The organism is Dorea sp. ICN-14282 (assembly GCF_037890115.1).
Classification (GTDB): Bacteria; Bacillota; Clostridia; order Lachnospirales; family Lachnospiraceae; genus Dorea_B; species Dorea_B phocaeensis.
Genome location: NZ_JBBKBH010000004.1, coordinates 1 through 115,343, shown reverse-complemented (window position 1 = coordinate 115,343; position 115,343 = coordinate 1). Strand labels below are relative to the sequence as shown.

104 protein-coding genes, 3 tRNA genes, 3 pseudogenes and 1 CRISPR repeat array (1 of these 111 running past the window's edge) are annotated in these 115,343 nt (G+C 44.2%); of the genes and pseudogenes, 90 read left to right on the top strand and 20 right to left on the bottom strand.

Features of this window, described 5'->3' with window-relative positions; translation table 11 throughout:
• A protein-coding gene (locus WKT00_RS10730) for an RNA-binding domain-containing protein (RefSeq protein ID WP_340263603.1) crosses the window boundary here: on the bottom strand, positions 1 to 1,275 show its 5' portion. The gene continues 36 nt to the left of window position 1, outside the view; only the first 1,275 of its 1,311 coding nucleotides appear in the window; it begins with the start codon at positions 1,273 to 1,275; the stop codon falls past the left edge of the window.
• Positions 1,276 to 1,595: 320 nt separating this feature from the next.
• Between WKT00_RS10730 and WKT00_RS10725 the strand changes: the two genes are divergently transcribed.
• The 8 genes from WKT00_RS10725 to WKT00_RS10690 all read left to right on the top strand — a co-directional run bounded on the left by WKT00_RS10725 (position 1,596) and on the right by WKT00_RS10690 (position 8,503).
• Positions 1,596 to 2,216 carry a CHC2 zinc finger domain-containing protein gene (locus WKT00_RS10725; protein ID WP_340263602.1) on the top strand — a complete coding sequence of 207 codons (621 nt, stop codon included), beginning with the start codon at positions 1,596 to 1,598 and terminating at the stop codon, positions 2,214 to 2,216.
• Positions 2,191 to 3,582, top strand: coding sequence for a DNA primase family protein (locus WKT00_RS10720; RefSeq protein ID WP_340263600.1), 1,392 nt, complete (start codon positions 2,191 to 2,193; stop codon positions 3,580 to 3,582). The genes WKT00_RS10725 and WKT00_RS10720 overlap by 26 nt, the downstream gene beginning before the upstream one ends.
• A gap of 407 nt (positions 3,583 to 3,989) precedes the next feature.
• Positions 3,990 to 5,237, top strand: a complete 1,248-nt coding sequence (locus tag WKT00_RS10715) for a plasmid recombination protein (protein WP_340263598.1) — start codon at positions 3,990 to 3,992, stop codon at positions 5,235 to 5,237.
• A gap of 16 nt (positions 5,238 to 5,253) precedes the next feature.
• On the top strand, positions 5,254 to 5,439 hold the full coding sequence (locus tag WKT00_RS10710; protein ID WP_340263596.1) for a hypothetical protein: 186 nt from the start codon (positions 5,254 to 5,256) through the stop codon (positions 5,437 to 5,439).
• Positions 5,440 to 5,527: 88 nt separating this feature from the next.
• Positions 5,528 to 5,758, top strand: a complete 231-nt coding sequence (locus WKT00_RS10705) for a helix-turn-helix domain-containing protein (protein ID WP_340263595.1) — start codon at positions 5,528 to 5,530, stop codon at positions 5,756 to 5,758.
• Complete coding sequence (locus WKT00_RS10700) at positions 5,739 to 7,484, top strand: recombinase family protein (protein WP_445292934.1); 1,746 nt, start codon at positions 5,739 to 5,741, stop codon at positions 7,482 to 7,484. Before WKT00_RS10705 ends, WKT00_RS10700 begins: the two co-directional genes overlap by 20 nt.
• A gap of 340 nt (positions 7,485 to 7,824) precedes the next feature.
• Complete coding sequence (locus WKT00_RS10695) at positions 7,825 to 8,124, top strand: DUF2971 domain-containing protein (RefSeq protein WP_340263592.1); 300 nt, start codon at positions 7,825 to 7,827, stop codon at positions 8,122 to 8,124.
• Positions 8,069 to 8,503 (top strand): hypothetical protein, encoded by a 435-nt coding sequence (locus WKT00_RS10690; protein WP_145995117.1) that lies wholly within the window; start codon positions 8,069 to 8,071, stop codon positions 8,501 to 8,503. Before WKT00_RS10695 ends, WKT00_RS10690 begins: the two co-directional genes overlap by 56 nt.
• 570 nt (positions 8,504 to 9,073) lie before the next feature.
• On the opposite strand, the gene WKT00_RS10685 is transcribed toward WKT00_RS10690, so the two are convergent.
• The 3 genes from WKT00_RS10685 to WKT00_RS10675 all read right to left on the bottom strand — a co-directional run bounded on the left by WKT00_RS10685 (position 9,074) and on the right by WKT00_RS10675 (position 12,335).
• On the bottom strand, positions 9,074 to 9,631 hold the full coding sequence (locus WKT00_RS10685) for a TetR/AcrR family transcriptional regulator (protein WP_340263590.1): 558 nt from the start codon (positions 9,629 to 9,631) through the stop codon (positions 9,074 to 9,076).
• Entirely contained in the window at positions 9,624 to 10,295 is a 672-nt protein-coding gene (locus WKT00_RS10680) for a hypothetical protein (RefSeq protein WP_340263588.1), read from the bottom strand. The genes WKT00_RS10685 and WKT00_RS10680 overlap by 8 nt, the downstream gene beginning before the upstream one ends.
• Before the next feature lie 177 nt (positions 10,296 to 10,472).
• On the bottom strand, positions 10,473 to 12,335 hold the full coding sequence (locus WKT00_RS10675) for a hypothetical protein (RefSeq protein WP_340263587.1): 1,863 nt from the start codon (positions 12,333 to 12,335) through the stop codon (positions 10,473 to 10,475).
• Between the two features lie 224 nt (positions 12,336 to 12,559).
• Between WKT00_RS10675 and WKT00_RS10670 the strand changes: the two genes are divergently transcribed.
• Entirely contained in the window at positions 12,560 to 17,878 is a 5,319-nt protein-coding gene (locus WKT00_RS10670; RefSeq protein ID WP_340263586.1) for a beta-L-arabinofuranosidase domain-containing protein, read from the top strand.
• Between the two features lie 152 nt (positions 17,879 to 18,030).
• Positions 18,031 to 19,404 (top strand): MATE family efflux transporter, encoded by a 1,374-nt coding sequence (locus WKT00_RS10665; protein ID WP_340263674.1) that lies wholly within the window; start codon positions 18,031 to 18,033, stop codon positions 19,402 to 19,404.
• A 56-nt stretch (positions 19,405 to 19,460) separates the two neighbouring features.
• Here WKT00_RS10665 and WKT00_RS10660 read toward each other — a convergent pair whose 3' ends face one another.
• The 7 genes from WKT00_RS10660 to WKT00_RS10630 all read right to left on the bottom strand — a co-directional run bounded on the left by WKT00_RS10660 (position 19,461) and on the right by WKT00_RS10630 (position 27,053).
• Positions 19,461 to 20,387, bottom strand: a complete 927-nt coding sequence (locus WKT00_RS10660) for an alpha/beta fold hydrolase (protein WP_340263585.1) — start codon at positions 20,385 to 20,387, stop codon at positions 19,461 to 19,463.
• Positions 20,388 to 20,415: 28 nt separating this feature from the next.
• Positions 20,416 to 21,408 carry a CPBP family intramembrane glutamic endopeptidase gene (locus WKT00_RS10655; RefSeq protein ID WP_340263583.1) on the bottom strand — a complete coding sequence of 331 codons (993 nt, stop codon included), beginning with the start codon at positions 21,406 to 21,408 and terminating at the stop codon, positions 20,416 to 20,418.
• A 6-nt stretch (positions 21,409 to 21,414) separates the two neighbouring features.
• Positions 21,415 to 22,230 (bottom strand): Cof-type HAD-IIB family hydrolase, encoded by an 816-nt coding sequence (locus tag WKT00_RS10650; RefSeq protein ID WP_101695918.1) that lies wholly within the window; start codon positions 22,228 to 22,230, stop codon positions 21,415 to 21,417.
• A 22-nt stretch (positions 22,231 to 22,252) separates the two neighbouring features.
• Positions 22,253 to 23,623, bottom strand: a complete 1,371-nt coding sequence (locus WKT00_RS10645; RefSeq protein ID WP_340263581.1) for a UDP-N-acetylmuramoyl-tripeptide--D-alanyl-D-alanine ligase — start codon at positions 23,621 to 23,623, stop codon at positions 22,253 to 22,255.
• Complete coding sequence (locus WKT00_RS10640) at positions 23,620 to 24,723, bottom strand: D-alanine--D-alanine ligase family protein (RefSeq protein WP_340263579.1); 1,104 nt, start codon at positions 24,721 to 24,723, stop codon at positions 23,620 to 23,622. Before WKT00_RS10640 ends, WKT00_RS10645 begins: the two co-directional genes overlap by 4 nt.
• 15 nt (positions 24,724 to 24,738) lie before the next feature.
• Positions 24,739 to 26,193, bottom strand: coding sequence for a nicotinate phosphoribosyltransferase (locus WKT00_RS10635; protein ID WP_340263577.1), 1,455 nt, complete (start codon positions 26,191 to 26,193; stop codon positions 24,739 to 24,741).
• Positions 26,194 to 26,318: 125 nt separating this feature from the next.
• Entirely contained in the window at positions 26,319 to 27,053 is a 735-nt protein-coding gene (locus WKT00_RS10630) for a lysophospholipid acyltransferase family protein (protein WP_340263575.1), read from the bottom strand.
• A 195-nt stretch (positions 27,054 to 27,248) separates the two neighbouring features.
• Here WKT00_RS10630 and WKT00_RS10625 point away from each other — a divergent pair, with 195 nt between their 5' ends.
• The 30 genes and pseudogenes from WKT00_RS10625 to WKT00_RS10480 all read left to right on the top strand — a co-directional run bounded on the left by WKT00_RS10625 (position 27,249) and on the right by WKT00_RS10480 (position 57,768).
• On the top strand, positions 27,249 to 27,653 hold the full coding sequence (locus WKT00_RS10625; protein ID WP_340263573.1) for a protease complex subunit PrcB family protein: 405 nt from the start codon (positions 27,249 to 27,251) through the stop codon (positions 27,651 to 27,653).
• Between the two features lie 15 nt (positions 27,654 to 27,668).
• Positions 27,669 to 29,228, top strand: a complete 1,560-nt coding sequence (locus WKT00_RS10620) for a DUF3794 and LysM peptidoglycan-binding domain-containing protein (protein ID WP_340263572.1) — start codon at positions 27,669 to 27,671, stop codon at positions 29,226 to 29,228.
• A 33-nt stretch (positions 29,229 to 29,261) separates the two neighbouring features.
• Positions 29,262 to 30,137 (top strand): 4-(cytidine 5'-diphospho)-2-C-methyl-D-erythritol kinase, encoded by an 876-nt coding sequence (gene ispE / locus WKT00_RS10615; protein WP_101695925.1) that lies wholly within the window; start codon positions 29,262 to 29,264, stop codon positions 30,135 to 30,137.
• Positions 30,138 to 30,140: 3 nt separating this feature from the next.
• A complete protein-coding gene (locus tag WKT00_RS10610) occupies positions 30,141 to 30,818 on the top strand; it encodes a GntR family transcriptional regulator (RefSeq protein ID WP_101695926.1) in 678 nt (225 codons plus the stop codon).
• Positions 30,819 to 30,895: 77 nt separating this feature from the next.
• On the top strand, positions 30,896 to 31,609 hold the full coding sequence (gene spoIIR / locus WKT00_RS10605; protein WP_340263569.1) for a stage II sporulation protein R: 714 nt from the start codon (positions 30,896 to 30,898) through the stop codon (positions 31,607 to 31,609).
• A complete protein-coding gene (locus tag WKT00_RS10600) occupies positions 31,606 to 32,790 on the top strand; it encodes a cation diffusion facilitator family transporter (RefSeq protein ID WP_340263567.1) in 1,185 nt (394 codons plus the stop codon). Before spoIIR ends, WKT00_RS10600 begins: the two co-directional genes overlap by 4 nt.
• Positions 32,777 to 33,499 (top strand): acyl-[acyl-carrier-protein] thioesterase, encoded by a 723-nt coding sequence (locus WKT00_RS10595; RefSeq protein WP_101695929.1) that lies wholly within the window; start codon positions 32,777 to 32,779, stop codon positions 33,497 to 33,499. The genes WKT00_RS10600 and WKT00_RS10595 overlap by 14 nt, the downstream gene beginning before the upstream one ends.
• Positions 33,500 to 33,595: 96 nt before the next feature.
• Complete coding sequence (locus WKT00_RS10590) at positions 33,596 to 34,435, top strand: CvfB family protein (RefSeq protein WP_101695930.1); 840 nt, start codon at positions 33,596 to 33,598, stop codon at positions 34,433 to 34,435.
• 39 nt (positions 34,436 to 34,474) lie between these two features.
• A complete protein-coding gene (locus WKT00_RS10585) occupies positions 34,475 to 34,708 on the top strand; it encodes a polya polymerase (RefSeq protein WP_101695931.1) in 234 nt (77 codons plus the stop codon).
• A 146-nt stretch (positions 34,709 to 34,854) separates the two neighbouring features.
• Positions 34,855 to 38,331: a DNA polymerase III subunit alpha gene (locus WKT00_RS10580; protein ID WP_101695932.1), complete on the top strand. Its 3,477-nt coding sequence runs from the start codon at positions 34,855 to 34,857 to the stop codon at positions 38,329 to 38,331.
• A gap of 63 nt (positions 38,332 to 38,394) precedes the next feature.
• Positions 38,395 to 39,372, top strand: coding sequence for a 6-phosphofructokinase (gene pfkA, locus WKT00_RS10575; RefSeq protein ID WP_101695933.1), 978 nt, complete (start codon positions 38,395 to 38,397; stop codon positions 39,370 to 39,372).
• Between the two features lie 183 nt (positions 39,373 to 39,555).
• A complete protein-coding gene (murI, locus tag WKT00_RS10570; RefSeq protein WP_101695934.1) occupies positions 39,556 to 40,377 on the top strand; it encodes a glutamate racemase in 822 nt (273 codons plus the stop codon).
• Between the two features lie 4 nt (positions 40,378 to 40,381).
• Entirely contained in the window at positions 40,382 to 40,828 is a 447-nt protein-coding gene (locus WKT00_RS10565) for a DUF1934 domain-containing protein (RefSeq protein WP_101695935.1), read from the top strand.
• A 43-nt stretch (positions 40,829 to 40,871) separates the two neighbouring features.
• Entirely contained in the window at positions 40,872 to 41,048 is a 177-nt protein-coding gene (locus WKT00_RS10560; RefSeq protein ID WP_159459876.1) for a DUF6472 family protein, read from the top strand.
• A 44-nt stretch (positions 41,049 to 41,092) separates the two neighbouring features.
• Entirely contained in the window at positions 41,093 to 41,602 is a 510-nt protein-coding gene (locus WKT00_RS10555; RefSeq protein WP_200816263.1) for a GNAT family N-acetyltransferase, read from the top strand.
• 246 nt (positions 41,603 to 41,848) lie between these two features.
• Positions 41,849 to 42,418: a glycerol-3-phosphate responsive antiterminator gene (locus tag WKT00_RS10550; protein WP_101695936.1), complete on the top strand. Its 570-nt coding sequence runs from the start codon at positions 41,849 to 41,851 to the stop codon at positions 42,416 to 42,418.
• Between the two features lie 72 nt (positions 42,419 to 42,490).
• Positions 42,491 to 43,987: a glycerol kinase GlpK gene (glpK, locus tag WKT00_RS10545; RefSeq protein ID WP_101695937.1), complete on the top strand. Its 1,497-nt coding sequence runs from the start codon at positions 42,491 to 42,493 to the stop codon at positions 43,985 to 43,987.
• A 16-nt stretch (positions 43,988 to 44,003) separates the two neighbouring features.
• The gene (locus WKT00_RS10540; protein ID WP_101695938.1) at positions 44,004 to 44,714 is read left to right on the top strand and encodes an MIP/aquaporin family protein; all 711 of its coding nucleotides are present in this window, start codon (positions 44,004 to 44,006) and stop codon (positions 44,712 to 44,714) included.
• 167 nt (positions 44,715 to 44,881) lie between these two features.
• Positions 44,882 to 46,318, top strand: a complete 1,437-nt coding sequence (locus WKT00_RS10535; RefSeq protein ID WP_340263561.1) for an NAD(P)/FAD-dependent oxidoreductase — start codon at positions 44,882 to 44,884, stop codon at positions 46,316 to 46,318.
• A 36-nt stretch (positions 46,319 to 46,354) separates the two neighbouring features.
• The gene (locus WKT00_RS10530; protein ID WP_340263559.1) at positions 46,355 to 47,620 is read left to right on the top strand and encodes an NAD(P)/FAD-dependent oxidoreductase; all 1,266 of its coding nucleotides are present in this window, start codon (positions 46,355 to 46,357) and stop codon (positions 47,618 to 47,620) included.
• A gap of 3 nt (positions 47,621 to 47,623) precedes the next feature.
• Positions 47,624 to 47,986: a DUF1667 domain-containing protein gene (locus WKT00_RS10525; protein ID WP_101695941.1), complete on the top strand. Its 363-nt coding sequence runs from the start codon at positions 47,624 to 47,626 to the stop codon at positions 47,984 to 47,986.
• Positions 47,987 to 48,127: 141 nt separating this feature from the next.
• Positions 48,128 to 48,811 (top strand): annotated as a pseudogene (locus WKT00_RS10520) (solute carrier family 23 protein); the annotation flags it as partial.
• Positions 48,812 to 49,010: 199 nt separating this feature from the next.
• Positions 49,011 to 50,012, top strand: coding sequence for an ABC transporter substrate-binding protein (locus WKT00_RS10515; RefSeq protein WP_340263557.1), 1,002 nt, complete (start codon positions 49,011 to 49,013; stop codon positions 50,010 to 50,012).
• Positions 50,013 to 50,103: 91 nt separating this feature from the next.
• Positions 50,104 to 51,042: an ABC transporter permease gene (locus WKT00_RS10510; protein ID WP_340263672.1), complete on the top strand. Its 939-nt coding sequence runs from the start codon at positions 50,104 to 50,106 to the stop codon at positions 51,040 to 51,042.
• A gap of 8 nt (positions 51,043 to 51,050) precedes the next feature.
• A complete protein-coding gene (locus WKT00_RS10505; RefSeq protein ID WP_340263555.1) occupies positions 51,051 to 51,848 on the top strand; it encodes an ABC transporter ATP-binding protein in 798 nt (265 codons plus the stop codon).
• Positions 51,849 to 52,020: 172 nt separating this feature from the next.
• Positions 52,021 to 52,645 (top strand): annotated as a pseudogene (locus tag WKT00_RS10500) (DUF4143 domain-containing protein); the annotation flags it as partial.
• Positions 52,646 to 52,964: 319 nt separating this feature from the next.
• Positions 52,965 to 53,720 (top strand): peroxide stress protein YaaA, encoded by a 756-nt coding sequence (gene yaaA, locus WKT00_RS10495; protein WP_173814898.1) that lies wholly within the window; start codon positions 52,965 to 52,967, stop codon positions 53,718 to 53,720.
• Position 53,721: 1 nt separating this feature from the next.
• A complete protein-coding gene (locus tag WKT00_RS10490) occupies positions 53,722 to 54,306 on the top strand; it encodes a prolyl-tRNA synthetase associated domain-containing protein (RefSeq protein WP_101695957.1) in 585 nt (194 codons plus the stop codon).
• On the top strand, positions 54,303 to 54,959 hold the full coding sequence (locus WKT00_RS10485) for a YkgJ family cysteine cluster protein (protein ID WP_340263550.1): 657 nt from the start codon (positions 54,303 to 54,305) through the stop codon (positions 54,957 to 54,959). The genes WKT00_RS10490 and WKT00_RS10485 overlap by 4 nt, the downstream gene beginning before the upstream one ends.
• Positions 54,960 to 54,996: 37 nt before the next feature.
• Positions 54,997 to 57,768, top strand: a complete 2,772-nt coding sequence (locus WKT00_RS10480) for an NYN domain-containing protein (protein ID WP_340263548.1) — start codon at positions 54,997 to 54,999, stop codon at positions 57,766 to 57,768.
• A gap of 119 nt (positions 57,769 to 57,887) precedes the next feature.
• On the opposite strand, the gene WKT00_RS10475 is transcribed toward WKT00_RS10480, so the two are convergent.
• A complete protein-coding gene (locus tag WKT00_RS10475; protein WP_101695960.1) occupies positions 57,888 to 58,349 on the bottom strand; it encodes a sporulation initiation factor Spo0A C-terminal domain-containing protein in 462 nt (153 codons plus the stop codon).
• Positions 58,350 to 58,527: 178 nt separating this feature from the next.
• Between WKT00_RS10475 and WKT00_RS10470 the strand changes: the two genes are divergently transcribed.
• From WKT00_RS10470 to WKT00_RS10430, 9 genes and pseudogenes are all read left to right on the top strand, one after another.
• The gene (locus WKT00_RS10470) at positions 58,528 to 58,887 is read left to right on the top strand and encodes a helix-turn-helix transcriptional regulator (RefSeq protein ID WP_340263545.1); all 360 of its coding nucleotides are present in this window, start codon (positions 58,528 to 58,530) and stop codon (positions 58,885 to 58,887) included.
• Between the two features lie 286 nt (positions 58,888 to 59,173).
• Positions 59,174 to 59,917, top strand: coding sequence for a helix-turn-helix domain-containing protein (locus tag WKT00_RS10465; protein WP_340263543.1), 744 nt, complete (start codon positions 59,174 to 59,176; stop codon positions 59,915 to 59,917).
• A gap of 85 nt (positions 59,918 to 60,002) precedes the next feature.
• Complete coding sequence (gene fliB, locus WKT00_RS10460) at positions 60,003 to 61,181, top strand: flagellin lysine-N-methylase (protein WP_340263541.1); 1,179 nt, start codon at positions 60,003 to 60,005, stop codon at positions 61,179 to 61,181.
• Positions 61,174 to 61,320 (top strand): 4Fe-4S dicluster domain-containing protein, encoded by a 147-nt coding sequence (locus WKT00_RS10455; RefSeq protein WP_340263539.1) that lies wholly within the window; start codon positions 61,174 to 61,176, stop codon positions 61,318 to 61,320. The genes fliB and WKT00_RS10455 overlap by 8 nt, the downstream gene beginning before the upstream one ends.
• Entirely contained in the window at positions 61,317 to 61,964 is a 648-nt protein-coding gene (locus WKT00_RS10450; protein WP_340263537.1) for a nitroreductase family protein, read from the top strand. Before WKT00_RS10455 ends, WKT00_RS10450 begins: the two co-directional genes overlap by 4 nt.
• A 170-nt stretch (positions 61,965 to 62,134) precedes the next feature.
• Positions 62,135 to 62,668 (top strand): helix-turn-helix domain-containing protein, encoded by a 534-nt coding sequence (locus WKT00_RS10445; RefSeq protein ID WP_101695965.1) that lies wholly within the window; start codon positions 62,135 to 62,137, stop codon positions 62,666 to 62,668.
• Between the two features lie 66 nt (positions 62,669 to 62,734).
• A pseudogene (locus WKT00_RS10440) lies at positions 62,735 to 63,814 on the top strand (ABC transporter ATP-binding protein); the annotation flags it as partial.
• A gap of 497 nt (positions 63,815 to 64,311) precedes the next feature.
• Positions 64,312 to 65,148 carry an ABC transporter permease gene (locus tag WKT00_RS10435; protein WP_340263532.1) on the top strand — a complete coding sequence of 279 codons (837 nt, stop codon included), beginning with the start codon at positions 64,312 to 64,314 and terminating at the stop codon, positions 65,146 to 65,148.
• A gap of 2 nt (positions 65,149 to 65,150) precedes the next feature.
• Positions 65,151 to 67,043, top strand: a complete 1,893-nt coding sequence (locus WKT00_RS10430; protein ID WP_340263530.1) for an extracellular solute-binding protein — start codon at positions 65,151 to 65,153, stop codon at positions 67,041 to 67,043.
• A 135-nt stretch (positions 67,044 to 67,178) separates the two neighbouring features.
• Here WKT00_RS10430 and WKT00_RS10425 read toward each other — a convergent pair whose 3' ends face one another.
• Positions 67,179 to 68,069, bottom strand: a complete 891-nt coding sequence (locus tag WKT00_RS10425; protein ID WP_340263528.1) for a Fic family protein — start codon at positions 68,067 to 68,069, stop codon at positions 67,179 to 67,181.
• Positions 68,070 to 68,383: 314 nt separating this feature from the next.
• Here WKT00_RS10425 and WKT00_RS10420 point away from each other — a divergent pair, with 314 nt between their 5' ends.
• Entirely contained in the window at positions 68,384 to 68,758 is a 375-nt protein-coding gene (locus tag WKT00_RS10420; RefSeq protein ID WP_340263526.1) for a hypothetical protein, read from the top strand.
• A gap of 105 nt (positions 68,759 to 68,863) precedes the next feature.
• On the opposite strand, the gene WKT00_RS10415 is transcribed toward WKT00_RS10420, so the two are convergent.
• Together WKT00_RS10415 and WKT00_RS10410 are read right to left on the bottom strand one after the other, a co-directional pair.
• Positions 68,864 to 68,946 (bottom strand) — tRNA-Leu (locus tag WKT00_RS10415).
• Positions 68,947 to 69,005: 59 nt separating this feature from the next.
• A complete protein-coding gene (locus WKT00_RS10410) occupies positions 69,006 to 70,124 on the bottom strand; it encodes a DUF4317 domain-containing protein (protein WP_340263524.1) in 1,119 nt (372 codons plus the stop codon).
• 178 nt (positions 70,125 to 70,302) lie between these two features.
• Between WKT00_RS10410 and sdaAB the strand changes: the two genes are divergently transcribed.
• Positions 70,303 to 70,974 (top strand): L-serine ammonia-lyase, iron-sulfur-dependent subunit beta, encoded by a 672-nt coding sequence (sdaAB, locus tag WKT00_RS10405; protein ID WP_340263523.1) that lies wholly within the window; start codon positions 70,303 to 70,305, stop codon positions 70,972 to 70,974.
• A gap of 14 nt (positions 70,975 to 70,988) precedes the next feature.
• Positions 70,989 to 71,858 (top strand): L-serine ammonia-lyase, iron-sulfur-dependent, subunit alpha, encoded by an 870-nt coding sequence (sdaAA, locus tag WKT00_RS10400; RefSeq protein WP_340263521.1) that lies wholly within the window; start codon positions 70,989 to 70,991, stop codon positions 71,856 to 71,858.
• 16 nt (positions 71,859 to 71,874) lie between these two features.
• Here the strand turns inward: sdaAA and WKT00_RS10395 are convergent, their stop codons facing one another.
• Positions 71,875 to 72,468, bottom strand: coding sequence for an HAD family hydrolase (locus tag WKT00_RS10395; RefSeq protein ID WP_340263519.1), 594 nt, complete (start codon positions 72,466 to 72,468; stop codon positions 71,875 to 71,877).
• Positions 72,469 to 72,618: 150 nt separating this feature from the next.
• Here WKT00_RS10395 and WKT00_RS10390 point away from each other — a divergent pair, with 150 nt between their 5' ends.
• Positions 72,619 to 73,341 carry an NAD-dependent protein deacylase gene (locus WKT00_RS10390; RefSeq protein WP_340263518.1) on the top strand — a complete coding sequence of 241 codons (723 nt, stop codon included), beginning with the start codon at positions 72,619 to 72,621 and terminating at the stop codon, positions 73,339 to 73,341.
• The gene (locus WKT00_RS10385; protein WP_101695976.1) at positions 73,342 to 73,632 is read left to right on the top strand and encodes a hypothetical protein; all 291 of its coding nucleotides are present in this window, start codon (positions 73,342 to 73,344) and stop codon (positions 73,630 to 73,632) included.
• A gap of 100 nt (positions 73,633 to 73,732) precedes the next feature.
• Here the strand turns inward: WKT00_RS10385 and carB are convergent, their stop codons facing one another.
• Complete coding sequence (gene carB, locus WKT00_RS10380) at positions 73,733 to 76,960, bottom strand: carbamoyl-phosphate synthase large subunit (RefSeq protein WP_340263515.1); 3,228 nt, start codon at positions 76,958 to 76,960, stop codon at positions 73,733 to 73,735.
• A 209-nt stretch (positions 76,961 to 77,169) separates the two neighbouring features.
• On the opposite strand from carB, the gene WKT00_RS10375 reads away from it, so the two are divergent.
• From WKT00_RS10375 to WKT00_RS10280, 20 genes are all read left to right on the top strand, one after another.
• The gene (locus tag WKT00_RS10375; RefSeq protein ID WP_101695978.1) at positions 77,170 to 77,700 is read left to right on the top strand and encodes a ferredoxin domain-containing protein; all 531 of its coding nucleotides are present in this window, start codon (positions 77,170 to 77,172) and stop codon (positions 77,698 to 77,700) included.
• Positions 77,701 to 77,826: 126 nt separating this feature from the next.
• Positions 77,827 to 79,017: a coenzyme F420-0:L-glutamate ligase gene (locus WKT00_RS10370; protein ID WP_340263512.1), complete on the top strand. Its 1,191-nt coding sequence runs from the start codon at positions 77,827 to 77,829 to the stop codon at positions 79,015 to 79,017.
• Between the two features lie 76 nt (positions 79,018 to 79,093).
• A complete protein-coding gene (gene guaA, locus WKT00_RS10365) occupies positions 79,094 to 80,401 on the top strand; it encodes a glutamine-hydrolyzing GMP synthase (protein ID WP_101696021.1) in 1,308 nt (435 codons plus the stop codon).
• A gap of 259 nt (positions 80,402 to 80,660) precedes the next feature.
• Positions 80,661 to 82,415 carry a hypothetical protein gene (locus WKT00_RS10360; protein WP_340263509.1) on the top strand — a complete coding sequence of 585 codons (1,755 nt, stop codon included), beginning with the start codon at positions 80,661 to 80,663 and terminating at the stop codon, positions 82,413 to 82,415.
• A 124-nt stretch (positions 82,416 to 82,539) separates the two neighbouring features.
• Entirely contained in the window at positions 82,540 to 83,277 is a 738-nt protein-coding gene (locus tag WKT00_RS10355; protein WP_145995118.1) for a hypothetical protein, read from the top strand.
• A gap of 2 nt (positions 83,278 to 83,279) precedes the next feature.
• Entirely contained in the window at positions 83,280 to 84,296 is a 1,017-nt protein-coding gene (locus tag WKT00_RS10350; RefSeq protein WP_101695982.1) for a YeeE/YedE family protein, read from the top strand.
• Between the two features lie 187 nt (positions 84,297 to 84,483).
• The gene (locus tag WKT00_RS10345) at positions 84,484 to 86,628 is read left to right on the top strand and encodes a CRISPR-associated helicase/endonuclease Cas3 (RefSeq protein ID WP_101695983.1); all 2,145 of its coding nucleotides are present in this window, start codon (positions 84,484 to 84,486) and stop codon (positions 86,626 to 86,628) included.
• Positions 86,629 to 86,935: 307 nt separating this feature from the next.
• Positions 86,936 to 87,403 (top strand): DUF3990 domain-containing protein, encoded by a 468-nt coding sequence (locus WKT00_RS10340; RefSeq protein ID WP_101695984.1) that lies wholly within the window; start codon positions 86,936 to 86,938, stop codon positions 87,401 to 87,403.
• On the top strand, positions 87,387 to 87,827 hold the full coding sequence (locus WKT00_RS10335; RefSeq protein ID WP_101695985.1) for a hypothetical protein: 441 nt from the start codon (positions 87,387 to 87,389) through the stop codon (positions 87,825 to 87,827). The genes WKT00_RS10340 and WKT00_RS10335 overlap by 17 nt, the downstream gene beginning before the upstream one ends.
• A gap of 25 nt (positions 87,828 to 87,852) precedes the next feature.
• Positions 87,853 to 88,515: a type I-C CRISPR-associated protein Cas5c gene (cas5c, locus tag WKT00_RS10330; RefSeq protein WP_101695986.1), complete on the top strand. Its 663-nt coding sequence runs from the start codon at positions 87,853 to 87,855 to the stop codon at positions 88,513 to 88,515.
• Positions 88,512 to 90,266 (top strand): type I-C CRISPR-associated protein Cas8c/Csd1, encoded by a 1,755-nt coding sequence (gene cas8c / locus WKT00_RS10325; RefSeq protein ID WP_101695987.1) that lies wholly within the window; start codon positions 88,512 to 88,514, stop codon positions 90,264 to 90,266. The genes cas5c and cas8c overlap by 4 nt, the downstream gene beginning before the upstream one ends.
• Positions 90,267 to 91,178, top strand: coding sequence for a type I-C CRISPR-associated protein Cas7/Csd2 (gene cas7c / locus WKT00_RS10320; RefSeq protein WP_101695988.1), 912 nt, complete (start codon positions 90,267 to 90,269; stop codon positions 91,176 to 91,178).
• On the top strand, positions 91,178 to 91,843 hold the full coding sequence (gene cas4, locus WKT00_RS10315; RefSeq protein ID WP_101695989.1) for a CRISPR-associated protein Cas4: 666 nt from the start codon (positions 91,178 to 91,180) through the stop codon (positions 91,841 to 91,843). The genes cas7c and cas4 overlap by 1 nt, the downstream gene beginning before the upstream one ends.
• Positions 91,840 to 92,871 (top strand): type I-C CRISPR-associated endonuclease Cas1c, encoded by a 1,032-nt coding sequence (gene cas1c / locus WKT00_RS10310; protein ID WP_101695990.1) that lies wholly within the window; start codon positions 91,840 to 91,842, stop codon positions 92,869 to 92,871. Before cas4 ends, cas1c begins: the two co-directional genes overlap by 4 nt.
• 11 nt (positions 92,872 to 92,882) lie before the next feature.
• The gene (cas2, locus tag WKT00_RS10305; RefSeq protein WP_101695991.1) at positions 92,883 to 93,173 is read left to right on the top strand and encodes a CRISPR-associated endonuclease Cas2; all 291 of its coding nucleotides are present in this window, start codon (positions 92,883 to 92,885) and stop codon (positions 93,171 to 93,173) included.
• Between the two features lie 168 nt (positions 93,174 to 93,341).
• Positions 93,342 to 94,627: direct repeats of the CRISPR family, unit length 32 nt; unit sequence GTCGCTCCCCTCGTGGGAGCGTGGATTGAAAT.
• Between the two features lie 247 nt (positions 94,628 to 94,874).
• Positions 94,875 to 95,249 carry a PH domain-containing protein gene (locus WKT00_RS10300; protein ID WP_101695992.1) on the top strand — a complete coding sequence of 125 codons (375 nt, stop codon included), beginning with the start codon at positions 94,875 to 94,877 and terminating at the stop codon, positions 95,247 to 95,249.
• A gap of 192 nt (positions 95,250 to 95,441) precedes the next feature.
• Positions 95,442 to 96,794, top strand: a complete 1,353-nt coding sequence (locus tag WKT00_RS10295) for an MATE family efflux transporter (protein WP_101695993.1) — start codon at positions 95,442 to 95,444, stop codon at positions 96,792 to 96,794.
• Positions 96,795 to 96,866: 72 nt separating this feature from the next.
• Positions 96,867 to 97,622, top strand: a complete 756-nt coding sequence (locus WKT00_RS10290; RefSeq protein ID WP_101695994.1) for a MerR family transcriptional regulator — start codon at positions 96,867 to 96,869, stop codon at positions 97,620 to 97,622.
• 120 nt (positions 97,623 to 97,742) lie between these two features.
• Positions 97,743 to 98,615, top strand: a complete 873-nt coding sequence (locus WKT00_RS10285) for a phosphoribosylaminoimidazolesuccinocarboxamide synthase (protein WP_101695995.1) — start codon at positions 97,743 to 97,745, stop codon at positions 98,613 to 98,615.
• Between the two features lie 249 nt (positions 98,616 to 98,864).
• Positions 98,865 to 99,665, top strand: coding sequence for an SDR family NAD(P)-dependent oxidoreductase (locus tag WKT00_RS10280; protein WP_101695996.1), 801 nt, complete (start codon positions 98,865 to 98,867; stop codon positions 99,663 to 99,665).
• 93 nt (positions 99,666 to 99,758) lie between these two features.
• On the opposite strand, the gene WKT00_RS10275 is transcribed toward WKT00_RS10280, so the two are convergent.
• On the bottom strand, positions 99,759 to 100,457 hold the full coding sequence (locus tag WKT00_RS10275) for a DUF4234 domain-containing protein (RefSeq protein ID WP_101695997.1): 699 nt from the start codon (positions 100,455 to 100,457) through the stop codon (positions 99,759 to 99,761).
• Between the two features lie 70 nt (positions 100,458 to 100,527).
• Positions 100,528 to 101,445 carry a LysR family transcriptional regulator gene (locus tag WKT00_RS10270; RefSeq protein ID WP_101695998.1) on the bottom strand — a complete coding sequence of 306 codons (918 nt, stop codon included), beginning with the start codon at positions 101,443 to 101,445 and terminating at the stop codon, positions 100,528 to 100,530.
• Between the two features lie 196 nt (positions 101,446 to 101,641).
• Here WKT00_RS10270 and WKT00_RS10265 point away from each other — a divergent pair, with 196 nt between their 5' ends.
• The 4 genes from WKT00_RS10265 to WKT00_RS10250 all read left to right on the top strand — a co-directional run bounded on the left by WKT00_RS10265 (position 101,642) and on the right by WKT00_RS10250 (position 106,570).
• The gene (locus tag WKT00_RS10265; protein WP_101695999.1) at positions 101,642 to 103,099 is read left to right on the top strand and encodes an SLC13 family permease; all 1,458 of its coding nucleotides are present in this window, start codon (positions 101,642 to 101,644) and stop codon (positions 103,097 to 103,099) included.
• Positions 103,100 to 103,159: 60 nt separating this feature from the next.
• Positions 103,160 to 104,422 (top strand): FAD-dependent oxidoreductase, encoded by a 1,263-nt coding sequence (locus tag WKT00_RS10260; RefSeq protein WP_101696000.1) that lies wholly within the window; start codon positions 103,160 to 103,162, stop codon positions 104,420 to 104,422.
• 19 nt (positions 104,423 to 104,441) lie between these two features.
• On the top strand, positions 104,442 to 104,999 hold the full coding sequence (locus WKT00_RS10255) for a chorismate mutase (protein ID WP_101696001.1): 558 nt from the start codon (positions 104,442 to 104,444) through the stop codon (positions 104,997 to 104,999).
• Positions 105,000 to 105,160: 161 nt separating this feature from the next.
• The gene (locus WKT00_RS10250; RefSeq protein WP_101696002.1) at positions 105,161 to 106,570 is read left to right on the top strand and encodes an alanine/glycine:cation symporter family protein; all 1,410 of its coding nucleotides are present in this window, start codon (positions 105,161 to 105,163) and stop codon (positions 106,568 to 106,570) included.
• Positions 106,571 to 106,702: 132 nt separating this feature from the next.
• On the opposite strand, the gene WKT00_RS10245 is transcribed toward WKT00_RS10250, so the two are convergent.
• Positions 106,703 to 107,071: a VOC family protein gene (locus WKT00_RS10245; RefSeq protein WP_101696003.1), complete on the bottom strand. Its 369-nt coding sequence runs from the start codon at positions 107,069 to 107,071 to the stop codon at positions 106,703 to 106,705.
• A gap of 157 nt (positions 107,072 to 107,228) precedes the next feature.
• Here WKT00_RS10245 and WKT00_RS10240 point away from each other — a divergent pair, with 157 nt between their 5' ends.
• The 12 genes from WKT00_RS10240 to WKT00_RS10185 all read left to right on the top strand — a co-directional run bounded on the left by WKT00_RS10240 (position 107,229) and on the right by WKT00_RS10185 (position 115,217).
• Positions 107,229 to 107,747 (top strand): YcxB family protein, encoded by a 519-nt coding sequence (locus tag WKT00_RS10240; RefSeq protein WP_101696004.1) that lies wholly within the window; start codon positions 107,229 to 107,231, stop codon positions 107,745 to 107,747.
• Positions 107,748 to 107,764: 17 nt separating this feature from the next.
• Positions 107,765 to 108,190 carry a tRNA (adenosine(37)-N6)-threonylcarbamoyltransferase complex ATPase subunit type 1 TsaE gene (gene tsaE / locus WKT00_RS10235; protein ID WP_101696022.1) on the top strand — a complete coding sequence of 142 codons (426 nt, stop codon included), beginning with the start codon at positions 107,765 to 107,767 and terminating at the stop codon, positions 108,188 to 108,190.
• Positions 108,178 to 108,915, top strand: coding sequence for a tRNA (adenosine(37)-N6)-threonylcarbamoyltransferase complex dimerization subunit type 1 TsaB (tsaB, locus tag WKT00_RS10230; protein ID WP_101696005.1), 738 nt, complete (start codon positions 108,178 to 108,180; stop codon positions 108,913 to 108,915). Before tsaE ends, tsaB begins: the two co-directional genes overlap by 13 nt.
• Entirely contained in the window at positions 108,896 to 109,930 is a 1,035-nt protein-coding gene (locus WKT00_RS10225) for a threonine aldolase family protein (RefSeq protein ID WP_340263488.1), read from the top strand. Before tsaB ends, WKT00_RS10225 begins: the two co-directional genes overlap by 20 nt.
• Positions 109,931 to 110,377: a ribosomal protein S18-alanine N-acetyltransferase gene (gene rimI, locus WKT00_RS10220; protein WP_340263486.1), complete on the top strand. Its 447-nt coding sequence runs from the start codon at positions 109,931 to 109,933 to the stop codon at positions 110,375 to 110,377.
• A 104-nt stretch (positions 110,378 to 110,481) separates the two neighbouring features.
• Positions 110,482 to 110,721, top strand: a complete 240-nt coding sequence (locus WKT00_RS10215; RefSeq protein ID WP_340263484.1) for a hypothetical protein — start codon at positions 110,482 to 110,484, stop codon at positions 110,719 to 110,721.
• 28 nt (positions 110,722 to 110,749) lie between these two features.
• Entirely contained in the window at positions 110,750 to 111,658 is a 909-nt protein-coding gene (locus WKT00_RS10210; protein ID WP_101696009.1) for a ribonuclease Z, read from the top strand.
• Between the two features lie 16 nt (positions 111,659 to 111,674).
• Complete coding sequence (gene tsaD, locus WKT00_RS10205; RefSeq protein WP_340263481.1) at positions 111,675 to 112,703, top strand: tRNA (adenosine(37)-N6)-threonylcarbamoyltransferase complex transferase subunit TsaD; 1,029 nt, start codon at positions 111,675 to 111,677, stop codon at positions 112,701 to 112,703.
• Between the two features lie 51 nt (positions 112,704 to 112,754).
• Positions 112,755 to 113,474 (top strand): 2-C-methyl-D-erythritol 4-phosphate cytidylyltransferase, encoded by a 720-nt coding sequence (gene ispD / locus WKT00_RS10200; RefSeq protein ID WP_340263479.1) that lies wholly within the window; start codon positions 112,755 to 112,757, stop codon positions 113,472 to 113,474.
• Positions 113,475 to 113,604: 130 nt separating this feature from the next.
• Positions 113,605 to 113,690, top strand: a tRNA-Ser gene (locus tag WKT00_RS10195).
• A gap of 164 nt (positions 113,691 to 113,854) precedes the next feature.
• Complete coding sequence (locus WKT00_RS10190) at positions 113,855 to 114,955, top strand: CD225/dispanin family protein (protein WP_340263477.1); 1,101 nt, start codon at positions 113,855 to 113,857, stop codon at positions 114,953 to 114,955.
• Positions 114,956 to 115,128: 173 nt separating this feature from the next.
• Positions 115,129 to 115,217, top strand: a tRNA-Ser gene (locus tag WKT00_RS10185).
• The last annotated feature ends 126 nt before the right edge of the window (positions 115,218 to 115,343 follow it).

Sequence of the window (115,343 nt, the reverse complement as noted above, 5' to 3'; positions counted from 1 at the left end):
AATGATGTCAATCAGTTCATTTTCGTGCATCTGTCTGGCAAGCAGATAAGCTCTCGTCTTCTTGATGTTCAGCAGTTCCTGCAGATCTTCGTCGGTCATTTCGCCATACTCTGCCAGATAATCCATCACGGTTTTCATCTGGGGGGTGATGGTTGCGGTGGATTTGCCAGTTGTTGCCGGTGCGTCATCGCTTGCAGCACTGGCAACATTCATATTCGGCAGTACGATTTTGAAAGCATTGGTCGTTGCCTCGATAGTGGGCTGTACAGGGCAGTTTTCATACAGCTTGAAAATACGGCGAATACCAGTGCCATAGCTTTCGATCAGACGCAGGCGGTGGAACACTTCCGCCAGATTTTTATTTCTCGGCTGGGAAACGCCAATACGGATATCTTCGGTAGAAAGGCCGGGAAGAAGGCCGCCGAGAGAAATGAACTCCATCTTGCTGTCGTTGACATTGATAATGATGCTACCGCTGAAGCCGTAGTCACGGTGCACAAGAGCATTGAGCAGGGCTTCACGGATGGCTTCTTCGGGATAATCTTTCTTATCTGTGCGGATAACTCCTTTGATCGTGGAAACGGTCTTGTTACACAAAGCAAGATAGTTTACAGAATCCTCGAACTGTTTGAATACCGAACCGCCGAATTCCTTGCTGTCCCGGAACTCCGTGCAAAATTCATCATTGAACACGGCAATTTTAGTCGTGTGGTGGCACTGGTCAGAGAGCAGCAAGGCAAGGTTGGTGTAAATATCGTTCTGTGTGATCCCCAGCGCACGATATTTTTCAACAGAGAACTCAACTCCGTATCGTTGGAATGCAGTTTTAGCAGCATCAAAGGTTAATTCTTGTTCCATACAGCGTGAAGCCTCGAAATTGTCACCATCTGATTCTTTAATCATTTTTCTAATTTGGTCAGGAGATGCCTGCACACTGGATGCACCCTGTCTAACATAAACACCAGTGGGCTTCATACCCTTGGATTTTAGATAATAGGGTTTATAGCTGCCTTCTCCTACTTCAATCTGAATGACCTTGTTGTCCTGGAGGATATACCGCACAAACATGGTAACATCCGGTGCAATCGCATCACGGATGCCGTTTGTGATACGGGTATAGGTTTCATCCACATTGTCAATTCCAGTTAAATTACCCTGATCGTCGATACCAATGTAAATCACGCCACCGTCACTGTTCGCAAAGGCAATGACTTCCCGATAGAGGTCTTCAATCATCTGAGATTTATATTCGATGCGCTCACTTTCATATTGCATATTCGGCACCTCCAACATTTCTTGATTATATTATACTCATATTTTCATTTTTTTCAATACCGTAAAGTGAAAATTCACTTTATTCACTTATTCTGTGAAAATTATACCTTGTCATTCACCTCGTTCTTTTTTTCGATTGAGAAGAATGATTGAAATCATATAGATCACTCAGTCCTCTTAGATCTTGCATTTTTGCAAGATTGCAAGAGGGCTTTTTTGTTTTGTTGCAATAGTGCTTGATTTTTTCAATCCAAGTCATTTTCCACGTATATTCAGGTGACAAAGAAATTTGTCAAAACAATTGGAAGGAGAAAAAATCTATGACTATCTACGAAACCATCAAGGCGGCGATCAGCGTAAAGCAAGCCGCCGAACGCTATGGGCTGAAGGTCAACCGCAACAGTATGGCTTGTTGTCCATTCCACAATGACAGGCATCCGAGTTTGAAGCTGAATGAAGATTATTTCTTCTGCTTCGGCTGCGGAGCCAAGGGAGATGTAATTGACCTTGTGGCAAGGCTGTTTAATCTGACGAGCTATGAAGCAGCGCAAAAGCTGGCTGCGGATTTCGGACTTGACCCGAAAACGCCCACTGCCGCAGCTATGGTCAAGCCGAAACGATCCTACATCCGTCAGTTCCGGGAGGACGAAATGTTGTGTTTCCGGGTGCTGACGGATTATCTGCATCTTCTGGAAGACTGGAAAGTGCGGTATGCACCAAAGACAACAGAGGATACTCTGGATGACCATTTTGTGGAAGCCTGCCAGATGCACTGCCATATCGAATATATGGCAGATGTGTTGACCGTGGGTGATCTGGAAGAACGAGTGGCATTGGTGGACAAGCTGATGCAGGACGGCAAAATTGCTTTTCTGCAAGAGTATACCGCACGAAAGAAAAAGGAGGTGGCGCACCATGGCGAAGAACCGGAAAACGCCTGATATGAATTTGCCTGTCTGGTTTGACGGGCAGAACATCAACGAAGCTCTGTTTTGTGAAGAATTCCTGCAAGAGCGCAGAATCATCTTCACAAACAGGGCTTTCTTTACGCCCAATGGACGGGTAACAGATGATATTGTCCTGCGGGGCGAGGTTTACGAAAAGCTGAAAAACTACACCATCAGCAGCGTACCGCAGAAGATCAAAAATATCATGGAATTGCTGAAACTGGAAGCAATGGTTGATGATTTTCCTCCGCAGCCTGACCGCATCCATGTTGCCAACGGAACGCTCATGCTGGATGGGAGATTTACTGAGGGGAAAAAGGAAATCGTACAGAGTCGCTTGCCTGTTTCCTACAATCCAAACGCTGCTGCACCTGCTCTGTGGCTGAACTTTCTGGATGGTTTGCTCTATGAAGAAGATATTCCTACCTTGCAGGAGTTTATCGGCTATTGCCTGATTCCTTCCAACAAAGGACAGCGGATGATGGTCATTAAGGGCAACGGCGGCGAGGGCAAATCTCAAATCGGAGCGGTGCTTTCGACTATCTTTGGAACAAACATGAAAGACGGCAGCATCGGCAAGATTTCTGAAAACCGCTTCGCTCGTGCCGATCTGGAACACATCCTGCTGTGTGTAGATGATGATATGCGAATGGAAGCCCTGCGCCAGACCAACTATGTAAAATCTATTGTGACTGCACAGGGTAAAATGGATTTGGAGCGCAAGGGTAAGCAGAGTTATCAGGGCTGGATGTTTGCCCGATTACTGGCATTCAGCAACGGCGATCTGCAAGCCCTGTATGACCGCAGCGATGGTTTTTATCGTAGACAGCTTGTGCTGACAACCAAAGAAAAGCCCATGGACAGAGCCGACGATCCCGACCTTGCGGAGAAAATGAAAGCCGAAGCCGAGGGGATTTTCCTCTGGGCTTTTGAAGGCTTACAGCGGCTCGTTGCCAACAACTTTAAGTTTACGGAGAGTGACCGCATCCGTGAAAACCGGGAAGCGGTCAAGCGTGACAATAACAATATTTTTGACTTCATGGATTCCGAGGGATATATCCGGCGCAAAGCGGATGCGTCCATCAGTTCCAAGGATTTCTACGCAATCTATCGCCTGTGGTGTGAGGAAAACTCCCTTGCCCCGCTAAAATCCCGCAGCTTCAGTGATGCCATGGTTGCCAATGCGAAAAAATTTAATTTGGAGCATTGCAACAACATCATCAACTCTGCTGGACGGCGGGTGTGGGGATTTATGGGCGTGGAAGCGGTGGCACGACCTAATATAAACGGGTTTTACGATGTTTCACCATGTACGTACGTACCGGATGACATTCAAGAAGAATGGCGAAGGGTCGAGTAAAACCGCCGGCTGGTACGTATGTACACAGCAAATTAGCGTAAAACGCTCTTTATAGAAACAGCACATTTCTTTCGTTTGGGCTGTTTCTGTGTCTACAGGATTTTGAAAAAGTACCGTGGACGGGCAGTGAAAGATATGGCTTTCGCTGCCAACGTCTGCAAGAGGAAGTTCACCGGAACAGATTCATGCAGACGGGCTGACCATGGGAAAAGTTGCAGACATTTTGCCTTGGTCAGCAAAGGTTGCCGCAGCGACCGCACTTCCCCTCCGGAGGAGCCCTCGGAGAGCCCACGGGCACTTTGCAGCCAGTATGGATGAAAGTGTTATAGTGGGTTATTACACTTTGAAAAAGTGCCTTTCCCCAGCCCTCACGTTGTCTGCAAATCTCAAAGGAAGGACAAAAATCTATGGCAAGAAATGATGGAATAGACCGCACCGTAGCCCGGAATCAGGACTTACCGACACCGGACGATGTGGCAAAAATACAGGAACACAATGAACGTGAAAAGGACAGTTACAGTAATCAGGACATCGTACCGGAGCGCACTTCCATGAACGTCCATTTCAAAGCACCCATGGACGATTATGTGAAAATGTTTGAGCAGATGGAACAGGATGGCGTGATTTCCACCAGAGGGTTGAAACCGGATGCCATCAAATACGGTGAGTTGGTATTCGATGTGAACTCCGCTTACTTCTACAACCACGGCGGCTATGAATTTGCAAAACAGTTTTATGCCGATGCCTATAAAGCCGCCGTGGAGATCGTAGGCGGTGAGCAGTATATCCTCTCCGCTGTGATGCACGCCGATGAGCGCAACCGGGCCATGTCCGAAGCATTGGGCGAGGATGTGTACCACTATCATCTCCATGTGGTCTATATCCCGGTGGTGGAAAAGCAGATCCTTTGGTCGAAACGATGTAAAGATGAATCCCTCCGGGGAACGGTAAAGGAAACGATCATGCAGGTCAGCCGCAGTAAGAAATGGGACTCCAAGCCGGTGCTTGACGAGGGCGGAAATCCCAAGCTCAACGAAAAAGGAAAAAAGATTTTGAAGTCATCCTACAGTGTCTTGCAGGATGACTTTTTTAATTTCATGCGAAACGCCGGTTATACCGATGTGGAGCGTGGTGAGCGTGGCAGCACCGAAGAACATCTGACTGTGACACAGTTCAAGGTACAGGCTGAACAGCAGCGGTTGGAGGATGCCAAGGCTGCCACGGAGAAGCAGAAAAAGAAACTGGAAGCTCTGCAAAAGGAGACAAAGACAGCAAAGACCATTGCGCTGACGGTGCAGGACATTGAAGCAATGGGAAAGAAAGCCACATTCGGAAACAATATCACGCTGACACCGGATGAATGCGACACACTCAAACGCTATGCGGTCAACGGTATTATCGCCAATGCTGACAACAAGCGACTGAAAGAAAAATTGGCTTCCGCAGAAAAGACGGTTTCCATCTGGAAACAGCGGTACGAAGCGGTAAACGAAAAATATATGGAACTCAAACAGAAAGCCCAGCCTTTCTTGGATGCACTGGAAATCGCATCTGAAAAGGTTCGGGCTTTTATCAATTCCATCCTCGCCAGAGGAAAGGAAACACAGGAACACAAAGCACCTGCCCGTAAGCGTGGACAGGACATGGAAATTTGATGGAGGTAACTGCCTATTGAAGAAATATTATGAGGATGCAAAATATAATGCGGCATTTGTCCGCTGTGTGGATGTTATGAGCCAGATGCTCCAGAAATATGGACATCAGGTTTTGGATAAATTGGAACAGGATGCTCCGCAGGAAGTGGAGCATTCTGAGGAAAGTAATCAAGCGCAGTCTTTGACAAATAAGGCTGCGTAAAAGTTTTGATTTACACGTTGCGTATCCGGTGTGGCTATGCTATAATGATTACGCAACGTGTATTTTGCTTTTTATGGAGAAAAGACTGATGGATTGTAAGAACAGAATTATCAAGTTGCGGGAAAGCACAGGACTGAACCGGAAAGATTTTTGTAAGCTCGTTCATATCCCTTACCGGACTATGACCGAGTGGGAATTGGATAACCGCCATGCACCGGATTATGTGCTGTGGCTTTTGGAGTATTATATCCGCAATGAAGGACTTATGGTAAAAGAAATGAATGAGGGAGGTGACGATTCTGAAAAAGAAACAAACTAAATGCTATCTTTATACAAGAGTGTCCACCTCTATGCAGGTTGACGGGTACAGCTTGGATGCTCAGCGTGACAAGCTGCGAAAGTATGCGGCATACGAAGATATGATTATTGCTGGGGAGTATTCTGACGAGGGCTTTTCCGGAAAGAACATCCAAGGACGGCAGGACTTCCAGCGGATGTTGAATGACATTCAGGACTGCAAAGACGGCGTTTCCTATGTGCTGGTCTTTAAGTTGTCCCGATTTGGCAGAAATGCAGCGGACGTTCTGAACTCCTTGCAGCTCATGCAGGATTTCGGTGTCAATCTGATTTGCGTGGAGGATGGCATTGACAGTTCCAAGGATGCCGGAAAGCTGATGATCTCCGTGCTGTCTGCGGTGGCAGAAATTGAGAGAGAGAATATCCGAACTCAGACCATGGCGGGTCGGGAGCAAAAGGCTCGTGAGGGCAAGTGGAATGGTGGTTTTGCCCCTTATGGCTATAGTCTGGAAAACGGTGATCTTGTCATTGCAGAAGATGAAGTGGAAGTAATCCGTGTCATTTATGACCGCTATATCCATACCAACGAGGGCGTTGCCGGAGTTGCAAAATATTTGAATCGTAATGGCTTTGTCAAGAAGCTACGGCAGAATAATACTATTCCAGGATTTTCAAGGAGTTTCGTACAGGATGTACTGGACAATCCTGTTTACATGGGCAAGATAGCCTATGGCAGACGCAGGACGGAAAAGAAGCAAGGTACAAGAAATGAGATGCACGTGGTTGAGCAGGCAGAGTTCCCTATTTATGATGGGCAGCACGAAGCAATCGTTTCGGAAGAAGATTGGTATCTGGCACAGGAAAAGCGCAAGATCAATTCCTTTAAGCGGGAAAAGGTCAACAATCCAGACCATGCACACATCTTGTCCGGCATTCTGAAATGTCCATGCTGCGGAAAGAGTATGTACGGCAATATCGCCAAGGCGCACAGCAAGGACAAGAAAACGAGGTATTATTACTACTGCAAAAATACGGTAACACCAACCGGACATGAGTGCAGCTTCCGACTGAATATCGAGCAGACGGAGATCAACAAGTTTGTGGCAAAGATTATATCCGCTATGGTCAACAATCCCCGGTTTGTAGAAGCGATTCAAGAAAAAATCGGTTCGGCTGTTGATACGGAGGATATGGAAAAGCAGATTGCCGTTCTGCAAGGTCAGTTAAAGCAAGCCTTTGGGACGAAAAGCCGCTTGGAGCGTCAGATGGATACCTTGGACATTAACGACGCCCACTATGACAGAAAGATTTTGGACTTGCAGCGCCGATATGATGAGCAGTATGATACGATAGAGGAAATCGAAGTTCAGATTGGTGAATTACAAGGTCAGATACGCAGTATCCAGCAGGAGAAAATCTCCGGTGATAATATCTATCGGCTCTTACTGGCATTTGATGAAGTCTACCATTCTGCAACGGAAGCGGAACAGAAAGAGTTTATGAAAGCCTTTATCGAGCGAATTGAGATATTCCCGGAAAAGAGAAAAGACGGTAGCTGGATAAGGAAGATCGTATTCAATTTCCCTGTGCCTGTTGATGGCGAGGAAGTGAAAGAACTTCCCTTGGAAACTGAAACAACAGTCGAGACGGTTGTTTTGCTTTCCAAACTTAAAACGGATAAACATATCGATGTGGAATTAGAGATGGATGAACTTGATTTGACGGTGGCGGAGAGAAGCAACTTATGAGGAAATCAAGGAGTATGTTCTGAAGCAAAGGAGATTGAAAGTCAGTAACTTGTATATCGCACAGGTGAAGCAGAAATGTGAGATTATTGAGCGGGCAAATTATAACCTGTCGAAATCGGGAAATTCCAGATAGCGAGGTATTCGCCAGAGAAAGAAGCCGCTATATGAGCTGTGTTGAAATTTTTGAGCATGGTATAAATAATTAAGGTATTATGTATTAGAAAGGGGATTGTATGTTAAGTAATATTATTGCGGAATGTATGGGGATAGCGATGAGTCATTTTTAAATACTCTGTATAAAGAACAGACTATCATAGAAATGTACGCGCCAGATGGTTTTGTGAACAAAGCGACTGGAATATGTCACTATTGTACGGTAGATACGCTTAAAGCAATTTTAAATAAGGAGTGTTTAAGGTTTAGTGATGTTCGATTTTTGAATGATTCAACAGATATTGATGCGCTTAGTATGTGGAATTATTATGCCCAATCTAGAGAAGGAGTCAACATAGTATTCAATCATTCATGGAATATATTTGATGGTAGCAATAGTTCAGAAGTAAACAGCAGTGATGAATTAGAAAATGGCATTGCAATTCATAGAGGACTTGTTATCTATAAAAACGAAGATAAGAAATAAAGCAAAGGATGATATTAAAAAATGCCAAGGTTATATATTATTTGCCTTTAAAGAGGCGGTAAATAATATGAGATGCTTTTTTAAAAATGAATATTTTGAATGTGAAAATGAATACAGAATTGTATTAAGGATTCCAGAAGTACGAAAGGAATGTCTCAGTGATATTGTAGAAAAAGGGCAATTTAAACGTGGTAATATATTGATACCCTATGTAGATTACAAATTTAGGAAAAGTAGTGTAAAACGAATTGTCATTAATCCTTACATTAAAGAAGAGAGTGATATATTTGAATTAGGAATCAAAGAATTATTGTGGATGAATCAAATGGAAGATATACATATTGTTCATTCTAATATTCCTGTTAGAAAATACAGTTAGAGGGAAAATGTAGCAGTTAAAGATATCATGACAGTATATGAAGTCGTAATTCTTAATAAAAAGGAACTAGAGATACTTCATAGGTATTTTTATCGTGTTTTTATCTTAGTGAGACATGAAATAGGAACTGTTTTCTGAAACCTTAAAAGAGAAAGTAAATGTTATTAAATCGTAATATGAAATGAAATTTTGAGAAAATATCAATAAATGGTTTGGAATGATAGGATGGTGAAAAAATGAAGAGATTCGGAGACAGCTTACATATGGTAGAGAACGAAATCCTCATCTATCAAAATGAAGATGGGCAGACGAAAATTGATGTTAAATTTCAAGATGAGACTGTTTGGCTTACACAGGCACAATTATGTGAGCTTTATCAAACCAGTAAATCTAATATCAGTGAGCATATTAAACATATCTTTGAAGAAGGCGAGTTAGAGGAAGCCGCAGTTGTTCGGAAATTCCGAACAACTGCAGCTGATGGAAAAAACTATAATACAAAGATGATGTTTTTTTACCTTCATGTAGTTTCCTCTTTCTATTTCAAAAAATGTTTTTTGAGATATATTTCTAATACAAATAATTTTTTACAAACTCCAGAAAAGCTCCTCTGTCTGCTCTCTCGTCAAACAAGATTGATAAAAACAGTGTGAAAATGTAATCTACATATACTTTTTCAGACAACTGTTCTGTAAATATATGGGCGCGTGTTTTCTTGTCGTTTTCCAAAAAAATCAGCATCTGATGCTTTATTTTCTGGAAGTATTCTTCCATGACCTTGCGTCCTTCCCGTTTATCTCCCGCCGCGAAGCTTAGTGCATGCATAGAAAAAAACTGTGGATAATGTTGTTTGCTTTCTTCTGCGCTTTCCAAAAGAACTTTCAAATATTCTATTATATTTTCACAGTCTTTGGATATTTTATCGATTGGGAAAATATCTGCCCACACGGCTTCTACCGTTGCGGACAAAAGCTCTGCCTTGGAAGTGAAATAATTATATAAAGAACCGAGAGCAATCCCGCACTCTGATGCAACAGTCCGCATATTTACAGCGGTAATGCCTTTGCTTGCTGCAATGCTTCGGCTTACTTCCAATATTTCCTCTTTGGATGTCACTGCTTTATTCATTACTTTCCTGCTTTCTCATATCCTGATAGCCGATCACGACCGTCCATACATACGCGCATGTTTTTGGAATCATCAGCATTCCGATCATTGGAATGCTGTCTGCCCAAAGGACGACCGGAATATAAAAACCAAAGCTTAGCACAATGGTCAGCCACATAAATCGGAAAGAACGATCGTGGTTTTCTTTTGCGCTTTTATAAAATAACAGAATGACCAAAAGGCCCAGCAGCGCAAATGGGATATTTCTGTAAATCCCCCATGAAAGCGGCGCGTTTGCACTTGTCCATTTATTTTGCGGGAACATACAGAGGATCACTCGGATGAGTGAAAGCACGTAGACTGTAACCGTTAAATTTCTTTTCCCTTCTACGTGGTAGCGAAGCCGCCATACATAATAAAGCAGAATGTAAAATACGGTCATAGTCACCGAGGTAATCAGCTTCCCGATCCCCAGGGGGGCAGTATAATTTGCCAGGCCTGTCGTGCAAAGTGCGATTGCTCTCGGGACCAAATGAAATGCATCTCCAAGACCAAGTGTTACCGCCATAATTCCAAATAGTTTATACTGGACATTTCCTTTACATCCTTTGATCATCAATATTCCAATGGTAACGACACTGATGAGATAAACAATGTCAAATAAAGTTTCTGCAATTGCCTGCATTTTTTCTCCTCTCTTCTTTTTATTTTTATTCATATTGAACAATGTTCATTTTACTGTTCAATTTTATATATGTCAAGAAAAGATTCCTTGCGGCAATTCTTTATTTAACAGTATCCGAAGGGGAGTAAAAGAAAACGGCAGCACCTTCTGACTTATTCAGAAAGCGCTGCCCTCTTTTTATTTATCGGCTTTTTTATTGTTATATCTTTTCATAACCAAGAGCGTAAGAAGTGAGCCAAGTGACAGTGTGAGTAACCAGCCAATATGATTGGTATCTCCGGTTTCAGGTACGCGGGAATTGGCAGGTTTCTGATTGGAAGTTCCACTGTTTTGGCCATTTGTCTGAGGCGTGTTAGGCTTAGTGTTTGGATCGGCCTTTCCACATACGGTACAGATGCCGTCTTTGTATTTGTGTCCCAAAGCTTTTAGTACCGTTTTTTCTTTTGAAATTTCTTGAGTCAGATCTGGATCTGAATAATGTTTGTTGCAGTAATCACAGTACCAGTATTCGATGTTTCCAGCAGTGTCACAGGTAGGTGCGACTGCTTCGATATGTTTGGCGTTGTGAAGCTTTTCCACGCTGCCAGAACCTTCCAGCGTACCGGTTCCGGTTGTATGGTCTGGAATTGTTACTTCTCCATGATTGGTTATGGTACCGTTATTTTCTAACTGGGTATCAAGGGAAACCTCAAATAAAGCCTCAGGATCGACAGATACGGTTCCCTGATTTTGAATGATAAGCTTTCCGCCTCCGGTTACCATTACGTTGCCCTGAATTGCCAAATCACCTGTGATTTCCAGGGTGGAACCTTCAGCAATTTCAAACGTAATCTTCTTGTCTGCTTCTATCACAAGATCCTTCAGTTTAAGATCCTTTTCGATCAGAACGGTATCGTTCGTATTTACCTGAATATTTCCGCTGTCTTTCTGAAGGAAGAACTGCTCCAAAGCGACATCGGACTGTGGCATAAATGTGATAGTTCCATCTTCATTATACCGATACTTATAATCGCGGTAGTCGGCTGGGCGAACATCATCAGGAGTGTCTGCCCATACCCAGTAGTTTACAGCGGGTTGTCCGGCAGGAAGCAGGATTGGAGTTGCAGCCACATCGATAATAATCAGGTCATTAGCGCCTGCTTGAAAAGTATTTTCCCTGAAATCGACAGGAGTTCCGATGCTTCCTTTTACTTGAATGTAATGTTCAAATTTATCATATTTAATGGTATTGCCGGTGAAGTCCGCCTGAGTTTGTAAATAAATAGATCCGGCGTTATCAAACGTATTATTCTTTACAACGATCTGGTTGTTGGCCGCAGTGGATGTTGTAATGGTAGTAGCTTCTAATCCGGCTCCGCTGGTAGGTCCATTGGAAACACTGTAAACACTGTTTGTGAAGTTGCAATTTTCGATTAGGAAGTTACCGCTTACATTCGGAAGCATAGTTCGGAATGCTCCATTGAACTCACTATTGGTAAAGGAGATTCTTCCGGTATCATCCTGGCCGTTAATATATAGCCCATAGGACCATTCAGGAGCCTCTATGGTGACGCCGTTATTATTTGGCGTATTGATGAAATGGCAGCGATTGATTGTTATATCTGCTTTATTGCCACTTGCCGTTACAGCACTTCCACCATCTCTTTTCGTTACGGAATAGTGAACCGTAACATTTTCAAGTTGGATAGATGTGCTTGCACCGCTATTTCCCAGTGATAAAAGGCTTCCCTTAGAATTGGTTTCATTTGGCTTAAGTGTAAGATTCTGGAGTGTTCCTGCCTTTACAGTAGAAAGACCAGAAATAGTATACTTGCTGCCTCCGTCTACGGTGATATTTTTGTCAAACGTGATGTCTTCCGTAACGTCAGACAGCAGCGTGACGGTGCTTCCATCTGGAGCATTCTCTACTGCTTTTTTCAGGGTTTCGTATTTTGTTCCGTTTACTTCGGCGACATCTGAATTGGCAGCGAGAGATACAGCAGGGAAAAGACAGATTGCGGTTAAAAAACTTAAAACCATTGCGAATGCTTTCTTTTTCATAATTTATCCTCCCAAGAATGTTTTATGATACTGTCTATATAGTATCACAGAAAAATGGCACAGGCTATTTCTTTGGAAAGAAATTTTATGAAAATAAGAAAGAAAATAAATTTTTGAATATTTATTTGCATAAAAAAACCAACATTTATCGAAAAAAAGTCCATTTTAGGAGAGATGTATATAGATGTATAATAAAATAAACTAACTATGAGGAGGAAGGAGAAATGAAAAGAAGATTTCTAGCAGGACTCTTGAGCGCTGCGATGATACTGACGATGACGACAGTCACCCCGGTTGGCGCGGCGCCAGAGGACAGCGAAGAAGCAGGGGTAAAATCAGCCGCAGTACTTTCTGACGAAGAACTTGGCACGAACATTGCTCCAAAAGCGACGGCGGATGCATCCTACACGAATGTGTGGAGCATCACTCCGGCGTCCATGAATGACGGGGAACTTGCTACGTCAGACCCTTATACCAGCTGGAACAGCTGGGGCGGAAATGACGACACGTACCCATTAACTACATCTCTTACCTGGAATGCAGAGCAGGTAATCACAGGAATGCGTGTGATCTGGTGGGCAGACAATGCTGAACTTCAGTCAAGTGCAAACGTAACATTCCCGAAGAGATGTGAAGTACACTATGTAGACGCGGAGGGAAATCCGCAGAGAATCACCGGAATGGTGAATGAAAAAGGCGACCCTTCTGATGAAGTGGGCGTTGTGTATGATTCCAGCTCCAACAACGGAATCAACGGAAACAACAAGTATTGGAACTATGTAAAATTTGCAGAGCCGATTACGACAAAAGAACTTCAGATGAAGATTGAACGTAACGGAAGCGGCAGCAACGGTGTTGGTATCAGTGAGTGGGAAGTATTTGGATATGAAACAATTGCATCAGGTACCAATGTAGCTCCAGAGTCTAAGGTGACTGCTTCTTACACGAACAAGGATCTGGCAGAGACAGCAGCATCCGTAACGGTAGATGGCAAATTAGCAGGAAACGATCAGAACACAACATGGAACAGTGCAGGGGCTTCTAAAGAGGAGTATCCGGTGAAGGTCAACCTGGACTGGGGAGAAGCTGAATATAATGTCTCCAGTATGAGAGTGATGTGGTGGTCTGACAATGATGCTGTTAAGTTCCCATCCGACTGTAAATTACAGTATTACAATACCCGTTCTAAAGACTGGGCTGATGTGACAGATATGGTGGATGAGACGGGAGCAAATGTAAAGTCCATCGGCGTGAAGTTCGGAAACGAAGGCAAGCCGGGCGAGAATGAAGCTGACTATACAGGTGAGAACAATCGTTACTGGAACGGCGTTTCTTTAAACGAGAATGTAAAGACGAATAAGCTTCGTCTGCTGGTTGGAAGTAAGAGCGCTTCTGAAGGCGTTGGAATCGGTGAGATCGAAGTGTATGGAACAAAGGCAGCCGTTACATTGGGAGAAAATGTGGCTCCAGAGGCAGCTGCTTCTGCAAATGCACAGAACACACCTGTAACCAATGTAAACAATGGTTCTTTAGCTGACGGTGCAGGATCTTCCTGGAATACCTGGAACAGTAGCACCTACCCAACGACCGTAGCGCTTACCTGGGACGCTCCTTATGAATTAAACGGCATGAGAGTTATGTACTGGGCGGATACAGCTCCGGTTAATTCCAACGGTGGAGTCAGCTTCCCGAAGAGCTGTGAAGTCGAATATTACGACCATGAGACCAGTTCTTGGCAGAAGATTACGGCTATGACAGATGAGACTGGCGCAAATGTTTCTTCCGTTGGTGTGAAATACGGAAGTGCAGATCAGGCTTCCAACCAGCCGGGAAGTTACTTAAATGGAAACAACCGTTACTGGAATCAGGTGACGTTCGATACACCGGTGAAGACGACGCAGATTCGTCTGAATATTGACCGTAACGGACGTGGAGCAAATGGTATCGGTATCGGTGAATGGGAAGTCTTTGGTGAAGAGATGACCGCAGAGTGGAATGAAATGGTTTCCGCACAGATTACCGGTAAAGACCGCATTATGAAGGGCGAGAAGGGCGTATTTACAGCAGAGAGCCTTCCGACCGGATTAGAAGGAATGAGCTATAAGTGGGAACTGGCAGAGGGCAGCGAGTTTATGTCCCTCGAAGGTGCAGATGATCAGAAAGAAGTTACGATCAAAGCAAACGAAAGTGGATATGGAAAGCTGAATCTGACACTCTCTCGTAAAGAAAATGACAAGACAGTGAAAAGAACTGCAAGCATGGATATCAAGGTTGACGGAATTGAGAGCATCGACGAATATGTGACAGCTACAGAAGCAGGCACAGCTCCGATTCTTCCGAAGATGGTAGTCGCTAACGGAATTGCATTCGACGATCCGACACCAAAGTATGTCGGACCAACAGGCCATGACTTCGCAGAAGAATTTAATTCTAAATTAGTCCCGGTTAAATGGGAAGAAGTAGATAAGAAATTATATGCAAAAGATCAGGTTGGCAAGACATTTGAGGTAAAAGGTAAAGTGACTGCTGGCGGAGATGAATTTGACGCGGTTGCAAAGGTTACCGTTAACAAGCCGGTTGTTGCACCGGTTGCGAACAATACCGTTACCTTTGAGAATGTACAGCTTGAGGATAATTTCTGGAATCCAAAACAGAAAGTAAATGCAGTAAATTCTCTGAACAAGGCAATCGCTCAGATCGAGCAGCCATCCGGCGGAGAGCCAAACTTCAAGAATGCGATCAAGAAGTTAAATGGTGAGCCTTATGACGAGTTCCAGGGATTCGTATTCCAGGATTCTGATATTTACAAGAGTATTGAAGCGATTTCCTATACATTGTCTGTAATTCAGAATGACGATGATCCGGAAATGGTAGCACAGAAAGAAGTGCTGGAAAAGAAACTGGCAGAGTGGATTCCTCTGATTGAGCAGGTGCAGTACGCAGATGGATATATTGATACCCACTTTACGTTAAGAAGTACCGCACACGCTGGCGGAAGTTCTGCCGGAACACACAGATGGAGAGATTTCTCCAACCATGAGATGTATAATGCAGGTCACTTCTTTGAATCGGTTGTTGCATATACCCGTTACAGAGAAGGTATCGGCGATCCTGACTACAGTCTTTATGTAGTTGGAAAACGTTTTGCAGATGAAATCGTATCTCTCTTTGGACCAGAAGGAACTCGTCACGAGGTTCCGGGACATGAAGAGGTGGAACTCGCCCTTGTGAAGTTTGCAAAACTGGTAGAAGAATATGAGGGTGAAGGAACTGGTCAGAAGTATATTGATACAGTAAAGACGCTGATCGACCGAAGAGGTGAGGGCAGCGGCTTACGTGAAAGTGGTTACTGGGGAGGAGAATATTCTCAGGATGCAACACCAATTAAGGAAGAGGTAAATGGTGTGGGACATGCTGTACGTGCATGCTATTTCTACGCTGGTGTTACTGACATTGCAACACTTCTTCCGGAAGGCGATGCTGACAGAGATGCTTACCTGAATACCATGGATAATATCTGGGATTCTGTAAAGAACAGAAAGACCTATATCACAGGTGGTATCGGAGTTAGAAGCCATGGAGAAGACTTTGGTGGCGACTATGAACTTCCAAACAACGATTCTTATTGTGAGATCTGTGCATCTATCGCACTTGCAAACTGGAACCAGAGAATGAATCTGATCCATGAGGATGCGAAGTATGCAGACGTAGTAGAGAGAACACTTTACAATGCGATCCTGGTTGGAACCAACTTAAGCGGAGATAAGTTCTACTATGACACAAGATTGGAAGTCGGCAACAGACAGGGACGCTCTGACTGGTTTGCATGTGCATGCTGTCCTCCGAACTTAATGCGTACCATTGCAAAATTAAGTGAGTACATGTATACCGTACACGGAGATGATCTGTTTGTGAACCTGTATATTGGAAGTGACGGAAACATTAACGTAGACGGAACGAACGTAGAACTGACTCAGAAGACAGAGTACCCATGGGACGGCGCTGTGAAGATGACCGTTGATCCGGCAAAAGATAAGAAATTCACGATGAATATTCGTATCCCAGGCTGGACACAGGAACAGAAAAACAAAGATGTTAAGATCGAAGTGAACGGCGAAGCAGTAAAAGAAGAAGCAGAAAATGGATATGTTGCAATTACCCGTACATGGAAAGCCGGCGACGTTGTTAAGATTGACATGCCAATGGAAATCAGAATGACAGAGGCAGATCCGAATGTCACAACAAACGCAGGAAGAATCGCATTAGAGAGAGGTCCTGTCGTATACTGTATGGAGACAGCAGGAAATAAACAGCTGAATGAAGGAATTGCAAACTTCAAACCATTAAATCTTGTAATTCCAAGAGATGCGAAACTGACCGCTACATACAATAAAGATCTTCTGAACGGTGTTGTAGAGATCAATGGTGACGTACAGTACAATGACGGCGGAACCATGAAAGATGCGAAACTGCAGGCAATTCCATACTATGCATGGAATAACCGCGGTGACGACGGCGTACAGGGACAGAACTCCTGTACACAGATGCTGATTTGGACGAACGCAGTTGGCGAAGCAGCCGGCGCGGAAGTAACCATCAGCGGAGAACAGGAAGTGAAAGTTGGCGAGAGCCTTTCTCTGACAGCAGAAGCTTCAGGAATGGAAAATCCAGCCTACGCATGGAGCATCAAAGAAGGCGATGCAGTTGAGATCGCAGAAGGTGCAGACGCAGCGACTGTAAAACTGAACGGTCTGAAAGAAGGTACGGCAGTTATCACAGTGACCGCAACAAGCGGAGACGTATCTGTCAGCGCAGATTATACCGTAACCGTAACAGTGGCAGAACAGCCGGCACCGACGCTGGAAAGTCTTGAGCTTGCAGGACCGACAAAGGTTGAATATGTTCAGGGCGAACAGCTTGACTTAACAGGCCTTGTTGTAACAGCAGTATACAGCGATGGAACCAGAACAGAGATCCCATATGGAGAAGGTGGATACACGGTAAGCGGATACGATGCAAATGCAGTTGGAGAGCAGACCGTGACCGTAACCTATGAAGGAGTATCTGCTGAATTTACAGTAACCGTGAAAGAGGCAGAACAGCAGCTTCCAACACTGGATAAGATCGTTCTCGGAGGAGATGCGAAGACGAAGTATCAGCAGGGTGAAAAGCTTGACTTAACAGGCTTTGTTGTAACAGCGGTATACAGTGATGGAACAACCAAAGAAATTCCATATGGAGAAGGCGGATATACGGTAAGCGGATACGATGCTAACAAAGTTGGCAAGCAGACGATCACCATCACTTACGGCGGAAAGACAGCTGAATTTGAAGTGACGGTAGAGAAGAAGCAGACAACGGATCCACAGAATCCGCAGAAGCCGAACAAGCCACAGAAACCATCCGGCAGTCAGACTGGAAACAAGACAGATGCAGCTGCTAAGACAGGAGACCAGGCAAATATGGTTCTTCCGGCAGTTGGACTTCTGATGGCAGCAGCCCTGCTTCTCATGGCATGGAAGAGAAGAAGAGTGGGAAGATAATACCGAAAGCTTAGAAGCGAAGGTATATCATAAGAAAGACACCCCAGACAGGAAATGATCCCTGTCTGGGGTGTTTTCCCGTTCGGGAAGAAAATGATTTGCGAAACTGCGGTGCAGAGTATACAATGATAACAGGAAAGAATGGAAGAGGGATGATAAAAGTGAATGCAGCAGTAAAGAAAAATAAATACGAAATTGATATGTGCAACGGTTCCATTATGGATAAGCTGATCTCTTTTTCCCTACCTCTGATGTTGTCGGGAATTCTTCAGCTTCTGTTTAATGCAGTGGATATCGTTGTGGTGGGGCGCTTCACAGGAAGACAGGCGCTGGCAGCTGTGGGGTCTACCACGGCGCTGCTCAATATGTTCGTGAATCTCTTTATAGGGATCTCCATGGGAGCTAATGTGCTGGCAGCCCGGTTCTATGCGGCGAAAAAAGAGAAGGAAATGTCGGAAGTTGTACATACAGCGGTTACATTTGCCCTGGTCAGTGGAATTTTGATGGTGTTTGTGGGTTTTTTTTGTTCCAGGGGAGCGTTAGTTTTGATGGGGACACCAGGAGACGTCATTGAGTTATCGGCGCTTTATATGAAGATTTATTTTATGGGAATGCCATTTTTCATGCTTTATAATTATGGAGCAGCCATTTTACGGGCGATTGGAGATACCAAGCGGCCGCTTTTGTTCCTGATTATCGCAGGAGGGATCAATGTATGTTTGAATCTTCTTCTTGTGATTGTATTCCATCTCGGTGTGGCTGGAGTCGCGATTGGAACCGTGATTTCCCAGCTGGTGTCCAGTGCGCTGGTGCTTCGGTGCCTGTGGCGGGCAGAGGGCAGTTATCAGCTGAGAGTATCCAAATTGAAGATTCAGAAGAACCATTTGAAGCAGATTTTCCAGATAGGAATTCCGGCGGGGATCCAGAGTATGGTCATTAATTTCTCCAATGTTCTTCTTCAATCCTCCGTTAATTCCTTCGGCTCGGTGGCAATGGCAGGTTATACGGCGGCAAATAATATTCTGGGGTTCTTATATGCATCCGTCAATTCTGTTTCTCAGGCATGTATGAGTTTTACCAGCCAGAACTACGGAGTGGGTAAATGGAAAAGGATGGACCGGGTGCTTGTGGATTGTGTGATCCTTACGACGGGGGTGATGCTGGTATTAGGAGGGGGCGCATATTTATTTGGACATCAGCTCCTCGGAATCTACACCTCAGATGCAGAGGTGATTCAGTGCGGAATGGAGATCCTCCTGTATACGACAGTAACCTATTTCCTGTGTGGACTGATGGATCTGTTCCCAGGATCCATGCGAGGAATGGGATATTCTCTGGTGCCAATGATTATCTCTGTGATCGGTACGGTCGGACTTCGGATTGTATGGATTGGATGGATATTCCCGGCGCATCGTTCTCTGGATGTACTGTTTATCTCTTATCCGGCATCCTGGATTCTGACGATTATCATGCAGGTGATCTGTTTTTACTTTGTACGTAGGAGAGTGCACCAAAAGGCGGCATAAAGAGCGAAGGAAAGAGCGAAAAAGAGAATGGTATAAAGCGCGAAGAAAGGGGAAGCTTAGGAAAGCTTCCCCTTTATCCATGTCCAAATATCTTCGTAGACTGTCATATAATCCGTTTCATTTAAAATTTCATGGCGGTCATTTTCGTAGAGTTTCATCTGCACATCTTTGATTCCGCTTTGGCAGAATGCATCGTAAGCTTTTTGGATCCCCTTGCCAAAATCACCAACCGGATCATCGGCTCCGGACACCAGCAAAATCGGAAGTGCCGAAGGAATTTTCTGGATGTTTTTTGGTTTATGTACATAAGAGATACCGCGAGACATCTGATAGTACCCGTTTAGTGTAAAGATAAAGGTACAGAACGGATGTGCACGGTAGGAATCGACAATTGCCTCGTCCTTCGTAAGCCAGTCCTGTGGAGTACGGGCTGGTTCAAATCGTTTGTTATAAGAAGCAAACGCCATATTGTCAACGAATTTGCTTCGATAATTCCATCCTTTGAACAGCGCCAGAATGCGGCAGGTCAGTTTGGCAAAAAAGAGTTTTACAGCGGGCTGTGTTCCGGTTCCCATGACGATGACGCCCTGGAGTCCTTCGCCGTGCAGCATCATATACTGGCGGATCAGGAAGGAACCCATACTGTGGCCAAGCATAAAATAAGGAAGTTCCGGATATTTCTTCTCTGTTATTTTCCGAAGACGGTCAATGTCTTTGATGACACATTCATTTCCGTTTGGGTGGGCAAAGTATCCGTGTCGATCATCACACGTAACAGACTCGCCGTGCCCTAAATGATCGTTTCCAACGACATAGATGCCATGCGCATTTAAGAGGCTGGCAAAACGATCGTATCGGTCAATAAATTCTACCATACCGTGGCTGATCTGAAGAACAGCGTGGACATCTTTTTCAGGAATCCATTCGATTCCATGAATTGTCGTAATCCCATCAGAAGAGGGATAGTAAAAATCTTTTTTCATAGCAGATCACTTCCTCCTTTGTCTGCAATCAGGCAAATAACTGCAGGATAATTTGAATTGCCCAGAATCCGATGTACAGAATTGTCCCCACATTGAAAAGCATTGCCAGTAACAACTTATCTTTGGGCAGTGCGATGATTCCGGGACGGCAGCGGAACTTCTTAAAGCTTAAGATGAACAAGACGATTCCTCCGATCACAAGCCCCATCACCAGAGCCATGTAGATTCCAATAAGAATCATCTGGAAGGGATGTGTGACGATGATATCAATCAATGCCGCAGAATCAGAAGCCGACTGCTCGATTGCCTGAAATACGTCGGATCTAAGCATCAAAAGTCCGGGGACGCTTCCCATGAAATTAATTCCCATATGAAGAAGAACACTGTACCTGAGCATTCCGGTTTTGGCGTAAACAAAGCCAAATAGAAGTCCCAGGGTAAAGGCGTATACGAACTGGTTTAAGTTGCCGTGGAACAGTGCGAAGAAGAAGGCGGACAGCAGGATTCCTGACAGTTCGCCGTATTTTACGGAAGTACGGTCGATAATTAATTTCCGGAAAATGAATTCTTCAATAATCGGAGCACAGATCACGGTAAACAAAATAGCAGTTCCCAGGTGTAGTTCTGTTACGATGTCCTGAATCGGATTAGCGACGCTGTCTCCCTTTAAGAACCCAATGAAGGTCGTCATAAATTGTCCTATCAGGTTCGAGAAATACATCAGTGCGTAAGAGATACAAAAAGCAGATAAAAGCTGAGGAACCTTCATGCTCTTTCGCGGAATCGGAACAGCGGGAACCATTCGCACCAGCAGTACCAGAAGCGGCATGCCGATCAGATACATGGATCCGGTGCCGACGATCAGGGACAGATCTGCATTTCCCAAAATATCAGGGAACAGAATGCTGACCATTACAGATACTCCGGTCTGGACGCTTACGATAATCAGTGTGCCCAGGAAGAACATCAGTCCCAGCTGCGAAAAGTGCGATTTTGTATTTCGGATAATTTGTTTCTCCATAAGCATTTACCTCATAAATTCATTGATCACATGAAGAACCCCGTCTTCATCATTTGACTTCGTGATATAGTCCGCCTTTTCTAATACTGCCGGCTGCGCATTTGCCATGGCAACGCCAAGTCCTGCTGTCTCAATCATCGTCAGATCGTTATACCCGTCTCCACAGCAGATCATCTGATCGGCGGAAAGCCCGATGCTCGTTAGAAGCTTCAAAAGAGAATGGGCTTTGTCGATACCAGGCGGCATAATCTCCAGGAAAAACGGATCGGAGCAGTATGCATAGAGATAGGTGCGGAAGTGACGGTTCACGACCTCTCCTATCTCTTCAATTACTTCAGGATCTCCGGTTACCAGGAATTTATTCTGTGGTCCGGTAACGTCCGATAGAAAATCTTCGGAAGTGACGATCGGTGTATGATTGATCCGGGATTCAAGCTTCGTGTACTGATTTGGGCAGATCCCGGAGATCAGGGTATCTTGCGCATAGGCAATGATATCAATGCCGCGATCTTTATAACGAGATACGATCTCATAGAGAGGTGCTTTGCAGTCATCGGGAAGTGTTTTGTTATAAATGATATTCCCGGTGCGACAGTCGGTGATCCGTCCTCCGTTAAAAGAGAGAATGTAACTTCCGTATTTTTCCAGCTGAAGTTGTTTCGCAAGTGGAAGGACGCCCTGTGTTGGGCGTCCGCTTGCAAGCACTACTTTTTTGCCGTCTTCCTGGATCTCGATCAGAGCGTCCAGCGTTGGTTTGGTGATTTCTTTTTTTGAATTGGTAAGGGTACCATCAAGATCCAGTGTAAGAATCTGATAATCCATATAAGTGCCTCCTCATGCCAAATTAGAATTTTGCCAGTTCTTCTACGACTTCAGATAATGCTACGCCATGAGAAGCCTTTACTAACACGTTGTCGCCATCCTTGATGATGTGGTTCATGGCAGCGAGAAAATCTGCTTTTGTCTCAAACCAAAGAGCTTCGGTAGAAGCGCCTTTTCCTGCTGCTTCTGCAAGATCCTTGGCAAAGCCGCTGATTCCGCAGACAAGGTCGATGTTATGAGCGGCTGCATATTCGCCGACTTCCCGGTGAAGCTCTTGTGCATTATCTCCCAGTTCACCCATGTTTCCAAGAATGGCAACCTTGCGTCCGACGGCCATATCAAGAACGTCGATAGCCGCCTTCATAGAAATTGGGTTTGCGTTGTAGCAATCGTCCAGAATGATGATTCGGTCAGTTTTGATAATATTGTTGCGTCCCGGCATAGACGGAAGATTTTCGATACCAGCCTTGATTTCTTCAGGCGTTAGACCAAGAGAGTATCCAACGGCTGCTCCGGCCAGTGCATTGGAAACCATATGTGCCCCCGGAAGCGGGATGACACAGTCAAAAGAGCTTCCGTCCGGCAAGGAGATGGTGCAGGAAGTTCCTGCAAGTCCCATGGTTTTGATGTTTTCGGCACGGAATGCGCAATTTTCTCCAAGACCGAAGAAGGAAGGGGTCACACCCTTGACCGGTCCCATCTGGGAGAGAAGGTCATCGTCTCCGTTTAACAGGATGCTGCCGCCGGCTTTCATATCCTGAATCATCTGGGATTTCTCCTGAAGAATTCCTTCTCTGGTTTTGAAGAATTCCAGATGTGCGATGCCGATATTGGTGATGACACAGATGTCAGGGCTTGAAACAGAAGAGAGTCGGCGCATTTCGCCAAAATGGTTGACGCCCATTTCTAATACGGCAACCTGATGAGATTCATCCATGCCGAAGATGGTAAGAGGAAGTCCCCATTCATTATTTAAGTTCCCCTGATTTTTATGTACACGGTACTTCTGTGATACGACAGAAGCGATCATTTCCTTTGTGCTGGTTTTTCCGACGCTTCCGGTGATTCCAACCACTTTGATATCAAAGGAATCCCGGTAAAGTTTGGCAATGTCAAGAAGCGCCTGTCCGGTGGATTCCACCAGAATATATGGGAAATCTGTCTCTCCTAGATCTTCATGGGAGACGACGCAAAGAGCGCCTTTCTCGATCGTATCCGGGATAAATTGATGTGCGTTGAAGCGCTCTCCGTCGATAGCCACAAAGAGAGCATCCTTTTCTACTTTACGGCTGTCGATTACAACATTGGAGACTTCTCGGTCAAGAAAAGCCTCGTCTCCATGATAGGTGCCCTGGCAGGCGGTGGCAATATTTCTTAATGTAAGGTTTTTCATGATTTTCCTCCTTCAAGTGTGCGGCCCGGGGTATGTGTGTAACGAGCCTTAAAAGATTGGTCGATAATGATCTCACACAGATCCCCGTATTCAATACCAATTGCTTTTGCTGCCTTTGGAAGAAGACTTGCAGGCGTCATACCCGGCAGTCCGTTCATCTCCAGACAGTAGAATTTCCCATCGCTTTCATCGACGATAAAGTCGGCGCGGGAATACACATCCATGCGGAGTGCGGCGAACGCTTTTTCAGCGGCTCTTTGCATTTTTTTCTGTGTCTTTATATCTAATGACTGCGGAGGGCAAAGTTCCGTAGCGCCTCCGGTCTGGTATTTATTTTCATAGTTAAAAATGCCGTCTTTGGGAATGATTTCCACCAGTGGAAGCGCCTTTCCGGCAATGAGTCCACAGGCATATTCCCGTCCTTTTAAATACGGTTCAATGACAACCTCATCCTGCTGATCCTCTTCAAAGGAACGGCGGATTGCCTCGGTGTATTCTTCCTCAGTATGAACGATATAAACGCCGATACTGGAACCGCCGGAGCACGGCTTGATCACAAGCGGCAGGTAATAACCCAGTTCGCTAAGCGGGGTATCCTTGGTTGCGGCAGTTAGGGAAGTCCCTCTTGGTGTTGGAACTCTTGACATTTTAAAAACCTGCTTGGCAACCAGCTTGTTCATAGACAGGGAACAGCCCAGAGAATTTGGTCCGGTATACTTGATCCCCAGAATATCGAAGGTTGCCTGAAGCTTGCCGTTCTCTCCTACAGATCCGTGAAGCGCCATGAAAGTAATATCTGCCATGCGGCAAAGTTCTATGACGTTCGGTCCTAAGTAGCAGTCTGACTGATCCGGTCGGGCTGCCTTTAACGCAGCTAGATCCGGTGTAGTTGTCTTGATTCCTTCAGCAATAGAAAGACCGGAATCCGGTAGGTTAAAAACTTCTTCTAGGCGGTCGGGATCATAGGGAAGACCGAAGAATACATCCAGCAGAAATGCCTGATGACCCCGTTCCCGTAAGGTTCTGCAGATACCGGCTCCGGAAATTAAGGATACGTCTCTTTCGGGGCTGAGCCCGCCTGCTAATACAATGATTTTCATATAGATGAATCTCCTTTATTTTTCTGTGCTTAACTGATCTAGTAAATCTTTTTTCGCATTGTAGAGTTTCGTTGAAAGATCGACGTAAACTCTGTGCGGGTAGAAGAGACGTTTGGTCTCTTCCCATAAAGTGCTTTTTTCTTCTGCGCAGTATTTTGCGATTTCCCGGACAGACGGAGATTTATAGATACATTCTCCGTTTCGGAAGATCGGAACCAGGATTTCTCGCATCGTATAAGAGCCGCCCGGAAGTCTGGTCTTTTTCCAAGTGTCTTTCGGATCGAAGAGCAGAAGGTCTTCGCTGGCATCGAAGGTTTCGTCTGCAAAGCAGATGAGGTCTGCCTTGATTTTTCCGGTGGCTTTATCATAAATCCGGTAAATCGTCTTGTTGCCCGGATTGGTAATTTTTTCTGTGTTTTCGGAAATCTTAATCTTTGGTACAAATTCGCCGTTCTCATTCTGGATGGCGGCAAGCTTGTAGACACCTCCAAAAGATGGACAATCCTTGGAGGTAATTAGGTTGGTACCGACACCCCAAGAATCAATAGCGGCTCCCTGCATCTTCAGATCATGGAGCAGATATTCGTCCAAATCGTTGGAAGCGCAGATAGACGCATCTGAAAAACCAGCATCATCAAGCATCTTGCGAGCCTTTTTGGAGAGGTAGGCGAGATCACCACTGTCCAAACGGATTCCATATTTCTTGAATGTCTTTCCCGATTCTTTATATTCCTTGAATACTCGGATGGCATTTGGAACACCGGATTTCAAGGTGTCGTAGGTGTCTACCAAAAGTGTACAGTTGTCAGGATAAAGATCAGCATATGCTTTGAAGGCAGTATACTCGTCCGGGAAGCTCATAATCCAGCTGTGGGCATGAGTTCCCATAACCGGAACATCAAACAGTTTTCCGGCAAGGACGTTGGAGGTTCCGACACAGCCTCCAATTATAGCAGCTCTAGCACCGTAAAGGCCAGCGTCCGGACCCTGTGCTCTTCGAAGACCGAATTCCATAATGCCATCTCCGTTTGCGGCGAAGACAACGCGGGAAGTTTTGGTTGCAATTAAGCATTGATGATTTAAAATATTTAAAATTGCAGTTTCCACAAGTTGCGCTTCCATAATTGGGGCAATGACTTTTAAGATAGGTTCCTTCGGGAAAATCACGGTACCTTCTGGAATGGCATAGATATCTCCGCTAAAGTGAAAACCACTTAAATATTGAAGAAAATCTTCTTTGAAAATACCAAGACTTCTTAGATAATCCACATCTTCATAGGTAAAATTCAGATTCTTTATATAGTCAATCACCTGGTCAAGACCGGCGCATACAGAATAACCGTTGTTGTTGGGATTTTGGCGGAAGAAGACATCGAAGATTACCGTTTCATTCTGTCCTTTCTCATAATATCCCTGCATCATCGTAAGTTCGTACAGGTCAGTCAGTAAAGTAAGATCCTGTCTGTTCATAATTTTTAAAAACTCCTTTGTGATGGCAGTACGATGACTGCGTGTAGTGTCAATATATTCCGTTACATTATAGCATTAGACGAAAGAAATGTAAAAGGGAAAAGAAAACGTGAAAGAACCAGGCGTTATACAAGCGCCTGGTTCTTATTGATCGTTTCTTGAATGATATTCTGACAGTAGTCGGCCAAATGTTTTCTGGTTTCCTTATCCAGATCATTTGGATAGATCGGCTTTCCATACTCCAGAATGACGTGCGTTTTCTTAATTCGCGGGAACTGCTTCTCGAAGATGGATATTGTGTTGTTCATGCTCATCGGAATAATGGCGCAGCCAGTCTTGTCTGCAATTTTGAAGGAACCGCTGTGGAATGGGAGGAGACTTAATTCTTCTCCGGTGTTGCGGGTACCTTCCGGGAAAATACAGATGGAGATTCCCTTCTTAATATAATCGATGGCGGTGAGAATGGTTTTTAAGCCTTCCTTCGGGTTCTCGCGATCCAGGAACAGGCAGTAGAGCCGTTTCATCCAGTCGCGGAGAAGAGGATAGCCTAACATTTCCTTCTTCGCTACGTATCCGGTACGTCTGCGGCAGCGGGAATAGGTAATCAGAATGTCAAAGTAGCTCCGATGATTTCCGATGAAAAGAACCGGCTCATCAGGAATATTTTCCTCTCCGACTACGGTTACTTCTACGCCTGCAACCTTCAGGATCAGGCGAAATGCCCACTGAACCATCCGCAGGCACTGGTAATCACTGGTTTCTTTTTTACATTTGCCGATTAGCCATTCGACACCAAGTACTGGGATGCCGAGGATGAGATATAGGAATAGAATCAACATAACCAAAATAAATCTTATCATATTTTTACCCTCTCAATATTTCTTCGTTTTGGATTGCATGTAATGCAATTATTATACCATGTTTTGTGTGATTGGCAATTATATTTATGATTGCAGTAAGGGGGCCATGGGGATTCCGTCTTTGATTTTTCAGTCATGTTTTAGCGGAAAGCTGTGTATGATAGTAAAGAGAAACAAAAGGCAGGCACAAAAGCTATGAGGCGAATGGTTGTGGCGGTACTTGCCTTTGCCATAGTATTGTCAGCATGTTCCGTCAAAAAAATGGATACAGACAAGATACAAAACGTGGAATTTTCTGTGGTGAAACCGGAAGAAATCCCTGCGGAACTGGCGGTGGAAATCGAGGATGGAAAGCAGCAGGAAATGAAACGAACCTATGGTGATAAGGGAAAGCTCTATGTGGTAAGAGGATATGGGGTACGTGATGTTGCCGGGTATCAGGTGGAAGTGACCGGATGTTATGAAGCGAAAGATGCAGTGGTGGTAGAGACTAAGCTTTTAGGACCGCCAAGAGGAGAGAAGGTACGAAAGGAAAAGACGTATCCATTTGTAGTGATTCAGATGGAATATACGGAGAAGCCGATTGTATTTGATGCATAGCAGGGAGGCAAAAACATGGAGTATGTAACGAAAAAGGTGCAGACATATCAGAATGGGAAGATGGTGACGGATCAATTTTATCTGGATGATGATTACAATGTTCCAGATTCCAAAAGTGATGTCAAGCGAGTGATGCTGGGAGAAGGAACGCTTGTGGTTGAGGAAATGAAGTCGGTGGAAAATTACATACGGGTGGCGGGAAAGCTTCATTTCCGGGTATTGTATGTGACAGATGAGGTGGAAAATCGCTTGGCATCGCTGGAAGGACGAATTCCCTTCGAGGAAATGGTTTACCGGGAAGAGCAGTTGGAAGAGGGAGTTTTTCTGTCTCATTCCTCGGTGGAACTGACGGTGACGATGATTCATTCCCGCAAATTAAATATCAAAGCGCTGGCAGAAATTTCTCTGCAGGGGGAGACGAGTCGGGAGCAGGAGCTTACGCTTGATATTGACAGTGAAGAAGCGATCTACAAAAAGAAGGAAGAACAGGAGATTTTGAAGCTGGCAGCGGCGAAGAAAGATACCTGTCGGATCAAGGAAGTTGTTTCGATTGGAGGCACGAAAGAAAATATGGGAACAATCCTGTGGTCGGAGGTCACAGGAAGGAAGCTGGACACCCGGCTTGAGCAGGATGAATTAAAGCTAATGGGAGAGCTTCTTTTATTCTGTTTCTATGAATCACCGGACGGTAAGATTGACTGGGTAGAGCAGACGATTCCTTATGAAGGACGTATAGAATGTGAAGGAGCCGCAGATCATATGTATCATCAGATCTATGAGGAACTGACGGATATCCATGTGGAACCAAGGATGGATGAAGACGGTGAAATGCGGATGATCGGCGTTGAGGCAACATTAGAAGTACGAGTGGCCGTTTATGAGGAGGAGAAGGTCAGTCTACTTGCAGATCTATACTCTCTTAGGAAAGACTGTATTGTGGAGACGGAAGAGGTAGAGCTTTCCCGTCTGCTGATGCAGAATCACTCGAAGTGCAAGGTGTCCGAAGAATTGCAGCTTCCAGAGGTGAAGGATAATATTTTACAGATCTGTCACAGCAGCGGACGGATTCAGGTGGAACGGGCAGAGCCGGTAGAAGGAGGAATTCAGATGGAAGGTGTGCTTCATGTGAGTTTCCTCTATGTAAAAGCGGATGATGATGTGCCTTTTGACACCTGGCAGGGAATGATTCCATTTTCCTATCTGCTGGAGAGCCGGGAGACGGCGGAGGATATGACATACACGGTAAGCCATGCGGTTGAACAACTGTCGGTGAACCTGCTTGGGGGAGATCGGATCGAGATCAAGGCGGTGCTTGCGTTTCATAGTTTTGTGAAGAAGCCGGTAATACTGCACAATATGAAAGAGGTACGGCTTGAGTCTCTTAACTGGGAAGAAGCGGAGAAAGGGCCGGGAATCATTGGCTATATTGTACAGGAGGGCGACGAACTATGGGATCTGGCAAAGCGTTACAGCACGACGGTGGAAGGAATCAAGGAGATCAATGAACTGGAATCAGACGAGATAAAAGCGGGGAAGAAAATATTGATTTTTAAGGAGAATATGAGTATACTGTAGGTACACTGTATACAAGATACAAGGAGAAAACATATGGATAAGATGGAATTGAAAGCACTGGGAAAGATTAACCTGGGACTGGATGTGCTGGGGAGAAGAGAAAATGGCTACCATGATGTCCGCATGGTGATGCAGACACTGTATTTATATGATCAGATTACAATTGAAAAGACAGAAAAGCCGGGGATTGAATTGTCCACCAATTTATTCTATCTCCCGGTGAATGAAAATAACCTGGCGTACCGTGCCGCAGATCTTCTGATGCAGGAATTTGGAGTGGAAGAAGGAGTTAAAATTACGCTGGAGAAGCATATTCCGGTGGCAGCAGGTATGGCGGGTGGAAGCTCGAATGCAGCAGCGGTGCTGTATGGAATCAACCGTATGTTTTCGCTGGGGTTATCACAGGAAGAGTTGATGGAGCGAGGCGTGAAGTTAGGGGCGGACGTTCCATACTGTATTATGCGGGGAACTGTTCTGGCAGAAGGAATCGGCGAGATATTAACGCCGCTTCCGGCCATGCCGCGCTGCACGGTACTGGTGGCAAAACCGCCTATCAGCGTATCTACAAAGCTGGTTTACGAAAAACTGGATGCGCATGAAATAGAGAATCATCCAGACATTGACGGGGTTCTGGAAGGATTAGAACGACAGGATCTTAAGAAAATTGCGTCCAGTATGGGAAATGTACTGGAGAGAGTGACGGTGGAAGAATATCCGGTTATCGAAGAGATTAAGGAAATGATGAAGGAAAATGGCGCGCTCAATGCGATGATGAGCGGCAGCGGGCCGACGGTCTTTGGGCTGTACAGCGATAAGCGGATGGCAAAAGAAGCGGCGCAGAAGATAAAGGAATCTGGAATTGCAAAGCAGGTGTATGTGACCAACATACATAATGCAAGGAGGAAATAACCGATGGAAACGAATTTTAATGTCAGTATGAATGAATATCTTCCGCTTCGGGATGTGGTATTCAATACACTGAGACAGGCGATTTTAAAAGGGGAATTAAAACCGGGCGAGCGGTTGATGGAAATACAGCTGGCGAATAAGCTTGGGGTAAGCCGGACGCCGATCCGGGAGGCGATCCGTAAGCTGGAGCTGGAAGGACTGGTGCTGATGATCCCAAGGAAGGGCGCAGAGGTGGCGGATATTACCGAGAAGAGCCTGCGGGATGTGCTGGAGGTTCGGAAAGCGTTAGAAGAGTTGGCTGTTCAGCTTGCCTGTGAGAAGATTACAGAAGCAGAGATTGAAGAACTTAAGAAGGCAGCAGAAGATTTTAAGAAGATTTTGAAGAGTAACGATGTGACTCAGATCGCAGAAGCGGACGTTCATTTCCATGATATTATTTATATGGCAACCGACAATCAGAAGTTGATCCAGCTGCTGAGTAATCTAAGAGAGCAGATGTACCGCTACCGGGTTGAGTATCTGAAGCGGGAAAGTGTCTACCCGAAGCTGATTGCGGAGCACGAAGAGATTATTCATTTTATTCAGGAAAAGAATAAGACGCAGGCGGCAGAAATGGTCAGCCGTCATATTGATAATCAGGTAGATGCAGTTATGGCAGTGATTCGTAACAAGCAGAATTAAATTATTTGACAGGGTTTGAATAAGATCTAAAGTTACTGGAAAGAATCTCTCTATCAGGACAGGGAGGTTCGATACATATGGAAGACAGGAAGACAGGAAAGAATACAAAGAAATGGATCTGCATGGCGGCAGCTGTAGGAATCGCGCTTTTTCTGACGGGATTGTTGGCGGGAGAACGAACCCGTATGGTGCAGGCGAAGGTGGCGAAGACGCAGGAATCGCTTGCAGAAGAGGTTTTCCGTTTCCATGTGCTTGGGAACAGCGACAGGCGTAAAGATCAGGAAGTGAAGCTCAAGGTGCGGGATGCCGTGATCGACTATATGAAGCGGGATATGGGAGAGTGGGAAGACTTATCAGATGGAGAAGATGCCGCTAAGGCGGAAGCGACAAAGCGCTGGGCCAAGACCCATCTTCGTAAAATCGAAGATACAGCAAATCAGGTACTGGAAGAGGAAGGATATTCCTACCGTGCAAAAGCGGAAGTCACCACCTGCTACTTCCCGGACAAGCGGTACGGAGACGTGCTGTTTCCGGAAGGGGAGTATGAGGCCTTAAGGATCAAGCTTGGGAAGGCGAAAGGACGCAACTGGTGGTGTGTACTGTATCCCAATCTCTGCTTTATGAATTCTACCTGCGCGGTGGTAGAGGAAGACGGAAAGAAAGTATTGAAAGAAGCGCTGACAGCCGAGGAATATGAGATGGTAACGGCAGCTTCAGACTTTAAGATAAAATGGTTTTTCTTCGGAGGCAAGGAGAAGGACGAGAAGATACATGGAGGCAATCAAAAATGACAGAATTTTTAGTGAAACATTTTGTGAAGGATTATGAGGAGATCGAGAAGGTGTCCGTCCGCACAGCCTACGGCGTATTGGCAAGTGCGGTGGGCATCTTTTGTAACGTTTTGCTGTTCATTGTGAAATGTGCAGTTGGATTTTTCTTAAACAGTATTTCCGTTATGGCAGATGCATTCAACAACCTGTCGGATGCAGGCTCTTCGGTAGTCGGGCTTGTGGGGGTAAAGATGGCAAGCAAACCGGCGGATGAAGATCATCCCTTCGGACATGGAAGGATCGAGTATATTTCCGCGTTGGTGGTGGCGTTTCTGGTACTGCAGGTTGGCTTTACTTTCTTCAAGGATTCTATTGGGAAGATTCGGGAGCCGGAAGAAATGAAGTTCCAGCTGATATCGGTGGTCATCCTGATTCTCTCGGTGGGTGTGAAGCTTTGGATGGGAATGTTCAACCGCAGACTTGGGAAGAAGATCGACTCCAAGGTGATGCTGGCGACGGCGACGGATGCCATGGGAGATGTGGCGACTACTTCTGTTACGATTCTGTCAATTCTGTTCTGGAAACTGACGGGAATGAATATTGACGGATTCGTGGGAATTATCGTTTCATTGGTTGTGATGTGGGCAGGAATCGGAATTGCCAGAGATACTTTAGAGCCGTTGATTGGCGAGGCGGTAGCGCCGGAAGAATATGTTCGTATCTCCCGGTTTGTCGAGAAATATGAAGGGATCGTTGGAAGTCACGATCTGATTGTACATAATTACGGACCGGGAAGAAGCATGGCTTCGATTCATGCAGAGGTTCCCAATGATGTGGATATCGAAGTTTCCCATGAGGTGATCGACCGGATTGAGCGGGATGCGGCGAAGAAGCTTGGCATTTTCCTGGTAATTCATATGGATCCGGTAGAGACCAGGGACAAGCACGTGCTGGAAGTGAAAAATCAGGTAGTGGAAGTTCTGGCGGCGCTGGATCCGGCCGTGTCTATCCATGATTTCCGAATGGTAGACGGGAAAGAGCAGATCAATCTGATCTTCGACATGGTGGTGCCGTTTGAATACGACCATCAGAAACAGGAAGAACTCAAGGATTCTCTGAAACGGCTGCTGAAAATGCATGACAGCCGATATGAGTTTGTGATGACGGTAGAAAGGAGTTACGTGGCAAGTGCAAAGAACTAATCAATATACATTTGACAGCAGAGTAAGATTTAGCGAAGTGGATCATACCAAGCAGATGACGCTTCCGGGAATCATTAATTATTTTCAGGACTGCAGTACGTTTCAGTCTGAAAGCCTGGGATATGGGGTAGACTATTTCACGAATTATGGGAAGGCCTGGGTATTGTCCTACTGGCAGGTAGAAGTAAAACGGTATCCGGCGATGGGAGAAAAGATCAAAGTCTCTACCTGGGCAACGGAGTTTAGCGGGCTTCTGGGTCTTCGTAACTTCTGTATGCAGGATGAAACGGGAGAGGTGGTTGCCTATGCCAATTCGGTATGGGCGTATATGGATCTTAAGAAAGGAAGGCCATGCCGTCCGTCAAAAGAGGAGGTTGCAGCGTATGGAATCGGAGCCCCTCTTGAGATGGAATATAAATCAAGGAAAATTGATCTGCCAAAAGAGACGAAAGAAGGGGATGCGTTTCCGGTGCGAAGATACCACATTGATACCAATGAGCATGTGAATAACTGTCAGTACGTTCAGATGGCATTGGAGATGATCCCGGAAGACAGCAAGATAAAGGAACTGCGTGTGGAATACAAGAAGTCGGCAGTTCTAGGGGATGTGATTTATCCGAAAGTGGCGATGGAAGAAGAGCGGATGGTAGTGGAGCTGTGCGACGAAGGAGGAAATTCTTACGCGGTGGTAGAACTTAAGGAAGAATAGGCGAAGGAGTCTGGGAAAGTTTCCGTTGAGTTTTACAGAGGATATGCGTATAATGCAGATAGAAGAAAAGAAGTAAAATCCGGGGAGGAGATTGAGATGAGATTAGCGGATGAGCTGGGAAAAAGACGACAGTTAATGGTAGTGAAAAAGGTAGACTTTGGCGTTTATCTTGGTACCAATGATGATAAAGTGCTGCTTCCGAAAAAGCAGGTGCCAAAGGATATAGAAGTGGGAGATCCGATAGAAGTATTTCTGTATAAGGATTCTTCAGATCGATTGATTGCCACAACGCAGGAACCAAAGATCACGCTGGATCAAATGGCGGTTCTTAAGGTGGTTGATACCGGGAAGATCGGGGCGTTCCTGGATTGGGGACTGGAAAAGGATCTGCTGCTTCCATTCAGAGAGCAGACAGCGAAAGTGAAAAAAGGCGACGAAGTATTGGTGTCACTCTATGTGGATAAATCAGGAAGACTTTGTGCAACCATGAAGATTTACCATAAGCTAAAGACAGACTCCCCTTATAAAAAGGATGACCAGGTGGAAGGAATTGTCTATGAGCTCAGCGATAATTTCGGTGTTTTCGTAGCAGTGGACAATCAGTATTCCGCATTGATTCCCAAGAGGGAAGACGGCGGCAGGCTGAAGGTGGGCGATCGGGTACATGCCCGTGTTTCTAAAGTAAGAGAAGATGGAAAGCTGGACTTAAGCGTGCGGGAAAAGGCTTTCCTTCAGATGGATGCAGATGCAGATGCCATCGTGAAGCGGATGGAGGAATACGGCGGAAAACTGCCGTTTACAGATAAGGCAGATCCGGAATTGATCAAAAAGGAATTTGGATTTAGCAAGAACGCATTCAAGCGTGCAGTGGGACGGCTTCTGAAAGAAGGAAGAGTGGAAATTTTCGAGAAATCTATTGAATTTGTGGAAAAATAAGGTAGAATATAGATAATACCTTGAAAGGAGAGCGAAGAGATGAAAGTACAGAATATTTCTGATATTGATGGATTTTTTAAAGTGGTAGATGCCTGCAGCGGAAAAGTAGAGCTGGTAACAGGAGAAGGCGACAGATTAAATCTGAAATCAAAATTATCTCAGTATGTATCGATGGCGAACATCTTCTCTAATGGAGAGATTCCAGAGCTTGAGATTATTGCATATGAGAAAGAAGATATCGATAGACTGGTTAGTTTTATGATTAACGGTTAAGGATGAAGAAGGGGAAATACGAAGCCTTAAAGGGGGGGATGTATTTCCCCTTTTTTCTATGCTTGGATTTTTTGCTGAATTTTGCTATAGTATAGGGATAAGACGGCGGTAACTGGCAAATAGTGAGATTAGAAAGCAGGAAAAATATGAGTTTTGCACATCTTCATGTCCATACAGAGTACAGTCTTTTGGACGGTTCAAATAAGATCAAAGAATGTGTCGCGCGGGTGAAAGAGCTTGGCATGGACAGCGTGGCGATTACGGACCACGGCGTGATGTTCGGCGTGATCGATTTCTATCGCGCGGCGAAGGCGGAAGGGATCAAGCCGATTCTGGGGTGTGAAGTCTATGTGGCTCCCGGGTCAAGATTTGATAAAGAACCCGGAGTGCGCGGTGAGGATCGTTATTATCATTTGGTGCTATTGGCGGAAAATGATCAGGGATATCACAATCTGATGAAAATTGTATCGCGGGGATTCACAGAAGGATATTATTATAAACCGCGTGTGGATATGGAGGTATTAAGAGAGTTCCACGAAGGAATCATTGCGCTCAGTGCGTGTCTGGCGGGAGAGGTTCAGAAGAATGTCCTTCGGGGAATGTATGAAGAAGGAAAGGCGGCGGCTCTTCGCTATCAGGAGATTTTCGGAGAGGGGAACTTCTTTTTGGAGCTTCAGGATCACGGCATGCAGGAACAGAAGCAGGTGAATCAGTCGCTCCTTCGGATGTCGCAGGAGACGAGGATCCCTCTGGTGGCGACCAATGACGTTCATTATACGTATGCGGAAGATGAGAAGCCTCACGATATGCTTCTTTGTATTCAGACGGGAAAGAAGCTGGCAGATGAGGATCGGATGCGCTATGAGGGCGGTCAATATTATATTAAGTCGGAAGAAGAGATGAAAGGGCTCTTCCCCTACGCGCTGGAAGCTCTTGAGAATACGCAGAAGATTGCGGACCGCTGTAACGTAGAGATTGAGTTTGGTGTTACGAAGCTTCCGAAATACGATGTGCCGGAAGGCTATACATCATGGGAATACTTGAATAAGCTTTGTTATGAAGGGCTAAAAAAGCGATATCCGGACGGAGATGACTCCTTAAAAGAGCGGCTGGAGTATGAATTATCCGTGATCAAATCCATGGGATATGTGGATTACTTCCTGATCGTATGGGACTTTATCAAGTATGCGAAAGACCATGGAATTATGGTCGGTCCGGGAAGAGGATCAGCGGCGGGAAGTATTGTGTCCTACTGCCTGGAAATTACCAGCATTGATCCGATTAAGTATCAGCTTCTGTTCGAGCGCTTCCTGAATCCGGAGCGTGTGTCCATGCCCGATATTGACGTGGATTTCTGTTTTGAGAGGCGTCAGGAAGTGATTGACTATGTGGTGAGAAAATATGGCTCCGACCGGGTGGTGCAGATTGTCACCTTTGGTACCATGGCGGCGCGGGGCGTGATCCGAGATGTAGGACGTGTCATGGATCTTCCCTATGCATTTGTAGATTCGATTGCGAAAATGGTTCCGACAGAGCTGAATATGACGCTGGATCGTGCACTGACGATGAATCAGGAATTAAAAAAGCTGTATCAGGAAGATGCTCAGGTGCAGGAGCTTATCGATATGTCCAGACGTTTGGAAGGACTGCCAAGACATACATCTATGCATGCGGCGGGAGTCGTTATCAGTCAGAAATCTGTCGATGAATATGTTCCGTTGTCTCTTGGGTCTGACGGATCGGTAACCACGCAGTTTACCATGACGACACTGGAAGAGCTTGGACTTCTGAAAATGGACTTCCTGGGACTTCGGACGCTGACGGTGATTCAGGATGCAGCGAAGCTGGCAGAGAAGAGTTCGGGGAAGGCAATCGACATGGGCGCCATCGATTATAATGATAAGAAGGTGCTGGACTCCATTGGAAGTGGAAAGACGGAAGGCGTATTCCAGTTGGAAAGCGGCGGCATGAAGAACTTTATGAAGGAATTAAAACCGCAGAATCTGGAAGATATTATCGCGGGAATTTCCCTGTACCGTCCAGGTCCGATGGATTTTATTCCGCAGTATATCAAAGGAAAGACGCATCCGGAAGAGATTACCTATGACTGTCCGCAGTTAGAGCCGATTCTGGAGCCGACCTACGGCTGTATCGTTTATCAGGAGCAGGTAATGCAGATTGTGCGGGATCTGGCAGGATATACGCTTGGCCGAAGCGATCTTCTGCGCCGTGCCATGTCGAAGAAAAAGGGCGATGTGATGCAGAAGGAACGTCAGAACTTTGTCTATGGGAATAAAGAGGAAGGCGTGCCGGGCTGCATCGCCAATGGAATCGATGAGAAGACGGCAAATAAGATCTACGATGAGATGATCGACTTTGCGAAATATGCTTTTAACAAATCCCATGCGGCGGCATATGCGGTGGTGGCCTATCAGACGGCGTGGCTGAAATATTATTATCCGGTAGAATTCATGGCAGCTTTAATGACATCTGTAATTGATAATCCGGGAAAGGTCTCGGAATATATTTACACCTGTAAGCAGATGGGAATTGCAGTGCTTCCGCCGGATATCAACAAGGGAGAGGGGAATTTCTCCGTTGATAATGGCAATATCCGTTATGGATTGGCGGCAATTAAAAGTATCGGAAAACCGGTTATTCACGCTATTTTGGAGGAACGAAAAGCCGGAGGACCGTTTAAGACGCTGAAGGATTTCATTGAGCGTCTGTCCAGTCGGGAAGTGAACAAACGAACCATTGAAAGCTTTATTAAGTCAGGTGCGTTTGACAGCCTGGGGGGAACGAGAAAGCAGTTTATGATGGTCTATGTGAAGATCTTAGACCAGGTAAATCAGGAGAGAAAATACTCTATGACAGGGCAAATGTCCTTGTTTGACATGGTATCGGACGAGCAGAAATCAGAGTTTGATATTCCGCTTCCGGATGTGGGCGAGTATGAGAAAGAGACGAAGCTTGCGTTTGAAAAAGAAGTGGTAGGCGTCTACTTAACGGGCCATCCATTAGAAGACTATGCAGAAAAATGGAAGAAAAATATCTCCAAGACGACGCTTGATTTTCAGGTGGATGAAGAGACCGGGCACGCCAAAGTTTATGACGGGGCGAAAGAGATTGTAGGCGGAATGATTTCAACAAAAACAATCAAGTATACGAAGAATAATAAAACCATGGCATTTATCACTTTGGAAGATCTGGTCGGATCGGTAGAAGTGGTGATTTTTCCGAAGGATTATGAGAGGAATCAGCAGTATCTGACGGAGGAGAATAAAGTATTTATCAAAGGGCGGGTATCGGAGGAAGATGACGCGCCAAGTAAACTGATCTGTGAGACGGTGATTCCGTTTGCGCAGACAAAGCAGGAATTGTGGCTTCAGTTTCCGGATAAGGAAACGTATCTGGCAAGGGAAAAGGAGCTTTTAGATCTGATGAAGGATTCGGATGGTTCGGCATCTGTAGTGATTTATATCCGCAAGGAAAAAGCGGTAAAAAGGCTTCCGGCGAATCGAAATGTGCAGATTGATGAGGTGTTATTAAGCAGATTGACGAATTATATAGGAGAATCTTGTATAAAAGTAATAGAAAAACCCATTGAAAAGCTGAATTAATTCCTGTACAATGTAGCACGTGAGAAAGTAATGGAATGAAATAAATACGATGGAGGAATAATCATGGCAGACAAAGTAATACGTACGATCGGTGTATTGACAAGTGGCGGAGATGCTCCTGGTATGAATGCAGCAATCCGTGCGGTAGTAAGAACAGCATTAGGGAAAGGTCTGAAAGTCAGAGGAATCAGAAAAGGATACCAGGGACTTTTAAATGAAGAGATTATTGATTTATCCGCCAGAGACGTATCTGATACTATTCAGCGTGGAGGAACGATTCTCCAGACAGCGCGCTGCGACGAGATGCGTACGGAAGAAGGACAGCAGAAAGCAGCAGCAATTTGTAAGAAATATGGAATTGATGGTCTGGTAGTGATCGGCGGAGACGGATCTTTCGCGGGAGCACAGAAACTGTCAAATCTTGGAATTAATACAATTGGTATTCCAGGTACCATTGATCTTGATATCGCATGTACCGAGTATACAATTGGATTTGATACAGCAGTAAATACTGCAATGGAAGCAATTGACAAGGTTCGCGATACTTCTACTTCCCATGAGAGATGTTCTGTAATCGAAGTAATGGGAAGAGATGCAGGATGGCTGGCTCTGTGGTGCGGTATTGCCAATGGTGCAGAGCGTATTCTGATGCCGGAAGAGCATGACTATGATGAAGCGGCGATTATTGCAGATATTCAGGAGTGCAGAAAGCGCGGCAAGAAGAATTACATCATCATCAATGCAGAAGGTATCGGTGATTCTCTGAACATGGCAAAGAGAATTGAAGAAGCTACAGGTATGGAGACTAGAGCAACGATCATCGGTCACATGCAGAGAGGTGGAAGCCCATCTTGTAAAGACCGTGTCTATGCGTCTATTATGGGAGCTATGGCAGTGGATCTTCTGTTAGAAGGAAAGACAAACCGTGTGGTAGGATTCAAGCACGGCGAGTATGTGGATTTTGATATCAATGAAGCGCTGAAGATGCAGAAGCAGATTCCGGCATATCAGTATGAGATTGCCAAAGAACTGGCATTATAGAATCCGATGGAATAAGATGGCAGTATGCCTAAGAAGACAGTGTCTTGATGGACACTGTCTTTTTTGCACTGAAGGATTATCTGCGGTACAGGGATTATCCGTGGCAATCCCTTGCAATTGTGCCGGGTAACCGTTACAATATTGAGTAATGTTAGATGAAAGGTAGTAAAGGAGATCGATATTGTGGAGATAGAAAATAGAAAGGCGGCGCCGATCGGAGTGTTCGATTCGGGAATCGGCGGACTGACGGTGACAAGGGAGATTATGCGCCAGCTTCCGGATGAAAATATCGTGTATTTTGGGGATACGGCAAGAGTGCCCTACGGAAGTAAATCAAAGGAGAATATTATCCGATTTTCCAGGCAGATTGTCCGCTTTTTAAAAACGTGTCATGTAAAGGCAATTGTAGTGGCCTGTAATACGGCCAGCGCTTTGGCGCTTGATACACTCAGACAGGAGACGGACATTCCGGTTATGGGAGTCGTAGAACCGGGAGCGAGAGCGGCCGTCAGGGAAACCAGGAATGGCAAGATCGGCGTGATTGGAACGGAGGCAACGATCCGAAGCGAGATGTATACCCAGGTGATCCGCCGGATGCTGCCGGATGCAGAAGTGATCGGGAATCCCTGCCCATTGTTCGTACCGCTGGTGGAAGAAGGGTTTGCGAAGCATAAGATTGCCGAAGAGGTAATCGATATTTATCTTTCGGAATTAAGGAAAACAGATATTGACACAATGATTTTGGGGTGTACCCATTATCCGCTTCTGCGTTCTCGTATTATGGAATACTTTGGAGATGCGGTACATATCGTCAATCCGGCATATGAGACGGCGATGGAGTTAAAAGCGATGCTGGAAGAAAAAGAGATGGCGCACCCTGTTGGCGGAGAGGCTTCTTATGAATTTTATGTTAGTGATGCGGCGGAGAAATTTACAAAATTTGCGAATTCCATTCTTACATATGATGTGGCGGCAACAAAGCTGGTGAATATAGAGGAGTATTAGAAGAATGACAAAAGATGTATTGCTGAGTATATCCGGTCTTCACTATGATGTGACCGGAATGGTACAGGAAGAAGAACAGGAAACCATTGAGGTGATTACTCCTGCAGCCTATTATTACAAAAATGGGAAGCATTATGTAATTTACGATGAGGTTGTAGAAGGCATGCCGGGGGTAATTAAGAATAAGATCAAGATCTATGAAGACGGGAAGCTTGAAATTATGAAGAGCGGGCTGTCCAATACCCATATGACCTTTGAACGGGAGAAGATCAACATGACGGAGTACGAGACTCCTTATGGGAAACTGATGATTGGAATTCATACCCGGGAGCTGGCTGTGGAAGCAGAAGAGAAGAAGATCCATGTTCATGTGAATTATGCACTGGATGTGAACGGAGATCAGATTGCAGACTGTAATATCGAGATGAATGTAAAAGCATTGGATCATTAAGATTCAATGCTTTTGTAGAAGAAGGTCAGGAGGAGATATCGTTATGGCAATGAACTGTGACTATTGTTCCAATTATATCTACGATGAGGAGGACGACTGCTATTATTGCGACGTCAATCTGGATGAGGATGAATATTACCGATTGGTGCATAACAATTATAAGAACTGCCCATATTACCGATCAAATGACGATTATAAGATTGTGCGCCACCAAATGTAGAAGGGGCAGAATGAGCAGAAAGAATGTCAAAGGAGAAGATAGAGATGAACGATTTGGAAAAGCGATTTGAGTTCCGGGATATCCGGCAGGAAGAGAAGGATCAGGCGGCAGCGATCGAGCAGGCATGCTTCCCTCCGACAGAGGCATGCTCTGAGAAAATGATGTTCGACAGAGTCGCGCGTGCGCCGGAATTGTTCCTGGTAGCGGTGGACCGCAGCACAGGGAAGCTTGCCGGATTCTTAAACGGGCTTGCAACCGATGAGGAAGTATTCAGAGATGAATTCTTTGTGGATGCAGAGCTTTATAATCCCGATGGGAAGAATGTGATGCTGTTAGGGCTGGATGTGCTTCCTTCGTATAGAAGGCAGGGGCTTGCCAGTGAGATTATGCGCCGTTATGTGGAACGGGAGAGAAAGAAAGGAAGAAGCAAATTGATTCTGACTTGTCTGGATTCCAGGGTTCCTATGTATGAGAAAATGGGATATCAAAACCATGGCGCAGCCAATTCATCCTGGGGAGGAGAAGCATGGAACGAGATGAGTTATCTTCTGTAAAAGGTTGTTTCCGGAAGGCTTTTGCGCATAATACACAAAAAGGCTTATAAATAATTGTGAAATGATACAAAAAAATATAGAATACGAAACTTATCTTGTATAAGATGACGGATTGTGTTATAGTTAACTCAATTGAAAGACGTGTGCTGAGATGAGGAGAGCAAAATGAGACAACAGAGATGTTGTTTTTCGTTTTGCTCTTTTTTTGCTTTATAGGAAACTTTTTGCTGGATAAAGGGGCGAATTATGAAACAGGAATATTACGATATTGTAGAAGCCAATCCGGTTATTGCGGCAGTAAAAGATCAGGAAGGTTTAGAAACATGCTGCAGACTGGAAGAGATCCAAGTGGTGTTCATTCTTTTTGGAAATATCTGTACGATTTCAGAGATTGTAAGAAGAGTGAAGGAAGCGGGAAAGATGGCGGTTGTTCATATAGACCTGATTGGCGGGCTGGGATCGAAGGAGATTGCCGTAGATTTTATTAACAGTCAGACGGAGGCAGATGGAATTATCAGTACGAAGCCGCCAATGATCGAACGAGGCCGAAAGCTTGGGATGTTCACGATCCTTCGATACTTTCTGATAGACTCTCTGGCGCTTACCAATATCAGACATCCACAGCACAGCACGAAGCCGGATATGATAGAAGTGCTACCGGGGTTGATGCCTGAAATGATCAGGAGGATCTGTAAATCAACCAAAACGCCCATTATCGCAGGCGGCTTAATTGAAGATAAGGACGCTGTGATGGCGGCTCTCTCGGCGGGAGCGATTGCAGTATCTACAACGAATCCGGGAGTTTGGGAATTATAGAATCAGATCACCGAATGATGGTGGTTTAGATAAAAAACATGGTGTGGGGACACCAAAAAGGAGGAAAAGAACATGGCAAAATATGTAATGGCTCTGGATGCAGGAACGACGAGTAACCGGTGTATTCTTTTTAATGAAAAAGGGGAAATGTGCAGTGTGGCACAGCGGGAATTCACCCAGTATTTCCCACAGCCGGGCTGGGTAGAGCATGACGCAGATGAGATCTGGGCAAGTCAGCTTGGTGTTGCGGTTGAGGCAATGAGTGTAATCGGAGCGACGGCAGAAGATATTGCGGCAATCGGAATTACGAACCAGAGAGAGACTTCTATTGTGTGGGATAAGAATACAGGAGAGCCAGTTTATCATGCCATTGTGTGGCAGTGCAGAAGAACATCCGAATATTGCGACTCGCTGAAAGAAAAAGGACTGACCGAGAAATTCAGAGAGAAGACAGGACTTGTAATCGACGCATACTTCTCTGGTACGAAGGTAAAATGGATCCTGGATAACGTTCCGGGAGCAAGAGAAAAGGCAGAGCGCGGAGATTTGTTGTTTGGAACGGTTGAGACATGGCTGATCTGGAAGCTGACCAAAGGTGCAGTGCATGTAACGGATTACTCCAATGCATCCAGAACGATGTTGTTCAACATCAATACCTTAGAGTGGGATGATGAGATTCTGGCGGAGCTTAACATTCCGAAATGTATGCTTCCGGAAGTGAAGCCATCAAGCTGTGTATATGGGGAAGCAGATCCTTCTTACCTTGGAGGCCCAATTCCGATTGCAGGAGCAGCAGGAGATCAGCAGGCAGCATTGTTCGGACAGACCTGTTTCAACGCAGGAGAGGCAAAGAATACATACGGAACAGGATGTTTCCTGTTAATGAATACAGGAGAAAAGCCGGTATTTTCCAAAAACGGACTGGTTACGACTATTGCCTGGGGCTTAGATGGAAAAGTAAACTATGCATTGGAAGGTTCTATCTTCGTAGCGGGAGCGGCAATTCAGTGGCTGCGAGATGAGATGCGCCTCATTGACTCCGCACCGGATTCTGAATACATGGCAAAGAAAGTAAAAGATACCAACGGCTGCTATGTAGTTCCGGCATTTACCGGACTTGGCGCGCCACATTGGGACCAGTATGCGAGAGGAACGATTGTAGGAATTACTCGTGGCGTTAACAAGTATCATATTATTCGGGCAACTCTGGAATCTCTGGCATACCAGACCAACGATGTGTTAAAGGCGATGGAAGCAGACTCTGGCATTACATTAAGTTCTCTGAAGGTAGACGGCGGCGCAAGCGCCAACGACTTCCTGATGCAGACGCAGGCAGATATTATCAATGCCCCTGTAAACCGTCCACAGTGCGTGGAGACAACGGCGATGGGCGCAGCTTATCTGGCAGGATTGGCAGTGGGATATTGGAGCAGTAAGGAAGATGTGATTCATAACTGGGCAATTGATAAGACTTTTGCACCATCTATCGATGAAGCAAGCAGAACAAGCCGGATTGCCGGTTGGGACAAAGCTGTGAAATATGCATACGGCTGGGCAAAAGAAGAGTAAGAAGGAGGGATGACAAATGTTGCCATATATTGCTGAATTTATAGGAACAATGCTTTTGATTCTGTTAGGTGATGGAGTTGTTGCAAATGTAAATCTTAACAAATCTGGAATGAAGGGCGGAGGCAGTGTTCAAATTACGCTTGCATGGGGACTTGCGGTTCTGATTCCAGCATATATATTTGGGGTGGCTTCAGGAGCATCCTTTAACCCGGCGCTTACGCTTGCACTGGCGGTAGATGGAAGCTTTGCATGGTCGATGGTACCGGGATATCTCGTGGCACAGTTCGCAGGCGCCTTTGTTGGAGCGATACTGGTTTATATCCTATTCAAAGGACAGTTTGATGCGACGGAAGATCAGAAGACGAAATTGGGGGTGTTCTGTACCAGCCCATCCATTCCAAATCTTACATTAAATATTTTAAGTGAAGCGATTGGAACGTTTGTATTAGTATTTGCAATCAAAGGACTTGCCAATGTACCGGATATTGCAAGTGGAGTAGATAAACTGTTCGTATTTGGAATTATCGTATCCGTAGGTATGTCTTTGGGCGGCTTGACCGGTTATGCAATCAATCCGGCGCGTGACTTGGGACCGCGTCTTGCGCACACCATTCTGCCAATCAAAGGAAAAGGTGATTCCAACTGGGGATATGCGATCGTTCCGCTGGCGGGACCAATCATTGGAGCGATTGCAGCCGTATTACTTTATGGTGCGATTCCGTGGTAAAATCATTGTCAGAAATACCATATTAGAAGTATCGTATTAGAAATGCTGTATTAGCAATATTGGAATCGATAAAAAGAAGACAGTATATGAGCACGGGAGCGTAAGAAGCATCCGGCGTCGGTAAGGAAACGCCGGATCCTCCCGGCAGGAAAGGAGATAGAAAGGTAATGTATGATGTAATTATAATAGGAGGCGGAGTATCAGGGGCGGCGGCAGCGAGAGAACTTTCCCGCTATCAGGTCAAGGCCTGCGTACTGGAGAAGGAAGAAGATGTGTGCTGCGGAACATCCAAAGCAAACAGCGCAATTGTGCATGCCGGTTACGATGCGGCGACAGGATCTCTGATGGCAAAATTGAACGTACAGGGAAATGAGATGATGGAGCAGCTTTCTAAAGATCTGGATTTTCCTTTCCAGAGACGGGGCTCTCTTGTGATCTGTCTTTCCGAAGAAAACATGCCGGAGCTTCAGGCGCTGTATGACCGTGGAGTGGCGAACGGCGTCAAGGGCCTTCAGATTTTGAACCGGGAAGAGGTTCTTGAGATGGAACCTAACGTAGTAGATCAGGTTTACGCAGCTTTGTATGCACCGACGGCTGGGATTGTCTGCCCGTTCCATCTGAATATTGCATTGGCTGAAAATGCATACGCAAATGGAGTTGACTTCCGATTCAATACAGAAGTATTGGATATTAAAAAAATGGAAGAGGGATATGAACTGATTACCAACCGCGGAATTTATCATACCAGATATGTGGTAAATGCGGCGGGTGTGTATGCAGATCGTTTTCACAATATGGTCAGCGAGCATAAAATCCACATTACGCCAAGGCGCGGAGATTACTGTCTGTTAGACAAGAGCGCAGGAACGCATGTAAGCCGCACCATCTTTTCCCTTCCTACTAAAAAAGGAAAAGGCGTGCTGGTAACACCGACGGTACATGGAAATCTGCTGGTAGGACCGACTGCCATTGATATTGAAGATAAGGAAGGAACTAACACGACCAAAGAAGGAATGGATCAGGTCATTACGAAAGCAGGGCAGAATGTGAAGAATCTTCCAATGCGTCAGGTCATTACATCTTTTGCAGGCCTTCGGGCGCATGAAGATGGCCATGAGTTTATCATCGAAGAGGTGGAAGATGCGAAAGGCTTTATCGATTGCGCAGGAATTGAATCTCCGGGACTTACCAGCTGTCCGGCTATCGGTGTGATGGTGGCAGATCTCCTAAAGGAGAAGATGGGGCTTGTAAAGAAAGAGAATTTCATTGCCACCAGAAAAGGAATTCTTGATCCGGATACCTTGTCAAAAGAAGAGAGAAAAGCGCTGATCAAAGAAAATCCGGCATATGGAAATATCATCTGTCGTTGTGAGATGGTCACAGAGGGTGAGATTATCGATGCGATCCGTCGTCCACTGGGCGCCCGTTCTTTGGATGGAGTGAAGAGAAGAACAAGAGCAGGAATGGGACGATGCCAGTCAGGCTTTTGTTCTCCGAGAACGATGGAAATTCTGGCACGGGAATGTGGCATGAGTATGTTTGATATTACAAAGTCCGGCGGAAAATCACAGATCGTGGTTGGAACCAACAAGGATGTATTGTAGAGACACCGGATGCGAAAAGAAAGGAAGGATTCGAACATGAAACAGTATGATATTGTAATCATCGGCGGCGGTCCTGCCGGTCTGGCAGCGGCAGTCTCTGCAAAGAACAGCGGAGTAGACAGTATTTTGATTCTGGAGCGTGACAAGGAACTGGGCGGAATTTTGAATCAGTGTATTCACAATGGATTTGGGCTTCATACCTTTCAGGAGGAGTTGACCGGACCGGAGTATGCGTCTAGATTTATTGAACAGGTTGAGGATCTAAAAATTGAATATAAGCTAAATACCATGGTAATGGACATCACAGAAGACAAACTGGTAACGGCTATGAACCGGGAAGAAGGTTTGTTTGAGATTCAGGCAAAAGCAGTGATTCTGGCAATGGGATGCCGGGAGCGTTCCAGAGGAGCGCTGAACATTCCGGGATACCGTCCGGCGGGGATTTACTCTGCAGGAACTGCGCAGCGGCTGGTGAATATGGAAGGGTTTATGCCGGGACGGGAAGTAGTCATTTTAGGATCCGGCGATATTGGACTGATTATGGCAAGACGGATGACGTTAGAAGGCGCGAAGGTAAAGGTGGTGTCAGAGTTGATGCCATATTCCGGAGGGTTGAAGCGAAATATCGTACAGTGCTTAGACGACTATGGAATTCCATTGAAGCTTAGTCACACCGTTGTCGATATCAAAGGAAAGGAACGCTTAGAAGGGGTTACATTGGCAGAGGTAGACCAGAAAGGAAAGCCAATTTCGGGAACCGAGGAATTCTACTCCTGCGATACCCTGCTTTTGTCGGTTGGTCTGATTCCGGAAAATGAGATTTCAGGCGGAATGGGTGTGGAGATGAACCCGGTAACGTCTGGACCGAAGGTGAACGAGAGTCTGGAAACTAATATAGAAGGTGTATTTGCATGTGGAAACGTACTCCATGTACATGATCTGGTTGACTTTGTATCCGAGGAAGCGGCTTCTGCAGGAAAGAATGCGGCTGCTTATGTAAGAGAAGGAGATCGGCTGGAGAATGAGAAGGAGATTGTCTTAAATCCGGTAGAGGGCGTACGCTACACGGTACCGGGAACCATCTGCGTGAACCGGATGGATGAGAAACTGACGGTAAGATTTCGCGTGGGCGGCGTGTTTAAAAATTGTTACGTAAGCGCGTATTTTGATGAGGAGCGAGTGATTCACAGAAAGCGTCAGGTGGTAGCGCCAGGCGAGATGGAACAGATTCAGCTCACCAAAGAAATGCTGCTGAAGTATCCGGATCTGAAAACGATTACGGTGAAGATTGAGGAGGCGTAAGAGATGGAAGTAAGAAATCTGACATGTATCAGCTGCCCGATGGGCTGTGCACTTACGGCGACACTGGAAGGTGGAGAAGTAATCAGTGTTACCGGCAATACCTGTAAGCGCGGCGATATCTATGCAAGAAAAGAAGTGACCAATCCAACCCGAATCGTTACGTCAACGGTACGTGTGACGGGAGGAACGGCAGATATGGTTTCCGTAAAGACGAAAGAAGATATTCCAAAGGGAAAGATTTTTGACTGTGTAACTGCACTGAAGGATGTGACGGTGCAGGCTCCGGTGAAAATCGGTGATGTAATTCTATCAGATGTAGCCGGAACCGGAGTGGATATTATAGCAACAAAATCGGTGGAAGTTTAAAAGACTTCCACCTTTCTTATGAATACCCATTAAAAATACTAATGATTGATCTAGTAGTCCGTCATTGACGTAGATTTTCTCCTTTTGCTATAACGGGTGCGCAAAAATGTCAAAATAGGAACAAAGGAAAAGAGAGAAAATATGGAAAAGAAATATGCAACCCCTTATGAAATGGAGGGAAAACTTCCGCTGAAACAGGCGATTCCCCTTGGACTTCAGCATGTGCTTGCGATGTTCGTGGGAAACTTAACCCCGTTGATTTTGATTACCGGAGGTGCAGGATGCGCGTTGAATGACAGCGCTCTTTTGGTTACTCTTCTGCAGAATGCAATGCTGATTGCGGGAGTCGTAACATTGATTCAGGTTTTTGCAATCGGTCCGGTAGGTGCAAAGCTTCCAATCGTTATGGGAACCAGTTCCGGATTTATCGGAGTGTGCAACAGTGTGGCAGTTGGAATTGGCGGCGGAAGCTATGCTTATGGCGCGATTATGGGAGCTTCCCTGTTGGGAGGATTGTTTGAAGGTGTGCTTGGCTTTTGCCTGAAGCCTCTGCGGAAATTCTTCCCGGCGATTGTAACAGGAACGGTGGTGCTGTCCATCGGGCTGTCTTTGATTTCGGTCGGTGTAGGATCTTTTGGAGGCGGTGCGAACAATGGAGACTTCGGATCTCTTGAGAACTTGTTTGTAGGATTTGTGGTATTGGTTGTGATCGTAGCGTTAAAGCATGGAACCAAAGGAATCACCAGTTACGCGTCTATTTTTATCGGAATCATTGTAGGCTATATTGCAGTAACTATTATGGCGCAGGTACTTCCGACGACTTACGAATATGTGAACGCCCAAAGAGAAAATCCTATGGCTTCGGTAAAAAGAAAGAAGATCTGTCAAGAATTTTTGAAAAATGATTCTTGACAGATCTTTTTTTCGTGCTATAATAAGCCTATCAAAAAAACTTTCGCGCATTAAAGTTTGAAACTTTCAAGTAATGAAGTGATACAACGAAGAAGAAAGGGAGGAAACTTACATGAAAAAGAGAATGACAGCAATACTTATGACAATGGCGTTGACAGCATCCATGACCGCCTGCGGCGGCTCAGAATCTGGCAATAGTGATACAAAGGCTAAGGCGGATTCCGATAAAACCTATCAGATCGGCATCTGCCAGATGATGGAGCATGCGGCGCTTGATGAAGCGACGAAAGGCTTCCAGGATGCCTGCAAAGAGAAATTTGGAGAGGATAAGGTGGAGTTCGATCTTCAGAATGCACAGGGAGAGCAGGCGATGTGCAGTACCATCGTGAACAATTTTGTCTCATCAGATGTAGATTTGATTCTTGCAAATGCAACGCTTCCGCTTCAGACAGCAGCACAGGCAACGGCGGATATTCCAATCGTAGGAACCTCTATTACGGATTACGCAACAGCCTTAGAGATAGATGACTGGACTGGAGTGACAGGCGTAAATATTACGGGAACCAGTGATCTGGCGCCGATTGAGGAACAGGCAGAGATGACACTGGAGCTGGTTCCGGATGCGAAGACGGTAGGAATCCTGTATTGTTCAGCCGAGCCAAACTCTAAATACCAGGCAGAATTGTATCAGGAAGCAATGGAGGAAAAAGGGGTGAAGTGTAAAGAATACACCGCAGCAGATTCCAATGAGATTCAGTCAGTCGTATCCAGTGCGGTTGAGAACTGTGATGCCATTTACGTTCCGACGGACAATACAATTGCAGCAAATACAGATATTGTAAAAAATGTATGTGTTCCGGCAAAGGTTCCGGTTATTGCAGGAGAAGAGGGAATCTGCTCTGGATGCGGAATTGCAACTCTTTCCATTAGCTACTATGATATCGGATACAAAGCTGGAGAGATGGCTTATAAGATTCTGGCAGAGGGTGAAGACATTACCAAGATGGAGATTGAAGGAGCACCAAAGGTGGTCAAAGAGTACAATGAGGAGATCTGCAAGGAGCTTGGAATTACCGTACCGGAAGGATACGAAGCAATTTCGGCAGAGGAGTAAATAGCAGAGAGTGGAATGCAGAGGAGCGAACACAGGGAAATAGAAAAACCGGAATAGAGAATGAGAGGAAAGGAAGAAGAAAGACATGGTGATGGAATATTTGGGATCACTGGATCTGACCGCCCTTTTAAGGGCGCTGCCGGGCAATGTGGCACAGGGACTCATATGGGGAATTATGGCGCTTGGAGTGTATATTACATTTCGGATTCTGGATTTTGCAGATTTGACGGTAGATGGTTCACTGGCGACAGGCGGAGCAGTTGCCGTGATGCTGATCCAGGGAGGCATGCACCCGGCGGCAGCGCTTGTCTTTTCCTTCCTATCAGGTATGGCAGCAGGATTCGTAACCGGATTCTTGCATACGGCGCTTGGGATTCCGGGGATTTTGGCAAGTATTCTGACACAGATCGCACTTTATTCTGTAAACCTTGGAATTATGGGAAAGTCAAACCAAAGTATCGGACTTGGACAGGAAAATCTGGTGGCGTCACTTCGATATGTCACGGCAGACGATCGGGTGATATTCTTTGCAAAACTGATTCTGGGATGCCTGGTTTTAGTGGCGGTCGTTTATTGGATGTTCGGAACCGAGATTGGCTCTGCCATTCGTGCGACAGGATGTAATGCACAGATGGCGCGCGCGCAGGGAATTAACACCAATTCCATGAAAGTGGCGGCGCTTATGATCTCCAACGGTTTGGTGGGATTATGCGGTGGAATTTATGCTCAGTATCAGGGGGCGGCAGACGTCAACGCAGGCCGCGGAGCCATCGTTATCGGTTTGGCTGCGGTCATTATCAGTGAAGTGATTTTCGGAAAACTGTATGCCGGAAGAAAGCTGGCATTTGCTTATACATTGATGGCAGTATTTGTAGGAGCGATTCTTTACTACGTGGCATATGCACTGGTACTGTGGCTTAAGATGCCCTCTGATTATATGAAATTATTCTCAGCAGTTGTTGTGGCGTGCTTCCTGGCAGTGCCATATCTGAAAGAAAAATATGCGGTGAAACGGAGGATGGCAGGATAATGGGATACATGCTTGAAATTCAAGATTTACATAAGACGTTCAATATTGGGACAATCAATGAGAAGGTGGCGCTGGACGGCGTAAATCTTCAGTTAAATGAAGGGGATTTTGTGACCATCATCGGCGGAAATGGAGCCGGGAAATCGACGACGTTAAATGCCATTGCAGGGACCTGGCCGGTGGATCGGGGAAAGATCCTGATTGATGGAAAAGATATTACCCGTCTGTCAGAACATAAGCGGGCGGCATATCTTGGACGGGTGTTCCAGGATCCGATGATAGGAACGGCGGCAACCATGGGAATTGAAGAAAATATGGCGATTGCCGCAAGAAGGGGAGAACGAAGAAGCCTTCGATGGGGTATTTCAAAGGCACAGAGAGAAGCATTCCGCAAAAAACTGGCGGAATTGAATCTGGGATTGGAGGATCGCATGGGAAGCAAGGTAGGACTCTTATCCGGAGGACAGCGTCAGGCTATCACACTTCTTATGGCAGCGCTTAAAAAACCTAAGCTTCTTCTTCTGGATGAGCATACGGCAGCGTTAGATCCGAAGACAGCGGCAAAGGTTTTAGAGATTTCGGACAAAATCATTGCAGAAAATAGACTGACAGCTATGATGGTAACCCATAATATGAAGGATGCCATTGCGCACGGCAATCGTTTGATTATGATGCATGAGGGACGCGTGATCTACGATGTGTCAGGAGAAGAAAAAAAGAAGCTGCATGTATCAGACCTGTTAGCGAAATTTGAAGAAGCAAGCGGCGGTGAATTCGCAAACGACAGGATGATGCTTGCAAAATAAGTAAGAAGAGAGGGAAAGAGAAGGAGCGTTTCAAGATGAAGCGCTCCCTTTCGTTGTTATGGCAAATCCCTGTTTTGCATTGTGGAGTTTTTCGTTGATCTGAAAAACGAAATTTTGATAAAAGTGTGATTATAAAACATAAAACTCCAATAAAAATGTGAGGAGTGATTCTATGGAACGATTTATCTTAAAAAAGTTACTGGATTGGAAGAATTCTCCCTACCGCAAGCCTTTAATCTTGAAGGGCGTACGTCAGGTGGGTAAGACTTGGGTTCTGACAGAGTTCGGCAGACGCTGTTATGAAAATACAGCTTACTTTAACTTCGACGAAAACGAAGAATATAAGCAATTTTTTGAAACAACCAAGGACGTGGACAGAGGCACGGGATGTTTCTGCCATGCAGAAAGCATTGTCCGGAATCATTGGAGCCTATGAGCGTGACTTTGCAAAACATTCTAATCTCAGCGAGTTCCCGAAAATCTCAATGATCTGGAAGTCTGTTCCTTCTCAACTGGCAAGGGAGAACAAGAAGTTCATCTATAAAGTGCTCAAGGAAGGCGCACGAGCCCGTGAGTACGAGAATGCTTTGCAATGGCTGGTGGATGCCCGTTTGGTGCATAAAATTTATCGCAGTTCAGCTCCCGGCCTGCTAATTGCAGCTTACGATGACTTGTCTGCTTTCAAGAATTATTTGGTAGATGTGGGACTGCTTCGCCGTCTGGCACAGTTGGCCCCCACGGCCTTTGGCGAAGGTAACCGCCTATTTACTGAATTCAAAGGCGCATTGACCGAAAACTGAAAAACAAAGTGATTGGCAGAAATAAAAGAACACAAAAAAATCCACTGTACTTACTATTTTATAAATACAGTGGATTTTTAAATTATCTCGTCCAATGGAACTTACCTCTCTTTTCTATTTTTTGAGTTAAAAGCTTATGTTTTTGGTGGTCCGTCCTCCTTTTCTTTTGTTGATCTTATAATATCTCATAAATAAGGAAATGTCAATAGAAAATTAGAAAAAAATAAAATAAAGTTAAAAATAACTGACAATTAAATGCCTTTGACCGGAGGACACAGGATATGATAGGATAAATAAATGAAAGGAGAGAGACATTATGAGGATTATCATTTCTCCGGCGAAAAAAATGAATGTAGATACGGATACATTTGCCTGTCAGGGGCTGCCGGTTTTTATAGAGAAGGCAGAAACATTAAAAGAATATATAAAGAGCTTGTCCTATGAGGAGGTCAAGAAGCTGTGGGGCTGTAATGATAAACTTGCGAAGCTGAATTATCAGCGGTTTCAGGAGATGGATTTGAAGAAAGGGCTGACCCCTGCGTTAATTTCCTATGAAGGGATTCAGTACCAGTATATGGCGCCGGAAGTGTTTTCTGAGAAAGAATGGGCGTATGTACAGGAACATCTTCGGATTCTATCAGGCTTCTATGGTGCGCTTAAGCCGTTAGACGGTGTGACGCCTTATCGTCTTGAGATGCAGGCGAAGGCGGCTTTGGAAGGATGTAGCAATCTGTATGCATTTTGGGGAGAGCGATTGTATTTGGAAGTGATGGGAGAGGATCGCCTGATTTTGAATCTCGCATCGAAAGAGTATTCCAAAGCAGTGGAAAAATATTTGACGGATCAGGATCGGATGATTACGTGTGTATTTGGAGAGTGGAAGGGTGGAAAGATTGTGCAGAAGGGGACACAGGCGAAGATGGCAAGAGGTGAGATGGTGCGCTTTCTTGCAGAGCATCAAATTGAGGATCCGGAAGAGGTGAAGAGATTCGATCGGCTGAGGTATCGCTTCAGAGAAGAATTATCTTTGGATCGTGAATACGTATTTGTAAAAGAGGCAGAGGAGGGATAGCGTGAACGTATACCATGGACGTCCGGAGCAGATGTCTGGGCGAAGTGAAAGAGAGCAGAAGGTCTATGAATTCCTGGATTTACTTGGAATAGATTATGAGAGGGCAGACCATGAGGCGGCTGCGACGATTGAGGCATGCAAAGAGATTGATCAGGCATTGGGAGTCTCCATGTGTAAGAACCTGTTTTTATGTAATCGAAGGAAGACAGAGTATTATCTTTTGCTTTTGCCTGGAGAAAAGCCGCTTCGGACGAAGGAATTATCCGCGCAGATTCCTACGACAAGACTGTCCTTCGCATCAGGAGAGGATATGGAGGAATATCTACATGTGACGCCGGGCTCAGCGACCGTACTGGCGTTGCTGTTCGATACAGACCAGAAGGTAAAGCTTCTGGTGGATGAAGAGTTATTGAGGGAGGATTATATAGGATGTCACCCTTGTGTGAACACCTCCAGTCTGAAGATTCAAAACGAAGATCTGTTTGGGAAAATTCTAAAGGCTTTGAATCGTGATTTTATAGTGGTACACCTAAGTGGTGAAGAAAATGACGGTGAGAAAATCGCGAAGGAGGGGGTGAGTTTATGAGAAGGAATATCCGATTAGAAGAGATTTCTGACGGGCGCCTTTATACGGCGAATGATATGGTCAAGGCGGATTGTCGGGATTGTGAAGGGTGTTCGGCCTGCTGCCAAAACATGGAGGCGGTGGTACTGGATCCATTGGACATTGCAAATCTGTGTCAGGGACTTGGAAAGACCTTTGAAGAGCTAATGGGAAGCGCGATCGAATTAAAGATTGTAGACGGAGTGATCCTTCCCCATCTGAAAATGACAGGAGAGGAAGAAACCTGTTCCTTCTTGGATCAGAATGGGCGGTGTAGCGTACATTCGTTCCGTCCGGGAATCTGCAGACTATTCCCTCTGGGACGCTATTACGGCGAGGAAGGACTTCGCTATTTCCTTCAGGTGCATGAGTGCAGGAAGGAAGACAGAAGCAAAATCAAGGTGAAGAAATGGTTGGGAATCCCCGACCTTGCTTCCTATGAGAAATACATTTTGCAGTGGCATGCGTTCCTACAGACCTGTGAGGAAGCAATGGCGACACTGGATGATGAGAATCAGAGGATTTTTCAGCTTTATATTCTGCGGACGTTTTATCAGACGCCTTATGGACAGGAGTTTTATCAGGAATTTTATCAGCGAATGTGTGAATTGAAAGCACGGCTGGGATTGGAATAGAGCATGGAGGAAATGGGAAGATCAAAGGAAGAAAATTATGGGAGAAGTTAGAAGATATATGACACTGGGCATTCTCGCCCATGTGGATGCCGGAAAGACGACGCTGTCAGAGAGCATTTTATACTTAAGCGGCAAGATCCGTACTCTGGGAAGGGTGGATCATCAGGACGCGTTTCTGGATACTCACACCTTGGAGCGGAACCGGGGAATTACCATATTCTCCAAGCAGGCGGTGCTGGAGCTTGGCAATACCAAGGTGACACTTTTAGATACGCCCGGACATGTGGACTTTTCAGCAGAAATGGAGCGTACGCTTCAGGTACTGGACTGTGCGATTCTCGTGATCAGCGGTGCGGATGGTGTGCAGGGACATACCAGAACACTGTGGAAACTATTACGAAGATATCGGGTTCCGGTGTTTGTATTCGTGAACAAGATGGATCAGGAAGGGACGGACAGAGATCGCTTGCTTGGGGAATTAAAGCAGTCATTGAGCGATGGGATTACGGCATTTGATTTGATAGAAGAAAAGCAGGATCTGGAGGGATTTTACGAGAATATCGCCATGTGCGACGAGGCGGCTTTGGAATCCTATCTGCAGGAGGGAGCATTGTCGGATGAGAAGATAACAGAGCTGATTCATAGGCGGAAGGTGTTTCCCTGCTATTTTGGCTCGGCATTGAAGCTTGAAGGGGTGAAGGAGCTGCTGGCAGGAATGGAACGTTACACGCATTGGAATCCAACGGGACGTGCAGGGGGTGTGGAAGAACCGTCTTGCAGGAAGTTTAAGGGAGAGGGATTTGGTGCGCGGGTCTTCAAGATCTCAAGGGATGGACAGGGGAATCGGTTGACCCATCTTAAGATCACAAATGGCATGCTGCATGTAAAGGACATGTTACAAAATAGCGGCGAGGAAGCAGAAAAGTGGGAAGAAAAAGTAAACCAGATCCGTATCTATTCAGGAGAAAAATATGAGACGGTACAGCAGGCGGAGACTGGAGACATCTGTGCAGTAACGGGGCTTACCCACACATATCCCGGCGAGGGGATCGGAACTGAGAGGCGGGCGGAAGCACCGAAGCTGGAGCCGGTTTTAAATTACCGGGTGCTGTTTCCGGAAAATGTACATGTACATACGATGCTCCAACATTTGCGTATGCTGGAGGAAGAAGATCCCATGCTTCGGGTTGTGTGGGATGAAGAATTGGAGGAAATCCATGTACAGCTGATGGGAGAGGTGCAGACGGAAGTGCTGCAAAGTGTCGTGGAGGAACGTTTTGGTGTCCGGGTGTCTTTTGACAGCGGCAGTATTGTTTATAAGGAAACGATTCAAAATACGGTGGAAGGGGTTGGTCACTATGAACCGCTTCGCCATTATGCAGAGGTACATTTGATTCTGGAGCCGGGAAGTCCGGGAAGTGGGCTGGTATTTGACACGGTCTGCAGTGAGGATGTGCTGGATCGGAACTGGCAGCGTCTGATTCTGACACACCTTGGAGAAAAGCGGCATCGCGGTGTTTTGATTGGGGCAGAGATTACGGATATGAAGATTACGCTGGCAGCAGGGCGCGCGCATCTAAAGCATACGGAAGGGGGAGATTTCCGCCAGTCTACGTATCGGGCGGTGCGCCAGGGTCTGATGCAGGCAGAATCGGTACTTTTGGAGCCTTATTATGAATTCCGGCTGACGGTTCCTCAGGAGATGGTAGGACGCGCCCTTACGGATATACAGCGGATGTACGGAGAATTTGCCCCTCCGGTGACGGAAGGAGAATTTGCCGTGATTAGCGGAAGTGCGCCTGTATCAGAGATGCGCGCATACCAGCGTGAAGTCATTAGCTTTACCAGGGGGCTGGGAAGCTTAAGTTTGGTGTTCCAGGGATATGCGCCATGTCACAATGCGCAGGCAGTACAGCAGGAAGTAGGTTACGATCCGCAAGGAGATATGGAGAATCCGACAGGATCTGTATTCTGTTCTCACGGGGCAGGATTTTATGTGCCCTGGGATCAGGTTCCTGACCATATGCATATAGCAAGTCAGCTTCCCCGATTTTTGGCAGGGGAATTGGAAGAAGAGACGGATGCAGAAGCTTTGGCTGGAAGGACGGCAGTGTCTGCCGGGCGAAGAGGCGCTTCCTATGGGGGAAGCTATGATCCGGAAGAAGAGAAAGAATTAGAAGAAATCTTTATGAGGACTTACGGGAAGGTGGAAAGTAAGCGGCCAGGGTGGAGAAGAGAGATTCACGCTTCTTCCGGCAAAACTTCCGGGAAGCAGAAAGAAAATCTAAGAGAATATCTGCTGGTGGATGGTTACAACATTATTCATGCATGGGAAGACTTAAGGGAGCTTGCGAAGGTGAATATTGAAGCGGCGCGTGGCAGGCTGATGGATATTCTCTGTAATTATCAGGGGTTCAAACGGTGCACCATGATTCTGGTCTTTGATGCCTATAATGTAGAAGGCGATATTCTAGAGATTCAGAAGTATCACAATATTCATGTGGTATATACGAAAGAGGCGGAGACGGCCGACCAGTATATCGAAAAAGTAGTTCACGAGATTGGACGAAAATATCATGTAACCGTTGCGACCTCGGATGGTGTAGAGCAGGTAGTGACGCTGGGACAGGGCGGAACCCTGATTTCTGCCAGAGAGTTCTTAGAAGAGGTGCGATATGTGGAAGCGGCGATCAGAGAGGAAGCCAAGGCTCGCCGGGAGAGTGTGAAGACGTATCTATTCGATCATGTGGATGAGGACCTGGCCGGGAAGATGGAAAAGGTTCGCCTGGGGGAAGAGGAGTCTTTGTAAGAGGTAGTCGCCGAATATGATAGAAACTTATAAAATGTGATAGAAGAACAACAGCCCGGTACAATTTTCTATGTGCCGGGCTGTTGTTTGATCGTAAATATTTGTTTTTTTATCATCCGTTATATACCTGCTATGGAGAATTTTTCAATGACAAGATCCAGTTCCTGTGCAAGGTGATCGATGACTTCCTGGTAGATCTGCTGACGGATAGCGCAATTTTTGGAAGTGCAGACAGGTTCTTGGTGTTCCTCGACTTTGCGCTGCTGATCCTGTTTGATTCGGATATAGAGTGTGCGCAGAAGATTGGAATTCTGTGTATTGACCTGATCGAGATAGTAGTCTACTTTTTCCGGGGCGCCTTTGAGAAGGGCGGTTTCAAATGCGTGACGCATAGCGCGCTCGACCCTGGATGAAGTAGTGTTGTGTTTTTGAGCAATGTCGTGATATAATGCACAGATTTTTCCGTCCGCATAATACGGATCGCTATCGAAGATTTCCATAGCGTCACAGATATAATTAAACCCTTTGACGCCGGCTGGAATTCCGATGCTGAGCAAGATATCCACCGTGCTTGTTTTCATGATTGATGCCTCCCATTCCATTTTGTTTTACATGAAAAAATATAATAATGCAACTAATGAATGTTGTAATACAACAAAAAATGACATGATTTTTGTTGACAATGGCGTAAAAATACCGTACCATTACCTATGATATAATACGAATCTGCGATATGAACCGGAAAGGATGACGGGATAATTGAAAAACCGTATCAAATTAATCAGGCAGAATGCCGGACTTACACAACAGGAATTCGCAAAGCGAATCGGTGTATCTAGAAATACAATTGCCACTTACGAGACGAGTGGCCGTAATCCGATTGATGCGATTGTACGTGCTATGTGTCGTGAGTTTAACGTAAATGAGGAATGGCTTCGCACAGGAATCGGGGAAATGTATCTAGACAGTAATCCCGATGTAGAACTGTCGAAATGGTTTGGACAGTTGCTGCGCGAAGATTCGGATTCATTTAAAAAACAGTTGATCCTAAAGCTTTCCAAAATGACAGATGCAGAGTGGAAGCTTCTTCAGAAAATGTTGAAAAGCCCTTGCGACTAGGAATGGCCAAGCAGGGCTTTTATAAATTCATAGATGCATTTCAGCTGTCCCGGATCAGCATCTTTAATCATCAGGATGATCTTCTGTCTTTTATCCATGATCCCTCCGTACCCAAAGTAAGTCTTTACGCCGGTACAACCTTACAATTTTGATGACGATATCAGTTTACGATAGTTTGTCAGAAAAGTCAATCGATTTTACAAGATTCTTGCGAAAACAAAGATTGAAATTCCAAGAATCTTGTAATATAATGAAAATATAAAAGTGGGAGACTAGGAGGATTTTTATGGGAGTAGGTTCAAGAATCCAGGAACGCCGGCGGGAATTGGATATGTCTAGAAGCGAACTTGCAAATCAGGTTGGTATCACGCCCTCTGCGATTGCGAATTATGAAAACAGTGTCAGTTATCCCAAAAAAGAAATATTGATTGCGTTGATGGCGACATTACAGGTAGATGCCAATTATCTGTATCGAGACTATCTGTCGGATCAGATGGTTCGTACGTTGTGTGACGGGATGGTGCCAGAGAGAGAGCAGGAGTCGATCGACAAGTATCGAAAGCTGTCCGATGCAGGTAAAGAAGTTGTGAATATGGTTATTGATGAAGAGTATCAGAGATTGGAACGGCACGGATGGGATCATTATCCATGTTGGAAGCCAGGGGAGAGATTGAAGAATACCGGCTTTATATTACAGGAGCATCGACATGTGCTGTATGTTCCAGAGGGCAGTATCCCCAAAGAAGCCGATTTTTGTTTTCAGATTCAAATTGATCGTTACGAACCGGTTTTTAAGAAATATGATATTGTTGCATTGGGGAGGCGGCCAACCGGCCATAATGAGATGGGCGTGTTCTACCTCAATGATGCGTGCTATATCAGGCGGCTCTATCATGTGGGTGGTGATCGGATTTTGAAAGCTTTGAATGTGATGGATCCGGATGTAAGGGTAACAGAAGAAGATGATTTCAGGTGCTTCGGAACCATTCTTGGAAAGGTTCAGGGAGAGTATGAACTAAGGATGGAGTAAAATAGAGAAGAAAAGGCCGAAGAAAACGAAGATAGAAAAGAAGAGATAGAAAGAAATAGAAAAAGATAGAATAGGAAGAGAGCAGATGCTGTATATAGTTCCCGATTATTATGAAGAATTTGCCTGCATGGCGGATAGGTGTGAGGATACCTGCTGTGCCGGGTGGAAAATTATGATCGATCGAAGATCACTGATACGTTATGGAAAGGTCAAGGGACCTTTTCGGAAGCAGCTTCACAAGGCGATTTGCTGGCTGGATGGAACCTTTCGGCAGTCAAAGGAGCGTAGATGCGCTTGCCTGGATGAACAGAATCTATGTGAAATTTATAAGAATCTAGGCGGCGAAAGCCTGTGCCGTACGTGCAGGCTCTATCCGCGGCATATCGAGGAATTTGAGGGAGTAAGAGAGATAACGCTGTCGGTATCCTGTCCGGAGGTGGCAAGGATTCTTTTAAATAAGAAAGAACCGGTGCGATTTCTGAATTGTGAGACGGACAAATCGGAGGAATACGAAGAGTTTGATCCGTTCCTATATTCCATGCTGGTGGATGCCAGAAGTACGATGATACAGATTTTGCAGAACCGTGAACTTTCAGTTGAAGTCAGAGCCGGACTGATACTGGGACTTGCCCATGATATTCAAAGCCGGGTTGACCGGGAGCGGATATTTGCGTGTGAAGAATTGTTTGAACGTTATCAGAGACCAGAGGCTTTCTTATATGTGGAGAAAGCGCTGCAGGAATATCAAAATTGTCTGAAGCGGCGACATTATCTAGAATGGCAGATGTTGGAAGAGCTGCATTTTTTAGAGCTTTTAAGACCACAGTGGCAATCTCTTCTTCTAGAGTCTCAGGCGATTCTGTACGGACAGGGCAGCGAAGGTTTTCGCAGTATTTTTGAAGAATTCGAAGAATGGATGGCGCATCATATGCCGGATTGGGAGATAAAGTGCGAGCAGCTTTTGGTGTATTTTATCTTTACCTACTTTTGCGGAGCGGTCTATGACGGGCGGGTTTACAGCAAGGTGCAGATGGCGGTAAGCAGTGTTCGTTGTATCTATCAGCTGATGGCCGCAAGATGGAAGAAGAATGAGAAGGAACTTCAAGTGGAAGATATTGTAGAGCTTGTGTATCGGTATTCCAGAGAAGTCGAGCATTCGGATCAGAATCTGGAGCAGATGGAACGGATGATGGAGGAACATAACTGGCTGGCAAAAGCCTGTGAAAAGAAACGGTTGAAGAAAGGAGAAGGGAAAGATGATTGAGATTTTAACAGAACGATGTACCGGATGTGGCGCTTGTGTGGCGGATTGTCCGGGAAGGGCGCTTAAGCTGGTAGAAGAAAGGCGGAATATGTCAGAGACTGTATTCACTGCGGACACTGCGTGGCGATCTGTCCGGTGAGGGCGGTATCTATTCCGGAATATGATATGGACGATGTGGAAGAATACAGGGAAGAAGACTTTACAGTGGCGCCGGAAAATTTCCTGCGTGCTGTAAAATTCAGGAGAAGTATTCGGCGGTTTAAAGAGGAACCAATTGAAAAAGAAAAGCTTTCAAGGATTCTGGATGCGGGACGCTATACAGCAACAGCGAAGAATCGGCAGGCCTGTCGCTTTATTTTGATTCAGGATCGGCTTGAGGAATTCAAAGATCTGGTGTGGCAGGAGATGCCAAATGTAGTGGAACGGTTAAGAGAGACGGCGCCTGACTATGCAAGAGCATTTGAACTTTTCTATCTGCGCCATCAGAAGGATCCGGCGAATGATACCTTCTTTTTTAATACCACATCCTTTTTAGTGATTGCCTCCCGGAACTTATTAGACGGAGGGCTGGCGGCTGCCAATATTGAAAACATGGCAGTGGCAGAAGGAGCGGGGGCTCTGTACAGTGGATATATGATGCGTGTGATTGAGAACAGTCCGGTTTTGAAAAAATGGCTGGATATTGAAGGGATCCCAGTATCCTGCTGTATGCTGCTTGGGTATCCTGCGGTTCATTACCAGAGGACAGCGCCCAGAAAAACAGGAAATATCGTATGGTGGTAGACTTCAGATAAATGAATACTGCATAAGTTGCTGCAAAGCCTAGAGGATAGAAAGGCTTTGCGGCAATTTTTTTGCGCACATCCATTGCATTTTCTGCTGGAATATGTATAATAAAAGCGTTCGATATTTTTTAACAGAAAGTATAGTATTAGAAAACTAGAGGTGATTTGGTGGACATTGGAAAGAAATTAAAAGAGCTGCGTCTGCAGAATGATCTGACCCTTGGAGATCTGGCCTCAAGAAGCGAGCTTACCAAAGGGTTCCTCTCCCAGGTTGAGCGGAATCTGACAACGCCAAGTATTGCGACGCTGGCGGATATTGTGGAGGCGTTAGGAAGCAATCTGTCCGAGTTTTTCCATGAGGAAGAGGAGAGGCAGATCGTATTTTCCAGTCAGGATTTCTTTGTGGATGAGCAGGATGAGTATCAGATCGAATGGGTGATTCCCAATGCACAGAAAAATCAGATGGAGCCTATTTTGCTGACGCTTCAGCCTCACGGAAGGAGTCAGGAGATGCTGTCCTATCAAGGAGAAGAGTTTGGCTATGTGTTAAAGGGCTGCATTACCATTGTGCAGGGAAGCAAAAAGTATAAGGTGAAGGCGAAGGAGACGTTTTATATGAACGGGGATAAGAGTCATTACCTGTATAATCATGGAAACGCTGAGGCGAAAGTGTTGTGGATTACAACGCCGCCCATGTTTTAAATACAAAAGATGTGCAAAGAAGGCTGGGGAAGAACTGAGATTTTGGCACAGGGAAGGAGATGCGAGATGGAGGAAAACAAGATTATTGAGTTTCGCGGAATCGTGAAACAATTTGATAACCAGATTGTATTGAAGGGGATTAATCTGGACATTTATGAAAATGAATTTGTAACCCTTCTGGGACCAAGTGGATGTGGAAAGACGACACTGCTTCGGATTCTGGGCGGCTTTTTAGATGTAGACGAAGGAAAGGTGATTTTTGCGGGAGAAGAAATCAGTAAGAAACCGCCCTATGAGCGGGAACTGAATACGGTATTTCAGAAATATGCACTGTTCCCGCATTTGAGTGTATACGAAAATATTGCCTTTGGCTTGAAAATCAAAAAAGTAAGTAAGGACGTGATTGATCAGAAGGTGATGAAAATGCTTCGTCTGATCGGTCTGGAAGGGTATGAAGATAAGAATACTACCTTATTGTCAGGAGGACAGCAGCAGCGAGTAGCAATTGCAAGAGCTCTGGTTAACGAGCCGAAAGTGCTGCTTCTGGATGAGCCGCTGGCGGCTTTGGACTTAAAGCTTCGTAAGGAAATGCAGTACGAGCTGAAACGGATCCAGCAGGAGGTTGGAATTACCTTTATCTTTGTTACCCATGATCAGGAAGAGGCGCTTACTATGTCAGATAAGATCGTGGTTATGAAAAACGGTGAGATTCAGCAGGTAGGGTCTCCGCAGGATATTTACAATGAGCCGGCCAATCGGTTTGTGGCAAACTTTATCGGAGAGAGCAATATCTTGTCGGGAACGATGCTGGAGGATTACAAGGTACAGTTTGACGATATCGTATTTGACTGCGTGGATTTTGGATTCCGTGAAAATGAAAAAGTGGATGTGGTGATTCGTCCGGAGGACATTGATATCGTAGATGTGAAGGACGGAAAGATGACGGGTGAGGTGCTTAGTGTTCTCTTTAAAGGAGTGCATTATGAGATCATGGTCGAGACCGTTCCGGGTACCTGTGTGACGGTAAATATGCGGGTGATCCGCAACCACGACGTAACCAGTGAAGATGGAAGCGAGAAGATCAGCGCCAATAATTTCTACATTGATATTGATGATGTGGCGCAGATGGATGACAAAGAGATTATTGCCCTTGCTAATGCTCAGGCGTGGGATGTAGAAAGTGATGAGTATATATCTATCGCCAGTGTGGAATATGAACTGGAAGAGGAAGAAGGACAGTATCCGGTTGCCTTTACGACTGCCAATGGAACGAGTATTGAGTGTACGATTTTTGTGGTGGATCAGCCGTTCGTAAAGAACGAGAAAGCAAACGAGGCGGTAATGGCGTTTAACTTCATTAAGACGGTAGATGAAATCAGAGAGTCGCAGGCGCTTGACACGGATCTGAAGACCTGGGCAAATGCGCAGGGATGGAAGCTCAGTGATGAAGAGCAGAGCGTGGATATCAGTGTGGACTATGATTTTGATGCGGACGAGGTAATAGAAGGTGTCTATCCGATTACCTTCTCGACTCCCGGACGGGAATTTAAGATTCATACGACGGACTATACGGAAGAAGGTCAAGAGGTCGGCCTGACATTCTTCCCGGAAGACATCCATGTGATGTCTAAGGTGACATACTAATGAAGAAATTCTCGCAGCTGGCGCTGCCATATATTGTTTGGGCGGTATTCATGCTGGTGCTTCCGATGGGGTTGATTGGGCTCTATTCTGTGATGGAACACGGCAACAGTATTATATCGTTCTCCTTTACGCTGGAGCATTATGTGAAGTTCTTTACCGACCCGGACTTCCTGCTGATACTTTGGCGTTCCCTTCTGATTGCGGTGAAGACAACTCTCATCTGTCTGCTTCTGGGTTACCCGGTGGCATATTTCATTGCAAAAAGTAAGGAAAAGGTACAGAATGCACTGATCTTGTGTATCACGCTTCCGATGTGGATTAATATGCTGGTGCGTACCTATGCGTGGATCGGAATGCTCAGTGAGGGTGGTCTGATTCAGAAGGTACTGCAGATTTTCGGACTGGGAAATACGGATCTTCTATACACGGAAGGAGCTGTTCTTCTTGGAATGGTGTATAACTTCCTTCCCTTTATGATTTTGCAGATTCAGACGTCGCTGTCAAAGATGGACAATTCTCTTCTGGAGGCTAGTGCAGATTTAGGAGCCAGTCCGATTCAGACCTTCCGGCGCATTACGCTTCCATTGTCTCTTCCGGGAGTGATCAATGGAATTACACTGGTATTCCTTCCGGCGGTAAGTTCCTTCTTTATCCCGAAGCTTTTGGGCGGCGGACGGTATTTCCTTATTGGAAATATGATTGAAAACCAGTTTATTACCGTAGGTGAATGGAACTTTGGAAGTGCGATTTCTATGATTATGGCAGTGATTATGATGCTGCTTATGATGGTAGTGCGCAAAGTTGAGATTCGTAATCAGGGTGGAAAGGAGGAGTAATCATGCAGAACAAAGGGAAACGGCCATTTGGAAAAGTGTTGATGGTTCTGATGATCATCTTCTTCTATCTTCCGATTGCATATATGATTATTTTTTCCTTTAATGATGGAAAATCACTGACCAGTTTTACCGGATTTTCTCTTCGATGGTATCAGCACATGCTGGAATCGCAGGATATGAAGGAGGCGCTTTACACGACATTCAGTGTGGCCATTCTTGCTACAGTGATTTCTACGATCGCGGGAACGATCGCGGCAATTGGGCTTAGTAAATCGAAGAAGGTGATCCGGAATCTGATGGATCAGGTCAATAATCTTCCGATGATGAATCCGGAGATTGTCACGGCAATCGGTTTTATGCTGTTGTTTATTACGTTTAAAGTGGAAAAGGGATATATGACCATGCTGCTTGCGCATATTGCGTTTTGTATTCCTTATGTTATGCTTTCGGTGATGCCAAAGATCAAACAGCTGGATCCCAACCTTGCAGATGCGGCAATGGATCTGGGGGCTACACCGTGGCAGGCGCTTCGCAAGGTTATTGTGCCTCAGATTATGCCGGGAATTATCTCCGGTGGACTGATTGCATTTACCATGTCCATTGATGATTTTATTATCTCTTATTTTGTAACGGGCGGCGGTGTAAAGAACTTAAGTATCATTGTGTATACCATGAGCAAACGAGTCAATCCAAGTATCAATGCGATTTCGACTTGTATGGTACTGATTATTACATTCATGCTTCTAGTTATTAATCTGGCGCCGGTTTTGTCTGCAAAGCGGCGGAAGAAAGAAGAGATTAAAAAACGCAGAATTCTGCCGGGAATCCTGGTGACAGCAGCGGCGGTATTGTTGGTTGTATTTGTGAAATTTGGCGGAAGCAAAGAAGAAAGACCATTTGAAGGGCAGACGCTTCATATTTACAATTGGGGAGAATATACCGGAGAAAATATTATCGCAGACTTTGAAAAAGAAACCGGGGCGACGGTGATACAGGAGAACTTTGATTCCAATGAACAGATGTACATCAAAGTGGCGAATAAAGAGCCTTATGATCTTCTGGTGCCGAGTGATTATATGATTGAGCGTCTGATTCAGGAAGATCTTCTGCAGAAGCTTGATCACTCCAAGCTGACTTGTATGGACAAGCTGGCAGATGCGGTGAAAGGTCTGCCGTACGATCCCGATAATGAGTATTCGGTGCCATATTTCTGGGGAACCGTTGGTATTGTATATGACAAGACGAAAGTTGATATCAAGGATCTGGAAGAAGAGGGATTCGGTATCTTCTTGGATGAAAAATACAAAGGCGACGTCTACCTCTATGACTCCGAACGTGACTCTTTTATGATGGCGTTAAAGGCTTTGGGATATTCCATGAACACTACCGATGAGCAGGAGATTCAGGAGGCTTATGAGTGGCTGGTTCAGTGTGTAGAAACCATGGATACGGAGATTGTAACAGACGAGATCATTGACAACATGGCACAAGGCCGGAAGGCTTTGGGATTGATTTATTCCGGGGATGCAACCTATGTTATGGATGAAAATGAGAACATGCGATATTACATGCCGAAGACTGGAACGAATCTTTGGTCTGATGCGATGGTCATTCCGAAGAATGCGAAGAATCCAGAGCTTGCGCATGCATTTATCAATTACGCCAGCGATTATGCTGGAGCATATGATAATTCCAGCTACGTCGGTTATACTTCTGCAAACAAGGAGGTTATGGATGATATTTACGGCGAGGGCGGCGATTACGAAGGAATCGATGCCTATATTCCGCGAATAGACAATCCGAAGGATGAAGTATTTGTCTACAATGAAGATACGAAGAAAATCATGGGAGATCTGTGGAGCCGGGTGAAGATTGCGGCAAGTAACGCAGATTAAGGCGTGGAAAGAGAAGAATAGAGAAGGTTGAATTAGCAAAAAGGCAATTGGTTTTGGCGAAGACCGATTGCCTTTTTTATCGAAACAGAAAGACCTCTCGGTTTTTGCCAAGCGGTCTTCTATAAAAAAGAAAAATTAACGGTCTAGCTTTTTATCTAATTTTCGTTCCGGCATACGTGTAGCGGTACGTTCCATACATTGTTTCATAGATTGCTCTTCTATTAATTTCGGTTCTTCTACATAGCTATTACACTTAATAATTTCATTCGTATCTCGGCACAAAAATTTTTCATACACATTTTCCAATCTATGATATGTTTCCAAAATTCCTTCTGCAATCACATACTCCATCAAAGATGTTTCCCCGTTTTTGTCATATCTTCTAAATGCCTGTCTATATTTTGACTGATCCTTGATGATTGCCGGAAGTATTCCTTGATTTAATAACTGTTGATGCATAATGACTCTTCCGGTTCTTCCATTTCCATCCTTAAATGGGTGAATACGTTCAAATTCAATATGCTTTCTGGCCACATGTGCGATCACATCTTTCTCCTGTATTGTTTCTGGTATTGGGAGATCTTCTGTATACCTTTTCATCAATTCAGGAACCTTTTGATATTTTGGAGGGTAATACACGACTTCCACTGGTGTCCCTATATATACATCCTCTTTTCGAAATTCACCATCCTTTTGCATAATCAGATAGTTTGTATCTTTTATCCATTGCAAGTCAATCTTTGTATTCCCTTTAAATGTCATTTTTTGAGAAAGTGCTGCATACATAGTTTTTGCTTCTTGATATTCTGTAAAAGTATGACCAGATCGCACTTCATCATATTCAATAACTTGAATGGTTTCTTCCAAAGATAGGGTATTCCCTTCCAATGAATTAGAGTTCCAGCTTAATCGAAAAAGGAGATCCTTATGAAAAGGATTCCAAACCAAATGATTCTTCTTCCATTCTTCGCATTTTTCCTTGTATCGTTCGATTTCACTTAATTTATTTGAAATGTCTATTTTCATATCCGTATCACCAATCTTTATTTTATACCCATAGTATACACTACATTTATATATTACATCAACTGAAATCAGGAGTGTTAGTGCAGCGTGGTCTTGATGGAGGGCGACAGTATATTTTTCTTTTTATTGAATCTCTTTGCCTAGTTAATAAAGGCAATCCTTAGCCGCCTATTCGATAGGAAAGAATCAACTTTTGCGAGAGAGATTTTATATAAAATAATACAGTCGGCTAGTATTTATTATATATGGTATAACAAATACTAATTTAAAAGAAATGGTGATGATGAATGAAGCAATGCCCAAGATGTAAAAAGGTGTTTTATGGTGATGTTACGTTTTGTCCAGTATGTGGATTTGCTGATAACAATCCAAAAAGTGAAGAACCTTCTTTTAAAATATGTCCCAAATGCAACAAAGAATACTTAGGTGTAATAGATCATTGTATTGAATGTGGTTATTCGACGGACTCTTATAAAAAGAAAATGAAACGCTTAAGTATGGAATTAACTGATCCAGTTGACTATATCCCTCCCATCATTCTTAAATGCCCGATATGTAGATCGGCGAATATCAAGGAGATTTCTGCAACGAGTAAAACACTAGGAGCAGTTGGTTTTGGGATATTTAGTAAAACTGCCAGAAGTCAATTTGAATGTAAGAGTTGTGGATATAAGTGGTGGTATAAATAGATAAAATATAATTATTTTCATAGCAGCTTAATATTACCGCTTAATGTAGATAAAAAAATAAGAGGAATCCTTGTGTTTTCAAGGAATCCTCCATCTTAATCAAGATGCGGAGAAAGGGACTTGAACCCTCACAGGATAACTCCCACTAGAACCTGAATCTAGCGCGTCTGCCATTCCGCCATCTCCGCTCGACAAAAAGTATCATACCATAAAATGAGCTTTTTGGCAAATACTTTTTGCAATTTTTTTAAAAAACTTCAATTCCGTTGACTTCTAGATGATTATCGATTGCGATTACCAGACATCGGCGTCCGTCGATCTCGCGAGTTTCAACAAGATCGGATCTTTCAGGATTTACTTTGACAATTACGTCCGGTGTTTCGATCTGAAATGTCTTTACGCTGGCAATATTGGAGGCCATAAAAGTACTTTTTTCTCCGGCAATTTCTTCAAATTCCTTGTCAAAGGCTTCCATGCGCTCAGGAGAAACCCCGCTTTTTTGAAGGAGACGTTTGACATCTGGTTTGGCAAGCTCCAGAGGTTCCGGCGCTTCCTTGCTTTCCTCGATCATCTCGTTGAGATTGTCGTGGATATTGCGGATAACTTCGTAGTCGCACTCTTCGCCAAGGGTATCGCTGACAATGGCCTGGAAAGAAGTTTTCTGATCCTTGGCGGTCAGCGGAATCGTGCTGCCAAGTACGTTGGCGATCAACTCCGGCTGCAAATCTTCCGGTTTTTTGGAATAGTAAAGAATATTGTGGACATCACTGGCGCGGTCCTGGAAGGCAGGGAATAAAAAGCCTTTCATCGGCGCTTCTACGATCCAGTCGCGAATCCGGTCTTCAATATTATTCGTTTCTGCGTTGTAAGTAAGTCCGGCCTTGGTTAGATTCACCGGACAGAGGCTGCACATAATATGCTCGTATACGGTGTCAGATGCGTCGAACATTTCCATGCCGTCAGACGCTTTACCCGGTACATCGTAGACTGCGTGGATGAGAATGATGTAATAATTCTCGGCATAAACATAGTTTTCAATAATTTTGTCATAGAATTCTTCAATCAGCAGATCATCTTCCAGTTTGCTGTCACGAAGTTTTAACAGGAATTCCTGTGTGCCGCCGGGAAGTTCCTGATCGAGAGGAAATTCCATATTAATTAGATTTTTTCCAATAGTACCGGATAAAGTGTGGCGGAAAATGTCAAAATATTTAAAGGCTTCTTCCTCAGGAAGAGAGAGAAAGGCTTTTTTTAATTCGGTTTTTTTCTCTTTTTCGTGATCCACATAGCATCCGCAGATCCGGGTGATTGCACAGTTTTCCGGAGTAAACTGTTTTCGAATCTCGAGGACTTCTTTTTTGTTCATTGTATACACTCCCTCGTAATAAAATTTGCATATATTTGAATGAAATGATATTTCAGCGTACCTCATGTTAGCACATTCAGATGAAATTTACAACATTCAACTATTCATTGTCAACCGGGAATAATACCAGTATAATGAAAGAAGAGACAGGTAAGTATAGGAAAAGAGAGGGACAGGTATGGCAAGTATATTTGATATTTTGGGACCGGTAATGGTTGGTCCATCCAGTTCTCACACGGCGGGGGCGGCAAGGATTGGGCTGATTGCAAGGCAGTTGTTTGGCAGACAGCCAGACAAAGCACAGGTGTATTTGCATGGCTCATTTGCGGCTACAGGGAAAGGACACGGAACGGATAAAGCGTTGATCGCAGGACTTCTTGGAATGAAGCCGGACGATATGCGGATTCCGGAAAGCTTCAAGATTGCAAAAGAGATGGGGATGGAATTTCAGATTGCAGAGAAGGATATCCGTGAGGCACATCCCAATACTGCTCAGATTATCATGGAAGCAGAAGGCGTTAAGGCGATGAAGATCCAGGCGTATTCCATTGGCGGAGGCCGGATAAGGGTCAGCAAGCTGGATGGCATTGACGTGCATTTCAGTGGAGAGAGCAATACGCTGATTGTGCGGAATGTAGATCAGCCGGGGCGGATTACGGAAGTTGCTGCCGCGCTTAGCAAATGCGATATCAATATCGCGACAATGCAGGTGTTCCGGGACAAGCGAGGCGGTTTTGCGGTTATGGTAGTAGAGACGGATCAGGTGGTTTCAAAAGAAGCGATTGAAAATTTGGAGAAGAAGAAAGGAATTATTAAAGTGACCTTTCTTGATGTAAGTGGAATGGTTTAGAAGGGGGGAAATGTATGTCATATCAATCAATGGAAGAGGTATATGAAAGATGCGAAAAGGACGGCATTTCATTTTGGAAAGCCATCCAGCTTGGCGATGCATCGGAACGGGGAGTTACAGAAGAGGATTCCTGGGAGAGAATGAAGGGCATGTGGCAGGCGATGCAGGACAGTTTGGACGCTTATGATCCGGAGCTAATGTCCAGAAGCAGGTTGGTAGGAAAAGAAGGCGGTCAGATGGATCATTACCTGGAACAGAACGCTCCGCTGTGCGGAACCTATATGGCGAAGGTGATGGCAAATGCGTTGAAAATGGGTTGTAATAATGCTTGTATGAAGCGAATTGTTGCAGCGCCGACGGCAGGAGCCTGCGGAGTTCTTCCGGCAGTTCTTGTTACCTATTACCGGGAATATAATGTGCCGGAAGAGAAGATGATAGAAGCGATGTATGTGGCTGCCGGTGTGGGGCAGGTGATCGCGAATCGTGCATTTCTGGCCGGCGCATCCGGCGGATGTCAGGCGGAGATCGGTTCCGGATCTGGTATGGCGGCAGCAGCAATTACACATGTACGGGGAGGAAGTAAGGAACAGCTGGGACATGCCTGTGCGATGGCTTTGAAAAACCTGATGGGTCTGGTCTGTGATCCGGTAGGCGGTCTGGTAGAAGTGCCTTGCGTCAAGCGAAATGTCGGTGGGGCAGTCAATGCAATGGCGGCAGCAGATATGGCTTTGGCAGGAATTGAAAGTCAGATTCCCGTAGATGAAGTAATGGATGCGATGCGCGAAGTTGGTGTAAAAATGGATGTAAGTCTTAGAGAGACGGGACTTGGCGGAGTGGCAGGAACGCAAAGAGCGAAAGAGGTCGTAGAAGCGTTGGATATGTAGAGAAGAGAGGGTTGGATTAAAAGCCAATCCTCTCTTTTACAATGTCGATATCTTCGGTAAATACAAGTCCATCCATTCCGGCATCTTTTGCAGCTTGGATGTTTTCTGGTTTGTCGTCTAAGAAAAAGCAGTCGGCGGGAGAAAGATGATAGGTATGGAATAGATGGTGGTAAATTTCGGGCTGGGGTTTTGCCATTTTGATAGGGGCGGAAAACACAATGCCGTCAAACAGGCTTGTGATTTCATAGCAATCAGCGGCATGTTCGGCGAAATCAACCGGAGCATTGGACAGGATGTAGAGCCCATACCCTTGCTCCTTTAATTCGCGGATAAACTTCCAGGTATCCTCAAGAGGAAGCAGATAATGATACCAGCTTTCAAAGAAGCGAAGTACAAGGTTCTGATATGCTGTTGGCGTTTTGGAGATCGCTTCGGCCCTGGCCATTTCCGGTGTTATGGTTCCGGCATCCAGTTCATCCCAGTGCTCGAAGAGGATATCCGACAGCAGAGGAAAAGCTTCCTTATCATCACAGAACTGCCCTAGAAGATAGTCGGGATCAAATTTAGCCAGTACGTTTCCAAAATCAAAAACAATATGTTTGTATGTCATTTCTATATCAAAATCCTTTCTGTTCTTTTTCTTAATCTTTTTCTTAATCATAGAAAATGCAGTGGGAAAAGTCAATAAAGAAGCGTATAATGAAGGCAGAACAGCTGGGAACATATGAGAATATGAGGAGTTGGAAAGGAGAATGTCCGTATGTATGAATTAGAAATAGAACAATTGCAGAAAATTATTGATGATAGTGAAAATATCGTATTCTTTGGAGGGGCAGGAGTGTCTACAGAAAGCGGGATTCCGGATTTTAGAAGTGCAGACGGCATATATCATCAGCAGTACCGCTATGCACCGGAACAGGTGGTAAGCCATACGTTTTTTATCCATCATACAGAAGCCTTTTACGATTTTTATAAAAGTAAAATGATGTTCCTTAACGCAAAGCCCAATGCGGCTCATTTGAAATTAGCAGAACTGGAAGAACAGGGGAAATTAAAGGCGGTTATTACTCAGAATATTGATGGACTTCATCAGGCGGCGGGAAGCAAAACGGTCTTTGAACTTCATGGAAGTATTCATCGTAATTACTGTAGGAAGTGCGGGAAATTCTATGAGGCAGCCTATGTGAAGCAGGCCGATGGGGTACCGCGGTGCGAGTGTGGCGGTTTGATTAAGCCGGATGTGGTGCTCTATGAGGAAGGATTGGATTCGGGTGTGATTCAGAACAGCATTCGTGCGATCAGTGAGGCGGACACTCTGATTATTGGAGGAACGTCTCTGGTAGTATATCCGGCGGCAAGTTTTATTGACTATTTCCGTGGCAAACATCTAGTGGTAATTAATAAGAGCGCGACGGCAAGAGAAGTGGGCGCGGAGCTTACCATAGCGGCGCCGATTGGCGAGATTATGAAGGGGATTAGATAGATGGCAGAGATTGTAAGTATATTGGATGACATTCAGAATCGGGCGAAGAGGGATGCGGATTTAAGAAAAAGATTTCTGCATACGAGAGAGGAATCCGAGCCGGTAGCAGCATTCTGCGAGGTTTGCCGAGAACTGGGATATGAGATTTATGAAATGGAACTGATTATGGCAGGGGAGACGTTTCATGCGGAAATGAAAAGAAGTACCAATGGCGGTGGGGAAAATTCTCCGATGATTGAGGGCGAAGATGATTTCTATGAACTTTTTCTTGCGGCGTTGGAAGAAAGATAGGATCTGAAAAAAGTGTTTCGCTTCCTTATAAGGTAAAAAAATCAGGCTGACGCCTTGCGATATTTATCGCTTTGGCGCCAGCCTGATTTTTTGAATAGGATTATTCTTTATCTTTAATTTCGCTGTGCAGTTCCTGCAGAGATTTTACTTCGCCCTGACCGTATTTCTTCACATTGTGAATTCCCTTTGCAGTTGCTTTTGCGGCTGCAATTGTGGTCATATAAGGAATCTTTGCTTTGATTGCAGATTTACGCAGGTAACTGTCATCGTGGATGCTGTCTTTTCCAACCGGAGAGTTGACGATCAGGTCAATCTTGCCATTGGTAATCAGATCCAGAATGTTTGGACGGCCTTCCTGCAGCTTGTTGACTCTTTCGGCAGGGATACCAGCTTCATTGATCAGCTTGCATGTAGTTTCGGTTGCAATGATCTTAAATCCGTCTTCTGCGAAGAGGCGTGCAACTTCTACAACTTCTGCCTTGTCTTTGCGGTTTACAGAGATCAGTACCGTTCCTTCCAGTGGAAGCTTGGACTGTGTTGCTTCCTGTGCTTTGTAGAATGCTTCTCCGTAGTATGGAGACAACCCGAGAACCTCTCCGGTAGAACGCATTTCAGGTCCGAGAAGTGGGTCAACTTCCTGGAACATATTGAACGGGAATACTGCTTCTTTTACTCCAAAGTATGGGATATCCTGTTCTTTTAAGTTTGCAACCGGTGACGGACGTCCTGTCAGTTCGGAAGTGATGATGTCGGTTGCCAAAGGTACCATGCGGATATTACATACCTTAGATACCAATGGAACGGTACGGGATGCACGTGGGTTGGCTTCCAGTACATATACTTTTCCGTTTTCGATTGCATACTGCATATTCATAAGACCGCGTACGTGCATTTCTTCTGCGATCTTTCTGGTATATTCTTTAATGGTCTTTACATTTTCCTCAGAAATATGCGCAGACGGGATGATACATGCAGAGTCACCGGAGTGAACGCCGGCAAGCTCAATGTGTTCCATAACGGCAGGAACGAATGCGTGTGTTCCGTCGCTGATTGCATCTGCTTCACATTCCAATGCGTGATTTAAGAATCGGTCAATAAGGATTGGACGATCTGGTGTTACGCCAACAGCAGCCTTCATGTAGTTGGTCAGGCTTGCGTCATCGTATACCACTTCCATTCCGCGTCCGCCCAGTACATAAGAAGGACGAACCATAACCGGATAGCCGATTTCTTTTGCGATTGCAAGTGCTTCGTCTACGGTAGTAGCCATTCCGGACTCCGGCATCGGAATCTCTAATTTATCCATCATCTCACGGAACAGATCACGGTCTTCTGCCAAGTCGATTACAGAAGGAGAAGTTCCGAGGATCTTCACGCCATTTTTCTCCAGGTCAGCAGCAAGATTCAGAGGAGTCTGTCCGCCGAACTGAGCGATTACGCCGACTGGCTGCTCTTTCTTGTAAATGCTTAATACGTCTTCTAATGTCAGTGGCTCAAAGTACAGCTTGTCAGATGTATCATAATCGGTAGAAACAGTCTCTGGGTTACAGTTTACGATAATGGTTTCAAAGCCAAGCTTCTTAAGAGCTAAGGATGCATGTACACAGCAGTAGTCGAACTCGATACCCTGACCGATACGGTTTGGACCGCCGCCAAGAATCATGATTTTCGGCTTGTCTGTGTTTACAGGATTCTTATCTTCTGCGTTGTAAGTAGAGTAGTAATAAGCTCTGTCTTCGGTTCCGCTTACGTGAACGCCTTCCCATGCTTCCTCTACACCAAGCTCGATTCGGTGATTGCGGATCTCATCTTCTGAAATTTCCAGAATCTGGCTTAAGTATTTATCAGAGAAACCGTCCTTCTTTGCAGAGATTAAGAGCTCATCAGCAGGCATAGAACCTTTGCTGGCTGCCAGTGCTTCTTCTTCCTCTACCAGTTCCTTCATCTGTTCGATGAACCATTTCTTTACTTTGGTGATCTCGTGAATTTCATCAACGGATGCGCCTTTACGAAGAGCTTCATACATAATGAAGTGACGTTCACTGGATGGAGTGATCAGCATTTTCAGCAGATCTTCTTTGGATTTTGTGTCAAAATCTTTTGCGTGTCCCAGTCCATAACGTCCGGTCTCTAAGCTTCGGATAGCTTTCTGGAATGCTTCCTTATAAGTCTTACCGATACTCATAACCTCGCCGACTGCACGCATCTGTGTACCCAGCTTGTCCTCTACGCCTTTGAATTTCTCAAATGCCCAGCGAGCGAATTTGATTACGACATAGTCTCCGCTTGGAACGTATTTATCAAGAGTTCCGTATTTTCCGCAAGGGATGTCCTTTAATGTAAGTCCGGTTGCCAGCATTGCAGATACCAGGGCGATCGGGAATCCGGTTGCCTTGGAAGCAAGTGCGGAAGAACGGGAAGTTCTTGGGTTAATCTCAATGATGATGTCTCTGTCTGTCTTTGGATCATGTGCCCACTGTACGTTACATCCGCCGATTACTTTAACGGAATCTACGACCTTGTGGGATTTTTCCTGCAGACGCTTCTGAACTTCTTCGGAAATGGTAAGCATTGGAGCAGAACAGAAGGAGTCTCCGGTGTGAACACCAAGTGGGTCAATATTTTCAATGAAGCATACGGTGATCATATTGCCTTCTTCATCGCGGACAACTTCAAGTTCCAGTTCTTCCCAGCCGAGAATGGATTCTTCTACCAGAACCTGTCCAACTAAGGATGCCTGAAGACCTCTTGCCATAACGGTCTTTAATTCTTCTTTATTATATACCAGTCCGCCGCCGGCGCCGCCCATGGTGTAAGCCGGACGAAGAACAACCGGGTATCCCAGTTTGTCAGCGATTGCGAGACCTTCCTCTACAGAATAAGCGACCTGGCTTCGCGCCATATCGATGCCAAGCGCATCCATAGATTTCTTGAATTCGATACGGTCTTCTCCACGTTCAATGGCGTCTACCTGAACACCGATAACCTGAACATTATATTTTTCCAGAATGCCCTCTTTTGCAAGCTCTGCACAAAGGTTCAGTCCTGACTGTCCGCCAAGGTTCGGAAGAAGTGCATCCGGGCGCTCTTTTGCAATGATCTGTTCCAGTCTGTCTACGTTTAATGGTTCGATATATGTTACATCTGCTGTCTCCGGATCGGTCATAATGGTAGCCGGGTTGGAATTGACCAGCACGATCTCATAGCCGAGCTTCCGAAGTGCTTTACATGCCTGTGTTCCGGAATAGTCAAACTCGCAGGCCTGTCCAATAATAATCGGTCCGGAACCGATGATTAATACTTTATGTATATCTGTTCTCTTTGCCATAGGTATCCTCCTGATATATATAATGTAAAATTCTCCAGATACTATTATATAGGAGAATGATGAAAAATAAAATAGGAAATAAAAAAAATAACGGCTATGAAGTGACAGAATATAACAAATGTGATACCGTATATTTATATGATTTACACAAATAAAAAAGAAATTGGCCGATCAAAGGGCAGATTTACGGATAAAAGGAGGAAAAGCTTATGATGATTCGTGAAAAGGAAGCAGAAGAAGGAAGAATTGTTGAAGTGGCCAAAGCGATGTGTGTGGCAGCGAGAACCGCGCCAAAGGCAAAAGGGGTCGATAAGCTTCACACGGCGATTTTAACAGGTGAAGAGAAAGAACAGTTGGCAAACGAGATGGATCGAATTGCAGAGGAACTTGGATTTGGATTTTTCCACAGAGATGCCAATAACCTGCGAGCGTCTCAGGCGGTTGTTCTGATTGGAGAAGAAAATGCGGTTCGCGGACTGAATGCGGGATGTAATTTCTGCGGAATGGGAGAATGTAAGTCCTGTATGGAGGCGGGCGCAAGATGTGCCTATACGGGAATCGATCTTGGAATCGCTGTCGGCTCAGCAGTCAGCATAGCAACAGACGCGAGAGTGGACAATCGCATCATGTTTTCTATCGGACGGGCAGCCCAGGAAATGCACCTTCTTGGTGAAGATGTATGTCAGATTATGGGGATTCCACTCAGTGCATCTGGGAAATCTCCGTTTTTCGATCGGTAAAAAGTGAAAAAAACTGATTTCTACAGATGGGAAAGCGATTGTCAAAGTAAATGGTCTATGCTAAAATACAAGAATGGTAGATTTATTACTGTTTAGATATTATTTTGATACAAGGGGATTAAGAAGATGGAAAGAAAAGTAGGTACTATATCAAGAGGAATCCGTTGTCCAATTATCAGAGAAGGAGATCAGCTTGCTGATATTATTGTAGAGAGCGTGCTGGAAGCAGCAGAAAGTGAAGGATTTGAGCTTCGAGACCGCGACGTTATTGCAGCAACCGAGTCTATTGTGGCAAGAGCACAGGGCAATTATGCATTTGTTGATGACATTGGTGCAGATGTTAAAGCAAAGCTTGGCGGAGAAACGATCGGAGTGATCTTCCCAATCCTGTCCAGAAACAGATTCTCTATCTGTTTGAAAGGAATGGCAAGAGGAGCGAAAAAGATTGTGCTGATGTTAAGCTATCCAAGTGATGAGGTTGGAAACGAACTGGTATCCCTGGATAAACTGGATGAGGCAGGCATTAATCCATATAGCGACGTGCTGGATCTGAAGAGATACCGCGAATTATTCGGAGAGAATATTCACCCATTTACTGGTGTGGATTATGTGGCATATTATAGTGAACTGATTGAAAAAGAAGGCGCAGAAGTAGAGGTGATCTTCGCAAATGATCCGAGAGCAATTCTGGACTATACGAAGAATGTATTGACTTGCGATATTCACACAAGAGAGAGAACGAAACGTCTTCTTAAGGCAGCAGGTGCAGAAGTAGTCGTTGGAATGGATGACATTCTGACAAGCCCGGTAAACGGAAGCGGATGCAACGAAAAGTTTGGACTTTTGGGATCAAACAAATCTACAGAGGAGTCTATAAAGCTCTTCCCAAGAGACTGTACAGATCTTGTACTGGATGTGCAGAAGCAGATCTTGGATAAGACTGGAAAACATGTTGAGGTGATGGTTTACGGAGACGGAGCATTCAAGGATCCAGTTGGAAAAATCTGGGAACTTGCAGATCCATGTGTATCCGTTGCCAATACAGAAGGTTTGGAAGGAACGCCAAACGAGCTGAAATTGAAATATCTGGCAGATAACGATTTCAAGGAACTGTCAGGAGAGGCATTAAAAGAAGCAATTTCCAAGAGAATTGAAGAGAAGAACGGAGATTTGGTCGGAAAGATGGAAGCACAGGGAACAACCCCACGCCGCCTGACGGATCTGATTGGTTCACTGTGTGACTTAACCAGTGGTTCCGGAGACAAGGGTACGCCGGTAATCCTGATTCAGGGATATTTTGACAACTACGTAAGCTAAGTAAGCGAACGGTCAAAGGAAACATAGGTGGAATACAGAGTTTAAAGCGAATGTGTATATAATGGGAGAGCAGACGATGAAACAGGATATGATCGTAATATTGGATTTGGGAAGTACGGAGAATACTGTAATTGCAAGAGCCGTACGTGCACTTGGCGTGTACAGTGAGATTCATCCGCATGATATCACCGCAGAAGCATTAAAAGAACTTCCGAATGTAAAAGGAATTATTTTAAATGGCGGACCAAACCGCATGGTGGACGGCGAGGCAATTGATGTCAGAGAAGAGATATACAGTGCCGGAATTCCGGTTGCAGCTGTGGATCATGCACCGGCAAAATGTGAGAAACTTTGCGAATGCTGGCCGGAAGATGAAGAGGCAGTAAAAGAACTTTTAAAGCCGTTCGTATTTGATACGTGCAAAGCAGAAGCAAACTGGAATATGAAAAACTTTGTGGAGGATCAGGTAGATAAGATTCGTAAACAGGTTGGAGATAAGAAGGTATTGCTTGCGTTGTCTGGTGGAGTAGACAGTTCCGTTGTAGCTGCACTTCTGATTAAAGCAATCGGAAAACAGCTGGTATGTGTCCATGTAAATCATGGTCTGATGCGAAAAGGAGAGTCTGAAAGCGTTATCGAAGTGTTCAAGAATCAGTTGGATGCCAATCTGGTTTATGTGGATGCATCTGAGAGATTCCTTGGAAAGCTGGCGGGAGTAGCTGATCCTGAGCAGAAGAGAAAGATTATCGGAGCAGAATTTATCCGTGTATTTGAAGAAGAAGCAAGAAAGCTGGAAGGAATTGATTTCCTTGCACAGGGAACGATTTATCCGGATATTGTGGAGAGCGGAACGAAGACAGCGAAAGTTGTAAAATCCCACCATAATGTAGGTGGACTTCCAGAAGATCTGAAGTTTGATCTGGTAGAACCATTATACTATTTGTTTAAAGATGAAGTTCGTGCATGTGGTCTGGAACTTGGACTTCCGCACGATATGGTATTCCGTCAGCCATTCCCGGGACCGGGACTGGGCGTAAGGTGCTTAGGCGCAATTACGAGAGAGCGTCTGGAAGCAGTGCGTGAGTCGGATGCAATCCTTCGTGAAGAGTTCGCGAATGCTGGACTGGACAAGAAGGTATGGCAGTATTTTACGGCAGTGCCGGATTTCAAATCAGTAGGTGTTAGAGATAATGCAAGATGCTTTGAGTATCCAGTGATCATCCGTGCGGTGAATACGATCGATGCGATGAGCGCAAGTATTGAGCAGATCGATTGGCCGGTGCTGATTAAGATCACGGATCGGATCTTAAAAGAGGTTCCGAATGTGAATCGTGTTTGCTATGATTTGAGCCCGAAGCCGACGGCGACGATCGAGTGGGAATAAGTTAACAAAAGCCGATAACCTTTGAATGATCAAGGGGATCGGCTTTTTTTGTCGACAAATTCCCTAGATTGTTAGTGAAGTGAAAAAGATGTCGGAAAAATCATGTTCTAATGGATGGAACTTTGTTATAATTGACTGTATTTATTGACATTTTCTATGGATATCAGGTAAATATTCCTTGAAAATATTTAATGAAATGATATACTATGGTTAAATGCTACAATAATAAATCAAATATAGGAAAAGAGAGGAAAACATTATGAAAACAGGTAAACGTATCAAGGGATTAATGGCGTGTCTTCTTGTCACTACTTTGATGATTCCCAATGTCGCCCATGGTTCACAGCCGCCTTATAGCGATAAGGCAATACAAAGAGTAATGGGCAAGATATATGAACCTACTACTGTTGACCTTACTGGTATGAAGGTGGTGGATCAAGCGGGGGCACCGCTCAATGCAGAGCTTAAATTTACGCTTTTTGACACAACGATTCAGGAGTATTCACCAGAGATTCACGCAAATAACGGAGTGTTGGATACAACAACTCTGATAAAGGGACATCACTATATTCTCAGTCTCGCAGATGCAAATTATGAAATGAAGAACAAATACTTTACTCTTGATGCAACTGGGGAGCTTCCGAAAGATGATAAGACGAATAAAAATAGTGATTCTCCGGAAAGAGAATCATTTGACAGCATTACAGTAACTAAAAGAGAGCAGACCCTGACCGAAGAGGAACTTAAGAAAGTGAATCGAATTCCTTTCTGCGATGACAACAACGGGGCAGGTAAATTCGTTTCGGAGTTGAGTGGTACAGTGGACATGCCGGATATGGCAGATATGTATATAAATGATTATGATGTGAAATTCAAGCTTGTTAACCAGTATGAAACTGTAGAACTTACGGTTGATGAGTTTGGTTTCCTTCAGGGAGATATGATTGAAGATTTAAACTATGCAGTAGTTATGGAAACAACCGATCCGGAGTTGCAGAATTATGTTCTTTTGCAGGATCTTGTTACTTCAAAAAACCATCAGGAGCAAGGGGAAAATGTATTGACCCGTACTTATACACACTATACATGTAATCCGATAGGTGGAATTTATCTTGCGGATAGTAGCTACGAGGAAGGTCAGAGTATGATAGAGGATTGTACCTATGCTCCATTGCCGAGCTACTCAAAGAAGTCAACCTTAGATGGAATTAGAGTTTTCATCGATCGTGGAAGAAAAATTAATACGGACATGCCAGGGGCATTATTTAAGGTTTTTAGAGATGAGTTCGTCTTTAATGAAAGAATTCTTGAAGAAACAGATGAAAAGCTTGTAATGGATTTTGATACGATTAATATGCACAGAGATGAAATCTGTAAACTGCCACACGGAAACTATACGATTACGACAACACTTCCAACAGAGAAGGCTGTTCAGGCGGTTTATAATGTAGACCGGGCAGGCAATAAGGTTGAAGATTGTACTTTTACACAGGAAGGTGCTAATCTTTCTATCAAGACCCAGAGTATTTCTCTTTATAACACCGTTATTGAATTTCAGCATGTACATGAATTTGAGAAAATAGATGGTATAGAGTCTACCTGTACAACAGAAGGTGTAAAAGAACATTGGAAGTGCAATTCATGTGGTAAGTTATTCTCAGATGAGCAGGGTGCGAATGAGATTCAGACAGAAGACACAGTAAGTCCTCTGGCGCCTCATAAATATGAGAATGGAAAGTGTGTTGTTTGTGGAGCGTCTGATCCGTCAATCAAAGATCCGGTAACTCCGGGTGGAGGAGAGCCGACGAAACCAGGAACAGGAAGTGGAGTGGATCAGGGAACAGGAAGTAAGCCGGCCCCAGGAAAAGGAAATGTATCAGCCGTGAAAAAGAATACAGTAACAGTTCCGGCAACTGGTGATAATAATCCGTTTGCACTTTGGACAATTCTTGCACTTACATCTATTGTAGGCGTAGGTGCTGTTATGGTAACAAAGAAGAGAAAGAGTAACTAATTTGGCGATTTATAGAGTTTAATATTTTGCATCGGTCTTGAGAGTAAAGACCGATGCAAATATTTTTTCACATTCTATACGTACTCAATTTCAAGCTTTTAGAAAATTTAAGGGAGATGTTTGTATGGAGAGATTAAAAAAAATCATGAGCTCTAAGTTGTTTCAAAATCACACTGGTGCGATTCTTCTCTCGCTATACGTAGTCGTAATTTTAGGAGTTTGCTCAATATCTTTTGCTGCTTCAAGTAGAAGTAATTTGGTTTCTAATGAAGAAAATTCAGCTGAAGTAGCAGAAAAAAAGTTAGAGGCAAAAACAGAGGGGAAGAAATCTGGTAAAAAAGCATTGGCAGAAGAGGATAAGTTGAAAAAATCTGATTCAAATACCAATGAGAAAGAGAGCAGTGACGTTGGTTCAAGTGAGTCTTCATCAAATTCGGAAACGGATCAGAGTTCTGCATCAGATTCAGCAACAGGCCAGAGCTCCGTATCAAATCCGGCAACAGGTCAGAGCGCATCATCAACCCCGACAACAGGTCAAAGCGCTCCATCAAACCCGGTAGCAGGCCAAAGCGCCCCGGCAACACCTAATAGAGTTTGGGTCGAACCTGTTTATGAAACGATTGAGCATCCCGCTGTGACAAAGCAGAGAAAATATCTTGCGGGTGTGACATGTGCATGCGGTGCATATTTTTCCAATGCTAACAATTCTGCTACAGGAGATTGGCAGGCACACAGACCCGTTCCGTGCGATGGGAACCACGTGTATTACACCTCTCATTATGAAATAGAGACGATTGTTGTTCAGGAAGCATGGACAGAGCGGGTTCTTGTTCAAGAAGGATATTGGAAGGAAGGTAATTAGAGATGCTGGTTATTCTTTTACTTGGATTAATTTTGGGAGTTGTAATCAATTACTTTTCCGTTGGCTTCTGCGGTGCCGTTTATTGTACAACAAAGAAGATGAATTCCTATGGTTTTCGTATGCTTCTTATCAGTATTCTTATAGGGGGTACTGGTATATTTTTTCTTAAAACATTGTCGGGAGCAGAAACTAATTATGTAGGAGTAATGGGGATTGATTTTGCACTCGTAATTGGAGCCTTTATTTTTGGAATAGGTATGATGCTCAGTGACGGATGTATTCTTGGAGTGGTAAGAGATCTCGGAAATGGTTACCTTGGTCACATTATAACATTTGTGTTTGTGATTATTGGAACACTAATCGGGAATGTTACATATAAAAGCATGTGGGTGCCGTTAAAGAAGCATTCGCTGTATGTATACTTCCCAGAGACGTTCGGTACGATTGCAGGGTTTGTTTTATTTATACTTTTAGTAGCATTTATTTACTTCGAGTTTTGTGTGTGGGATAAAAAAAATCTCAGTGAAAATTGGCGGCTCCCGAAAAGAAGCATTGTCGGGGGGATTGTACTTGGTATTTATATGATTGGATATCAATGGATTACTGGATTAAATATAGGTATTTCAGGAGCATTTCCTTACTTTGGTGCGTGGGTAGCCAATCTATTTGGCGCACATTCTGAGAAGTGGAGTTTCTTTCAATTAGAAAGCTCACAAAAAATAATTAGCGGCGGCATATTCAGATATGAAACATCTGTTTTGATTATTGGAATTATTATAGGTTCTCTGATCATTGCAATATTGACCAAAAAATTTAAAATCCACAAACCGGAATCGCTAAAAGAAGTGGGTGGCTATGCTACGGGGGGATTGCTTATGGGATATGGAGCATGCATTGCAGCGGGCTGTAATCTATCAGGCTTTTTAAGTAGTGCAGCGAATCTTAGTCTTTCTGCTTGGGTTTATTTGCCGTTTATGATGCTTGGCAGTATGCTTGTAATTAAAGTGTTTAAATTGTAATAAGGTATGTGAACAAAAGAAAGCTGATGAATAAACGGGAGTCTGCCAAGGCGCCATTTATTTTGCAATGAAAAAATAGTGAAAGAGTTCTGGAAAATGTACTAAGGCATTTATTAATAATAGCAAAAGTTTGATACCAGAAAATAGAGTGGTGGTAAAATATAAAAGATAGGAAGGCGATGAACATATGGAATATATAGCCCATCTTGATGGTGAAAGAATTCAGACGGTAAAAGAACATTTAGAAGGAACAGCGAGGTTGGCAGGGGAATTTGCAGAGAAATTTGGAAAGCAAGACTGGGGTTATTGTTGTGGAATGCTTCATGATATTGGAAAATACTCCATGGATTTTCAACAAAGAATTTTAGGAGAGAATAATCAACGAGTAGATCATTCAACTGCAGGAGCAAGAGTGTGTAGAGAAAAAGGCGGTAAATATTCCTTTTTGGAATATTGCGTAGAAGGTCATCATACGGGATTGCCGGACTTTGGAAGCAATTTTGATGATGGGATTGCACCGACTTTGCTAGGGAGAAGAAAGAAGAAAATTAGTGATTATGAGGTGTATCGAACAGAAATTGAGCTTCCGGAAATAAGTTCTTATCCAATTAATATGGAAAAGGCAGTTGACAGAGATTTTTCACTTAGCGTTTTTATGAGAATGATTTATTCATGCTTAGTGGATGCAGATTATTTAGATACAGAAAATTTTATGAAAAAGGGAGAACAGGGGAGAGAGGCGGGGCAGAATATAAAAGTTCTTTTTGGAAAACTGGAAAACTATATTTCTGGATGGCTTAAAAATCAAGATATTGATACTGTGAATGGAAGAAGAACAGAAGTTTTAAGACATTGTCTAGAATTGGGTAAATCTGAAAAAGGACTTTTCCGTTTGACTGTTCCAACAGGAGGTGGAAAAACCATTGCATCTCTTGCTTTTGCATTACGACATGCATTGGAAAATCGAATGGATAGGATTATTTATGTAATTCCATATACAAGTATTATCGAGCAGAACGCAAAAGTGTTTCGAGGCATTTTAGGTGATGAAAACGTATTGGAAAGTCATTGCAATGTTGATTATGAAAGTGTGGATGAGCTTCGACCAATGCATCTTGCAAGTGAAAATTGGGACAAACCGATTGTTGTTACTACGAATGTACAGTTTTTCGAATCTTTGTTTGCTAATAAATCTTCAAAATGTAGGAAGTTACATAATATTGCTAATAGCGTTATCATTTTTGATGAAGCACAGATGTTGCCGAATGATTATTTGAAGCCATGTACTGCTATGATAGAAGAACTTATTAATAACTACGAAGTAAGTGCTGTTTTATGTACAGCTACTCAACCGGCATTGAAGAGTTTTTTTAAAAGCGGAATTTCAGCAACAGAATTATGTCCGAGAATGGAAGAGCAGTTTGAATTTTTTAAACGGACAGTATTTGAAGATACAGGGATATTAACAGAAGAAAAGTTGGTTGAAAAAATAAATAAAGAATATCAAGCGTTATGTATCGTTAATACAAAGAAAAGAGCACAAAGGCTTTATAAAACGTTAGAAGGAGAAGGGATTTATCATTTATCCACGAGTATGTATCCGAAGCATAGAAAATGCGTATTGCAGGAGATAAGGAACAGACTTAGGAGAAATGAAAGATGTATTCTTGTTTCTACTAGTCTTGTGGAAGCAGGGGTGGATTTGGATTTTTGCTCAGTTTATCGAGAACTTGCCGGAATAGATGCTATGATTCAAGCTGCGGGAAGATGCAACAGAGAGGGGGAGCGAGCGTTAGGTGAAAGTAAAGTGTTTATTTTTAGGTTTGAAGAAAAACAGAATATTTTAGGACAAAGGCAGCAAATTGATGTGGCAAAAAGTTTGATCTCAGATGGAAGAAATATTTCGGATGCAGAAACCATTACAAAGTATTTTGAGATGTTATATCATATCAAAGGTGATAGTTTGGATAAGAAAAAAATATTGGATGAGTTTCAAGGTAAGAATATGAGATATAATTTCGCTAAAGTAGGAAAAGAATTTAAATTGATTGAGCAAAATACAAAAACAATCTTTATAAATCGAGAAGAAGTAGCGAATGAAATTTTAAGACGACTGAAAGAACGAGGGGTTACGCGTCAGGAGATGAGAAAAGCCGGTCAGTATTGTGTTACTGTATATGATCAAGAATTCGATAAAATGTATGGAATGGGAATACTTCAACAAATTGCCGATGGTATTGAAGATTTTTATGAACTGACAGATAGTAATAAATATACGAATGAAATGGGTCTGGAGTTGGAGATTGATGATGGTGCAGCTTTATTTTTCTAAGAAATACAGGTAAATGAAGGAAGCGGTGGATGTGTACATATATTATGCTGTACGCATTCACCGCTTCCCTTAAAACGTTCTAAACCAAAGTTAATATTTCAATCCGCAGAGGGTAACTCTGACGTACTAAATATAGCATATAGGTTTTTGGTTTTCAAGATTTTGAAATAATAAATTTCATTAAATTTGGATCAGAACAAAAGAAACTGAATTGATTTTGGGCTAAAAGTATGATATATTAAGAATAAATAAAGAATAACAATAAAAAAACAGAATAATCTGGTTGGCTATAGAGAGGAAGAAGAAAATGATTTTATATCATGGGAGTAATGTCGTAGTAGAATATCCAGAAGTTCGAAAAGCGAAATATAATAAGGATTTTTATTTTGGGTTTTATGTGACTAAGTATCCGGAGCAGGCGAGGCGTTGGGCGACACGTTATGGAAAAAAAGGCTTTATTAATAAATATGAATATGTACCAAATAAAAATTTAAATTGTCTTATATTTGAAGAAATGACCGAAGAGTGGTTAGATTTTGTTGTTGCCTGTCGTCGAGGGAAATCACATAAATATGATATCGTAGAGGGACCAATGGCAGATGACACGATTTATAATTATATACAAAATTTTATAGATGGGAAAATATCAAGAGCTGCCTTTTGGGAGTTGGTAAAATTCAAATATCCTACACACCAAATTAGCTTTCATACAATTTCAGCGCTTGATACATTGAAATTTATAGGAAGTGAGGTTGCGTATGGCCAGAAAAAATAATAATGATTTGTTTTTTACATGTAGTTTGATTGAATATATCGGCCGTAAGGTAAAAAGAACAAGGAGAGATGTTGTAGAGTCTCTAGGAAAAGAGCGGTTGATGCGTATTTATGAGTATGCAGACGTGTTCCATTGTGAGCCGATAGAAAAAGTAGCAGACGAATTTATAGAAGAAAGTAAGGTGATGGTAGGAAACTTTGATAACGAGAAAGAATGTAAATATTTAGTGCCCGATTATTGGAGTATAGGAGAGGTATATGAACGATTAATAGAGGATTCATATGCAGATAACGAAATTGTGAAAGGGATTTGGGAAGTGTATCATTCGTGGATTGATAAGCATATTTCAGATTATAATACAGATTTTTATTATCAGCCCAGAGATTATATAGCGGCATGTTATGAGGAAGGAGTAATCTTGTGATGAAAAGGAAAGGAGAGTTGAGCTTATGGGAATGGGAGTAAAAGTAAAAGTTTGGGGAGATTATGCATTATTTTCTCGTCCTGAATTAAAGGTAGAAAGATACTCTTATGATGTGATGACGCCATCTGCTGCAAGAGGAATCTTGGAAGCGATTTACTGGCATCCGGGTATGAAATGGGTAATTGATAAAATCTATGTGAAGAATCCTATCAGTTTTACCAGTGTTCGAAGAAATGAAGTCAAGAGCAAGATTTCTGCGAACAATGTTTTATCGGTATATAACGGAGCGAGAAAACCTCTTTACATCAATAGCAAAGAAGAGATTGTTCAGAGGGCATCTATAATTCTGGCAAATGTGGAGTATGTGATAGAAGCACATTTTGAAATGACAGAAAAAGCGAATGAGACAGATAATCCGGGGAAATTTAAAGATATTATAATGAGGCGACTGCGCAGGGGAGAATGTTATCACATGCCATATTTTGGATGTAGGGAATTCCCTGCGCATTTTGCATTATGTGAAGAGGAAGAAATTCAAACAGCGTTTGATGATGTGGCGGAAAAAGATTTGGGATTGATGCTATTTGACATGGATTATACAGATAAAGAAAAAATTGAGCCGCTGTTTTTTCGGGCAATTATGAAGCGGGGAGTGATTGATCTTAGAAATTGTGAGGTGATACGATGATTTTGCCGGCACTTGTGAAACATTATGAAAATTTGGCGGAGAAAGAAATGGTATCAAAACCTGGCTGGTGTAGTGCGAAAGTTTCCTATCAGATTGAACTATCCAGTGCAGGTGAGGTAAAGGGAATTATCAGTTTGAAAAGAGAAGAAGAACGAGGAAAGAAAACGGTATTGACGCATCAGATATTGCCAGTGCCAGAGATGGTAACAAGGTCCTCAGGAGTTTCAGCTAATTTTTTGTGTGACAATGCGAAATATCTTCTTGGAATGAGCCGGGAAAATGATGCAAAGAATAAAAAAAGAGCAGAAGAATGCTTCCAAGCAGCAAAGGGAAAGCATCTTTCCTTGTTGGAAGGGGCAAAAGGAAAGATGGCGAAGGCTATTTGCTTGTTTTTTGAAAAATGGGATCCGGTAAGTGCAATGGAATGTCCGGAAATCAGAGAAAACTGGGAAGAAATTACAGATGGTGGAAATCTGATTTTTGGTATGGAAGGGGGGTATGCGCAGGATGATATAGAAATTAAAGAATTGTGGAACAACCGAAAACAGGAAGAGAATGAAGATATAGAAGGTGTTTGTCTGGTGACAGGACAACGGTCAGAAATTGCAAGAATTCATAGAGGGATAAAAGGTGTGCGGGGGGCGCAGTCGAGTGGCGCAGCTTTAGTTTCCTTTAATGCTTCTTCATTTGAGTCTTATGGGAAAGAACAAAGCTACAATGCGCCGGTAGGGAAATATGCAGAGTATGCCTATACTACGGCACTCAATTTTTTGCTATCAGATAGAGAGCATTCTCTTCAAATTGGAGATACGATGGTTGTGTTCTGGGCAGAAAGCGGTGAAAAGAATTATCAGGATGCGTTTATGGAGTGTATGGATCCACCAACAGATAATCAAGAAGAGTTGAAATATTTGTTTAAAAAAGTACAAAGTGGAGAGAGGATAGAAATTTTTGGAAATGAATTAAACCCAGAACAGAAATTTTATGTATTGGGATTATCGCCGAATGCAGCTAGATTATCTGTGAGATTTTTTTATGAAAATTCATTTGGGAAGATTCTAAATAATATTTCAGAGCATTATAGAAGGATGTCGCTCGTAAAACCCAATTGGGAGACGAAAGAATATTTGAATGTGAAGGAGATGCTGTTTGAAACGGTAAATAAGAAGGCGAAAGATAAGAAACCGGTATCCAATATGGCAGCAATGACATTTCGTGCTATTTTGTCAGGAGAGAGGTATCCAGCAAGATTATATTCCGATATTATGATTCGAATTCGAGCAGAGCAGGAAGAAGGAAAACTTAGCTGGAGAAAGATAGCCATTTTGAAAACATATCTGATACGAAATTGTAATTGGACGGAAGGAGAGAATTATATGGGATTAAATGAGGAGAGCAATGATACTGCATATGTACTTGGAAGATTGTTTGCTATATTAGAGGGGATACAAGCAGAGGCAAATCCGGGAATACAGGCAACAATTCGTGATCGTTATTATAATTCGGCATGCGCAACGCCGGCAGCAATTTTTCCTGTTTTAATCAGATTAAAAAATAGTCATATGAAAAAGTTAGGACGGGAAAAAGAGAGTGCAAAAAATTATTACGAAAAACTTTTTTCGGATATTATGTGGAAAATAGATGGGGAGGAAGGATTCCCAAAACGATTATCCTTAGAAGAGCAAGGGAAGTTTGCAATTGGCTATTATCATCAAAGACAGAAAAAATATGAAAAAAAGGAGGAAAAATAAATGAGTGAAGTGATTAAAAACAGGTATGAATTTGTAGTTTTGTTTGATGTGGAAAATGGTAATCCCAATGGGGATCCGGATGCAGGGAATATGCCGAGAATTGATCCGGAGAGTGGACTTGGTCTGGTGACTGATGTGTGTTTAAAAAGAAAAATTCGAAATTATATAGAAACTGTAAAAGAAGATGAAAAGGGATATAAAATTTATATAAAAGATGGTGTTCCGTTGAATAAAAGTGATCGTGAAGCGTGTGAAAGCTTGGGGATTAGTGATACCGATGAGAAAAAGGTGACGGAGTCTTTAAAGAAATTAAAGAAAAATGATGAAGAGGCCGATGTTAAGATCAGAGACTATATGTGCCGGAATTTTTATGATATAAGAACGTTTGGTGCAGTTATGACAACATTTGTAAAAGCAGCTTTAAATTGTGGGCAGGTTAGAGGTCCGGTACAGATTGGATTTGCAAGAAGTGTAGATCCAATTGTATCCCAGGAAGTTACTATTACGAGAGTAGCGATTACAACCGAGAAAGATGCCGAGAACAAAAGTACAGAGATGGGGAGAAAGAGTGTTGTTCCTTATGGATTGTATCGGGTAGAGGGATATGTATCTGCCAATTCGGCAAGAAAAGTGACTGGATTTACGGAGAGGGATCTTGAGTTATTGTGGGAGGCAATTATTAATATGTTTGAGCACGATCATTCAGCTGCTCGTGGTAATATGGCAGTTCGTGAGCTGATAGTATTTAAACATAGTAAAGAACTGGGGGATTGTCCAGCGTATAAGCTGTTTGATTCAGTTGAAGTAAAGAAGAAAGATCAAGTAGAATATCCGAGGAGTTTTCGAGATTATATTGTTGAAGTGTATGAGGAAAATATCCCTGAATCAGTAGAAGTAAAAAGGATGATTTGATGGAATATACAGAAGATGATTATTTGATGTTGTCAGGTATTCAACATTTTAAATTTTGCAGAAGACAGTGGGCATTAATTCATATCGAGCAGCAGTGGGCAGAAAATATACATACAGTTGTAGGTGAATTGATGCATAAAAAAGCACATGATCCATATCTCACGGAAAAAAGAAAAGATTTACTTGTGGCAAGGTCTCTTCCTGTTGCTTCAAAAGCAATGGGGGTAAGTGGAGAGTGTGACGTTGTTGAATTTCGTAGGTGTGAAGATGGAATAAAACTGCATGGACATAGAGGTACATTTTTGGTTTATCCAATTGAGTACAAAAAAGGAAAACCCAAGGTTACAGAAGAGGATAAGCTTCAGCTTGTGGCGCAGGCTTTGTGTCTTGAGGAAATGTTTTCTACAAATATTTCAGAAGGAGCATTGTTTTATGGAGAAACAAGAAGACGTGAAGTGGTTATAATTACGGAAGAGTTGAGGCAGGAAGTCATAAAGATGTTTCAGGAAATGCATCAGTATTTTGATAGGAAATATACGCCAAAAGTAAAATATAATAAAGCGTGTAATTCTTGTTCGTTGAAGGATATTTGTCTCCCAAAACTTGAGAAATCAAACTCGGTGGAAAAATATATTACCCAGATGCTGAAGGGGGAAGAAAAATGAAAAAATTGTTGAATACATTATATGTGACTTCTGAGAACAGCTATTTGGCATTAGATGGAGAAAATGTTGTGATTCTTGAAGATACAGTTGAAATTGGACGGTTGCCTTTACATAATTTGGAAGGGATAATTTCGTTTGGCTATAGAGGGACGAGTCCAGCGCTTATGGGAGCATGTGCAGACCGAAATATTTCTCTTTGTTATATGACGCCGCAAGGAAAGTTTTTAGCAAGAATAACGGGTAAAATAAAAGGAAATGTTATATTGCGTGAACAGCAATATTCTAGTGCGAAAAACAAAGAACAAAGTTTAGTGATAGCAAAAAATTGTATTTTAGGGAAAGTGCACAATGCAAGATGGGTATTGGAACGAGCGATTCGAGATCATAGTCTTCAGATTGATGTGGGACAAGTAAAAAAAGCATCAGAATATTTAAAGAATTCTTTGAGTTATATTCAAGATAGTCAATCGAAAGATCAGTTAAGAGGATATGAAGGTGAAGCTGCAAGCGTTTATTTTGGAGTATTCGATCAGTTGATATTACAACAGAAAAAAGAGTTTAATTTTCAGGGGAGAAACAAGAGACCACCACTGGATAACGTCAATGCATTATTATCTTTTGTATATACTTTATTAACAAATCAAATCATATCGGCGCTTGAATGTGTAGGGTTGGATCCTTATATTGGCTATCTTCATACAGAGCGGCCGGGGAGAGCATCTTTAGCGTTAGATTTAATAGAGGAATTAAGAGCGGTATTGGCAGATCGTTTTGTATTGTCTTTGATTAATAGAAGGATAATCACAGGAAAGAATTTTGTGACAAAAGAAAATGGTGCAGTGCTGATGGATGATGAATTAAGAAAAAGGCTGTTAACGGAATGGCAAAATAAAAAGAAGGAGACACTGACTCATCCATATCTTAAAGAAAAGATTGAATGGGGAATGGTTCCGTATGTGCAAGCCATGCTGTTAGCACGGTATTTAAGAGGAGATTTAGATGGTTATCCTGTATTTCTCTGGAAGTGAGGCGGAAGGGAATGTTAGTGCTGATTACATATGATGTAAATACAGAAACTGCAGCTGGAAAAAGAAGATTGCGCCAAGTTGCAAAACAATGTGTAAATTACGGGAGAAGGGTGCAAAATTCAGTGTTTGAATGTATTTTAGACAATGCTCAATGTGTTATGCTTAAAGCAAAGCTGACAGATATTATCGATGAAGAAGTTGATAGTTTGAGGTTCTATTACTTGGGAAATAAATATAAAACAAAAGTAGAACATGTTGGTATAGATCGAGGTATTGCAGCTGATGAGATTCTTATTATGTAATGGAGGTGCGAATGGCAAGCATACATAAAAATATCGAGAGATTCGCACCCAAAATAATGTACAAAAATTTTTTTACTGTATACTGCTGTAATGAATAAATGGTGAAGAGTAAAGATAAAATTAGTAATCTTAGATAAAAGAAGAGTATAAAATTTAGGCAAAATTGAAGTCGCTCCCCTCGTGGGAGCGTGGATTGAAATTATTCTGCTCTTGCATATCATACTCATTCATGCGTCGCTCCCCTCGTGGGAGCGTGGATTGAAATATTGCAAATCCATCGTTGATGTCTGCCCTTGTAGGTCGCTCCCCTCGTGGGAGCGTGGATTGAAATCTTCCAAAATCTTTTCATTTTTCTTTTCATCACGTCGCTCCCCTCGTGGGAGCGTGGATTGAAATATTGCAAATCCATCGTTGATGTCTGCCCTTGTAGCCGTCGCTCCCCTCGTGGGAGCGTGGATTGAAATAAACCAAATTTTAAAACTATCGTCATATTGTTTGTCGCTCCCCTCGTGGGAGCGTGGATTGAAATTCCGCTCAAATCAGAAACAACATATCCTCTAATGTCGCTCCCCTCGTGGGAGCGTGGATTGAAATAAATTGAGCAAAGGAAAACAAACAGTGTTGGCGCGTCGCTCCCCTCGTGGGAGCGTGGATTGAAATAGATTGTTAAGAATGATAAGAGATACAAGGATGAGTCGCTCCCCTCGTGGGAGCGTGGATTGAAATCAATATTCCGGGGTGTAAAAATGTACCGGGTTGCGTCGCTCCCCTCGTGGGAGCGTGGATTGAAATTAAAATAACAGTATCTCTATTTCATAGAACACTTGTCGCTCCCCTCGTGGGAGCGTGGATTGAAATCACAATCCGTAGTCTGCCGCTACCACAGAGGACCGTCGCTCCCCTCGTGGGAGCGTGGATTGAAATGATTATTGCCGATCGGCTCGGAACACTGGTGTGGGTCGCTCCCCTCGTGGGAGCGTGGATTGAAATTGCTCTCTAATTGCCTTCTGAATAATCTGCCTTGGTCGCTCCCCTCGTGGGAGCGTGGATTGAAATTCTTGTATCATCACCATGCCATGCTTGATACGTTGTCGCTCCCCTCGTGGGAGCGTGGATTGAAATAATGACAATAAAGACTGTCAGCCTCTTGGCAGCGTCGCTCCCCTCGTGGGAGCGTGGATTGAAATTGATGATGTAGACGAAGAAGACGATCTGTTGGCAAGTCGCTCCCCTCGTGGGAGCGTGGATTGAAATGAAGATAGACAGAATAACAGAGAAAATGGATGAAAGTCGCTCCCCTCGTGGGAGCGTGGATTGAAATATCGGAAGTTTTATGCCAGGAAGATTAAATCTTGTCGCCCCCCTCGCGGGAATGTGGATTGAAACATTCTGTTTTTGCAGAAAGAGAAGAAAAAGGAGTAAGTCGCTCCCCTCGTGGGAGCGTGGAGTGGAATGCTAACTTTCTTTTCGTCCATCTTCTCGCCTCAGTCATGTCCTTCGAGGTAGATGAGCAAAAAATATTAATAACAGTAGAGGATAAATATATAGTTGTCTAGCTTTTTTTTGTTTGCGTATAGGTTGGCAGGTGTTATAATATAGTCATGGTGAGAAAAAGAGGCATTAGTCGTAACAGATATTAGGAAAGTAACTAATAATATGATTTGTTTATAGCTATAAAGCAGAAGAGAGGAAGGGAAAACTATGATTGATTTTACAAACAGCGCTTATGTGAAAATGAAACCAGTAAATCCAAGTGCAGTCATCGGAGATATTCAGCCGCTTCTTATTAATGGAGAAGAGATCATTGGTGCGTACAAAGCGATGCGAGATTATTGCGTGTTTACAAACAAACGAGTGATTGCGGTCAATGTTCAGGGAATGACAGGAAAGAAGAAAGACTTCACATCACTTCCCTACTCAAAGGTAAGTGCATATTCAATAGAAACTGCCGGCGTATTTGATCTGGACAGTGAATTGGAAATGTATTTCAGTGGACTTGGGAAGGTGAAGTTTGAATTTTCGGGACAAAGTAACATTGTACAGATTGGACAGGTTATCAGTTCTTATATTCTATAATTCCATGATCTATTTTCTGGCGGTCGGAAGATAAAAGTAGATGTGAAAAATAGAATTAAAAAATAGTGAATTGGTTAAGACAGAGAAGACATCCATGTTAAAGTGGATGTCTTTTTTGCATGAATTTGTTATAATAAAAATAGTATGAATAGAAATCAAAAAAGAATGAGTAGAAGGTTATTTGGAGGAAGAATGAATACAACATACAAAACGAAAAATCAGATTACCGAAGGCGTAATCTGGAAGCAATTACTGATCTTTTTCTTCCCGATTATGGTGGGAACGCTGTTCCAACAGCTTTACAATACGGTGGATGCAATTATTGTAGGGCGATTTGTGGGAAAGCAGGCGCTGGCGAGTGTAGGAGGTTCATCTGCGGTGTTGACTAATTTTGTGATTGAATTTTTCACGGGATTGTCTGCCGGGGCAACCGTTGTGATTTCGCAGTTTTACGGAGCGCGGGATTTGAAGCGTCTAAGCAAGGGGCTTCATACGGCATATGCATTTTCTATTGCTACAAGTATTCTGATTTCGGTGGTGGGCTGGTTTGCGACGCCGTCGCTTCTACATTTATTAAAGACGCCGGCAGATGTGATTCCCGATTCCATTCTGTATCTGAGAATTTATTTTCTAGGAATAATTTTCACGTTGATTTACAATATGGGATCGTCGATTATGCGTGCAGTTGGAGATTCCAGACGCCCGCTTATGTATCTGGTGGTTTGCTGTGTCATTAATATTGTTTTGGATATTGTATTGGTAATCGGCTTTCGTATGGGAATTGCGGGAGCGGCTATTGCGACGGTGATTTCGCAGGGGGTCAGCGCGGTACTGGTAACACGGGCGCTCATGTATTCCTACGGAATTTTGAAATTGGAACTTCGGGCGATACGGTTCCATGCATCTTTGTTAAAGGCGGAACTTCGTATTGGAATTCCGGGAGGAATTCAGTCCTTTGGGTACAGCATTTCCAATATTATTATCCAGGCGGTGATCAATGATTTCGGGACCGATACGGCAGCAGCCTGGGCGGCTTACGGGAAGATGGACGCGATTTTCTGGACGGTCTGCGGAGCATTTGGAATCGCAATTACGACATTTGCGGGGCAGAACTTTGGAGCGGGCAGATACGATCGGATTAAGAAAAGCGTGCGGGTTTGTCTGGGAATGGCGCTGGGGGTCGGCGGAAGTCTGATCCTATTCTTGTTCGTATTCTGCAGGCCGCTTTACCATGTGTTTACAACGGATCAGGCGGTAATCGATATCGGGGTCTTTATGCTTCGGATGATTATACCAAGCTATGTGATTTTTATTTTTGTGGAAGTTTTTTCAGGTGCACTAAGAGGAATCGGAGACGTACTGATCCCGTCTGCTATGACGCTTGGAGGAGTTCTGTTGGTACGAATGGTGTGGGTTCTTGTGGTTACGCCGATGACGGGCGAACTCTCTACGCTATTGTACAGTTATCCGCTTGCATGGGGAGCCACAGCGATCCTCTTGGTTCCATATTATTTCTATCGGCGGAAGAAAGTACTGAATCGATAAAATCAAAAATGAAAAACTGCTTGACTCTTCCGTTACGTCAACTGTTATAGTGATTTCAGGGAGGGAAAGAAAATGGAGTACTCAATCAGAGAATTGTCACAGCTGTCCGGAGTGACCACCCGCACTTTGCGATGGTATGATGAAATTGGTCTGTTAAAGCCGGCATATGTAGCGGAGAGTGGATATCGCTATTACAGAGAGGCGGAGGTAGATCGGTTACAGGACATTTTGTATTATCGGGAGCTGGGGGTGGAGCTTGCGAAAATCAAGGAATGTCTGGACAATCCTTCCTTCAGACGTCTGGATGCATTGCAGAGCCATTTGCGGGAGCTGGAATGCAGGAAACTACGGCTGGATCAACTGATTCAGTCAGTCAAGGATACGATTTACGCGGAGGAAAAGCAGGAAATGATGAACGATGAACAGAAATTTGAAGCGTTTAAGAAACGCGCAGTAGAGAAGCATGAGGAATGTTATGGTCAAGAAGCACGGGAAAAATATGGAGACCGTGAGGTGGATGAGGTGCAGGAAACGGTGAAGAACCTGACCAGGGAACAGTATCAGGAGTGGACATGCTTAGGAGAAGAAATCCTGCAGCGCCTGGAAGCGGCTGTTACAAAGAAAGTTTCGCCGCAGAGTGATGAAGGAAGAGACATTACAGCGCTTCATCGTAGGTGGCTTACGCTTACTGGTAACCGGTATGATAAGGAAAAACACAAGGGAATTGCGAATCTCTATATTATGGATGGACGGTTTACCGCCTACTATGACAGAAAAGTCACTGGCTGCGCGCAGTTTTTGCGGGATGCAGTAGTGCATTGGGTGTGATTTCATTGTAAATTCACTGCAATTTTTATGAAAATTTTATACAAATTCCGGCTTGCAATACGATATAAAAAATGATACGGTAAATATGTTTCAAAGAATAACGTATGCGAGGTATAGAAGATGAAAGAAATGAAACCAATCAAAGAAGGTAAAGTACGTGAGATCTATGATAATGGTGACAGCCTAATCATGGTTGCCACAGACCGCATCAGTTGTTTTGATGTTATCTTGAAAAATGAGATTACCAAGAAAGGAACCGTTCTTACACAGATGTCTAAGTTCTGGTTTGATTTGACGGAAGATATTTTGCCGAACCACATGATTTCTGTTGATGTGAAGGATATGCCGGAGTATTTCCAGCAGGATAAGTTCGATGGCAACAGTATGATGTGTCGAAAACTTAACATGCTGCCAATTGAGTGTATTGTAAGAGGATACATAACAGGAAGTGGCTGGGCAAGCTATCAGGAGACAGGAAAAGTATGCGGAATCGAGCTGCCGGAAGGTCTGAAAGAGTCTGATAAGTTGCCGGAGCCAATTTACACACCATCTACAAAAGCTGAAATCGGAGATCATGACGAAAACATTTCTTTTGAGCAGAGCATCGACCACCTGGAGAAGCAGTTCCCGGGAAAAGGACGTGAGTATGCCGAGAAGCTTAGAGACTATACGATTGCATTATATAAAAAATGTGCGGAATATGCATTGAGCAAAGGAATCATTATTGCAGATACCAAGTTTGAATTTGGACTGGATGAGGAAGGCAACATTGTAGTAGGAGATGAGATGCTGACACCGGACAGCTCCCGTTTCTGGCCGGTAGAAGGATATGAGCCGGGACATGGACAGCCATCTTTTGATAAGCAGTTTGCACGTGATTGGCTGAAAGAGAATCCGGACAATGACTGGACTCTGCCAGAGGAGATCGTAGAGAAGACGATTGGCAAATATCTTCAGGGATACAAGATGTTGACTGGAGAAGAGTTAAAATAAGAAAAGAGAATGAAAGTGAAATAGGGATCTCCCTTACTGCAGAAGCGGTTGTTTTGCGGTGAGGGAGATTTTTTTTGTATCAGAAAATAATTGATAAAATATCAATAATAATATTAAACATTGTTAATTAATAGATAACGATATTGAAATATTGAAATAATTAGAAAAATGTGATATTTTATTGATGTGGAATAGAAATAAGCCATTAAAATAAATTTAGAAAGGCAACGAGAAAGGAGAGACAGAATTATGGGATTTTTAACGGGAAAAACAGCGATTATTACAGGGGGAGGACGCTCGATATTGAGTGATGGAAGATGTGGATCGATTGGTTACGGAATTGCAACCGCATATGCAAAAGAAGGCGCGAATTTGGTTATTACCGGACGAAATATGAAAAAGCTGGAGGCAGCGAAGGAAGAGTTAGAGCGGTTGTATCAAATACAGGTTCTGCCGGTACAAGCAGATGTGTCCGCAGGTGGAAATAATGAGGAAGCGGTAGAACGCGTGGTGAAGGAAGCAATTCAGAAATTCGGTCGGATTGATGTACTGATTAATAATGCACAGGCATCCGCATCCGGAGTGACGCTGGCAGACCATACGACAGAGCAGTTTGATTTGGCGATGTATTCCGGATTATATGCCGTTTTCTATTATATGAAAGCTTGTTATCCATATTTGAAAGAGACCAAGGGAAGTGTTATTAATTTTGCATCAGGAGCAGGGCTGTTTGGAAATTACGGACAAAGCGCTTATGCAGCGGCAAAAGAAGGAATTCGTGGACTTTCCAGAGTGGCGGCAAATGAATGGGGGCCGGATGGGATCAATGTTAACATCGTTTGTCCGCTGGCGTGGACGGCGCAGCTTGAGAAGTTCTCAAGTGATTATCCGGAAGCCTTTCAGGCAAATGTGAAGACACCGCCAGTAGGGCACTTCGGTGATACGGAAAAGGAGATTGGACGTGTGTGTGTACAGTTGGCATCTCCGGATTTCAAATATATGAGTGGTGAGACGATTACCCTGGAAGGTGGTCTGGGACTTAGACCATAAAATAAAAGCATTGAGGCGTCAGTCGGATGAGCGGTTGACGTCTCAATGCTTTTTATGGTTACTCATCCAAAAAGAATGAGCAGATCGTCTTTGCTATGCAACGGCGTGGTTGATGGTATCTTGCATCAGGCAGTAGCTAACGATGCTGAGTCCGAAGATTCCAAGAAGCAGATACAGAAGTCCGGAGTTGCCGGCATTTCCTTTGATGCGGTCACAGCGTTCACCCATCTGATACATCCAGTATAAGCCGTAGATGCCGCAGGTAACAAGAGACAACAGAAATACCATACCGCCGGTAGTAGCATTTGGCTCAAGGGCAAGGACATTAACCTCGTCATTTAGCTTGATCATCCAGTAAATTCCGTAGATACCGCAGGTGACAATAGAAAGAAGGATTGCCACAGGAATGCTTCTTCTTGCGATTCCAGCGTAAGGAACGCCGCTAAAAGGCTGGTTGTAGCCATTGTTAGGCTGTCCGTTCGGAGCGCCGTTGTAATTTGGAGCACCATTGTAGTTAGGCTGTCCATTTGCATTGCTGTAATAGTTGCCGCCGGAATAATTGGAACCGGCATTTGTTCCGTTCTGATAAGTGTTGCCTGTGCTTGTGTTATAGTTGTAATTATAATTGTAGTTTGGATCGTTTGCTGCATTGTTAGAAGCTGTGCTGTTTGCTGTCGTGTTGTCTGCGCTTGCGCCAGCCATATTCTGGTTTTCCGGTAAAGGTGCGCCGCATTCTTTACAGAATTTTTCTGTATCGTTACACTGCGCGCCGCATTTGGTACAATATTTCATTTGAAAAATCCTCCTAATTGTAATGAATATCTAAAATATGTATTTATAGTAACATATTTTAGAGGGTAATTCACTCTTTTTCTGTTTCAAATTGTGTTTTAAAGTCATATTGCTGAACGTATTCGGTAAAAGACCGGATGGGCGGATATTCCAGCAGTTCGTTCAAGGTTACATAATAGATGGTGCGGGGGATGTATTCTTCTAAAGGAATGATGGCAGTAGCCTCTGTTTTTAATGCCTGGGCAATAGAATTAGAAGAAAATCCGATACCAAGATTCTGGGCAGCCAGTTTCATTACGAAGTCGGATTGGCTTGTCTCGCAGATCATGGATGGTGCAACCCCATAATGGTCAAATGCCTGAATGAAATTTTTGTGAACGGAAGATTCTTTCGCGGGCATAATGATGGGCTGTTCGTGGAGTTCTTTCAAGGAGAGTGAACGTTTAGAGGCAAAAGGGTGTTTGGAGGGAACAACTGCGACAAAGTGGTCATCCAGAATTTTGTGGCAGAAAAGTTCTTCGTGGTTTTTCAGTGCGTTTTCGATTCCTAAAAGAAATGCAGCATTGATAGAGCGTGCATATAGCATCTCCAGAAGTTTTTTGCTTCCGTTTACTTTCAGGGAATAGGTGATTCCCGGATGTGTTTCCTGGTAATCAGAAATGACTTTTGCAAGATCCAGATATCCGGCAATCCACAGAAGTCCCAGGTGAAGTGTTCCGCCTTGAAGAAGGCTGTATTTTTCCATCAGATCAGAAAGCTGCTCTTTTTCATTTAAGATCCGTTTTGCAGATTGGACGAATTGTTCTCCGGCATCTGTCAGGGTGACAGACTTGGAATGGCGGACAAAGAGCGGAATGCCAAGTTCCTTCTCCAAATTGATAATCTGCTGGGACAAAGAGGGCTGAGAGAGATACAATTTTTTCGCGGCTGCAGATATACTTTTTTCGTTGGCAACTTCCAGTACGTAACGAAGTTGGTGGAATTGCATAAAAAGACCTCCTTTTGTATGTTTAAACGTTCCTGTCATTATGCAAGTATACGAAAATAATCCATGCTATAGGATTTTCCTATAGAAAACATAATATACTAATACTTTACAAATAACAATAGATGAAATATTATAAAGTTGGTTAAAAAATTAGCAATGGATCATTGTAAAGGAATGAGAAGAAAGGAGAATGATTATGGCTAAGAAAAATACAAAAGCAAATATCATTCTTGTTCTGGCATTGGTTGTGATGTTCGGGGCAAGATTGCTTCCGGGGGCAGGAGGATTGTCCGCAGATGCGGTTGCAGTTCTGGGTGTGTTCTTCGGATCTCTGATCATGTGGATCGGAATTTCCATTGATTGGCCGAGTATGATTACTCTGCTGGCGTTAGGACTTCTTCCGGTGTTTGGTTTTGGACCGACATTTGTGGGAGCATTTGGAAATACAACGGTTGCATTTTTGATCTTTACATTTATGTTGGTATATCCGCTTTCTAAGACGAATTTTGTAAGACGGTGTACCATTTCATTTATTACGAATAAAATTGCAAGAAAAGGACCATGGCATTTTATCTGTGTTCTGTTTGCAGCAGTGACATTTATGGGATTGTTTATCTCACCATCTGTTTTGTTTGTAGCATTTATGCCATTTTTGGAAGATATTTTCCAGGTGCTGGAAGTGAAAAAGGGTGGAAAAACCGGAAACCTGATGATGATGGGAACCGCATTTTGTATCAGCCTGTCTTCTGGTATGACAGCAATCGGACACGTATGGCCGACCATGGCGATTGGCTATTATACAGCGGCAACGGGAAAGGATGTCAATCAGTTCCAGTATATGGCAATGGGAATTCCGGCTGGTATTCTGCTGATTATCCTGCTGATTCTGGTATTTCGTTTCATTTATCGCCCAGATGATGTAAATGATATTTGTCCGGAGAAGGCAATGAGTCTTCGTGGAACGGTTCCGGCAGCTGATAAAAAGGAGAAGATTATTCTTAGTGTTATGCTGCTTACCGTACTTCTGTGGGTAGCGCCAAGCTTAGTAAAAGGTGTACTTCCAGATCTGTATGCGACGGTAAATGGATGGTCTACCGCAATGCCGCCGCTTCTTGGTTGTGTACTGCTCTTTATTTTCCAGGTGGACGGAGAACGGATTATGAACTTTAAAGAGGTGACAAGCAAAGGTGTGCTGTGGGGAAGTATTCTGATGACTGCAGCAGCAACACAGCTTGGCTCCTGTCTGACCAATGAAGAGATCGGAATCAGCTCCTGGCTGACTAGCGTGCTTGAGCCGTTGACTGGAAATCTTCCGGTAATCGGATTGATCCTGTTCTTTATGACATGGGCAGTAGTAGAAACCAATTTCTCTTCTAATATCGTGACAACGACGGTAGTAAGCGCTGTAGCGTTGTCTGTGTTGACTGCACTTCCGGAAGGAAGCGTCAATGTGGCGGTAGTTGTATGTATGGTTGGATTTGCGGCTGGAATCTGTAACATGACGCCGGCTGGCCAGAGTACGGTCAATACGGTTGCTATTGGATCCGGCTGGACGGATACCAAGTCTATGTTCGTGTGGGGCGGTGTGTTTGCCGTGATGGCAATTTTGGTGCTGAGTTTTGTTGCATACCCGATTGGTACATTGGTAATGTAGGAAATGTAGGAACAGTCAGTGACCAGCAAGAAGTGTGTGAAATGAGGAGATAGAACAATCATGGTGGAAAGATGTTATCCGTTTGATGTGGCGGTTGTCGGCGGAGGAACCGCCGGTGTGGCAGCGGCGGTTGGAGCCAGCCGCACTGGAGCGCGGACGGTATTAATTGAACGCAGTCCCTATTTGGGCGGAGAGGCAACGAATTCCGGCGTGGCAGCATTCTGTGGGTTTTATACCTGTGGAGAGAATCCGGTGAAGGTGGTTGCCGGTGTCGGAGATCTGGTGCTTCAGGAGATGGAAAGTCTGGGACCTACTTTGGAGTATGTAGTGTCTGCGACAGGAAATAAGAATATTAATTTCCAGCCGGAGTATCTGAAATGTGCGCTGGATAACCTGGTGGAGAAGGAGGGGGTGGAGCTTCTTCTTCACACCAGTCTGATCGACGTAAAGGTAAAGGATGGTCGAATTCAAAGCCTTCAGTGTATGGATGATGAGGGAGCTTTCACCGTCGAGGCGGACTGCTTCGTAGACGCCAGTGGCGATGCGGCGCTTGCACATCTTGCCGGGGCCAATACGCTCTGGGGCGATGAAGAAGGAAGGGTACAGGTAGCAACATTGCCGTTTCGTTTAAGTGGTGTGGATACGTCCAAAGATATGACGCCTGCGGCAGTTGAGCAGGCAGTGATCCGGGCCAAGGAAGCGGGAATTCCATTTCTTACGAAAGAAAGGGGATTTGTACTTCGCAAAGAGGGTTCGAGTACGGTGTCGGTGCTGCTCCCAAGTGTTATGCCGACAGGGATTTCGGCGAAAGAGATGACGCAAATGGAGCGTGAAACGAGACGGCAGGTTCTTTCTTATGTAAAGGCACTTAGGGAATATATGCCGGGAATGGAACATGCTGAACTTGCAGTGATCGGACCGGCAATCGGTCTTCGGGAGACTAGAAGGATTTGCGGAAAAGACAGGATTACGGCAGAGGATGTTCTGGGCAGGAGGAAACGGCCGGACACTGTGGCAAGAGGTGGTTGGAAGCCTGAGATCCACAAGGATGTTAATAAGATGGGCACGTATATGGAAGTAGAAGGCGGAAGCTATTTTGATATTCCGCTTGGTGCATTGCAGTCAGAGAGTTTTGAAAATCTTTATGGCGCGGGAAGAATGATTTCCTCAGATGATGCAGCATTTGCAGCGGTGCGTGTCATGGGAACTTGTTTTGCAACAGGACATGGCGCGGGTGTGGCAGCTGCATGGCAGGCGCTTCACGGGACAGCTGAAGTGGTAAAGATACAAGAGGAGTTAAGACGGCAAGGAGCTTTAGTCTGATTTTCGGGGGTATGAGAAAATGACATTAGAGGAGATTCGGGTACAAATTGACGCAGTGGATACACAGATGAAGCCTCTCTTTTTAAAACGTATGGAGTGCGCAGGATGCGTGGCAGAGACAAAGAGAGAGACTGGCGGAGACGTGTTCGTCCTGGAGCGGGAATTGGCAATTATTGAAAAACGCGCAGGAGATGTAGCGCCGGAAGTCCGAGATGAGTATGTGATGTTCTTGCGGCATTTGATGAGTGTAAGCCGCAGATACCAGTACGGGATTTTGACGGAGAAGCAGGATCGGGTGCTTGCGGAAGCGCTGGAGGCGGCAGGATTGTCGGCAGAAAAAGAGCACTCTCAGATTGAGATCGCGTTTGCGTGCGATGCGGAGGCAAGCGACTTTAACTTGTTTGTGAATATGGCGAAATTAAACCAGATTTCGATTATTTCTCTGAACTTAGAGACGGAAGAGGGAAGACAGAAAATCAGAATGATTTTGAAAGGGAATTTGAAGGATCAGAAGATGCGGCAGCTGCTGTGTCAGATTGGAAAAGAAGCAGAAGGATTCCAGATAGTTGGAATGTAAATTGAAATGGGGACGGAGGTTTTTTCAAAAAACCTCCGTCCCCATTTCATTTTTACCCTGTCCCTAATAGAATAGTTGCTGACAAAATGCCTGTATATATGCTATAATTGGCGTGCTGTGTAAGATGATGCACAAATATAGTACAGAGAGGAAAAGAGGGAATGCAGATTAATGACATTTTGACGCAGATTAACGATTTCATGTACACGTATGTACTGATCATCCTGCTGGTGTTTGTAGGAGTTTATTTTACGATCAGAACACGTGGCGTGCAGCTACGACTTTTGAAAGATGGATTAAAGTCGCTGCTGGAGAAAGCGGGAGAAGATGAGCAGGGTAAAAAGAAGGTATCGTCCTTCCAGGCGCTGATGATTTCAACAGCTTCCCGTGTAGGAACTGGTAATATCGCAGGAATTGCAACTGCAATTGCGGCAGGAGGTCCGGGAGCCGTATTTTGGATGTGGCTGATGGCAGTAATTGGAGGCGCATCCGCCTTTATTGAAAGTACACTGGCACAGATTTACAAAGTAAAAGAAGGCGGCGAGTTCCGAGGGGGTCCATCCTATTATATGGAGCGTGCGCTTGGCAAACGTTCCTTAGGTGTTCTGTTTTCAGTTCTGCTGATTATCTGTTTTGCATATGGATTTAACGGATTACAGTCTTTTAATATGTCGTCCGCGCTGGAATACTATATTCCAAATTATTCTGATTCCATGTATCCGATGCTGGTAGGAGCAATCCTTGCAGTAGCAACAGGTTTAGTAATCTGGGGAGGCGTGCACAGAATCGGATTTATCAGTTCAGTGATCGTTCCGATCATGGCAACAGCCTACATTCTGATTGGAATCGTAACAATGATTATGCATGCAGGCGAGATTCCGCACGTATTTGCTGTCATTATGGAAAATGCATTTGATTTTCAGGCAATAGCCGGTGGTCTTGCAGGAAGCGCTGTCGTAATTGGTATTAAGCGTGGATTGTTCTCAAATGAGGCAGGTATGGGGAGTGCTCCAAATGCATCCGCATCCGCAGATGTAGAGCATCCGATAAAGCAGGGGCTGGTACAGGCTATTTCTGTATTTATTGATACACTTCTGATCTGCTCTAGTACGGCAATGATGCTGCTGGTATCTGGAGTAGAAGGAGAAGCTGGCGTATTGGATGGAATTCCGTATGTACAGCAGGCGATTAGTTCCAATGTGGGACAGTGGGGAATTCATTTTATTACATTCTCCATTTTTGCATTTGCGTTCAGCAGTTTGATTGGAAACTACTATTATGCAGAGTCCAACATTCGCTTTATCAAAAATGATAAGAAGGTATTATTCGTATTTAGAATTACGTGTATTGTGGCAATTTTCCTGGGTGCTCAGGCGGATTTCTCACTGGTATGGAACTTGGCAGACATCACGATGGGATGTATGGCAATTGTCAATATTATAGCGATCTTCTTATTAAGAAATATTGCATGCAAAGCACTTCGCAATTATGAAGAGCAGAAAAAAGCCGGAAAGAATCCAGTATTCAAGGCGGCTGATATCGGACTTTATAACACTGATGTGTGGAAATAGGTTTCCGTGGAACGGATAAGAGGAAAAGAAAAAGTGAAATAGAAAGAAACCACTGGTTTTATGAGGGGTATATCGCTCATAAAGCTAGTGGTTTCTTTTGTTATTTATTACTTGGGAAAGATGTTTGTTTCTTTACTGCGCCGGACAGATTTCAATCCAGTATCCATCCGGATCGTTGATAAAGTAAATCCCCATATCCGGATTTTCAAAGCAGACGCAGTCCATTTCTTTGTGGAGTTTAAGCGCCGTGTCCATATCATCCGTTTGAAGGGCGAGGTGGAATTCGTTGTCCCCCAGATTATATGGCCGGTCCATGTCGCGAAGCCAAGTCAGCTCCAGAAGATGGGGCGTGGTTTGATCGCCCATGAACACAAGCTTGAAGCTGCCGTCTTCGGCTTCGGTCTCCCTGGTAATGGTAAGACCAAGCGCCTTTTTGTAGAATTCGATGGATTTTTCCAAATCCAGTACATTGATGTTGTTATGATAGAAATGAAAGTTCATAAGGGTTTCCTCCTGTAGTTTATTTGGTATAAAAATAAGTATAACATCAGTGGCAGAAGAAAAAAAGATATGTTATAATATTCGGAAAAGATGAAATCCGGAAGATGACAAAGGATAAAGCAAGAAGCGAAAAGAAAATATACAGGAGGGTATAAAGATGCCGATAAAAATTGAAGTGAAAATGGATTCAGAGTCTATGGCGGAATTTATGATATACCATATTTACACAGGGATGTCAGGGATTCTAGCGCTGGTGTTAGGGTTTTTGAATGTGGGATTTACGATTTCCTTCGTTATGAGAGGAAATTATCTGCTGGCGGGAGTATTTTTGATTTTCGTAGCAGTAATACTGTTCTTATTCCCGCGCTTTATTAAGAAGAGTGTGACAAAGCAGATGGAGAATTCTAAACTTACCAATCCGGTAATCTATGAGTTTGATGAAAATGGTGTGAGGACAAAGGCGGAAGATGATGAAGAAGGCAAGTTCCTTGCGTGGTCTGGTTTTAAAAAGGCAATTTCAAGAAAGCGGATTGTGATTTTGTACGATACGCAGAAACGTGCTGTCATTCTTCCGATTGAACAGATGGGAGAAGATTATGCGGCAGTGACAGATTTGATCGCTGCAAAGATGCCGGCATCCGCAGTGCGGATCCGTCGTGGAGATGGGAAGAAGTAGAGAGGATGAAGGAAACGATGATTCTGGAAAGCAGAAGCGAGAAAGAGACCTATGAATTGGGTGTAAAGATTGGCCGTCAGGCAAAAGCGGGTCAGGTTTACACGCTGGTAGGAGATCTTGGCGTTGGTAAGACCGTATTTACGAAAGGACTGGCGGCAGGACTGGAGATCGAAGAACCGGTCAGCAGCCCGACGTTTACAATTGTGCAGGTTTATGAAGAAGGGCGTCTGCCCTTCTATCATTTTGATGTTTATCGGATTGGCGACGTGGAAGAGATGGAAGAGATCGGATACGAAGATTATATTTATGGTGAAGGCGTCAGTTTGATCGAGTGGGCGAATCTGATTGAAGAGATTTTGCCGGAACATTATACAGAGATACGAATTGAGAAAGACCTGGAACAGGGATTTGATTATCGGAGGATTGAAGTATGCGAATATTAGCATTGGACAGTTCAGGACTGGTGGCAAGCGTTGCCGTGGTGGAGGGAAACACCAGAGAAAGCCAGACGATTGCAGAATATACTATGAATTATAAGAAGACACATTCCCAGACACTTCTGCCTATGCTAGATGAAGTGGCGAAGATGACGGAATTGGATTTGAAAAGTATCGATGCGATTGCAGTCGCAGCAGGGCCGGGCTCCTTTACCGGACTTCGGATTGGCTCGGCGACGGCAAAAGGCTTGGGGCTTGCTCTTGATAAGCCGCTGATTCATATTCCGACACTGGAAGGGATGGCGTATAATCTCTGCGGAACGGCGGACATCGTGTGTCCGATTATGGATGCCAGAAGAAGACAGGTCTATACAGGAATTTATACGTTTGAGGGTGACAAGCTGAAGGTGCTGGAAGATCAGATGGTGATTGGAATTGAAGAACTAGGGGAAAAGCTTCAGAAGTATGAAGGGAAAATCGTGTTTTTGGGAGATGGAGTGCCGGTTTTCCGAGAGGATTTAACAGAGAGAATTTTAAAAGATAGAGAAATATGGTTCGCGCCGGCGCAGATGAATCGGCAGCGGGCGGCATCGGTAGGAAGCCTGGCGCTTTGGTATTATGAAGCTGGGAAGGTGGAGACGGCAGCAGAGCATCAGCCGGACTATCTAAGGGTATCCCAGGCAGAACGAGAGAGAAAGGAGAGACTTGGTCATGATTCGGTTTCAATGTGATTATGCAGAGGGAGCGCATCCATTGATTTTGCAGAAAATGGCGGAGACAAACGAAGAACAGACAGTTGGGTATGGAAATGATCCTTATTGCGAGCGCGCAAGAAAGAAGATCCGTACGCTGTGTGATGCGCCAGAGGCGGATGTTCATTTTTTGGTGGGAGGAACCCAGACGAATTTTACAGTCATTCGTTCGATTCTTCGCCCGCATCAAGGAGCAGTTGCGGCCAATACAGGTCATATCAATGTGCATGAGACGGGAGCGGTAGAGGCGACCGGACATAAGGTGCTTCCACTTCCGAGTGAGGATGGGAAGATTACGGCGGATCAAGTGAGGGAGTATTACGAAGCACATTGGCAGGATGCGGATCACGAGCATATGGTTCAGCCGGGGATGGTTTATATTTCGCACCCAACAGAAAATGGAACGTTATATAGTAAAGAAGAGCTGAAGGCTCTTTACGAGGTCTGCCAAGAATTGGGACTTCCGCTGTTTTTGGATGGAGCAAGATTGGGATATGGAGTCATGTCGGAAGCGTCTGAACTTGGACTTGCAGATATTGCAGCATTTACGGATGTGTTTTATATAGGCGGAACAAAGGTGGGCGCCTTATTTGGCGAGGCGGTTGTGATTACAAATCCTGCATTGAAAAAGGATTTCCGCTATTTGATCAAGCAAAGCGGCGGTATGCTGGCGAAAGGTCGTCTTTTGGGGATCCAGTTTGACGTATTGTTTACCGATGATTTGTATTTTCGGATATCAGATCATGCAGACCGGCTGGCTATGCGCCTGAAAGAAGCATTTGTGAAGAAGGGCTATGCACTTCGTTATGATTCTTATACAAATCAGCAGTTCCCGATTCTTCCGGATGAACATCTGGAGAAGCTGAAGGAAAAATATTCCTTTGGATTCTGGGAACGCATGGATGCTTCCCGTTGTGCGGTTCGTTTCTGTACAAGCTGGGCGACGAAGGAAGAGGCTGTGGAAGAGCTGATTCGAGATATCGAGGTACTGTAAATGTGGGAAGTAAAGGGGCTTGAGGAGACGGACCTTCCGAGGATTGCAGACCTGGAGCTGGCGATCTTTCCGGATGCGTGGAGTCTTCCGGCACTGCGGGAGAGCCTGCATCAGAAGAGCCGGACCTGGCTTGGCGGGATTTGGCTAGATGGTTTGTTGATCGGATATGTCATCTTTTATTATGTACTGGATGAGGGCGAGATTGCCCGGGTTGCAGTAGATCCGGCGTATCGAAGGAAAGGGGCTGCAGCCCGGCTGCTTCATGCGGTGGAAGATTTCTGTGAAGAGAAGGGAATTGACCGCCTGATGCTGGAAGTTCGTAAGAGCAATGTGCCGGCCATTTCCTTTTATAGAGAGTACGGATTTGCAGAAGATGGAATTCGAAAAAACTATTATAAAAATCCAGTGGAAGACGCGGTGCTGATGAGCCGGAAGGCTGGCAGATAACTGGCAGTGTTGACATGGATTCCCAATAGGAATATGCGGATTAGAAAGTTATAATATAGGCGTAACAGAAGGTGAAAGAAAAGGATTCACACAGGAGGAATTGTATGCGCCAGTATCATAGAATTGTAAAAGAAACACAGGAACTTTACACCATCGTTTGCAACTGCTGCGGGAAAAGGATTCCGGTGATCGAAGGGGTTCCGGCGGAGGATGTGCTGGAAGTGGAAAAGCGTTGGGGCTATGCGTCAGGCAAAGATAATCAGGTTCATCGGTTTGAACTTTGCGAAGATTGCTATGATGAGATGGTGAGATGTTTTCGGGTAAAACCGGAAGGTTGGAGCTAGAAGGGAAAATAAAGGACAGAGGTAAAATATGTTAGATGTATGTTTGTTAGGAACTGGCGGTATGATGCCGCTTCCGTACCGTTGGCTGACTGCGCTGATGGTCAGATACAATGGGAGTAGTTTGTTGATTGACTGCGGCGAGGGAACGCAGATTGCGATCAAAGAAAAAGGCTGGAGTTTTAAGCCGATTGATGTGATCTGTTTTACTCATTTTCACGGGGATCATATCAGCGGACTGCCGGGGCTTTTGCTCACGATGGGAAATGCGGATCGCACAGAGCCGTTGACGCTGATTGGGCCAAAAGGTCTAGAGCGTGTGGTAAATGCACTTCGTGTGATTGCTCCGGAACTGCCGTTTGCTATCAAATGTATTGAAATTACGGAACCGATGCAGACTTTTGAGATGAACGGTTATCGGTTGAAGGCATTCCGTGTTAATCACAATGTGACGTGCTATGGATATACAATGGAAGTGGATCGCGCTGGAAAGTTTGATGTGGAGAGAGCCAATGCATCTGCGATCCCACAGCGTTTCTGGGGAATGCTTCAGAAGGGAGAGACGGTGGAAGATGGAGGCAACGTCTACACGCCGGATATGGTGCTTGGTCCTGCACGAAAGGGAATTAAGTTGACTTACTGTACCGATACGCGGCCGACAGATTCTATTCGGGAAAATGCGGCCGGTGCAGATTTGTTCATCTGTGAAGGAATGTATGGAGAGAAGGATAAACAGAAAAAGGCGAGAGAGTATAAGCACATGACTTTTTATGAGGCGGCACAGCTTGCGAAAGACGCTGGGGTCAAAGAAATGTGGCTGACGCACTATAGCCCGTCCCTGATCAAACCGGAAGAATATATGGATGAGGTAAGGGCGATCTTCCCGGCATCTGTAGCGGCAAAGGATCGTCGAACTGTCGAGCTGGTATTTGAGGATTAGGAAGAAGGATATGGATATGAGTGATAAAAAAGAAGTGTTGATTCTTGCAATCGAAAGTTCCTGCGATGAGACGGCTGCGGCTGTGGTTCGAAATGGGAGAGAAGTGCTGTCAAATGTGATTTCTTCGCAGATTGCGCTTCATACCCTGTACGGGGGCGTAGTGCCGGAGATTGCATCCAGGAAGCATATTGAGAAGATTAATCAGGTGGTTGAGGCTGCGCTTGCAGAGGCAGATGTAACGTTGGCTGATATTGATGCCATTGGCGTGACCTATGGACCGGGATTAGTGGGAGCGCTTTTGGTGGGCGTTGCGGCTGCGAAAGCAATTGCCTACGCGGCGGGAAAGCCACTGATAGGGGTTCACCACATTGAAGGGCATATTGCGGCTAATTTTATTGAACACAAAGAATTGGAGCCGCCATTTTTCTCATTGGTAGTATCTGGCGGACATACGCATCTGGTAAGAGTGAAGGATTACGGACAATTTGATATTATCGGCAGAACCAGAGATGACGCGGCGGGCGAAGCCTTTGATAAGGTGGCAAGAGCGATCGGTCTTGGGTATCCGGGAGGTCCGAAAATTGACAAAGTGGCAAAAGAGGGAAATCCAGAAGCGATTTCTTTCCCGCGTGCACATGTGGAAGATGCCCCGTATGATTTCAGCTTTAGTGGCGTGAAGTCGGCTGTGCTGAATTACATTAATGGATGTCAGATGAAAGGGGAAGTTTATTCTCAGGCAGATGTGGCTGCAGCGTTTCAAAAGGCGGTGACCGATGTACTTGTGGCAAATGCTATGCATGCAGTGGAAGAGTATCAGGTGGATAAGCTTGCAATCGCAGGAGGAGTTGCGTCCAACAGCGCACTTCGCGAAGCGATGAAAACAGCGTGTGAGGCGAAAGGTGTGGAATTCTACTATCCGTCTCCGATTTATTGCACGGACAATGCGGCGATGATCGGTGTGGCGGCTTATTACGAATATTTGAGCGGCACACGTCACGGATGGGACCTGAATGCAGTGCCTAACTTGAAACTGGGGGAACGGTAACGTTAGGAGAATGGTGACGGTAAGAGAAGGTAGAACCAGGAGAACGAGATAATGACAAAGCATGGGAAGAAAAAGTGTACAGCAATTGTGCTTGCGGCAGGACAGGGCCGGCGGATGGGCAGTGCTGTGCAGAAACAATATATTGAGTTGGAAGGGAAACCGCTGATTTACTACACATTGCAGACGTTTGAGAAATCGGAAGTGATCGACGATGTGATATTGGTGGTAGGACCAGGCCAGATTGCATATGTTCAGGAAGAAATTCTGGATCCCTATCATATAGAAAAGGTTCACACTATTGTGGAAGGCGGGAAGGAGCGTTATGAGTCGGTCTTTAGAGGACTTCGGGCGGTAAAGGATTCAGAATGCTATGTGTTTATCCATGATGGAGCCAGAATGTTTGTAGATGAGGCGATTCTGCAAAGAGGCTATGAGTATGTAGAAAAATATGGCGCCTGTGTAGCAGGAATGCCAAGCAAAGATACGGTCAAGATGGTGGATGAAGAGAATTTTGCAGTGTCAACTCCCGACCGGAGATTTGTATGGACGGTGCAGACACCTCAGGTGTTTGAATATTCTTTAATAGAGGAAGCATATTCCAAGCTGATGAAGGAAGAGGGGATTCAGGTGACAGATGATGCAATGGTGGCGGAGCAGATGCTGGGAGTGTCGGTCAGATTGTTTGAAGGTTCCTACAGGAATCTAAAGATTACAACACCGGAAGATTTGGAAATTGCGGGAACATTTCTGCAGAATGCTTCTGCTAGTTAAAGGTTTTCTAGCATTTTTAAACAAGCTTCTGAACAAGATGAGTAAAATGAGAAAATAAAGCTTGACGAGGATCACTTTTTGTGCTATGATTAATTACGTTGCTGAACAAGTGACAGAAAAGTGAATACGTGGAGAGGTATCGAAGTGGTCATAACGAGGCGGTCTTGAAAACCGTTTGTCCGAGAGGGCGCGTGGGTTCGAATCCCACCCTCTCCGCTGAAAAAAAGAGTTCTGTTTTCAGAACTCTTTTTTGTTATCTATTCCTGTTTAAATGTTCGGAAAATTCTGTAAAATCTTATTGCGAAATGCGTGTTTTTATATTATATTAATCTAAAGTGCTTTATGCAGAATTGTACAGCTTGAGGAAGGAGAAGAAGTTTATGAAATGTAAGTTTTGCAGAAATGATGTGCCGGATGGAGCAAAGATCTGTCCAACATGTGGTTCTGTTGTTGAACCAGAGAATATGTCCGCTGCGGAGAACCAGGGGGAGGGGAATCCGAATGCAGAAGGAACAGCATCTTCGGCGCAGGGAGATTTTGGATATCAGTATGGCGCGCCAGATCAGGGAATGAACGGACAGAATAATTACAACCAGCAGGGGTATAATCAACAAGGATATGGTCAGCCGGGCAAACCAGTTAATGGAACTCCGTACATGATCTTTTCTATTTTGGCTACGCTGCTTTGTTGTCTGCCGCTTGGTATCGCGGGAATTGTGTATGCAAGCCGAATTAATTCGCTGCAGAGATCTGGGGATTATGCTGGGGCGCAGGCTGCCGCAAAAAAAGCGAGATTATTTACCATTATCAGTGCAGTTATTGGTTTGGTTGGAAGTATCATCTATGGAGTGTTTGTCTTTAAAGCTGCAAGTGAGGAAGTTCCATCCACTGTAATTTCGGATGATTTTGCTGAAGAAGATCTTGATGATCAGCCGGATGCTGATGAAGGGAAGAAGCCAGCGGCTAAGCCGGCAGAAGCAAGTGATGAACTTGGAGCAAACTGGGATAGTTATACAGTACAGATTAACGATACAGTTTTGACACTTCCATGTACAGTAGAAGATCTGGAAGCAACAGGTCTGAAATTGGATACGGAAGATACGCCGGAAGAATATGTTGTAAATCCGGGTGAATACACATTGGCATATTTTGAAAGTGGCGATGATGAGCTCATGGTACATTTGGTAAATATGACTGATGGAACCCAGACTGCAAAAGAGTGTCTGGTGGGCGGAATCTCTGTAGATGAATATATGATTGATGATGGTGGGTTCAGTGTGGTATTCCCAGGAGGAATTACCATTGGAACTGGTAAAGCTGATGTGGTAGAGGCATACGGAGCGACCGAAGAAGTGTATGAAGGAGACAGTCTTCATATGTATACATGGTATGCGGAAGACAGTTATTTCAAAAATTGCGAAATCGATTTTGATGCGGAAACAGAATTGGTACAGGGAATGAATCTGACTTGTTACGAGTAGAAGTTCCTGTGAGTTTAATCTTTTAAATGTCAATTTGGGACGGAGTTTTTTGAAAAAAACTCCGTCCCAAATTGTATCAAGAAGACTTTTGGAACTAATACTCGAAAAAAGTTGAAAAAGGTACTTGACAGGAAGCTGCAATAAAGGCTATAATGTCAATCGTGCTTACGCAAGGAGAAATACCCAAGAGGCTGAAGGGGCTCCCCTGGAAAGGGAGTAGGTCGTTAATAGCGGCGCGAGGGTTCAAATCCCTCTTTCTCCGTTTGTTGGGAATTAAATTCTTATTTGAAAGTTCATTAAAAAATGTTCAAAAAAATATGAAAAAAGTTCTTGACATAAAACGACAGAAATGTTATTATGATTTAGCTGACTCACGAGAGACAGCAAT

What these genes read in the sequence shown, in the direction of transcription:
- cas8c (WP_101695987.1), top strand. Translation starts at nt 88,512, where the DNA reads ATGATTTTGCCGGCACTTGTGAAACATTATGAAAATTTGGCGGAGAAA.
- sdaAA (WP_340263521.1), top strand. Translation starts at nt 70,989, where the DNA reads ATGTCATATCAATCAATGGAAGAGGTATATGAAAGATGCGAAAAGGAC.
- WKT00_RS10535 (WP_340263561.1), top strand. Translation starts at nt 44,882, where the DNA reads ATGTATGATGTAATTATAATAGGAGGCGGAGTATCAGGGGCGGCGGCA.
- WKT00_RS10670 (WP_340263586.1), top strand. Translation starts at nt 12,560, where the DNA reads ATGAAAAGAAGATTTCTAGCAGGACTCTTGAGCGCTGCGATGATACTG.
- tsaE (WP_101696022.1), top strand. Translation starts at nt 107,765, where the DNA reads ATGATTCTGGAAAGCAGAAGCGAGAAAGAGACCTATGAATTGGGTGTA.
- WKT00_RS10275 (WP_101695997.1), bottom strand. Translation starts at nt 100,457, where the DNA reads ATGAAATATTGTACCAAATGCGGCGCGCAGTGTAACGATACAGAAAAA.
- WKT00_RS10255 (WP_101696001.1), top strand. Translation starts at nt 104,442, where the DNA reads ATGACATTAGAGGAGATTCGGGTACAAATTGACGCAGTGGATACACAG.
- fliB (WP_340263541.1), top strand. Translation starts at nt 60,003, where the DNA reads ATGCTGTATATAGTTCCCGATTATTATGAAGAATTTGCCTGCATGGCG.
- ispD (WP_340263479.1), top strand. Translation starts at nt 112,755, where the DNA reads ATGACAAAGCATGGGAAGAAAAAGTGTACAGCAATTGTGCTTGCGGCA.
- WKT00_RS10425 (WP_340263528.1), bottom strand. Translation starts at nt 68,069, where the DNA reads ATGAAAATAGACATTTCAAATAAATTAAGTGAAATCGAACGATACAAG.
- WKT00_RS10720 (WP_340263600.1), top strand. Translation starts at nt 2,191, where the DNA reads ATGGCGAAGAACCGGAAAACGCCTGATATGAATTTGCCTGTCTGGTTT.
- glpK (WP_101695937.1), top strand. Translation starts at nt 42,491, where the DNA reads ATGGCAAAATATGTAATGGCTCTGGATGCAGGAACGACGAGTAACCGG.
- WKT00_RS10665 (WP_340263674.1), top strand. Translation starts at nt 18,031, where the DNA reads ATGATAAAAGTGAATGCAGCAGTAAAGAAAAATAAATACGAAATTGAT.
- WKT00_RS10210 (WP_101696009.1), top strand. Translation starts at nt 110,750, where the DNA reads ATGTTAGATGTATGTTTGTTAGGAACTGGCGGTATGATGCCGCTTCCG.
- WKT00_RS10620 (WP_340263572.1), top strand. Translation starts at nt 27,669, where the DNA reads ATGGAGTATGTAACGAAAAAGGTGCAGACATATCAGAATGGGAAGATG.
- WKT00_RS10650 (WP_101695918.1), bottom strand. Translation starts at nt 22,230, where the DNA reads ATGGATTATCAGATTCTTACACTGGATCTTGATGGTACCCTTACCAAT.
- WKT00_RS10410 (WP_340263524.1), bottom strand. Translation starts at nt 70,124, where the DNA reads ATGAACAAAAAAGAAGTCCTCGAGATTCGAAAACAGTTTACTCCGGAA.
- WKT00_RS10260 (WP_101696000.1), top strand. Translation starts at nt 103,160, where the DNA reads ATGGTGGAAAGATGTTATCCGTTTGATGTGGCGGTTGTCGGCGGAGGA.
- WKT00_RS10580 (WP_101695932.1), top strand. Translation starts at nt 34,855, where the DNA reads ATGAGTTTTGCACATCTTCATGTCCATACAGAGTACAGTCTTTTGGAC.
- WKT00_RS10515 (WP_340263557.1), top strand. Translation starts at nt 49,011, where the DNA reads ATGAAAAAGAGAATGACAGCAATACTTATGACAATGGCGTTGACAGCA.
- WKT00_RS10390 (WP_340263518.1), top strand. Translation starts at nt 72,619, where the DNA reads ATGTATGAATTAGAAATAGAACAATTGCAGAAAATTATTGATGATAGT.
- WKT00_RS10510 (WP_340263672.1), top strand. Translation starts at nt 50,104, where the DNA reads ATGGAATATTTGGGATCACTGGATCTGACCGCCCTTTTAAGGGCGCTG.
- WKT00_RS10685 (WP_340263590.1), bottom strand. Translation starts at nt 9,631, where the DNA reads ATGAATAAAGCAGTGACATCCAAAGAGGAAATATTGGAAGTAAGCCGA.
- WKT00_RS10690 (WP_145995117.1), top strand. Translation starts at nt 8,069, where the DNA reads ATGGCATTGCAATTCATAGAGGACTTGTTATCTATAAAAACGAAGATA.
- WKT00_RS10455 (WP_340263539.1), top strand. Translation starts at nt 61,174, where the DNA reads ATGATTGAGATTTTAACAGAACGATGTACCGGATGTGGCGCTTGTGTG.
- cas2 (WP_101695991.1), top strand. Translation starts at nt 92,883, where the DNA reads ATGTTAGTGCTGATTACATATGATGTAAATACAGAAACTGCAGCTGGA.
- carB (WP_340263515.1), bottom strand. Translation starts at nt 76,960, where the DNA reads ATGGCAAAGAGAACAGATATACATAAAGTATTAATCATCGGTTCCGGA.
- yaaA (WP_173814898.1), top strand. Translation starts at nt 52,965, where the DNA reads ATGAGGATTATCATTTCTCCGGCGAAAAAAATGAATGTAGATACGGAT.
- tsaB (WP_101696005.1), top strand. Translation starts at nt 108,178, where the DNA reads ATGCGAATATTAGCATTGGACAGTTCAGGACTGGTGGCAAGCGTTGCC.
- WKT00_RS10290 (WP_101695994.1), top strand. Translation starts at nt 96,867, where the DNA reads ATGGAGTACTCAATCAGAGAATTGTCACAGCTGTCCGGAGTGACCACC.
- WKT00_RS10250 (WP_101696002.1), top strand. Translation starts at nt 105,161, where the DNA reads ATGCAGATTAATGACATTTTGACGCAGATTAACGATTTCATGTACACG.
- WKT00_RS10475 (WP_101695960.1), bottom strand. Translation starts at nt 58,349, where the DNA reads ATGAAAACAAGCACGGTGGATATCTTGCTCAGCATCGGAATTCCAGCC.
- WKT00_RS10190 (WP_340263477.1), top strand. Translation starts at nt 113,855, where the DNA reads ATGAAATGTAAGTTTTGCAGAAATGATGTGCCGGATGGAGCAAAGATC.
- WKT00_RS10385 (WP_101695976.1), top strand. Translation starts at nt 73,342, where the DNA reads ATGGCAGAGATTGTAAGTATATTGGATGACATTCAGAATCGGGCGAAG.
- WKT00_RS10485 (WP_340263550.1), top strand. Translation starts at nt 54,303, where the DNA reads ATGAGAAGGAATATCCGATTAGAAGAGATTTCTGACGGGCGCCTTTAT.
- WKT00_RS10225 (WP_340263488.1), top strand. Translation starts at nt 108,896, where the DNA reads ATGATTCGGTTTCAATGTGATTATGCAGAGGGAGCGCATCCATTGATT.
- WKT00_RS10395 (WP_340263519.1), bottom strand. Translation starts at nt 72,468, where the DNA reads ATGACATACAAACATATTGTTTTTGATTTTGGAAACGTACTGGCTAAA.
- WKT00_RS10540 (WP_101695938.1), top strand. Translation starts at nt 44,004, where the DNA reads ATGTTGCCATATATTGCTGAATTTATAGGAACAATGCTTTTGATTCTG.
- WKT00_RS10550 (WP_101695936.1), top strand. Translation starts at nt 41,849, where the DNA reads ATGAAACAGGAATATTACGATATTGTAGAAGCCAATCCGGTTATTGCG.
- WKT00_RS10270 (WP_101695998.1), bottom strand. Translation starts at nt 101,445, where the DNA reads ATGCAATTCCACCAACTTCGTTACGTACTGGAAGTTGCCAACGAAAAA.
- WKT00_RS10345 (WP_101695983.1), top strand. Translation starts at nt 84,484, where the DNA reads ATGGAATATATAGCCCATCTTGATGGTGAAAGAATTCAGACGGTAAAA.
- ispE (WP_101695925.1), top strand. Translation starts at nt 29,262, where the DNA reads ATGGATAAGATGGAATTGAAAGCACTGGGAAAGATTAACCTGGGACTG.
- WKT00_RS10335 (WP_101695985.1), top strand. Translation starts at nt 87,387, where the DNA reads ATGGCCAGAAAAAATAATAATGATTTGTTTTTTACATGTAGTTTGATT.
- WKT00_RS10705 (WP_340263595.1), top strand. Translation starts at nt 5,528, where the DNA reads ATGGATTGTAAGAACAGAATTATCAAGTTGCGGGAAAGCACAGGACTG.
- sdaAB (WP_340263523.1), top strand. Translation starts at nt 70,303, where the DNA reads ATGGCAAGTATATTTGATATTTTGGGACCGGTAATGGTTGGTCCATCC.
- WKT00_RS10355 (WP_145995118.1), top strand. Translation starts at nt 82,540, where the DNA reads ATGGAGAGATTAAAAAAAATCATGAGCTCTAAGTTGTTTCAAAATCAC.
- WKT00_RS10245 (WP_101696003.1), bottom strand. Translation starts at nt 107,071, where the DNA reads ATGAACTTTCATTTCTATCATAACAACATCAATGTACTGGATTTGGAA.
- spoIIR (WP_340263569.1), top strand. Translation starts at nt 30,896, where the DNA reads ATGGAAGACAGGAAGACAGGAAAGAATACAAAGAAATGGATCTGCATG.
- WKT00_RS10655 (WP_340263583.1), bottom strand. Translation starts at nt 21,408, where the DNA reads ATGGAGAAACAAATTATCCGAAATACAAAATCGCACTTTTCGCAGCTG.
- cas7c (WP_101695988.1), top strand. Translation starts at nt 90,267, where the DNA reads ATGAGTGAAGTGATTAAAAACAGGTATGAATTTGTAGTTTTGTTTGAT.
- WKT00_RS10625 (WP_340263573.1), top strand. Translation starts at nt 27,249, where the DNA reads ATGAGGCGAATGGTTGTGGCGGTACTTGCCTTTGCCATAGTATTGTCA.
- WKT00_RS10555 (WP_200816263.1), top strand. Translation starts at nt 41,093, where the DNA reads ATGAACGATTTGGAAAAGCGATTTGAGTTCCGGGATATCCGGCAGGAA.
- WKT00_RS10265 (WP_101695999.1), top strand. Translation starts at nt 101,642, where the DNA reads ATGGCTAAGAAAAATACAAAAGCAAATATCATTCTTGTTCTGGCATTG.
- WKT00_RS10585 (WP_101695931.1), top strand. Translation starts at nt 34,475, where the DNA reads ATGAAAGTACAGAATATTTCTGATATTGATGGATTTTTTAAAGTGGTA.
- WKT00_RS10430 (WP_340263530.1), top strand. Translation starts at nt 65,151, where the DNA reads ATGCAGAACAAAGGGAAACGGCCATTTGGAAAAGTGTTGATGGTTCTG.
- WKT00_RS10530 (WP_340263559.1), top strand. Translation starts at nt 46,355, where the DNA reads ATGAAACAGTATGATATTGTAATCATCGGCGGCGGTCCTGCCGGTCTG.
- WKT00_RS10505 (WP_340263555.1), top strand. Translation starts at nt 51,051, where the DNA reads ATGCTTGAAATTCAAGATTTACATAAGACGTTCAATATTGGGACAATC.
- WKT00_RS10725 (WP_340263602.1), top strand. Translation starts at nt 1,596, where the DNA reads ATGACTATCTACGAAACCATCAAGGCGGCGATCAGCGTAAAGCAAGCC.
- WKT00_RS10370 (WP_340263512.1), top strand. Translation starts at nt 77,827, where the DNA reads ATGGAAAGAAAAGTAGGTACTATATCAAGAGGAATCCGTTGTCCAATT.
- WKT00_RS10295 (WP_101695993.1), top strand. Translation starts at nt 95,442, where the DNA reads ATGAATACAACATACAAAACGAAAAATCAGATTACCGAAGGCGTAATC.
- WKT00_RS10560 (WP_159459876.1), top strand. Translation starts at nt 40,872, where the DNA reads ATGGCAATGAACTGTGACTATTGTTCCAATTATATCTACGATGAGGAG.
- WKT00_RS10525 (WP_101695941.1), top strand. Translation starts at nt 47,624, where the DNA reads ATGGAAGTAAGAAATCTGACATGTATCAGCTGCCCGATGGGCTGTGCA.
- rimI (WP_340263486.1), top strand. Translation starts at nt 109,931, where the DNA reads ATGTGGGAAGTAAAGGGGCTTGAGGAGACGGACCTTCCGAGGATTGCA.
- WKT00_RS10675 (WP_340263587.1), bottom strand. Translation starts at nt 12,335, where the DNA reads ATGAAAAAGAAAGCATTCGCAATGGTTTTAAGTTTTTTAACCGCAATC.
- cas1c (WP_101695990.1), top strand. Translation starts at nt 91,840, where the DNA reads ATGAAAAAATTGTTGAATACATTATATGTGACTTCTGAGAACAGCTAT.
- WKT00_RS10640 (WP_340263579.1), bottom strand. Translation starts at nt 24,723, where the DNA reads ATGAAAATCATTGTATTAGCAGGCGGGCTCAGCCCCGAAAGAGACGTA.
- WKT00_RS10280 (WP_101695996.1), top strand. Translation starts at nt 98,865, where the DNA reads ATGGGATTTTTAACGGGAAAAACAGCGATTATTACAGGGGGAGGACGC.
- WKT00_RS10635 (WP_340263577.1), bottom strand. Translation starts at nt 26,193, where the DNA reads ATGAACAGACAGGATCTTACTTTACTGACTGACCTGTACGAACTTACG.
- WKT00_RS10590 (WP_101695930.1), top strand. Translation starts at nt 33,596, where the DNA reads ATGAGATTAGCGGATGAGCTGGGAAAAAGACGACAGTTAATGGTAGTG.
- WKT00_RS10600 (WP_340263567.1), top strand. Translation starts at nt 31,606, where the DNA reads ATGACAGAATTTTTAGTGAAACATTTTGTGAAGGATTATGAGGAGATC.
- WKT00_RS10285 (WP_101695995.1), top strand. Translation starts at nt 97,743, where the DNA reads ATGAAAGAAATGAAACCAATCAAAGAAGGTAAAGTACGTGAGATCTAT.
- pfkA (WP_101695933.1), top strand. Translation starts at nt 38,395, where the DNA reads ATGGCAGACAAAGTAATACGTACGATCGGTGTATTGACAAGTGGCGGA.
- tsaD (WP_340263481.1), top strand. Translation starts at nt 111,675, where the DNA reads ATGAGTGATAAAAAAGAAGTGTTGATTCTTGCAATCGAAAGTTCCTGC.
- WKT00_RS10660 (WP_340263585.1), bottom strand. Translation starts at nt 20,387, where the DNA reads ATGAAAAAAGATTTTTACTATCCCTCTTCTGATGGGATTACGACAATT.
- WKT00_RS10435 (WP_340263532.1), top strand. Translation starts at nt 64,312, where the DNA reads ATGAAGAAATTCTCGCAGCTGGCGCTGCCATATATTGTTTGGGCGGTA.
- WKT00_RS10465 (WP_340263543.1), top strand. Translation starts at nt 59,174, where the DNA reads ATGGGAGTAGGTTCAAGAATCCAGGAACGCCGGCGGGAATTGGATATG.
- WKT00_RS10480 (WP_340263548.1), top strand. Translation starts at nt 54,997, where the DNA reads ATGGGAGAAGTTAGAAGATATATGACACTGGGCATTCTCGCCCATGTG.
- WKT00_RS10300 (WP_101695992.1), top strand. Translation starts at nt 94,875, where the DNA reads ATGATTGATTTTACAAACAGCGCTTATGTGAAAATGAAACCAGTAAAT.
- WKT00_RS10680 (WP_340263588.1), bottom strand. Translation starts at nt 10,295, where the DNA reads ATGCAGGCAATTGCAGAAACTTTATTTGACATTGTTTATCTCATCAGT.
- WKT00_RS10645 (WP_340263581.1), bottom strand. Translation starts at nt 23,623, where the DNA reads ATGAAAAACCTTACATTAAGAAATATTGCCACCGCCTGCCAGGGCACC.
- WKT00_RS10350 (WP_101695982.1), top strand. Translation starts at nt 83,280, where the DNA reads ATGCTGGTTATTCTTTTACTTGGATTAATTTTGGGAGTTGTAATCAAT.
- cas5c (WP_101695986.1), top strand. Translation starts at nt 87,853, where the DNA reads ATGGGAATGGGAGTAAAAGTAAAAGTTTGGGGAGATTATGCATTATTT.
- guaA (WP_101696021.1), top strand. Translation starts at nt 79,094, where the DNA reads ATGAAACAGGATATGATCGTAATATTGGATTTGGGAAGTACGGAGAAT.
- cas4 (WP_101695989.1), top strand. Translation starts at nt 91,178, where the DNA reads ATGGAATATACAGAAGATGATTATTTGATGTTGTCAGGTATTCAACAT.
- WKT00_RS10215 (WP_340263484.1), top strand. Translation starts at nt 110,482, where the DNA reads ATGCGCCAGTATCATAGAATTGTAAAAGAAACACAGGAACTTTACACC.
- WKT00_RS10340 (WP_101695984.1), top strand. Translation starts at nt 86,936, where the DNA reads ATGATTTTATATCATGGGAGTAATGTCGTAGTAGAATATCCAGAAGTT.
- WKT00_RS10715 (WP_340263598.1), top strand. Translation starts at nt 3,990, where the DNA reads ATGGCAAGAAATGATGGAATAGACCGCACCGTAGCCCGGAATCAGGAC.
- WKT00_RS10360 (WP_340263509.1), top strand. Translation starts at nt 80,661, where the DNA reads ATGAAAACAGGTAAACGTATCAAGGGATTAATGGCGTGTCTTCTTGTC.
- WKT00_RS10630 (WP_340263575.1), bottom strand. Translation starts at nt 27,053, where the DNA reads ATGATAAGATTTATTTTGGTTATGTTGATTCTATTCCTATATCTCATC.
- WKT00_RS10610 (WP_101695926.1), top strand. Translation starts at nt 30,141, where the DNA reads ATGGAAACGAATTTTAATGTCAGTATGAATGAATATCTTCCGCTTCGG.
- WKT00_RS10375 (WP_101695978.1), top strand. Translation starts at nt 77,170, where the DNA reads ATGATGATTCGTGAAAAGGAAGCAGAAGAAGGAAGAATTGTTGAAGTG.
- WKT00_RS10240 (WP_101696004.1), top strand. Translation starts at nt 107,229, where the DNA reads ATGCCGATAAAAATTGAAGTGAAAATGGATTCAGAGTCTATGGCGGAA.
- WKT00_RS10565 (WP_101695935.1), top strand. Translation starts at nt 40,382, where the DNA reads ATGACAAAAGATGTATTGCTGAGTATATCCGGTCTTCACTATGATGTG.